Origin of the sequence: Paenibacillus sp. DMB5, assembly GCF_001517085.1 — a bacterium.
Lineage (GTDB): Bacteria > Bacillota > Bacilli > Paenibacillales > Paenibacillaceae > Paenibacillus_AQ.
On sequence record NZ_LRAC01000134.1, the window covers coordinates 1 to 82,807 of the forward strand.

Annotated in this window: 67 protein-coding genes and 3 pseudogenes; 9 read left to right on the plus strand and 61 right to left on the minus strand. The window is 53.0% G+C overall.

The window, feature by feature from the left end; translation table 11 throughout:
- Positions 1 to 242: integrase core domain-containing protein (locus AWJ19_RS20480; RefSeq protein WP_157890057.1), on the plus strand; the 242-nt coding region annotated here is incomplete at its 5' end.
- Between the two features lie 68 nt (positions 243 to 310).
- On the opposite strand, the pseudogene AWJ19_RS20485 reads toward AWJ19_RS20480, so the two are convergent.
- The 10 genes and pseudogenes from AWJ19_RS20485 to AWJ19_RS20530 all read right to left on the minus strand — a co-directional run bounded on the left by AWJ19_RS20485 (position 311) and on the right by AWJ19_RS20530 (position 13,301).
- Positions 311 to 2,511 (minus strand): annotated as a pseudogene (locus tag AWJ19_RS20485) (UvrD-helicase domain-containing protein).
- Positions 2,512 to 2,666: 155 nt separating this feature from the next.
- Positions 2,667 to 3,968 (minus strand): NCS2 family permease, encoded by a 1,302-nt coding sequence (locus tag AWJ19_RS20490; RefSeq protein ID WP_068726586.1) that lies wholly within the window; start codon positions 3,966 to 3,968, stop codon positions 2,667 to 2,669.
- A 151-nt stretch (positions 3,969 to 4,119) separates the two neighbouring features.
- Positions 4,120 to 4,875 carry a tRNA threonylcarbamoyladenosine dehydratase gene (locus AWJ19_RS20495; protein ID WP_068726588.1) on the minus strand — a complete coding sequence of 252 codons (756 nt, stop codon included), beginning with the start codon at positions 4,873 to 4,875 and terminating at the stop codon, positions 4,120 to 4,122.
- A 70-nt stretch (positions 4,876 to 4,945) separates the two neighbouring features.
- Positions 4,946 to 6,724 carry an aspartate--tRNA ligase gene (gene aspS / locus AWJ19_RS20500; protein ID WP_068726590.1) on the minus strand — a complete coding sequence of 593 codons (1,779 nt, stop codon included), beginning with the start codon at positions 6,722 to 6,724 and terminating at the stop codon, positions 4,946 to 4,948.
- A gap of 44 nt (positions 6,725 to 6,768) precedes the next feature.
- Positions 6,769 to 8,022, minus strand: a complete 1,254-nt coding sequence (gene hisS, locus AWJ19_RS20505; protein WP_068726591.1) for a histidine--tRNA ligase — start codon at positions 8,020 to 8,022, stop codon at positions 6,769 to 6,771.
- A 1,032-nt stretch (positions 8,023 to 9,054) separates the two neighbouring features.
- On the minus strand, positions 9,055 to 9,399 hold the full coding sequence (locus AWJ19_RS20510; protein ID WP_068726593.1) for a hypothetical protein: 345 nt from the start codon (positions 9,397 to 9,399) through the stop codon (positions 9,055 to 9,057).
- Positions 9,400 to 9,427: 28 nt separating this feature from the next.
- Positions 9,428 to 9,934 (minus strand): type 1 glutamine amidotransferase domain-containing protein, encoded by a 507-nt coding sequence (locus tag AWJ19_RS20515; protein WP_068726595.1) that lies wholly within the window; start codon positions 9,932 to 9,934, stop codon positions 9,428 to 9,430.
- A gap of 355 nt (positions 9,935 to 10,289) precedes the next feature.
- A complete protein-coding gene (locus tag AWJ19_RS20520) occupies positions 10,290 to 10,469 on the minus strand; it encodes a hypothetical protein (protein WP_068726597.1) in 180 nt (59 codons plus the stop codon).
- A gap of 186 nt (positions 10,470 to 10,655) precedes the next feature.
- Positions 10,656 to 11,099, minus strand: a complete 444-nt coding sequence (gene dtd / locus AWJ19_RS20525) for a D-aminoacyl-tRNA deacylase (RefSeq protein WP_068726599.1) — start codon at positions 11,097 to 11,099, stop codon at positions 10,656 to 10,658.
- Positions 11,100 to 11,120: 21 nt separating this feature from the next.
- Positions 11,121 to 13,301 (minus strand): bifunctional (p)ppGpp synthetase/guanosine-3',5'-bis(diphosphate) 3'-pyrophosphohydrolase, encoded by a 2,181-nt coding sequence (locus AWJ19_RS20530; protein ID WP_068726601.1) that lies wholly within the window; start codon positions 13,299 to 13,301, stop codon positions 11,121 to 11,123.
- A 402-nt stretch (positions 13,302 to 13,703) separates the two neighbouring features.
- On the opposite strand from AWJ19_RS20530, the gene uraA reads away from it, so the two are divergent.
- Positions 13,704 to 15,014, plus strand: a complete 1,311-nt coding sequence (gene uraA / locus AWJ19_RS20535) for a uracil permease (protein WP_068726602.1) — start codon at positions 13,704 to 13,706, stop codon at positions 15,012 to 15,014.
- Positions 15,015 to 15,288: 274 nt separating this feature from the next.
- Here the strand turns inward: uraA and AWJ19_RS20540 are convergent, their stop codons facing one another.
- From AWJ19_RS20540 to AWJ19_RS20565, 6 genes are all read right to left on the minus strand, one after another.
- Entirely contained in the window at positions 15,289 to 15,807 is a 519-nt protein-coding gene (locus AWJ19_RS20540) for an adenine phosphoribosyltransferase (protein WP_039876305.1), read from the minus strand.
- A gap of 229 nt (positions 15,808 to 16,036) precedes the next feature.
- Positions 16,037 to 18,436: a single-stranded-DNA-specific exonuclease RecJ gene (recJ, locus tag AWJ19_RS20545; RefSeq protein WP_068726604.1), complete on the minus strand. Its 2,400-nt coding sequence runs from the start codon at positions 18,434 to 18,436 to the stop codon at positions 16,037 to 16,039.
- A 29-nt stretch (positions 18,437 to 18,465) separates the two neighbouring features.
- Positions 18,466 to 19,428, minus strand: coding sequence for a cation diffusion facilitator family transporter (locus AWJ19_RS20550; RefSeq protein WP_068726606.1), 963 nt, complete (start codon positions 19,426 to 19,428; stop codon positions 18,466 to 18,468).
- Positions 19,429 to 19,552: 124 nt separating this feature from the next.
- Positions 19,553 to 20,449 carry a protein translocase subunit SecF gene (gene secF, locus AWJ19_RS20555; RefSeq protein WP_068726607.1) on the minus strand — a complete coding sequence of 299 codons (897 nt, stop codon included), beginning with the start codon at positions 20,447 to 20,449 and terminating at the stop codon, positions 19,553 to 19,555.
- Complete coding sequence (secD, locus tag AWJ19_RS20560) at positions 20,439 to 21,692, minus strand: protein translocase subunit SecD (RefSeq protein ID WP_068726609.1); 1,254 nt, start codon at positions 21,690 to 21,692, stop codon at positions 20,439 to 20,441. Before secD ends, secF begins: the two co-directional genes overlap by 11 nt.
- A 219-nt stretch (positions 21,693 to 21,911) precedes the next feature.
- Positions 21,912 to 22,163, minus strand: a complete 252-nt coding sequence (locus AWJ19_RS20565) for a post-transcriptional regulator (RefSeq protein WP_068726611.1) — start codon at positions 22,161 to 22,163, stop codon at positions 21,912 to 21,914.
- Positions 22,164 to 22,379: 216 nt separating this feature from the next.
- Between AWJ19_RS20565 and spoVB the strand changes: the two genes are divergently transcribed.
- Complete coding sequence (gene spoVB, locus AWJ19_RS20570) at positions 22,380 to 23,981, plus strand: stage V sporulation protein B (RefSeq protein ID WP_277815827.1); 1,602 nt, start codon at positions 22,380 to 22,382, stop codon at positions 23,979 to 23,981.
- A 3-nt stretch (positions 23,982 to 23,984) separates the two neighbouring features.
- Here spoVB and AWJ19_RS20575 read toward each other — a convergent pair whose 3' ends face one another.
- Positions 23,985 to 24,782 (minus strand): DUF421 domain-containing protein, encoded by a 798-nt coding sequence (locus AWJ19_RS20575; RefSeq protein WP_068726613.1) that lies wholly within the window; start codon positions 24,780 to 24,782, stop codon positions 23,985 to 23,987.
- 273 nt (positions 24,783 to 25,055) lie between these two features.
- On the opposite strand from AWJ19_RS20575, the gene AWJ19_RS20580 reads away from it, so the two are divergent.
- Together AWJ19_RS20580 and AWJ19_RS20585 are read left to right on the plus strand one after the other, a co-directional pair.
- Entirely contained in the window at positions 25,056 to 25,448 is a 393-nt protein-coding gene (locus tag AWJ19_RS20580) for a TIGR04086 family membrane protein (protein WP_068726614.1), read from the plus strand.
- Between the two features lie 94 nt (positions 25,449 to 25,542).
- Entirely contained in the window at positions 25,543 to 26,379 is an 837-nt protein-coding gene (locus AWJ19_RS20585) for a phosphatase PAP2 family protein (RefSeq protein ID WP_241781823.1), read from the plus strand.
- Positions 26,380 to 26,456: 77 nt separating this feature from the next.
- On the opposite strand, the gene yajC is transcribed toward AWJ19_RS20585, so the two are convergent.
- The 36 genes from yajC to AWJ19_RS36785 all read right to left on the minus strand — a co-directional run bounded on the left by yajC (position 26,457) and on the right by AWJ19_RS36785 (position 66,998).
- The gene (yajC, locus tag AWJ19_RS20590; RefSeq protein WP_068726618.1) at positions 26,457 to 26,765 is read right to left on the minus strand and encodes a preprotein translocase subunit YajC; all 309 of its coding nucleotides are present in this window, start codon (positions 26,763 to 26,765) and stop codon (positions 26,457 to 26,459) included.
- A 120-nt stretch (positions 26,766 to 26,885) separates the two neighbouring features.
- Positions 26,886 to 28,022 carry a tRNA guanosine(34) transglycosylase Tgt gene (tgt, locus tag AWJ19_RS20595; RefSeq protein WP_068726619.1) on the minus strand — a complete coding sequence of 379 codons (1,137 nt, stop codon included), beginning with the start codon at positions 28,020 to 28,022 and terminating at the stop codon, positions 26,886 to 26,888.
- Positions 28,023 to 28,043: 21 nt separating this feature from the next.
- Positions 28,044 to 29,072: a tRNA preQ1(34) S-adenosylmethionine ribosyltransferase-isomerase QueA gene (queA, locus tag AWJ19_RS20600; RefSeq protein WP_068726621.1), complete on the minus strand. Its 1,029-nt coding sequence runs from the start codon at positions 29,070 to 29,072 to the stop codon at positions 28,044 to 28,046.
- A gap of 9 nt (positions 29,073 to 29,081) precedes the next feature.
- A complete protein-coding gene (locus tag AWJ19_RS20605) occupies positions 29,082 to 31,160 on the minus strand; it encodes a SpoIID/LytB domain-containing protein (RefSeq protein WP_128083657.1) in 2,079 nt (692 codons plus the stop codon).
- Positions 31,161 to 31,224: 64 nt separating this feature from the next.
- On the minus strand, positions 31,225 to 32,232 hold the full coding sequence (gene ruvB, locus AWJ19_RS20610) for a Holliday junction branch migration DNA helicase RuvB (protein WP_068726625.1): 1,008 nt from the start codon (positions 32,230 to 32,232) through the stop codon (positions 31,225 to 31,227).
- A gap of 38 nt (positions 32,233 to 32,270) precedes the next feature.
- Entirely contained in the window at positions 32,271 to 32,894 is a 624-nt protein-coding gene (ruvA, locus tag AWJ19_RS20615) for a Holliday junction branch migration protein RuvA (protein WP_068726626.1), read from the minus strand.
- Entirely contained in the window at positions 32,891 to 33,394 is a 504-nt protein-coding gene (gene ruvC, locus AWJ19_RS20620) for a crossover junction endodeoxyribonuclease RuvC (RefSeq protein ID WP_068726628.1), read from the minus strand. Before ruvC ends, ruvA begins: the two co-directional genes overlap by 4 nt.
- 219 nt (positions 33,395 to 33,613) lie before the next feature.
- Complete coding sequence (locus AWJ19_RS20625; RefSeq protein ID WP_068726630.1) at positions 33,614 to 34,348, minus strand: LytTR family DNA-binding domain-containing protein; 735 nt, start codon at positions 34,346 to 34,348, stop codon at positions 33,614 to 33,616.
- Between the two features lie 15 nt (positions 34,349 to 34,363).
- Entirely contained in the window at positions 34,364 to 35,323 is a 960-nt protein-coding gene (locus AWJ19_RS20630; RefSeq protein WP_241781824.1) for a GHKL domain-containing protein, read from the minus strand.
- 526 nt (positions 35,324 to 35,849) lie between these two features.
- Positions 35,850 to 36,020 (minus strand): cyclic lactone autoinducer peptide, encoded by a 171-nt coding sequence (locus AWJ19_RS34225; protein ID WP_082708017.1) that lies wholly within the window; start codon positions 36,018 to 36,020, stop codon positions 35,850 to 35,852.
- On the minus strand, positions 35,992 to 36,630 hold the full coding sequence (locus AWJ19_RS20635) for an accessory gene regulator B family protein (protein ID WP_068726631.1): 639 nt from the start codon (positions 36,628 to 36,630) through the stop codon (positions 35,992 to 35,994). The genes AWJ19_RS34225 and AWJ19_RS20635 overlap by 29 nt, the downstream gene beginning before the upstream one ends.
- A gap of 243 nt (positions 36,631 to 36,873) precedes the next feature.
- Positions 36,874 to 37,548 (minus strand): 4'-phosphopantetheinyl transferase superfamily protein, encoded by a 675-nt coding sequence (locus tag AWJ19_RS20640; RefSeq protein ID WP_068726633.1) that lies wholly within the window; start codon positions 37,546 to 37,548, stop codon positions 36,874 to 36,876.
- Between the two features lie 12 nt (positions 37,549 to 37,560).
- Positions 37,561 to 38,214, minus strand: a complete 654-nt coding sequence (locus AWJ19_RS20645) for a hypothetical protein (protein WP_068726635.1) — start codon at positions 38,212 to 38,214, stop codon at positions 37,561 to 37,563.
- Positions 38,195 to 39,802 carry a non-ribosomal peptide synthetase gene (locus AWJ19_RS20650; protein ID WP_068726636.1) on the minus strand — a complete coding sequence of 536 codons (1,608 nt, stop codon included), beginning with the start codon at positions 39,800 to 39,802 and terminating at the stop codon, positions 38,195 to 38,197. The genes AWJ19_RS20645 and AWJ19_RS20650 overlap by 20 nt, the downstream gene beginning before the upstream one ends.
- Positions 39,799 to 40,542, minus strand: a complete 744-nt coding sequence (locus AWJ19_RS20655; RefSeq protein WP_068726638.1) for an alpha/beta fold hydrolase — start codon at positions 40,540 to 40,542, stop codon at positions 39,799 to 39,801. The genes AWJ19_RS20650 and AWJ19_RS20655 overlap by 4 nt, the downstream gene beginning before the upstream one ends.
- Positions 40,539 to 41,774 carry a beta-ketoacyl synthase N-terminal-like domain-containing protein gene (locus tag AWJ19_RS20660; protein ID WP_068726640.1) on the minus strand — a complete coding sequence of 412 codons (1,236 nt, stop codon included), beginning with the start codon at positions 41,772 to 41,774 and terminating at the stop codon, positions 40,539 to 40,541. The genes AWJ19_RS20655 and AWJ19_RS20660 overlap by 4 nt, the downstream gene beginning before the upstream one ends.
- On the minus strand, positions 41,767 to 46,260 hold the full coding sequence (locus AWJ19_RS20665) for a beta-ketoacyl synthase N-terminal-like domain-containing protein (RefSeq protein WP_068726642.1): 4,494 nt from the start codon (positions 46,258 to 46,260) through the stop codon (positions 41,767 to 41,769). Before AWJ19_RS20665 ends, AWJ19_RS20660 begins: the two co-directional genes overlap by 8 nt.
- 37 nt (positions 46,261 to 46,297) lie before the next feature.
- Positions 46,298 to 47,611, minus strand: coding sequence for a beta-ketoacyl reductase (locus AWJ19_RS20670; RefSeq protein ID WP_068726644.1), 1,314 nt, complete (start codon positions 47,609 to 47,611; stop codon positions 46,298 to 46,300).
- 32 nt (positions 47,612 to 47,643) lie between these two features.
- A complete protein-coding gene (locus AWJ19_RS20675) occupies positions 47,644 to 50,064 on the minus strand; it encodes a beta-ketoacyl synthase N-terminal-like domain-containing protein (protein ID WP_198536609.1) in 2,421 nt (806 codons plus the stop codon).
- A 39-nt stretch (positions 50,065 to 50,103) separates the two neighbouring features.
- Positions 50,104 to 51,264 carry an ACP S-malonyltransferase gene (locus tag AWJ19_RS20680; RefSeq protein WP_068726647.1) on the minus strand — a complete coding sequence of 387 codons (1,161 nt, stop codon included), beginning with the start codon at positions 51,262 to 51,264 and terminating at the stop codon, positions 50,104 to 50,106.
- On the minus strand, positions 51,265 to 51,843 hold the full coding sequence (locus tag AWJ19_RS20685; protein ID WP_198536610.1) for an acyl carrier protein: 579 nt from the start codon (positions 51,841 to 51,843) through the stop codon (positions 51,265 to 51,267).
- A gap of 5 nt (positions 51,844 to 51,848) precedes the next feature.
- Positions 51,849 to 52,745 carry a condensation domain-containing protein gene (locus AWJ19_RS20690; RefSeq protein ID WP_068726650.1) on the minus strand — a complete coding sequence of 299 codons (897 nt, stop codon included), beginning with the start codon at positions 52,743 to 52,745 and terminating at the stop codon, positions 51,849 to 51,851.
- On the minus strand, positions 52,729 to 54,309 hold the full coding sequence (locus AWJ19_RS20695; protein WP_068726652.1) for a non-ribosomal peptide synthetase: 1,581 nt from the start codon (positions 54,307 to 54,309) through the stop codon (positions 52,729 to 52,731). Before AWJ19_RS20695 ends, AWJ19_RS20690 begins: the two co-directional genes overlap by 17 nt.
- The gene (locus AWJ19_RS20700) at positions 54,287 to 54,841 is read right to left on the minus strand and encodes a hypothetical protein (protein ID WP_068726654.1); all 555 of its coding nucleotides are present in this window, start codon (positions 54,839 to 54,841) and stop codon (positions 54,287 to 54,289) included. The genes AWJ19_RS20695 and AWJ19_RS20700 overlap by 23 nt, the downstream gene beginning before the upstream one ends.
- Positions 54,790 to 55,482: a condensation domain-containing protein gene (locus AWJ19_RS20705; RefSeq protein WP_068726656.1), complete on the minus strand. Its 693-nt coding sequence runs from the start codon at positions 55,480 to 55,482 to the stop codon at positions 54,790 to 54,792. The genes AWJ19_RS20700 and AWJ19_RS20705 overlap by 52 nt, the downstream gene beginning before the upstream one ends.
- Entirely contained in the window at positions 55,475 to 56,602 is a 1,128-nt protein-coding gene (locus AWJ19_RS20710; RefSeq protein ID WP_068726658.1) for a condensation domain-containing protein, read from the minus strand. Before AWJ19_RS20710 ends, AWJ19_RS20705 begins: the two co-directional genes overlap by 8 nt.
- Entirely contained in the window at positions 56,599 to 58,077 is a 1,479-nt protein-coding gene (locus AWJ19_RS20715) for a phosphopantetheine-binding protein (protein WP_068726660.1), read from the minus strand. The genes AWJ19_RS20710 and AWJ19_RS20715 overlap by 4 nt, the downstream gene beginning before the upstream one ends.
- A 37-nt stretch (positions 58,078 to 58,114) precedes the next feature.
- Positions 58,115 to 59,221 carry an ABC transporter permease gene (locus tag AWJ19_RS20720; RefSeq protein WP_068726661.1) on the minus strand — a complete coding sequence of 369 codons (1,107 nt, stop codon included), beginning with the start codon at positions 59,219 to 59,221 and terminating at the stop codon, positions 58,115 to 58,117.
- Between the two features lies 1 nt (position 59,222).
- Complete coding sequence (locus tag AWJ19_RS20725; protein WP_068726663.1) at positions 59,223 to 60,374, minus strand: ABC transporter permease; 1,152 nt, start codon at positions 60,372 to 60,374, stop codon at positions 59,223 to 59,225.
- Between the two features lie 2 nt (positions 60,375 to 60,376).
- Positions 60,377 to 61,294, minus strand: coding sequence for an ABC transporter ATP-binding protein (locus tag AWJ19_RS20730; protein ID WP_068726665.1), 918 nt, complete (start codon positions 61,292 to 61,294; stop codon positions 60,377 to 60,379).
- 315 nt (positions 61,295 to 61,609) lie between these two features.
- Positions 61,610 to 61,789 carry a BofC C-terminal domain-containing protein gene (locus AWJ19_RS34230; protein ID WP_082708021.1) on the minus strand — a complete coding sequence of 60 codons (180 nt, stop codon included), beginning with the start codon at positions 61,787 to 61,789 and terminating at the stop codon, positions 61,610 to 61,612.
- Positions 61,783 to 62,376: a BofC C-terminal domain-containing protein gene (locus AWJ19_RS34235; RefSeq protein ID WP_128083658.1), complete on the minus strand. Its 594-nt coding sequence runs from the start codon at positions 62,374 to 62,376 to the stop codon at positions 61,783 to 61,785. The genes AWJ19_RS34230 and AWJ19_RS34235 overlap by 7 nt, the downstream gene beginning before the upstream one ends.
- Positions 62,377 to 62,733: 357 nt before the next feature.
- Positions 62,734 to 64,002, minus strand: a complete 1,269-nt coding sequence (locus AWJ19_RS20740) for a serpin family protein (RefSeq protein ID WP_068726667.1) — start codon at positions 64,000 to 64,002, stop codon at positions 62,734 to 62,736.
- An 89-nt stretch (positions 64,003 to 64,091) separates the two neighbouring features.
- Positions 64,092 to 66,218 (minus strand): CocE/NonD family hydrolase, encoded by a 2,127-nt coding sequence (locus AWJ19_RS20745; RefSeq protein WP_068726669.1) that lies wholly within the window; start codon positions 66,216 to 66,218, stop codon positions 64,092 to 64,094.
- A 13-nt stretch (positions 66,219 to 66,231) separates the two neighbouring features.
- On the minus strand, positions 66,232 to 66,807 hold the full coding sequence (locus AWJ19_RS20750) for a membrane dipeptidase (RefSeq protein WP_241781825.1): 576 nt from the start codon (positions 66,805 to 66,807) through the stop codon (positions 66,232 to 66,234).
- Positions 66,771 to 66,998, minus strand: a complete 228-nt coding sequence (locus AWJ19_RS36785; protein WP_068726672.1) for a hypothetical protein — start codon at positions 66,996 to 66,998, stop codon at positions 66,771 to 66,773. Before AWJ19_RS36785 ends, AWJ19_RS20750 begins: the two co-directional genes overlap by 37 nt.
- Positions 66,999 to 67,178: 180 nt before the next feature.
- Between AWJ19_RS36785 and fabV the strand changes: the two are divergent.
- Positions 67,179 to 68,359, plus strand: a pseudogene (gene fabV / locus AWJ19_RS20760) (enoyl-ACP reductase FabV).
- A 60-nt stretch (positions 68,360 to 68,419) separates the two neighbouring features.
- On the opposite strand, the gene AWJ19_RS20765 reads toward fabV, so the two are convergent.
- From AWJ19_RS20765 to AWJ19_RS20785, 5 genes are all read right to left on the minus strand, one after another.
- On the minus strand, positions 68,420 to 70,306 hold the full coding sequence (locus tag AWJ19_RS20765; protein WP_068726674.1) for an ABC transporter permease: 1,887 nt from the start codon (positions 70,304 to 70,306) through the stop codon (positions 68,420 to 68,422).
- Entirely contained in the window at positions 70,278 to 71,045 is a 768-nt protein-coding gene (locus tag AWJ19_RS20770; protein ID WP_068726676.1) for an ABC transporter ATP-binding protein, read from the minus strand. The genes AWJ19_RS20765 and AWJ19_RS20770 overlap by 29 nt, the downstream gene beginning before the upstream one ends.
- A gap of 108 nt (positions 71,046 to 71,153) precedes the next feature.
- Complete coding sequence (locus AWJ19_RS20775; protein ID WP_068726677.1) at positions 71,154 to 72,149, minus strand: sensor histidine kinase; 996 nt, start codon at positions 72,147 to 72,149, stop codon at positions 71,154 to 71,156.
- A complete protein-coding gene (locus tag AWJ19_RS20780) occupies positions 72,149 to 72,853 on the minus strand; it encodes a response regulator transcription factor (protein WP_068726679.1) in 705 nt (234 codons plus the stop codon). The genes AWJ19_RS20775 and AWJ19_RS20780 overlap by 1 nt, the downstream gene beginning before the upstream one ends.
- Before the next feature lie 37 nt (positions 72,854 to 72,890).
- A complete protein-coding gene (locus AWJ19_RS20785) occupies positions 72,891 to 74,267 on the minus strand; it encodes a hypothetical protein (RefSeq protein ID WP_068726681.1) in 1,377 nt (458 codons plus the stop codon).
- Between the two features lie 253 nt (positions 74,268 to 74,520).
- Between AWJ19_RS20785 and AWJ19_RS20790 the strand changes: the two genes are divergently transcribed.
- Together AWJ19_RS20790 and AWJ19_RS20795 are read left to right on the plus strand one after the other, a co-directional pair.
- Entirely contained in the window at positions 74,521 to 75,657 is a 1,137-nt protein-coding gene (locus tag AWJ19_RS20790) for a glycoside hydrolase family 88 protein (protein WP_068726682.1), read from the plus strand.
- A 629-nt stretch (positions 75,658 to 76,286) separates the two neighbouring features.
- Positions 76,287 to 77,147 (plus strand): AraC family transcriptional regulator, encoded by an 861-nt coding sequence (locus tag AWJ19_RS20795; protein ID WP_068726684.1) that lies wholly within the window; start codon positions 76,287 to 76,289, stop codon positions 77,145 to 77,147.
- Positions 77,148 to 77,157: 10 nt separating this feature from the next.
- Here AWJ19_RS20795 and AWJ19_RS20800 read toward each other — a convergent pair whose 3' ends face one another.
- Positions 77,158 to 77,736, minus strand: a complete 579-nt coding sequence (locus AWJ19_RS20800; protein WP_068726686.1) for a TetR/AcrR family transcriptional regulator — start codon at positions 77,734 to 77,736, stop codon at positions 77,158 to 77,160.
- A gap of 280 nt (positions 77,737 to 78,016) precedes the next feature.
- Here AWJ19_RS20800 and AWJ19_RS20805 point away from each other — a divergent pair, with 280 nt between their 5' ends.
- Positions 78,017 to 79,168 carry an MFS transporter gene (locus AWJ19_RS20805; RefSeq protein WP_241781826.1) on the plus strand — a complete coding sequence of 384 codons (1,152 nt, stop codon included), beginning with the start codon at positions 78,017 to 78,019 and terminating at the stop codon, positions 79,166 to 79,168.
- A 190-nt stretch (positions 79,169 to 79,358) separates the two neighbouring features.
- Here the strand turns inward: AWJ19_RS20805 and AWJ19_RS20810 are convergent, their stop codons facing one another.
- Positions 79,359 to 81,752, minus strand: a complete 2,394-nt coding sequence (locus AWJ19_RS20810) for a glycosyl hydrolase family 65 protein (protein WP_068726688.1) — start codon at positions 81,750 to 81,752, stop codon at positions 79,359 to 79,361.
- A 30-nt stretch (positions 81,753 to 81,782) separates the two neighbouring features.
- Positions 81,783 to 82,807, minus strand: a pseudogene (locus tag AWJ19_RS35325) (glycoside hydrolase family 2); the annotation flags it as partial.

Genomic DNA, 82,807 nt, shown 5'->3' on the forward strand with positions numbered 1-82,807 from the left:
TGCTGCCAAAGGTTGGCGCCCGAATCAGCATGTCTCGCCGAGGAAATTGTTATGACAATGCCTCAATGGAGAGCTTCTTCTCGCATCTGAAAACGGAAGGGCTCTACCCTTATGATATCCGAAATATGGATGAGGCACAAAGGCGAATTGAAGCCTATATTCAATTTTATAACGAACATCGACCGCAACGAAAACTAAATAAGCTGCCTCCGGTAGAATACCGGAAGCAGCTTATAGCCTAGGGTCTTTTTTCAGTGTCTATAAAACAGGGGCTTGACCAAACCATAGGGCGGTCCTTTTTACTGTATGTTTAATGTTCTGCCGCTTCCGGCCAGCCAGTAACAGTCTCTTCCCCTGCTGTCTTCACATAAGCAGGCAGTTCTCCGCTGTGCAGCAGCCACAATTCATGCAGCGCACGGGTACAGCCGACATACATCAGCTTGGCATCCCAGGCGGCTGCTCCGTAATGGCTGGTATCGGCATCGGCCAGGATGACTGCATCGAACTCCAGACCCTTGGACAGATAGACCGGCAGTACCGACAGCCGCCGAGATATTGTGTCATGCTGCCGTCAATGAGATGAAGATCCTCGAAGCCGGCAGCCAGCGCTGCATACAGCTCCTCCGCTTCACGAAGACTGCGGGTCAGGACGGCTACTGTCCGGTATTCACGCCCGGAGAGCGCCTTAAGCGCTGTACTGACTGAGTGCAGGCGCTGATCCGCTCCTGAAGCCGCCTCAGCTGACTCACCGCTGTAAGCGATCAGGCGGACCGGATTACCGCTGCGGAACACCGGTACGGCCAGCAGCGGGCTCTGAACGCCCGCTGAGAGAATACCGTTGGCGAATTCGATGATCTCCATGGTTGAGCGGTAGCTTCGTGTCAGCGCGTGGTAGGCGGTATGCTCAGGAGCGAACAGCGTCTGCATTTCCGCCCAGGCGTGCACGCCTTTATAGGCATGGATACCCTGTGACAGATCACCCAGGATCGTGAAGGAGTGGCCCTTCACATACAAATCCAGCACGGCGATCTGGAAAGGCGAGAAATCCTGTGCTTCGTCAATTACAATATGGTCAAAGCGCTCCGTGCCCTCATTACCGCTCAGCAGATAATGGATATAGAGCAAGGGAGGCAGATCTTCCTCGCGCAGGATGCCTTTTTTGAGATCCTTTGCAGTTTCCTTCAGCACCCCCTGAGGGATGAGCTCCGGTGCTTCTGCCGGCCAGTCCCCAGGCACCTTGGCGGCGCGGAAGATCTGCTTGTAGATCATCAGCGGATCATATTTCGGCCATTTGCCGCCGTATGTCTTCTCCTTGGCTGCCGCCTTCTTCTTACGTTCCTTCAGCGCTGCTGCGGACGGGCTTTTCTTCAGCTCCATTTCAATCCAGCGGTGAATCCGCGCCATTACCCGCTCTTTGCGCTTCAGCGGCGGATAAGGGGCGTATTCCTCATTATGCCAGCGCAGGATCATGGAACGACGCAGCACTGCGCCTTCCCACGGGCTGAAATCCCCTTCGGGGACCGCTCCCGCCTCCAGCAGCTTAACAGCCGACTCAATGACTCCCATTAGCACCGTAGAGCCCTTGAAACGCCCAGGTGTTTCTTCTGTAATGGCCGGCATGCCGCCTTCCGCTTCGAACCAGCGGTTCAATGTCTCCGTGGTATTCTGCTCCGGCAGCTCCAGATCCAGCACATTAGCCGCCCAGTCCGGGAACGTGCTCTGGGCAATGTTGCCGACCCCGAGCTCCGGCAGCACATCGGAGATATAATCGAGGAACATCCGGTTCGGAGCAAAAATAATCATTTTCTCCGCCGATACCTGCTCCTTGTATTGATACAACAGGAATGCCAGTCTATGCAGGGCGACCGTAGTCTTCCCGCTCCCCGCTACGCCCTGGATGATCAGCGCCGTATTCTTCACCGCACGGATAATCTTGTCCTGTTCCTCCTGAATTGTCGAGACGATATCGCGGAGCCGGTTATCCTTGTTCTCCCCCAGCCGGTAGACGAGAAATTCGTCCGATACCGCCGGTGCATCGCTGTCCCGGTTGTAGGTATCCGCAACCCGTTCCAGGATCTGCTTGCGGATCACCACGTTGCGTTTCAGATATACAAGCCCTTCAATCAGCCCCTCCGGAGCTTCATAAGAGGCAGGTTCCGTCCCTCCGGTAAAAGAATAAAACAGGCTTGCTACCGGTGCGCGCCAGTCGATGACCAGCGGACGGTCGCTTACCTGCTCACGGTCTACGCCGATTTTGCCGATATACAGGGGCTGGGGCGCTCCATCACCGCTGCTCTGGAAATCCAGCCGTCCGAAGTAGGGCTCCGGCCGGAGCCTGGCCAAATCCTTGCGCCTCTGCTCCCTGGAATCCTCCAGCACCTGCTCCGTATAATCATGTCCGGTATACACCGGGGTATTGCGCAGTTTAGCCAGGATCGAATCAATTTCGGTAAGCGTGCTGTTCAGCCTGTCTTCTTCCTCTTGATAGGCACTTTGAAAGTTGTCCTCCAATTTCAGTTACCTCCTAAAAGTTTATGAGCATAGCGATCTGTGCAAGGCTGATATCACTTACACAAAAAGGATACTCATCATAGCACAACAGATTCACAAAATCCAGAATTATCTATCCGGCTGAACGCCGCACTTCCCGCAGCAATCCTAAGCCGTTATCCCATAAAAGCATGTAGCACAAAGTTGGCTACAAACAGCCCGGCAATCCCGTACAGCGCCGGAGGGACATCCTTGCCTTTCCCCATAGCCAGCTTGACAATCGGATAAGTGATAAAGCCGAAAGCCATACCGTCCACAATGCTGTAGGTGAATGGAATCATAACCATAACCAGAAAAGCAGGGAACAGCTCCGTCATGTCACTGAGGTCCATCTCCCGCACACTCTGGACCATCAGGCCGCCGATCACAATAAGGATGGGTGCGATGGCACTGTCCGGCACATAGGCCAGCAGAGGGATAAAAAGGAAGGTCGCCCCGAACAGCAGCCCGGTGACCAGCGAGGTCAGACCGGATTTGCCGCCTGCCGCGATGCCTGCAGTGGATTCTGCAGCCGCAACGACCGGACTGCTGCCGAACAGGCCGGCTGCAATGTTGGCAACTGAGAGTGCCCGCAGGCTGCTCTTGAACCGTTCCGGCCGCCCGGCCATCAGCGTCTGCGAGGAGATCAGCCCGATATTCTCAAATACGACGATCAGAAGCAGCAGGAACACGGCAATCCAGAACACCAGACTGATCACTCCGCTCCAGTCCATGCCGGCAAAAACATCACCATAGCCGGTAAAAACATGGCCTGATTCTGTTGTTTCAGGCTTATGTGCTGCTCCCAGCAGATAGGCCAGTCCTGTGCCGGCAATCATGCTGATCAGCAATCCGCCGCGCGTTCCGCGGATGAACAGCACCAGCGCCAGAATCAGTGTTACACAGGATGTGATAACCGCCGGGTCGCTGAAATGGCCGATAGCCACGAAAGTAGTCCGATGGGCTATAACGATCCCGCTTTTCTGCAGGCCGATGAAGGTCAGAAACAACCCGATTCCGACCGTGATGGCATGCTGCAGGTTATGCGGAATCGCTTCGCTCAGAATCCGGTACAGCGATGTGAACGCTACGACTGCGAACAGTACGCCGGTTACCACAACAACCGCCAGAGCTTCGCGCCAGTCCAGCTTCATGGAATGGACCAGCGTATAGGTGAAGAAGGCATTGATCCCCATGCCGGGCACCACAATAATCGGCGTTTTGCCGCCGAAAGCCATAAGCAGGCAGCCTGTAACCGCAGTCAGCAGTGTAGCGACCATCCCCGCTCTGAGCGGCATGCCTGCATCATGCAGAATGGCCGCATTGACCATCACAATATATACAGAGGCAAAATAAGACAGGATTCCTGCAGCCCATTCCCGTTTCCAGTTATCTCCCGGCTCCAGACCCACGCTCTTCCGCCAAAAATTCGAATTCATTGTAAAACCTCCACTGATTGTTAAGTTCCGCTGGCTATTACCCGGTTTTTACGGCTCATAACCGGAAACCGCAATAAAAGGGCGTGCAGCCGGCTATCCGGCTGCTTACGCCCTTCGTCCACCATTCATTTATTTGTTGCCCGGGCCGGTTTTATACGCTTGCGCCGCCGGCTTTCAGCAGATCATCAACTGCAACACTTACCATAATCAGACCGACAACCGGCGGTACGAACGAATTGCTCGCCGGCGGCTGCTTGGCCTTGCGCCGGTCCGGCGCATCGGCAGGAACAATCTGTTCCGTTACATCCACACGCGGTTTCACCGGAACTTCAGTCGAGAAGACAACCTTAACGCCTTTTTTGATGCCGTCCTTGCGCAGCTTTTGACGGATTACGCGGGCAATCGGGTCCATCTCCGTTTTGGAGATGTCAGCCACCTTAAAGCGTGTAGGATCCATCTTGTTGGCTGCGCCCATACTCGAAACCATGGGAATTCCCCGGGACAGGCATTCCTTAATCAGATGGATTTTGTAAATAATCGTATCGGATGCATCAATGACAAAATCCGGCTTAAGCTTGAACAGCTCCTCATACGTTTCCTCCGTATAGAACATGTTCAGGGCGATCGCTTCAATCTCCGGGTTTATCAGCTTGACGCGTTCCACCATCAGATCAGCCTTTTTCTGGCCGATTGTGGTCGTGAGCGCATGAATCTGGCGGTTGATATTGGTGATATCCACCGCATCCTTGTCGATCAGGATAATCCGGCCGACACCCATGCGGGCCAGCGCTTCAACAGACATGGCACCAACGCCGCCGATCCCCAATACAGCTACTGTGCTGTTCTTCAGAATCTCCAGGCCCTCCGGCCCGATGGCAAGCTCTGTACGCGAGAACTGATGCAGCATAAGGTTCACGCCTCCTTTATTATGCGGCCTGGGGAGCCGTCTATAGAGACGCTCCTCAGGCATGGTTTGATTAGTTTTTCACTTTTTCCGGCTTTGGTGCCAGCTTGATGTGGAGCTGTTCCAGCTGCGCGGCATCTACCGGAGCAGGTGCGTCCATCAGCAGGTCGGTTGCACTTGCCGTTTTCGGGAAGGCAATCGTTTCACGCAGATTTGTGCGTCCGGCCAGCAGCATGACCAGACGGTCAAAGCCGAAGGCAATCCCGCCGTGCGGAGGCGTGCCGTATTCGAAGGCATCCATCAGGTAGCCGAATTTCTCATAAGCCACTTCAGGCGTAAAGCCGAGAGCTTCGAACATTTTCTCCTGTACATCACGCTTGTAGATACGCTGGGAGCCGCCGCCCACTTCATAGCCGTTAAGCACAATATCGTAAGCCTGCGCACGGATCTTGCCCGGGTCGGTATCGAACAGGTGCAGGTCTTCGTCCATTGGACGGGTGAACGGATGATGCTCGGCCACATAACGCTTCTGGTCTTCGTCATAGCTGAGCAGCGGGAATTCGGTAACCCAGGCGAATTTGAACACACTGTCATCAATCAGGCCGAGCTGGCGGCCGATCTTCAGACGCAGGGCACCCAGTACATCGGCAACCACTTTTTTGTTGTCAGCGGAGAAGAGCAGAAGGTCGCCTTCTTCAGCGCCGGTGCGTTCTTTTACAGCTGCAATTTCTTCTTCAGTGAAGAATTTGACGATCGGTCCCTTGAACTCCCCGTCCTTCACCTGAATCCAGGCCAGGCCCTTCGCGCCGTAACGGGCAGCATAAGGTCCAAGATCGTCGATTTCCTTACGGGTCCATGTACCGCAGCCTTTGGCATTGAGGCACTTCACTTCTCCGCCTTTTTCGATAACGGAAGCAAATACCTTCACACCGCTGCTGGCAACGATGTCGTTCATTTCAACAAGCTCCAGGCCAAAACGCAGGTCCGGCTTATCCGAGCCGTATTTGCCGATGGCTTCGGCGTAGGTCAGGCGCTGGAACGGAACGGCAACCTCAACTCCTACCGTTTCCTTCAGCAGGCGCTGCATCAAGGTTTCCATCATGCCGAGCAGCTCATCCTGCGGCAGGAAAGAGGTCTCGATGTCGACCTGGGTAAATTCCGGCTGGCGGTCAGCGCGCAGATCCTCGTCACGGAAGCAGCGGGCGATCTGGTAGTAACGCTCGATGCCGCCGACCATCAGCAGCTGCTTGTAAATCTGCGGCGACTGCGGCAGTGCAAAAAATTCACCTTCATGTACCCGGCTAGGCACCAGATAATCACGTGCGCCCTCAGGGGAGCTTTTGGTCAGGATCGGAGTTTCAACATCAATGAAGCCTTCACCGTCAAGGAAGTCACGGAAAATCTTCGCCGCCTTCGAGCGCAGCAGCAGTGTCTTGTGCATTTCCGGACGGCGCAGGTCAAGGTAACGGTATTTCATCCGCAGCGACTCATCCACTTCCACGCCGTCTTCGATGAAGAACGGAGGGGTTTTGGCAGCATTCAGCACTTCAATTTCCGTAATCTGCACTTCAATTTCGCCTGTAGGCAGGTTGCGGTTAACCGTTTCTTCATCTCTCTTAACAACTTTACCCGTAACGGAGAGTACGTATTCACTGCGCACCTTATCGGCAATCTGCAGTGCTTCACCGGAATAATCCGGATTGAACACGATTTGTACAATACCTGTACGGTCGCGCAGGTCAATGAACAGGACGCCTCCAAGGTCGCGGCGGGTCTGTACCCAGCCGTTCAATGTTACTGTCTGGCCGATCTGCTCAGGCGTTAATTGCCCGCAATGATGACTTCTACTCATAATTTATCCTACCCTTTCATGGTTAAAATAAGTGTGACCGTTCCTTAGACCAGCGCCTGTGCCAGCTCTTCCAGCTTGACTGTCTTCTGCTCACCTGTCTCCATTGACTTCAGGGCGATGACTCCGCTGTTCAGCTCATCTTCGCCAAGAATCGCCGTATACCGCGCTGACATACGGTCAGCCGACTTCATTTGCGCCTTCATTTTGCGGCCGAGGTAATCGCGTTCAGCAGAGAAGCCCTGGCTGCGCAGCAGGAAAAGCTGCTTCGTAATCTCCTGATCTGCAGCTTCGCCAAGCGCTACGAAATATACATCGAGCGGCTTCGCTGCCGCAAGCTCCACACCCTGATTCTCCAGAATCAGCAGGATACGCTCCAGCCCGATTCCGAACCCGATGCCCGGCTGATCCGGTCCGCCGATTTCCTCTACAAGCCCGTTATAGCGGCCTCCGCCGCCGACGGTATCGATGGAGCCGATGCCGGCTGCTTTATACTCAAACGCGGTATGCGTGTAATAATCCAGTCCGCGGACCAGACGGGGATTGATGCTGTACTCAACGCCCATGGTATCGAGATGCTGCTTAACCTTTTCGAAATGGGTAGTGCATTCTTCATCCAGACTGTCCAGAATGGACGGCGCACCGCCGAACTTATCCTGATCAACCTTGCAGTCGAGCACCCGCAGCGGATTGCGGTCCATGCGGCGCTGACAGTCACTGCACAGCGTATCGCGCATTGGTCTCAGGAAATTCAGCAGCTTCTCGCGGTAAGCGGCGCGGCTTGGCGCATTGCCCACGGAGTTCAGCTCAACCCGGACTTCTTTGAGGCCGAGATCTTTGTAGAACTGATATCCCAGCGAGATCACCTCGGCATCAATGGCCGGATCTACTGCCCCGAACGCCTCAATGCCAAACTGGTGGAACTGGCGGTATCTTCCCGCCTGCGGACGTTCATAACGGAACATCGGACCGATGTAATACAGCTTGCTGACATCAGGCTCGCCGTACAGCTTGTTCTGCACATAAGCACGCACAACACCAGCCGTTCCTTCCGGACGGAGCGCCAGGTCACGGTCGCCTTTGTCCTTGAAGGTGTACATTTCGCCCTCCACAATATCCGTAGTTTCACCGACGCCCCGTTCGAACAGCCCGGTGTGCTCAAACATCGGTGTGCGGATCTCCCGGTAATTGAACCGGCGGCAGAGATCTCTGGCCTTGCCTTCAATGTACTGCCATTTCTCTACGGCACCTGGAAGCACATCCTGTGTACCTGTAGGTTTCTCGAATCTTTCTTTAGCCACAGCCTATCCCTCCTGAAAATAACCCCTCTTGCCTAACATTGCCTGTACCTTAGCTTGCACAATTTCAAGTAAAAACGGCTTTGCCGTCCTTCGGGGAAGGCGGCAGCCGTTTCTGCGAGAAAGATCAGACCTGTATAAGTCCTTAGACTTATACGTTCTGATATTTCACAAAAAAGCAAAAAATCCCTCGCCTCTGTTTGTAACAAACAGGGACGAGGGATTATCATAAACGATTATTCACCCGTGGTACCACCCACATTCCGGACTCATTCACCTAAACTGAATCCGCTCTAAGCGGTTAACGCCCGCCTACGCGCTCCGGCTACTGACCCTAGGCAGGTAAGCTGCCTCGCGTTCGCCGTGCGTTCTCGGGGAAGTCATTCATCCGGTCATCAACAGAATCCTTACAGCCGTGCCGAAACGGATATGGCTCCTAATGAAGGCCAATAGCCGGTTCTGCGGGGATTCCTCTCTGGGGTCATGGATCTCGGATTACTTGGTCCCGTCATCAAAGCATTATAAACATTTCGTATATTGTTAGATTCTACTGAACCACTGCGCTAAAGTCAAGGAAGGAAATGAAATTCCCGTGTAAATATTGCAGATCAGGTGCATATAAAAAAAGTGACCTGCAGCCGATTGCTGCAGGTCCATTATCATATATTATAAAAAAGGGGGTCATGCTTCTATTATAGACACCCTATATTAAGGATTCATGAATGCAGTATTACAGTTGTATTACAGAAAAGAAAGCGTTTTATTTACTGGGACATTCTCTGTCCGCCTTAACACAAACATACTTTACACTACGCTGCCCGAGCTGTCCAGTGAATTTTTGCTCTGCTGCACAAGGCAGCCCCGGCGGGTCCGTGCGGACGGCCGGGGCTGCCTGCAGACTGCGTTCTAACACCCAGCAGTCATACTAATATTATTCAAAAACCTCTACATATGCATGCTTGCCGCGCAATGTCTCTACAACCTCATTATAATGCTCCTCTGTAGTTTTCAGGGACATTACAATGTGCACATCACTCAAATCGACATCATCGTTGACATTGGTATCACGCAGAATATCATTGTCTGCGTCAACGTCGCACGTCTCAGCCCTTCATCATCGTTGTCGACTACTGCCGGAACCACCGCAGCTCCGCTCAATGCTCCCGCTGTTCCTGCCACGCCCATTGTCCCGCCGGTAATCACTGAATTGTTGTACGGAACTAGCGGCAAAAGAAGATTCGGTCTGCGGTCCCTGCCGGAATCCAGGGGATCTGTCAGCTGAGAAATTTCCAGAGCCTCCACACTATATGGAATCAATGCCGTTTTCGCGCCCTCCGCTTCACTTTCCGTTCTGAAATAAGCCTGAATTCTTCTGGTCATGATTGTTCCCTCCTTCAATATTGGTTGATTACAGGACCTTCAGCAGCTCGCGCACAAAGGCAGGTTCATCTTTCGGGGTGCGCGATGTTATATAATTGCCGTCAACGACGACCTCTTCATCCTTAAACTCCGCTCCGGCGTTAACGACATCATCCTTGAGCGGCGGGTAGGAGGTGATGGTGCGTCCTTGAAGCAGGTCTGCACTGATCAGAATCTGCGGTCCATGGCAGATAGATGCAATCGGAGTACCGGAAGCATCGGCTTCCTTCACAAAAGCAAGAATGCCTTCATCCAGCCGCAGATTTTCGGGTGACGAACCGCCTGGAATCACGATTGCGTCATAGTCACCGGCCTTTACCTCGCTGATTGCTTTATCTGTAGCATAGGAAACGTTTCCCTTTTTGCCCAGTAGCGTTTCATTCTTTTTCAGACCTATAATTTCAGCCTGATGTCCTGCTTGTATAACTTCATCGTAAGGTACTTTCATTTCGGAATCTTCAAAACCGCTGGCGAGCAGAAATGCTACTTTACTCATTGGATAAGTTCTCCTCTCCGCTATTTTGTTCTCGCTTTCTTATTACCCGCAATATCCGGATTTCTAACGACCCAAGGTGTGCTCGATTGATTGAACTTATAATTTCCCATTTCGGGATGAGTCATCACTCCAGAGAATGTTTGGACTTCCGGCCGCTGTTGTCTGCAGATTTCTTCATTTGTACCGCTGTTCGCGGTTGAAATCCGCAGACGGCATATGCTTCCGTAGCGAGCTTTTCTACGAAAAGCTTTCAGGCGGACGCTACCGCTCCTACAGTTCCAAAATTCTCCTCCATCATTCTTCCCTAATTTAATATTTTTCTGTTCAATCTGGTACCGGAACTTTCCGGGTTTCTTCAGGTGCGCGGAAGCAGCCCCCGACTTCTGCCCTTCATGAGCGCAAGATCTTCCTCCTGCCTTGCTTCTTTCGCTGCCGCCGATGCTTCCGCAGCACTGCCTGCCGTGTAGGCCGGAACGCGGGTCCATGCCCATGATTTCGGAGAATATCTCATCTTCGGATTACCTACCCCTGACAAAATTTCAATCCTCCCTAGTTTATCCTGTACAAGCTGGCTCTATCCCCGTGCAGACGCTAACCCAAACACTCTATGAGGACTTCAACACCCCCGGCAGCCTATAATAGCTGCATTATAAAAAAAGCCGCAGGCTGCTCCTATAGGGAACAACCTGCGGCATGTCACATATTCATTTTAGTAGCTTCTCTAGTCCCGGCTGTCCAGGATCAGCGTAACCGGTCCCCAGTTGGTGAATGAGACGTCCATCATGGCCCCGAACACGCCGGTCTCCACCTGAAGTCCGCCGGCTCTCAGCTCCTGGTTAAAGTAATCATAGAGCTGCTTAGCCTCGGCTGGAGCCGCTGCAGCCATGAAGTTCGGGCGCCGTCCCTTGCGGCAGTCCCCGTACAAAGTGAACTGTGATACAGATAGAACGGCTCCTCCGGTATCCATTACACTAAAGTTCATTTTGCCGGCCTCATCTTCGAAGATGCGCAGTCCGGCTATTTTGTCAGCCAGATATTTGGCATCCTTCTCCGTATCTCCATGCGTCACGCCGATCAACAGCATCAAGCCTTCGCTAATGGCTCCTGTTACCGTCCCGTCGACTGTAACTTTTGCTTCCTTACAGCGTTGTACCACTGCTCTCATTGCGACTTTCAGCTCCTTGCCCTATTGCATAATCCGGTTAACTGTATATACATCCTTCACACGCTTCACCCGGTCGACAACCGACTGCAGATGATCGGTATTGCGGATGAGAATCGTCATGTGAATCATCGCCATCTTATTCTTGTCAGAGCGTCCGGTAACGGCCGAAATATTCGTTTTGCTCTCAGACACCGCCTGCAGCACTTCATTAAGCAGACCGTTGCGGTCATGGCCTGTAATCTCAATATCAACGCTGTAGTTGGCCTCCATGCTGCCTTCCCACTCCACTTCAATCACCCGTGCTGATTCTTCCCCGTCACCGTCGGTCGGAATATTCGGACAATCCTCACGGTGCACAGACACGCCGCGCCCGCGGGTTACATATCCGACAATATCGTCACCCGGTACGGGGTTGCAACATCGCGCGAAGCGGACAAGCAGGTTATCAATGCCCTTGACGCGCACACCGTTGGTAGGCTGGTTACGGTTGCCGCCGCTGGATTTGATCTCCTTCATCTCGGTAGACAATTCCAGATGGTTGGCAGCTTCCTCCTGCTCCCTGCGCAGCTTCTCGGTCAGCTTATTCGCGATCTGCGAGGCGGTAATCCCTCCGAATCCGACTGCGGATAGCATATCCTCGACGTCGCCGAAGGCGAACTTCTTGGCCACATCGCTCAGCTTATCCTCGGTCAGGAAATCGGAAACCTCCATGTTAAGCCGCTTCAGCTCGCGTTCGACTGCTTCGCGGCCTTTTTCGACATTTTCCTCGCGCTTCTCTTTCTTGAACCACTGCTTGATCTTGCTGCGCGCATGGGAAGATTGGGCAATCTTCAGCCAGTCGCGGCTCGGGCCGTAAGAATTCTTGGAAGTGAGGATCTCTACTATATCCCCGGTCTTCAGCTTATGGTCGAGCGGCACAATCCGCCCGTTCACCTTGGAGCCGATGGTCCGGTTACCGACCTCTGTATGAATCCGGAAAGCAAAATCCAGCGGAACAGAGCCCGCCGGCAATTCCACAACCTCGCCCTTTGGCGTAAAAACAAAAACAAGGTCAGAGAAAAAGTCCATCTTAAGCGATTCCACGAACTCCTCGGCATCCTTGGCTTCATGCTGCAGCTCCAGGATTTCCCGGAAAAACGGCATGCGGTTCTCCGGATTTCCGCTGTTGCTGGTGCCTTCTTTATATGCCCAGTGTGCGGCAATCCCGAATTCCGCCGTCCGGTGCATTTCCCAGGTACGGATCTGCACTTCAGTCGGCTCTCCGCCCGGACCTACCACGGTTGTATGCAGGGACTGGTACATGTTCGCTTTAGGCATGGCGATATAATCCTTGAACCGGCCGGGCATCGGCTTCCAAAGAGTATGAATAATCCCTAAAGTAGCGTAACAGTCCTTAATATTATCAACAATAATCCGGATCGCCAGCAGATCATAAATCTCATTGAACTGCTTGTTTTTAGTGCTCATTTTGTTATAGACGCTGTATATATGCTTGGGACGTCCGGACAGATCCCCTTCGATCCCCATTTCATCAAGCTTGGCGCGTATTCTGCCGATAACACTGTCAATGAACTGCTCACGCTCTGCCCGCTTCTTATGCATCAGGTTCGCAATACGGTAGTATTGCTGAGGATTCAGGTAACGGAGGGCAATATCCTCCATCTCCCATTTAATCGCCGAAATACCCAAACGGTCAGCTATCGGACAAAAAATCTCCAGCGTCTCGTAGGAAATCCGCCGCTGGCTCTCCTCAGACTGATACTTGAGCGTCCGCATGTTATGCAGCCGGTCCGCCAGCTTGATCACAATGACCCGGATATCCTGAGCCATGGCGATAAACATTTTGCGGTAGTTCTCGTTCTGCTGCTCTTCCTTGGAGCGGAAGCGGATGCGTTCCAGCTTGGTCAGACCATCCACCAGCATGGCACAGGTATCGCCGAACTTCTCGCGGATCTGCTCCAGCGACACCGTTGTATCTTCAACGACATCATGCAGAAGTGCTGCAATAATGGAAATAACGTCCATCTGCATATTGACGACAATATCTGCAACCGCCAGCGGATGCAGGATATAGGGCTCCCCCGATTTGCGTACCTGGCCGTGATGAGCCTGGTCGGCAAACTCATACGCTTCCCGGATGCGGAGAAGATCTTTTTCTTTTATATAGGCGCCGGCCTTTTCAACTAATTGCTCTATGCCCATTCTCGTCGTATCCGTTTCCTTTCTATAAGAAAACTCCATGACAGGAGTTTCTCGAAAATGTTGTTAAACCTATGCGTTTAGATAAATTCCGAATCCTGCATAATAAAATAAACCCGCAAGTGAAACCCTATTTGCAGGCCTTCAGCTCCTTTGAGCTGCACTACACGCAGTTTAAAGTTGTTTATAATTATGACGCTTAGGATGCATTACGTCAACACTTCCCATTGCCTGGCATACAGCCGTTTCTGCAGGGAATAGAAGAATAATTTATGACAAAAACAAATAAAGTCTAACATTGTTCAAAAAATGTTGTTGTCAAACGGCGTCGTACTATTTAATCTAGTAAAGGCGGTTTTCGCCAGGTTAAGACAAAACTACATAGAGAAAGAGAAGTGAACTCCATTGCAACGCGAAATTCAAGTTAACGAGAAACTCCCGTTAGGCCCAGGCTTTCTCCTGAGTCTGCAGCATCTGTTCGCCATGTTCGGCAGCACCGTGCTCGTCCCTAACCTGTTCGGGGTAGATCCCGGCATGATCCTGCTGATGAACGGTATCGGCACACTGCTCTATATTCTGATCTGCCGCGGCAAAATCCCGGCCTACCTCGGGTCAAGCTTCGCTTTCATCTCACCGGTGCTCAGTGTGCTGGATAAATATCAGGGAGATCATCAGCATGGATATTCGCTTGCACTGGGAGCGTTTATTGTTACCGGTGTTATCTTTATTCTTGTCGCATTAATCATCCGTTATGCCGGAACCGGCTGGATTGATGTTGTATTCCCTCCTGCTGCCATGGGTGCTATCGTAGCAACAATCGGACTTGAGCTGGTACCGGTTGCCGCACGCATGTCCGGACTGATTGCTCCTGAAGGCGTTGCGGTTGCAGACTGGACTCCGGACGGTAAGGCTATTACATTGTCATTGGTCACACTGGGAGTTACCGTTATCGGTTCTGTTATGTTCCGCGGCTTCCCCAAAATCATCCATATCCTCATCGGTATCGTAACCGGTTATGTGCTTGCCTATATTATGGGACAGGTCAATACCGGAGCTATTGCCGACGCCAGTTTCCTATCCCATCCGACGATTACTACTCCTTCATTCGATTGGCAGGTTATCCTGACCATCATTCCTGTATCCCTGGTTGTAATTGTTGAACATATCGGCCATCTGCTTGTAACCAGCAATATTGTCGGCAAAGACCTGACCAAAGATCCCGGACTTGACCGTTCCCTGCTCAGTAACGGGATATCGACTGTGCTTTCCGGCTTTGTAGGCTCCACACCAAACACTACTTACGGTGAAAATATCGGCGTTATGGCTTTGACCAAAGTATACTCGGTATTCGTAATCGGCGGAGCGGCCATCATCGCCATTCTGCTCTCGTTCTCCGGTACCTTCTCCTCCATTATCGCGAATATCCCGCAGCCGGTTATGGGCGGTGTATCCCTGCTGCTGTTCGGCGTTATTGCCGCATCGGGTTTGCGTATTTTTGTAGAACAAAAGGTTGATTTCTCCAAAGCCAGCAATATGATTCTGGCCACTTTGGTGCTTGTTGTCGGCATCAGCGGCATCTCGCTCAATATTGCCGGCGTACAGCTCAAAGGTATGGCACTGGCTACTATTGTTGGTATCGTGCTGTCCCTGTTCTTCAAGCTGATCGAAGTGCTGGGCTTGTCCAATGAACAGGATTCGGAGAAAACTGCACACTAAGTCGTAAGAGCTGAATATATTAGCTAACTATATAAACAAAAAAGAGCCATCCCGTTAAGCTGATTGATGCAATTATTTGAGAACTTTTCCCCTGTTTTCCTATTGGCTATATAGTAGATATTAACGGGGTGCGGCATACCGGTTCTCATGGCTAGGTATGTTTCAAAGAAAGCCGTGTGCGGCATTAGTAAAAAAAGTGGACGGTTGTCGTTATTCGACAACGTCCACTTTTTATTTCCCGGGAAAAGCTCCACGGGAGCATTTTACAATTCGTTTAGTCTTCGTATGTCAGCAGGGATACAACTTCGATGTCCGAAAGCTTGTTGCGGCCGGCCAGTTGTACCAGCTCAATCAGGAATGCTGCTCCGACAACCTTACCTCCGAGCTGTTCAACCAGGCTGACAGAAGTAGCAATCGTTCCGCCAGTTGCCAGAAGGTCATCAGCAATCAGCACATTTTGGCCCGGCTTGATAGCATCGGTGTGAACAGCAAGTGTATCTTTGCCGTATTCCAGGTCATAGCCAACTTCGATTGTTTCGTACGGGAGCTTGCCGCTTTTACGGATAGGAACAAAGCCCACTCCCAGCGCATAAGCCAGTGGAGCGCCAACTACAAAGCCGCGGGCTTCCGGTCCGGCAATGACATCAATGTTCAGATGGGATACCAGCGCTTTAAGCTCGTCAATCGCTGCGCGGTAAGCTTCGCCGTCTTTAAGCAGGGTGGTAATATCTTTAAAGCTGATTCCCGGCTGCGGGAAATCTTCAATTACGCGAATGTTGTTTTTGAAATCCAATAGTATCATCTCCTAAAAGTTTGTGAGGATTACCTCACCGATTCGCTTCGAACAAACTCACTTCGGAAGCATCTGCTTGGTTTGTGAGGATTACCTCACCGATTCGCTTCGAACAACTCACTTCGGAAGCATGTGCTTGGTTTTGTGAGCATCCGCCCACTTTAATTGCTTCGTACAAAACTCGCTCCGGAAGCGTCTGCTTGGTTTGTGAGCTTAAGCCCGTCCCAGCCTACGACGCTCCCTGGCGGCGGGCCAGCATCCAGTTCTCCAGCTCGCGGGGGCTGCTTTCCATGAAATACTGCTCCATCTCGGCAGTTTGTCCTAAACGGACAAAGTGACGCGAGGCAGACAGGTTTTTGGCTGCCGGTTGGGACACAAATGAGATCATTCCACCGGTACGTTCGATAAAATCAAGCTCCTCGAACACGTCCAGCATCCGGCCCAGCATCCGTACACTCAGCGAAGACTGGCGGCTAAGCCGCAGCAGCACCTCATGCTCAGGTACTGCTGAAGAGGCAATGGAAGCCAGCAATTTATATAATACCTTAAAATGATCGCGTGTCGGAACCTGCAGGCGGTCACGCCCGTCACGCCGGGCATGCAGCAGGGCAATGTTCTCGGCCTGAGGGAAAGCGGCAAGCAGGGCATCCAGCTGCTCCGGCGTTTCCGGCATGTCCAGCAGACACAGCAGCGACACTTTCCCGTCTGGCTCAGCTTGTCCATGATGAAGCGCGTTAATCCCGCCTTCTTCATCATAAACCCACAGCGACATCCCCTTCAGATCGCTGAGCGGCGAGAGGCGGCTGTTCTGAAAAACAGCCGCTGCTGTAAAAGGCGTGCTGCCGCTGTAAGGCTGCAGCACCTCTTTGAGGCGGAGGGCCTGCCGTACGGCATCTGCTGTTCCCCGGAGATCAAACAGTTGCGCCTCCGGCACGGCCAGATCCTGCAGCATCAGCTGCGGCTTGCGGGAGCCGTTCCACTCATTGACCGACAGCTCGGCAAGGACGTCAATCATAGTCCCGCCGGGCAGCAAATCAGCCAGTTCGCCTTTGCCGAAGGCTACGGCTTCGATAGTGTGCCGCCCCTGCTGCAGGACAAGCTTCAGGTGCTTGCCCTCCTGCCCCATCTTGCGGGTCTCCTTCACGGCCGCTCCGCGCACAATGAATTTGGGCAGCGGATTGGACATGCCGAAGGGCGCCAGTCTGTCCATTTCAAGTGCAGCCTGCAGCGTCAAATCGGCAATCGCGATATCTCCGTCTGCAGCGGTTACCGGGATCAGATGCTCCGGTGTAAGCACCTCTGCTGCATATTCATTCAGAGCTGCGGCAAAGGCATCCAGATTGTCGCGGTGCAGGCTCATTCCGGCAGCAGCCGGATGGCCGCCGTAATGGTCCATTAATCCGGCGCAGGAGGTAAGCGCCTCATAAATATCCAGACCCGGAATAGAGCGGGCCGAACCCTTGCACATGCCGGTCTCCGGATGGATATCAAGGATAATGACCGGACGGTAATACCGTTCAAGCAGCTTGGAGGCGACGATCCCGACAACCCCGACATTCCAGCCCTGATCGGCCAGCACGATAATATCCGGCGGCTGTCCGTCTCCGATCTGCCGGATGAGCTTATCAGTAGCTTCACCCACAATGCGTTCAACGACCATCTGACGTTCCTTGTTAAGCAAATCTAACTCGCTGGCCAGGTGGCCGGCTTCATCACTATCTGCAGTGGTCAGCAGGGCAACCGCCCGGCCTGCATGATCGAGACGGCCGCTGGCGTTGATCCGCGGAGCTACACCGAATGCTATATTAACTGCACTAACTGTATTCATCGTTATACCGCTGACCTCAAGCAGCGCGCGTACTCCGGGAAACGGGGATTTCCGCATGCTTGCAAGCCCTTTGCGGACCAGGCTGCGGTTCTCGCCCAGCAGCGGCATCAGATCCGCCACCGTACCGATCGCTGCAATTTCACTCCACTCCTCAGGCACCTTGCCGTCAAGCAGTGCTTCAGCAAGCTTGTAAGCCACCCCTACTCCGGCCAGCCCTTTAAACGGATAAGGACAGTCCGGCAGCTTGGGGTTAATCAAAGCAAACGCTTCCGGCAAAAGCTCCGGCGGTTCGTGATGATCCGTCACAATAACATCAATTCCCAGCTCAGCCGCGTACGCAATCTGATGTACGGCGCTGATACCGGTATCTACTGTAATGACAAGTGAAACACCCTGCTGGACCGCCCAGTCCAGAGCATGATTATGAAGCCCGTAGCCTTCATTGGAGCGGTGCGGGATATAGATGTCAAAGGAAGCACCCAGATGGCGCAGCAGATAGATCATCAGCGATGTGCTGGATACGCCGTCGGCATCATAATCTCCGTATACCAGAATATGTTCCTCTTCTTGCAATGCCTTTCTGATCCGCGGCACAGCCTCGGCCATTCCTTTGAGCAGGAATGGATCATGGCTGTCATCCGCCCCTCCGTCCATGAACAGCAATGCCTCGTCCGGGGCAGTAAGCCCTCTGGTCACAAGCAAGGAGGACAGGAGCGGAGAAACAGAAAGGCTCCGGGCCAATTCCCGCACTTTATCGGGATCGGCTGCCGGAGATTGCCATCTTGTTTTTGAATGAAGCAATTGAGTTCACCTTTCTCTCGCCATGCGGCCTACTGTAGCAGTGTCGGAATATCATTGTCCGCAAGCTGGTGATTGGTTTTGTAGGGATAACCCGGATCGTACGGCACAACATCCATATGAACTTCACCGACATGGACAAAACGGTGCTGTAACAGCTTTCTGGCACACTCCGAGATATCCTGGGCTTCCATTACCGTGATCCGCGGATTCACGCTGATTTTGATCTGAAGATTCACATACCGGCCTTGTTCTACCGCCTGGAGATGCTCAACGCGGATGACTCCGTGTACCCGCCCGACGGTTTCAATGAAATTGGCGGCTTCCGCCGAAGGCAGCTCCTGGCTTGTTTTGCCGTAGACCGAAGCGGTAATCATGGTGTAGCCTTTACGGAGAATCAGGAAGCTTGTCAGCAGGGCTGCAACCGGGTCCATGTAGAACAGCGGGCTCCAGCCGATATATCCCCCGACCATAGACAACGTTATTCCAATTAAAGCAGCTATCGAGCTATACAGGCTGAAACGGTGGCTATCCGCATAGGCGGCATGGCTGCCGTCGCCAATTTTTTTGAAGTAACGGTATTGATACTGGAAAATGCCCTCTTTTACTATAATTGAAATAAGAACCGTAACAAGTGCAGCAGGCGGAACTGTCGATAAATGTCCTCTGGTTAAATCCCGGATGGCTGAAAAAGCGATCTGCAGTCCGGCCATCAGAATCAGCGCGGAGAAAAGCATGGTAATAATGGGTTCCTTACTGCTTTTACCTTTCCCTGTCCGGAGGGCGGATTTTGGATTCTTTGTCTGTCCTGAACGCCATGGGAGAGCTTCCGCCAGCCTTGCTGCCGCGTCCGCTCCGGAATATAAGGCATCGCCCAGCAATGCCTTGCTGCCCGTGAAATAACCGATACTGCCTTTAGCCAGAGCCAGTACAGCATCACTGACGATCCCGTTCCAGGCAACCGTCTCACTTTGCGGTGATTGTTTGTCATTCATAACGAGCCCTCCTTACCTGGTAGCAAGTAATCTCATGTTGCAGCATACGCCTGTCAGCCAGTTCCAAAGATTCCGAAAAGCCGCGTCGTCGTTGACGCGGCTTTTCGGGCAATAAAGCTGAGACTTAGGCCGGATTGTTCTTCACGGCAGGCTTCTGGCGCTTTTTGAGCAGCAGCCAGAGCGGGCTTGCGATAAAGATGGAGGAATAGGCTCCGAAGAGCAGCCCGATAACCATAGCAAGCGAGAACATTTTAATGGATTCGCCGCCCATCACAAGCAGGAAGAACGCGGCAATAAATACCGTAAATGCTGTGTAAAGGGACCGCATAAGGGTCTGGGATATACTCTTGTTGACCAGAAGCTTAAGGTCCTCATACGTTTTCTGTTTGCCAAAGCGCAGGTTCTCACGGATCCGGTCAAAAATAACGATTGTATCATTAATGGAATAACCGATAATCGTAAGCACCGCGACAATGAAGGTTATATCCACCTCAAGTCGGAAGATAGAGAATATTGCCACTACCATAAAGGCGTCATGGAGCAGTGCGACAATTGCCGCCAGGGCAAAGCGCCATTCAAACCGGATGCTTACATAAATAATAATCCCTAAACTGGACAGTAGGACGGAGTAAATCGCATTACGCGCAAGCTCCTTGGCCATTTCCGGGTCAACCGTATTGATCTCATAGGAAGCCTTATCATCGAGCTTGCTGATTGCGGTCTTCAGCGCTTCACTCTGCGCATTATCAAGTTCTTCGTCATAACGGATATTTACACGCTGGTCACCGATGGTAATGCTCGGCTCATGGGCAATCCCCAGGCTGTCCAGGGCTGGCTTAAGCTCAGCCTGTGTAAGATTCTTGGACAACGATACATCCACGTTAGAACCCGCTCTGAAATCTACGCTGTAGTTCAGTCCCAGAAACCCGAGAAAAACTACACCCAGTACAGTAAGTACAATAGAGAAAATAAAGAAGTATTTACTCCAATGCACGAAATCCATTTCTTTATTAAAGCGCACGGATGTCACTCTCCTTTACCCCAAATTGCTTAGGTTTCTTCAGGGCGCCAGCTTTGACCAGCACCGAAAGCAGCCAGTGGGCAAAATAGAGGTTGGTTACGATACTGAGTACAATTTCTACAATCAGTATCAAGGCAAAGCCTTTAACCGCACCGGTACCGAATGCGAACATAACAGCCGCTACGATAATGGTCGTCACGTTGGCGTCCATAACAGTCCGGAAGGAGGTTTTGTTACCCGCTTTGACAGAGGACATGATGCTCTTGCCGCTGCGCATTTCTTCTCTTATCCGTTCATTGGTAATGATATTGGCATCGACGGCCATCCCTATACCAAGGATAAACGCGGCGATACCCGGAAGGGTCAGGGTAAAATCAGCAATGACAAATACCAGAATCAGCAGCCAGGTATGCAGAATCAGCGCGAAGCTGGCCAGAACACCGGGAAGCCGGTACATACCAATCATGAAAATCAAAATAATCAGGGAGCCCACAAGACCTGCTTTGATCGTCTGATCAAGTGACTGTTTACCAAGGGTTGCTCCGACGCTTTGCGAGTATTTCTCGGTCAGCTTCAGCGGCAGTGCGCCGAGGTTAATGGTATCAGCCAGTTCACGTGCTTCATCTAACGTATAATTTCCGGAGATCGATGCCTTGCCGTCAGTCAATACCGCTCTAACGACCGGCGGATTGCCCAACAGCTGATCATCAAGATAGATAGCTAGCGGTTGACCAAGCAGTCTCTCTGTGATCTCCGCGAATTTTTTCTTGTCTTTAATGCTAATGCTGATCTCAGGCTGGTTCAGATTATTACGCTGAACCTCGGCAGCATTCTCAACAAAATCACTACCCACGAGCTCAATCTTGCTGTATACACCCTCTGCATCACCTTCGGCGGCACTGCGGAATGTCAATACGGCAGGTTCTTTCATCTTCTCGCGGACTTCAGCCTCGTCGGTAACACCGGCAATCTTCAGACGAATGCGGTCAGTTCCCTCCGTTGTCACTTCCGGCTCGCTTGTGCCGAGTGCGTTAGCGCGTTTCTCCAGGCTCTTTGCGGTTTGCTGCAGCGAAGCTCTGGTCAGTTCACCGCCGGTATCCATCGGCGAAGCCTGATACAGAATCTCAAAGCCGCCTTTCAGGTCAAGACCCAGACGGACCTTGTCCAGCAGACCGGGGGTTGTAAACGCCATGACGCCGGTTAAAACGAGCACGGTAATGATAAAGCTCAACAGTCTCTTCATGCTCTTGCTAGTTCCCCTTTCATTACTCAATATTCCTATTATAGCTACGTGCGAAATCACCGTCAATTGAGCGCAGAATGACGGTGCTTAGATCACACAAAGAAACGGCGGGCTGTGCTCTGGTCAGCAAGCCTTCCGTTTGGATAGGTAGTGCCTGGATATCCTCTCTTACTTTACTGCTTCCCCAGGCGGTTTGCAAAAGAAATTCATTCCTGCAAGTCAGGTAATCCCCCTGTAGGCCGCGAGCATCAGGTAATTCATATACGTTGTAACTTTAAGTGAATAAATATCATTTACCAGCTTATACAGCGGAGGTTGGCCCTCCTTGTCATATTTGCTGCTAACGCACTCCCAGATATCCTTGCCAGTTACATATTCATAGCCCAGGAGCCGGAATTCCTCCGCTTTACTAGTGCACATAGCTTCGATTACATCACTAAGCTCCTCGTACTTCCACGGTTCCGATTCCATAGTGTTACACCTCCCAAGGTCTGCGCTGAAGCAGGCTACCGGATATATATTCGACCTTACCGGCCGACTATCCTTCTTCCCGCAAAAAAGATGTCGTATCCAAAGCTTGTCATGGATGGGCCGGGGTCAAGCATATCAATATACAAGCCCCGCAGCATCAGCGGACCGGCTCACCTGCGTCTCATTTTATTTCATTTCAGGAAGAAGGAGTGTCCCTTGAAGAAACAGAGGAAACAGACCTTTATACAGGGAACGATGATTCTGCTGGCTGCAGGCATTATTAACCGGATGCTGGGCTTTATACCCAGAATCGCATTGCCGCGGATTATCGGTGCTGAGGGCGTCGGCTTATACCAGCTCGGATACCCTTTTTTCATCGTGCTGATTACGGTTATTACCGGGGGATTACCGCTTGCTATTGCCAAAATGGTGGCCGAGGCGGAAGGGGAAAATCAGCCCGGACAGTCACGCCGCATTCTGCGGACCGGACTTACACTCAGCTTATCGCTCGGCCTGCTGTTTACAGTGATAGCGCTGCTTAGCGCTTCATGGGTTACCCGCTTTATTTTAACGGACAGCCGGGTATATTATACCTTTGTCAGCATGACACCGATGATTTCAATCGTGGCGGTATCCTCCATATTCCGCGGATATTTCCAGGGAAGACAGAACATGATTCCTTCTGCGCTTTCCTCGGTGCTGGAATCGGTAGTCCGGATCTTTTTCATGCTGTGGTTCTCATATCTGCTTCTGCCTAAGGGAATGGCGTATGCGGCAGCCGGTGCAATGCTGGGAGTAACGGTCGGGGAGATTGTGGGGATGCTGGCCCTGCTGGCCCAATACTATTTTATCGTAAAAAAAGATGAACAGGACAGCTCTGCACCCGATATAGCGCATGAGCCTCAATTAAATAAGCATAACCAGGCCGTGGAAAAGCCGGGCGGTTCGCTGCTCAGCCGCATGCTCGGTATTGCCGTTCCTGTCACGGCAGGCCGGCTCGTCGGTTCCTTTTCTTATCTGCTGGAGTCGATTATTACTGCCCGCAGTCTGGCACTGGCCGGAATTGCCGCGGCGGCGGCCACTGCCCAATACGGCTCCCTCCAGGGGATGGTAATTCCGCTGCTGCTGCTGCCGGGCGTGCTTAGCTCTTCTCTGGCTGTTTCACTTGTGCCATCTCTGTCGGAAGCGGCAGCCCGCCGCGATTTGCCGGCAATCCATAAACGGATGCACCAGGCTCTTAGGCTTGCTATGGTTACAGGCGCTCCCTTTGCGGCCATTATGTATGTGCTCGCCGTACCGCTGTGCACACTGATGTACGGCAACGCGGACACCGCTCCCATGCTGAAGCTGATGGCCCCCTTCGCCCTTTTTCTGTATGTACAGGCACCGCTGCAGGCAGCCCTTCAGGCCATGGACCGGCCTGGCCGGGCACTCATCAACACACTTGCCGGAGCAGTGGTTAAGATCATGCTGATTCTCATGCTGGCCTCCCGGCCGGAGTACGGGATATACGGTGCCATTATCGCCATTATCGTTAACAGTATTCTGGTGACGCTGCTGCATGGAGCCAGTGTCGTAAAGCTGATCCAATTCTCAATCCGGATCACCGACCCTCTAAAAACAGCTACAGCCATGATAATCATGGCTGCCGGGACCTCCTATGTGTATACTTCCGTACCGCTCTCCGGCACCATGTGGCTGCAGTTTCTGTTCGCCTCTGCATGCGGTATGGCTCTGTATCTGGGCATCTGCCTGCTGTCCGGCCTGATCTCTGTCCGGGATCTGGACCGGGTGCCTTTTTTCAGAAGGCGGCGCTAGACATTAGCGGCTGCGCTGCCGGTCTACATAAATTTTACCGGTATGGTCGATGGAGCATAAAAATACATCACGGAAATCGGATACACCCTTCTGGCGGATCTGTGTCCGCAGCCAGAACCGGTTTTTACCGATCATCTCCAGATTATCATCCTGTACCTTTCCGTCCATAATCAGCGGAACCGGCAAGCCTTCATACCTGATTTTGCTCTTGGCGATATTTACTCCTGATGTGTTTCCTGACTTCCCGGAGCCGCCTGTGCTGCCCGAGCCGGCACCTGAACTCCGGTCCTGCTGATTCTCGGCGGTATCGCTGCTGTTGCCGGACTGGTTGGATGACGAGACATTTCTGTTTTTTTCAATCACAGTCAGCTGGCCGCTCGTCTCCAGAATCGCAAATTCCACATCAGCCGGGCTGACAATATTCTGCCCGCGCAGCTGCAGCAGCAGATCATCCATATTATAGCGCTGCCTGCGCATCTCACTCCGGTGCAGCTTCCCGTTTGAGATCAGCACGCTTGGCCTGCCGTCAATCAGCAGCCGCAGCTTCCTGCTTTTGAGACTGAGCTGGGCTACAAGGACCTGGATTACAACCAGTGTAGCCATCGGAATTACCCCGTCTGAAATCGGGCGTTCAATGTCATCAATTACAAAGACCGCTATCTCAGCAATCATAATGGAAATGGTCAGGTCAAACACAGACAGCTTGCCGATCTCCCGTTTCCCCATAATCCGCATGCTCAGGAAAATGAAGATATACATCAGCACGGTCAGAAAGACATGACTAGTAATATGCTGGAACATATTCTCTCCGCTCCCCTTTCCGTATCTCACCCTCAGCCGGTGTGCAGGGGTGGATGAATGTAACCCTATTCTGGCCTCACTGCCAAGGGAACATTCGGAAGCTGCCTTATAAATTACTGGTAAATGAACTGCCTTTGCCAAACTTGTACTATTGGGGCAAGCCCTCCCATACAATATGTAATAACTGAACAGCATCATCTAAAATGTCTTTGTATTTTTGTATGGGGCTAAATCAATGGAAGGTATACTAAAAAAATTTTAGGAGGTTCTATCATGTATTTAATCCGGCGTCTGTTCTCGTGGAGAATATCCAGTCCTGTGCTTTCAGGGTTATGCCGCTCCTTTATGTGGATGCTGCTGGGGGCCATCGTCCTCTCGCTTTTGCTGTGGGGCAGCGGAATGAAGGAACAGGACCTCGCGATGTATACCTACATAGTCCACGGGATTGCCGCCGCCTTCGGGGGGTTGACCGCAGGACGGAGAGCCTCAAGTAAAGGCTGGTACCAAGGTGCGCTGACAGGGGGATTTTACGGCGTGATTGTATTGCTGGTCGGATTTCTTGCACTGGACAGCTCGCCTGCCGGTATAGACGGCTTATGGGTGCTGGCAGCAGCGGCAATTGGCGCACTCGGCGGTATATTTGGCGTCAATTTACAAAAATCCTAATAAATTTAATTTCGGAGAACCTGAAATCTTTTATTGAAAATATGTTACACTGGGTTCATCTGATTTGTTTTTGCTCGAGGAGGCTTTGACTATTTTGCTTTACCAATCCATGAATCATGTAGTGCTGTTTACGATTGTAATCGTAGTCCTGTTAATCTGGCTCGGCTCCAGGCGCAATCCCTTATCAGCATTCTTAGAGCTCGGGAGGGAGCTGCTCCGCTCCTATAAGTTTTTATTAATTGTTGCCGGTATGATCAGCGTTTTAACCCTTAATAAATATGAACTGCAGATTGAGAAAAAAATGCATCTCGGCTCCGACTTCACCTCATTTATATTCGGGCTTGAGGGGCACTTCGTCCAGCATGTCCAGCAGCTCTTTTATGCACCCTGGCTGACACCGGTTATCGTGTTCTTCTACATTTTTATGCTTCAGTCTGTACTTGGCGCTTCGCTGGGTGTGTATTTGCTGGATAAGAACCGTGTCATGCTCTATGCAACCTGCTATACGATCATGCTGGTCTATGCCGTTGCGATTCCGTTCTATCTCTACTTTCCGGTCAATGAGGTCTGGGCCTATGCCCCGGCTGGCGTACGGTTTACGATGCTGGATGTGTTTCCGAGATTTGAACAGGAATACCGGCCGCTTTCCGGCCTGAACAACTGCTTCCCGAGCCTGCATACGGCCATTTCTGTTTCTACCGCGATCCTGGCTTACCGCTCCGGCAACCGGCGCTGGATGGCGATTACGACCGTTTCAGCCGCTCTGATTGTATTTGGGATTTTCTATCTCGGCATTCACTGGCTTACCGACATGATTGGAGGTACCATACTGGCCGTGGTTTCCACTTCTGTAGCTGTCCAGCTGGCTAAGCTTACCCTTCGCAGCGGTCAGGAGAGCCTTACCGTTCCAAGCCGGGTCACCAATTCATAATCTATCATCTGCATAATAAAAAAAGCGGCGTTCCTCCATAAGAGAGAACGCCGCTTTTATGTACGTAATAAACGGAATTATTCTTTATCTTCCGCAATTGTAACTGCATGGCTGATTGACCCTCGGTCAAAAGTCAGCTTGGTTACATCATTTACCCGCAGAACAACGATATCGTCGGACAGCTCAACAATTGTTCCGTGCAGGCCGCCGATCGTAACGATCTTGTCGCCTTTCTTCAGCGCTTTGAGCATGGCGTTACGTGTCTTGGTCTTCTTCTGCTGCGGACGGATCAGCAGGAAGTAGAATACCACGAACATGAGCACAAACGGGCCTACCAGACCCAGAATGCTTCCGCCGCTTCCAGTACCTGATGCTAATTGAAACATATTTCTCCCCCCTTTCAATATGCATGGCAGCACAATCTAGTTCTCTAGTACACGTTTACTGCAAGTTAAGACATTACTGTTCATGCTGCAATAAGACCATATGGTAAACACACAGTTGTACTAGAAGCCTTTAAGATTATCATACAATCCGTATTGTGCAAAAAACTCATCGCGGAAATCAAGCAGCCGGTCTTCTCTGATGGCTTCACGCACCTTGCGCATCAAATCCAGCAGGAACTGCAGGTTATGATAGGTCGTTAAACGCAGGCCAAAGGTTTCATCGGCTTTGATCAGATGACGTAAATAAGCACGGGAATAATTCCGGCAGGTGTAGCAGTTGCACTCCGGATCAAGCGGCCCGAAATCACGGGCATACTGCGCATTGCGCACAACAAGTCTTCCCTGGCTGGTCATCGTCGTTCCGTTGCGGGCGATACGGGTAGGCAGGACGCAGTCGAACATGTCCACTCCGCGGATTGCCCCCTCAAGCAGCGCATCCGGTGAACCGACGCCCATCAGATAACGCGGTTTATTCTGCGGCAGGAGCGGAACGGTATAATCCAGCACATCATACATAATCTGCTTGGACTCACCGACGCTGAGCCCCCCAATAGCATACCCCGGGAAATCCATGGAAGTCAAATCAGCGGCGCTCTGGCGGCGCAGGTCTTCATACATGCCACCCTGCACGATTGCAAACAGGCCCTGATCCTCCGGGCGGGCGTGAGCCTTGAGGCATCTTTCCGCCCAGCGCGTTGTGCGCTCCAGCGATTTTTTGACGTAATCATATTCCGCCGGGTAAGGCGGACACTCGTCGAACGCCATCATAATATCGGAACCGAGCGCATTCTGCACCTCCATCGCTACTTCCGGCGACAGGAACTTCTTGTCTCCGTTAAGGTGAGAGCGGAAATGAACGCCTTCTTCAGTAATTTTGCGCATGTCACTAAGCGAGAACACCTGAAAACCGCCGCTGTCCGTCAGAATCGGACGGTCCCAGTTCATGAATTTATGCAGTCCGCCGGCTTCGCGGACAATATCGTGCCCCGGACGCAGGAACAGGTGATAGGTGTTGCTCAGAATAATCTGGGCATCCATCTGCTTGAGCTCTTCAGGGGCCATTGTTTTGACAGTGGCCTGTGTGCCCACCGGCATAAAGGTAGGGGTTTCAATAATTCCGTGCGGTGTGTGGACTCTGCCGAGCCGTGCTCCGGACTGCTTACAGGTCTTAATGTGTTCATACGTAATTGCTGCCATATAGTTAACCCTTTCTCTTGCTTAATAAATAAACATTGCATCACCGAAGCTGAAGAAGCGGTAATGCTCTTTGATTGCTTCCTCATAAGCGGCGAGGATATGCTCACGACCTGCTAAAGCGCTGACCAGCATAACAAGTGTGGATTTCGGCAGGTGGAAATTCGTAATCAGCGCATTGACCACTGTAAACTGATAGCCGGGATAAATGAAAATATCCGTCCAGCCGCTGCAGGCTGTAAGCGGTCCGCCATCCGCCTGTCTTCCAACCGTTTCAAGTGTCCGGCAGGAGGTGGTGCCGACAGCAATAATCCGTCCGCCCCTTGATCTAGCTTCATTGAGCAGGTCCGCTGTCTCCTGGGACAGCATATAATACTCGGCATGCATGACATGCTCTTCAACCTTATCTACCGACATCGGCCGGAAGGTGCCAAGTCCCACATGAAGGGTAATATAGGCGATATTTACACCCTTAGCGGCGATCTGCTCCAGCAGTTCCTTCGTAAAATGCAGCCCTGCCGTAGGTGCAGCCGCCGATCCCTCATGGCGGGCATATACCGTCTGATACCGTTCACGGTCATCCAGTGTCTCCTTAATATAAGGAGGCAGCGGCATTGAACCCAGCCGGTCGAGAATTTCCTGAAAAATCCCCTTATAGATGAAGCGGAGTGTCCGTCCGCCCATATCAGCCTCTTCTTCAATAACAGCCTTGAGTTCATCGCTGAACACAATAACTGCACCGTTCTTCAGCTTCTTGCCCGGCTTCACCAGCGCTTCCCAGCGGTCTTCGCCCAGATTCTTCAGGAGCAGCACTTCCGCTTTGGCGCCGGTATCCTCCTTGACTCCGAACAGTCTGGCCGGAATGACCCTGGTATCGTTCAATACAAGGGTGTCTCCCGGCTGAAACTGCTCCAGTATATCTGTGAAATGCCGGTGCTGAGTCTGCCCAGTCTCCTTGTCGACCATCAGCAGTCTTGAAGCACTGCGGTCAAGCAGCGGAGTTTGGGCAATCAGCTCCTCCGGCAGATGAAAGTCATAATCTTCTACGTTCATGCTCTGTCTTCATTCCTTAACTATAGTAACGTTATTAAAATAGTGTTGCAATATTTGCTTATAATCATACCCTTTGTCTGCCATCCCTTTGACACCCCATTGGGACATGCCGAGTCCATGCCCGTTCCCCCAGCCGATGAAATAGAATCCGCTGGTCCCGGTTACGACTCTTGCGGCAGCATCCGCGCCCATGACAACAGTCCCGCTGGTATTAGCAGACACCTTGCCGGTAGCGGACAACACACCCGCAGTCTGCGAGCCGCTGACTGTAGCGGTTTTGCCGTCAGCGCCTAATACAGTATAACTGCCGGAAGGTACAATATCAAACAAGGTGCTGGGCAATCCGTTAAAGGCAGACCGGAACAAATCCGGGTATTTCACCTGCAGGATTTCACCGTTTGCCTTCACCTGCGTTGCTCTGCCCGAAGGCCCGCGCTGCGTTACCTGCAGGCTGATAATGGAAGACGGCAGAGCATTGCTGGTCTTGCCGCTCAAACTCTTAAGCAGCTCGGACGAAGTATACGGTCCTTTGATCCAGCTGTAGCTGCCGTTTTCGTAGACCTGGTCCAGTACAATGGCATTGTCGCCCGGATTCAGCTTGCCTACGGGATTGGCACTGCTCTCAATAACCGGCAATGGCCGGACATTCACATCCTTGGTTGTTGCCGTCGCAATGCTGAGTCCGGCCGCATTCTTGCTACCGGTCAGCTTGATATTATCCTCACGGGCATAACCGGCCACACCGCTTGGCAGCAGGAGATAATACCATTTCTTCGAGGTCCCTACCGCAGCCGCATCCTCTGCGCTGGGTACGCTGACGAAGGTATTCCCTCCGTTATTCCATACCTCCGAAGGGTCTGCTGTCCTGCCGCCGCTATTGGAGGAAAAGACCGCTTCGACCACCTTTCCGCCGCTCATCAGCACCTCGCCGGCAGTATCATCAACAGCCTTGGTAATTACCGGGGCTTCAGCGCCGATACCGTTATAGACCTGGCTAAGTGTCGTATCGACCACATTCGCTACCTCAAATTTGTTGCCCTGGGCCCGCGCATAGCTTCTTGCAGCCACCGCCTGGGCTTTCAGCGCTTCGGCCGGCCAGCCCGAGGAGACTTCGCCGCCGACTACAGCATACAGATACTGTTCCATGGGAACCACATTAATAACAGCCAGTGATCCTGCAAGTCCGCTCAGCTCCAGATCCCCGCGGTAGGTCCGTTTGGATCTTTCGGTGATCTGGATTCCGGATGCGTTACCGGCCGCAGTAAACTTCGCTCCGCTGCCGGAGACAACATAATGAAACGCCTGGCCCTGGCTTGTCCAGTCCATTCCGGCATCCGTGCGGATGATTAATCCAGGTGTGCTCACAGCAGTTGTCCCCAAGGAAAGCTGCGGGAGAGCTGCCGCTGCCTGTACCTGCAGAGCAGCCAGCTCACTGTCGTTCACCGCTTCTCCGGCCCATACCTGGAACCGGGCGCTGCCGTCAGCACCTGCCGCCAGCACCTTCCAGGCATCCATTCCGGCATCCGTTATACTCCCAAGCACGGTTTCTGCTTCCTGTGAGGAGGCAAAATCACCGGCCAGCAGATGCTTATTGCCCTTCACGGCTGCAGCCTGACCGTCCGGAATGGACAGGCCGGCCTTATTGACGCGGGCAAGCCCGTCCTTCGCGGCAGCTTCACTGGCATAGGGAGCCGTGTACAACTGGTATACACTGGCGCCGCCGCGTGTTGTCACGAACAGCTGCGGTTTATCGGAAGTGGCCTGCAGCTTCTTCGCGGCATCGGCCGCAGTCTGCCAGGACGAGGTCTCCATTACTTTAACCTTGTAAAGATCCAGACTCACGCGGATTTTGTTATTGCCGGAAACAGGCAGCAGCGTAGTTCCGCCGGCCATCAGATTGAACGCTTCTGCAGACTGCAGTGTAACGAACGGGACAGTCGATTTATATTTGCTGCCGATATCGGCATATAGGGCAACCCTGATCGGTGCGGATTCGGCATAAGTGCCGCCTGCAGGAACAAGCAAACTTCCGGCGGTCAGCGCTGCCGCAAGCAGCGCCCGGCTTAGCTGCCTGGCAAACTTCATCATGTCATCCCCCTTGGAGTTATTGGAGTTAGTTGTAGGCTAAAGATTACTGTTCAGGACAATATCCTTAATTCGGCTGCGGCGGTAGCGGCAGGCCCAAATGATGATAAGCAGCCGGAGTTACGATTCTGCCTCTTGGCGTCCGCTGCAGAAAGCCAATCTGCAGCAGATACGGCTCATATACATCTTCAATCGTCTGACTCTCTTCACCGATCGTAGCAGCAATCGTATCCAGACCGACAGGCCCGCCCCGGAACGAGGTGATCATAGCGTTCAGCATTTTATGGTCTATGCTGTCCAGGCCGCGCGGGTCAACCTGCAGCATCTTCAGTGATTCGGCGGCAATCTCCGGGGTAATAATCCCGTCCCCGCGCACCTGCGCGAAATCACGGACCCGCTTCAGCAGGCGGTTGGCGATACGCGGTGTCCCCCGGGAACGCAGGGCAACCGCCTCTGCGGCATCGCCGACGATCTCAATCCCGAGCATTTCAGCACTGCGCGACACAATGAAGCTGAGCTCGTCGATGGTGTAGTATTCCAGCCGGCTGACCACTCCAAAGCGGTCCCGCAGCGGTGCAGACAGCAGACCGGCGCGGGTCGTGGCCCCGATCAGCGTAAACGGAGGCAGATCCAGCCTGACGGAGCGGGCGCTTGGCCCTTTGCCGATCATAATATCCAGGGCAAAGTCCTCCATGGCCGGATACATGACCTCCTCCACCGTGCGGTGCAGCCGGTGAATCTCGTCGATGAACAGCACATCGCCCTCCTGCAGATTGGTCAGCAGGGCGGCCAGATCACCGGGCCGTTCAATCGCCGGGCCTGAGGTTGTCCGCAGATTCACGCCGAGCTCGTTGGCGATAATATTCGCCAGCGTCGTTTTGCCGAGTCCCGGCGGCCCGTACAGCAGCACATGATCCAGCGCCTCGCTGCGCATCTTGGCGGCTTCAATATAGATCTTCAGGTTTTCCTTCACCTGATTCTGTCCGATGTATTCGCCTAAATAACGCGGACGCAGGCTGAATTCCACCGCCTGCTCGTCCATCATCAGATTGGCCGATATAATCCGGTCATCCATTATTTATCACTCCGTTCTTCAACACTGTTAGCAGCCTCTTACTTGGCAATATACAGCAGCCCCAGCGCCTTCTTCATCAGCACGTCGACAGTTCCCGTATCCGTGCCTTCCTTCTTCATTGTCAGCCATACACGGTCGAGCTCTGCTTCTGTATATCCGAGTGCCTTCAGTGCATCCCGCGCTTCTTCCCAAGGCAGGGCGGCCGCTTTCGCCTCCGCTTCAGCCGCTACCGCGAACAATCCGGTCTGGATCGGCACGGAGCTCAGTCCGTCCAGTTTGTCGCGCAGGTCGAGGATCATCCGCTGTGCGGTCTTTTTGCCGATGCCCGGCAGCTTGGTCAGGAAGGTGATATTCTCCTGGTAGATGGCCGAGATCAGCTGATCCGGCGTCCCCCCGGTCAGAATGCCGAGCGCGACCCGCGGGCCGATGCCGGACACCTCGATCAGCTTGCGGAACAGCTTCTGCTCCTCCCGGGTCGGGAACCCGAACAGCAGCGTGGCATCCTCACGGGTCTGATAGTGGATATAGACCATTACTGGACCTTCCGTCTTGGCAAAGGCATACGGATTCGGACAGAATACCCGGTAGCCTACCCCTTGTATATCAAGCACAATATATTCGGACTCCAGATAAACAACCGGTCCTCTTAAAAAATCTATCATTTTCGCAATACCTCATTTAATTTGGAATTTAGACTCACGGAATGGGCATGACACACCGCTACCGCCAGGGCATCGGCCACATCATCCGGCTTGGGGACTGCAGACAGCTTCAGGAGCAGTTTCACCATTTCCTGCACCTGCTTCTTCTCGGCCTTGCCGTATCCGACGACCGCCTGCTTCACCATCATTGGCGTATACTCGGAAACAGGGAGCCCCTTCTGTACAGCCGCCAGAATCAGCACACCGCGGGCCTGCGCCACCGGGAGTGCTGTTGTTACGTTCCGGGCAAAAAACAGCTTCTCTATAGCAACCATGTCCGGCTTATAACGGTCAATAAGCTGAACCATGCCCTCATAGACATGCAGAAGCCGCTCTTCCTCCGGCGTATGCGCCTCTGTCTGAATAGAGCCATACTGAACAGGTGTCAGTTTATTTCCTGTCTTATCAATAAAACCGAAGCCGACAATCGCCAGCCCCGGGTCAATTCCCAAAATACGCAAATCCGATCTCTCCTCTGCTACAGGCAGGATATTCCTCATGACGGTCCATTGTCCGCCCTTAAAGCGAACATATGTATTCCTTCTACCCATTATAACAAAAATCCCCCTGGCGGGAGCATAAAATTTGCTTTCCCCGGAGATTAAGAAACAAAAAAAGCGGATGCCCGGCTGCCCCGGTGCTGATCCGCTCTTTCAGTAATATAAGTATAGTTTCTGTTATCAGTGCGGAATAATATCCTTTAGCCCCCCGAGAAAACGGCTGGAGGCATAACAAATCTCCCCGTTAATCATCCGGATTTCACGATTCTTCGTATCCACCTCGGCAATATTATCCTTATTGACGACAAAGGAGTTGTGACAGCGGTAGAACCGCGAGTCCATCTCCAGAATATCCTTCAGCTTGCCGTAGAACTCGACCTGGCGGTTTTTGGCATGCAGGATGATTTTGTGCAGCTGCGGCGAGGTCTCAAAGAATAAAATATCATTATAATCAACGCTGATCATCTTATCGCCGGATTTGGTCTGGAATTTCTTAATATTGTTATACTTGTTCTGCAGATAACGGGTATTGGCAGTATCAATGCACTCAATAACGCGCTGGCGGATATCTGTAAATTTGTCCTTCGTTATATAATCCATTGCTTCCACCTTGTAGGTGAATGTTAAATAGGTTAGCTCCGAGTGAGTGGTCACGAAGACAATGGCTCCCAGGCTGTCATACTGGCGGATCTCCGCGCCCAGTGCAATCCCGCTCTTCTCCTCCTGCAGATCCACATCCAGAAAGTACAGTCCCGTCACCCGGTTATTCTGCAGATAGTCAAGAATATCCTTGGAACGCCCTGTGGAGATGACCAGCTTCATATCCAGATTCTCCATCATAATATAGTTCTCTATGTAACTGTTGAGCCGCTTTCTTTGTTCCGGGTCATCTTCGCATACAAATATCTCCAGCATCCATATTCCTCCAATCTAATACACTTCAAGTTCCTGAATAAACTGTCCGTCTTTCCTGTATGTATCCAGTGTAACACCGGCGCACTGGGAGACAATCTCCCTCAGGTTGCTCAGCCCGAGCCCGCGGCCCGTACCTTTGGTGGAGAATCCTTTTTCAAAAATCTGGTGCAGCTCCGGACCGTTCGGCTGGCAGCTGTTCGCTACGGCAATCAGTAGACCTCCGGAACGCTTAACCAGTGCAACCCGCAGGTTGGAGGCTTCACATTTGGCAGCCTCTTCAATGGCATTATCCAGGATAATCCCCAGACAACGACACAGCTTGACGGAATCCATGTTGATCGCCTCAATCGGCTCTACTGCCTCAACAACAGCATCAATATGCAGCTCCTGGGCACGGATCAGCTTCGAGGATAGAATGCCCTTCAGCTCCTGGACCTTTACATTTTGCAGCGAACCCAGCTTATAGTTGTTATTCTGCATCCCCTGGCTAATCGGAAGAATCTTGTTGTCAAAATAGGTGCCCAGCCCTTCCATATCCTTCGATCTTATGTATTCTGACATCGACAAAAGAATATTGATATAATCATGGCGGAATTTCTGCATGTCGGTGTACATCATTTCCAGATTGTCGGTGTACTCCAGGAGACGCTCATACTGCTCCTGCTTGCCCTGCATTACAGCCTCTTTCATAACACTGCGCGTCAGCACCATGAACACACCAATTAAGAGGATGAAATAAAATATAAACAGCAGGCTGTTCGCCCGAATATTGGCACTCGTGAATCCCTGCTGCTTCCCGATTAAGATATTGGCATAAAAAATCACTACCGTAATGACACAGAGAACAGCGAACAAAATCCCGTATCTGCGGAATAGAAGATCATATGCCTGGAACCTGGTGAAAAGAAACCGGACGGCAAAAACGAGAAGGATGGCAATCACGAAATAAGTAAGGTAGTAGTATATATTGTCCAAGAATCCGTTGTTGATCTCCTCAAGAGAGGTATTAAAGAGCCTGATAAAGATACCGGTTGCTATGTAGTCGCTGATTACTGAAATAATTATCGCTATGATCGGAAAGATGATACTGAATACAATTCCCCTTGATTTCCAGTAACTTAATACAATACAAAAAAACAGAATAATAGTTATACTGGGAATTCCAATCATTATGTATAGAGGATATCCGATACAAAAGGAGCCTACAAACATTACAAGACTGAATTTCAGATTGAATCTTCCCTGATTTAACATATAAATACTCAAAGAGAGTGTTAACATCTGAACGCCAACCGATAATAATTCTCCCAAAATCCCTATCCCCCTCAGCTTAAGTCACTCTATAATTTTATACAAGATTGGAACTTTAACCCTATACAAATCATTGTAATTCATACAAGATAATCTAGTAAAGCTGAATAACCCAAAAAAGCCTCCTATACCGGAGACCTTTTCGGAATCTATTGGTTTCATAACCGTGCAGTGATGCATAAATCACAAGTTATTTATGGGCTGAGGCCTTTAATAACTCCATCGGAATTTTAGGTTCGTGGAAGAATGTAATGCAGCAAGTTTCCATTGCAATATCTCCGCTCTTGATTGCTGCACTTCTCACTGCTGCGGCCATACCGTCTTTTACCTCGTTAAACATTCTTTGCGTCATAGTTTTCATAATTATTATAGCTCCTTTTTAATAGTTTATAGGTTATTGGCAGAATCATCATTACTTGAAGCAGAATTCCCGTGAGCAGTAAAGCCTTGACAGTGGGGCTTGGAATCACCAGAGCGGTACATACAATCAGCAGACTGGACCTTGTTGTAGCCCTTCTTAATTTCTCTCTTCTTTCTTTGCCAAGCAGCGGAAATTTATCTGTATCCGCCGGTGCATACCGGTAAAGCAGCAATGTAGCCAGTAAACCAATGATTCCTACCTGTATGTTGTTGAACCTTATGTATTGTTCGCATAAATACGGTATGCCTATGAACATTGCAGTACTTGATATACTGCACATCAAGCTGCTGCTTGCATGGAGGCCAAATGCTGTTTTGCGGATTGCGAAGTAGGCGCCGTGCATGATTAATGTCTGCCAGAGCAGATGGAACAGGATTGCCGCTCCGTAGACCAGAACCATTTTATTCAGGTTAATCAGCAGCATTTCAAATCCCAGCTTCATTTTCAGGTAATCAATGTATTCTCCCTCACGCTCCTTGTTCATTCTTCGGGCCATTTTGCAGGCCAGCGATTCGGTAAATCCCATCTTTACTGCTTCTTCAGCTTCCATTTTATTTGGTCACCTCTCTTGTCCTTAATATTAAACTTTTTATTGAGGAGTGAATGATTCAGGCACAGGATGCCGTTCAATTGTAGTAACTGCGTGCATAAATGCCGGGGGATGTCCTAAATGTGCCTTTTTTACACGTACCTGTGAAAACGAATACAGCGGCCTAGACAAAAAAACCGCCGCTCAACCGGGAAAGCTCCGGATGCAGCGGCGGCGGATGAGCGGGCGGTATCATTAAAGGCTTCAAGTGTCGATCAGAACCTTCAGGACATCGCCCACCTCAATCTTTTGCGGGACGACCAGGCTGCAGATTTCCTGATCGTTTTTCATAAAGGAGTAACCGGTCAGGAACGGGAAGTTTTTGAAGCAGACCTTGAACACCTCCGTACCGAACATGGTCTCCGGCCTGATTGCGGAGATTTCATAAATGGAGTAATCCGCGAGCAGCCCCATCTTGAACGCCTTCCCCAGCGCTTCCTTGCAGCTGAAGAACATGTAAGCGAAACGGACGGACGAGCCATATCCGGCTATCAGCTCCTTTTCCCCGGTGCTCAGCATTTCTTCAATCGGTACTTCCAGCCGGATGGTCTCCATATCGATGCCTACTATATTATCCTTGGAGTAAACAACGGAAAGCACATAACGCTTGGAATGGCTGAGACCTACCTCAACCGCCTGGTCTTTGATAATTGGATAACGCAGGCTTCCGTACTCAACCGTAATTCCGCTGAGCTTCCCTTTAAAGGAAGCGGACTGGCTGGCCAGATTTTTTTTGATCGCATAACGCCCGTACAGAAATTCCCTGCGCCGGCTCTCATTGCAGATATTGCAGTACATTATATACTCTGTTGAGCTTAATATTTCACTGGCCTCGAAGGCATGCTGCTCCTTCATATCGATCAGATGCGGACTAATCATGGCCTCATCCCCTTATCGTTCCCCGGCCTTTGATTTGCGGTGCCAATAATGAAACAGCAGCAGGTCCGCTACAAATCCGGCATTGATCAGCAGTATAAAGCTTAAGTAGATACTCCCTGTAATAGTATGGATCGGATATTTGAACAGGATGACCGCTGTAATCAGCAGACTGGCAAGCGCGCTGAGCGGCACTACTCCGGAGCTCCGGTAATGGATTTTGCGGTAAATACCAAGCATCAGCATCAGGATTCCCGGCAGAATCAGGGTCTCACGCAGCTCGCTGACATCAGGCATCGCCTCCCCGAAGGCATACACCGGGAAACGGATACAGAGTACAAGCCCCGAAAGAATCAGCAGGGAATCCAGCCATCTGCGGTGTCTGCTCAGGGCAATCGCATACCAGGCCCCGAATACATTCAGATAGGAAAGGGTCACCAGTATCAGCGCGGCGGCTATACTTCCAATGAACCAGTACGTATCCTCAGGAATGAACCGGTCCTTGCCGGTAAAGCGCAGGAACAGGAAGAAAAAGAGGCCGACCGCCAGCAGCTTCACTCCCCAGTAGGCCTTCATACCTGCACTGAACAGGCTGCGGAAGGCCTTATTTTCTCCGGGGGTACTGAAGCCGTATTTACGGTACAAAAAATCATAGATAGTTCGCTGCATAAGATTCCTCTCCCAGCATATTGGATAATTGCTCGATGGACGGGTGCTCAAAGACATCAAAGAAGCTGATATCGGCATTGAACCTCTGGTTAATCTCACGGGCGATTTCCCACACTGTCACGGAATCGATTCCCTGTTCAAAGATGTTCGTCTGCTCATTAAGGGCCGCGCCGGGCAGGTAATGCTGGAGAATTTGGGCAAGCTTTTTGTTTTTGCTGAGAAAATGCTGTTCATATAAGGCCCTTGTATCTGTTTTGCCGTTGGCGGTCAGCGGAATCTCCTGCACATATACGATCTTGGACGGAAGCATGTACATCGGCAGCAGCTGCTTCAATACCTGGCCAAGCTGCTCCGAGCGGGTGGTGATTGCCAGGTAGATCTTTTTATCACGGACAAAGGCATGGCAGTTCCGGATGCCCTGGGCACGGACGGTATATTCGATCTCCTGCAGGTCAATCCGGTAGCCGTTGATTTTCACCTGAGTGTCCTTCCGCCCCAGATAGACGATTTTGCCCTCTTCGTTCAGCCGGACAAGATCTCCGGTCTTATAGACATCCCGGCCCTGCCACCGGATAAAAGCCTCTTTCGTCTTCTCGGGATTGCCCAGATAACCGATCGCTACCCCTTGTCCCCCGGCATACAGCTCTCCTTCCGCCGCACTCTCCCCGTCTTCATTCACAATGAATGTCTGAGTTCCATGAACCTGCGTGCCGATGGCAATCTCCTTCATCACGCTGCCCTGTTCCATAACATCCAGGGTCGTAAACACCGTATTCTCCGTGGGTCCATAGCCGTTGACGACAGTGGTATGCTTCAGCACTTCATTGACATGGGACAGGCTCAGCTGCTCACCACCGACAATGACCCGGGAGAGGCTGCGGAACATTTCCGGCTTCTTGTCCACCCAGAAGTTAAACAGGGAGCAGGTGATCCACATGACGTCGATTCCCTGGCTGATCCGCTTTTCCACATGATAGATATTCAGAATCTCAGTTTTGGATAACAGTGAAATGGTCATCCCGGACAGCAGCCCGCCCCAGATTTCAATAATGGAAGCATCAAATTCCAGCGGACTGATGTGGGAGATGGTCTTCTCCGGTGAGAGTCCAAGCCGTTCATCTCCCAGCAGGCGGAGGACACCCCGGTCGGGAATGCCGACTGCTTTGGGTGTTGAGGTTGTTCCCGAGGTGAACACAATATAGCAGAGCTGCTCTGCAGAACGGGCGGGAAAATCCCACATGTCTTCCAGCAGAGGATCAGGCTGCAGCACTTCATTGATGGTCGCCTTAACCTGAATCGTACTGCGCATCGCCTGCTTCCGGCTGTCCGGATAGTCCTTGTTGATTACGGTATAGGCGGCTCCCGCCTTCAGCACCGCGACCATGGCCGCAATGGCCTCAATACTGCGCTCCAGCTCAATCGCCACCACATCATGAGCCTGAATGCCCTGCTCCTGGAGCTGCTGCAAATAGACATTGGACAGTGTATTGAGTCCCCCGTAAGTGATGGAACGGCTGCTTTCCGTGATAGCCGTCTTATCCCTGAAAGTCTGCATATTGCCCACTAAACTGCTTAATATATTGTTCATTGCCCGTTTCCCCCTTTGAATTGGCCCGTCTGGCCGGCTGTAATGAAGCTGATAATGTGCCTGTATACCTGCTGCTCGAACTCGTAGTAAAAGAAATGTCCTCCCGGATAAGTGTGCAAGGAAATCTCCTGCCCGGACAGATCGCCCCAGTCCTGAACAGCTGTGACCGAGCGGTCCTCAAGCCCCTGAAAAACTGCGATCCGGACATCTGCCCCAAATCTGCGGCAGCGGTACTGGTTATCCAGGTTATAGCGGTTCACTGCCGTAATATCGCTCCGCAGAGCCGGCAGGAACAGCTCTCTCATCTGCCGGGAGTCGAACTGCCCCTCCTTGATCAGGCCGTAAATCCGGCAGCGTTCAAGCAGTGCATCATCGTCCGGCTCCTCTTCATCGACCGCTTCAATCCGGTGCGGCGGAGTGGCTGCCATGAACAGCAGCCTGCTTACAGGGTAGCCGGAGTCCAGCAGTGCATGGGCAAGCTCATAGGCAATCAGTGAACCCATGCTGTAGCCCAGCAGCATGAGCTCCTCTTCCGGGTCGAGCGTCTGCCGCAGCGTTGAGAGCAGATCAGCGGTGATCTCCCGGATGGAGCTTAATGGCTTGCCGGAGAATCTTCTGCCATGTCCCGGATATTCCAGAGACATGACCGTCAGCTCCGGGTGACCCGCCTGGAGCTGCTTCTGCAGCCCGGCGAACACATTGACATGGGCACCGGCATACGGGAGGAGAATCAGCTTCATCGTCCGGCACCTCCTCCGGAACAGGCGCCGGCTTCCTCCAGCTGGAGCAGAAGGCTGTAGCAGTTGCCGTGCATCGAATACAGTACGGACGCGAACAGCCCGAAATCCCCGGGACTGCTGCTCCACTGCTCCCGGCCGATTGTGCCGATATAGTGATTCGGCCTGGCTATTTCCCGCCCCGACAGTTTACTGTGCGAGCGATGGGTATCCAGCAGACGGCAGACACCGGTCAAGCCGTAATAGCCCACGATATAATGAATATCCTCCTTCAGGAATCCGCCCCTCATGTTCCGGTAGGATTTCTGCAGAGCCTTCAGGCAGGAGAACTCTGCCGTATCATCAATCTCATTGCCGCGGCCGTACAGCTCCAGAAAAAGTTCTGCTTCAGGAGATACCCCGGCCTTCTCCAGCGACCGGCTCACCAGCTTCTTCACCGCAGTACGGTTAACCACCGGATTGCCCATGCTCCCCGCGGAAATATCCTTGATCTCGGCCAGGATAACATCACCGTCCGCCAGGGCCAGCTCCCGCTCCTTCAGCAGGAAGACGGCGCCGCCTTCCGAGAAGTAACGTCCCGAAGCTCCTTCTTCAAACGGCTCCGTATAGCGTTCTGCGCCTGTTCCGAACTGCGACAGCTCATACGGCACCGGGAAGGTAACGGCACTCGCTCCCCCCGTCAGAGCAGTATCGAACTCGCCTTTGCGGATTTTGGTGTAGGCACTGTACATGGAGCTGATCCCCGAGGTGGAAGCCTCGCTGATCAGCTGGACGGCAGGGGTGCAGCCCGGCTGCAGCAGCTTCAGGTAGCCCAGCGGATCAATAAGCTTCACAGCATGCCGGAAGTCTTCCCCCTCTACGCCCATTAAGGCATATTTGGACAGGATATCCGTCTGGGCAGTGCCGACTGAGACAAGCAGGCTGTTCTTAGGGCCCAGCTTGTTCCGGTCAGCCAGCGTCTGCATCAGGCTGAGTGTAATCCGTTCGCTGGACAGCAGGAATCTGCTGTCCTCCAGCGGCACATGCTCCAGCCTGAAGCGTTCTTCCACCGAGGTATAGAATATACCGTCGAAGCAGGACGCCTCTGCCTGCTCCCGGTTATAGCTGTGTGCAAGCTCCTGCATGCGCTGTTCCCAGACTGCATCTTTACGCCGAATCAGCTCTTCCGGGCTACCCGATTCGCGGTTCGGGTAATCGCAGATACAATCGACGATAACGACTCTGCGGTCATCCATTGGCTTCCTCCAGCAGGTCTCTGACGTATTGGCTGAGCTGGGTAATGGTCGGATAAATGAATACATCCGCGACTTCGATATCGATCTTGAACTGCTCCGCCACCGGACCATAGATGCCGAAGGCTTTGAGCGAGTCGCCTCCCAGATCTGTGAAGCTCTTATTGACATCGATCTCATTGCGGTCAAGCACCGAGGCGAATACAACCGTAATAAATTGCTCCACTTCATCCTGGCTTTCAGTTCCCGTGATCTTTAACGAAGAGTACTCCTTAATCTGAATGCCGGCAGCCTCTTCAGCTGTTGCATCCGCTGCAGGAACGGCGGCGACTGTGCCCGCATATGGCTCAGGCAGGCGGATGTATCCGCCAAGGTATTCGGCAGTCCTTGCTTTGTTGAATTCACCGGCGATTACCTTGCTAAACCGCTTGTCCAGCGAGAGCCGGATGTACTCTCTTCCGGCTGCCGACGGGAGCGACTTCATCAGCAGCTGTCCGTCTGCTGCAGCCAGATCTCCAAACTGGAGCGCCATTCCGGTCTCTTTCCAGCCGGGCCACTGCACCGTAGTCGTGGCCTTGTCCCGGAAGCCTTCAAGAAACGCGTTGGCGAAGGTGTAGGAGAACTGGCCTGCCGACCCGGCAATCGTCGTCATGGAGGAGCTGGCAATGAAGAACTTCAAGGGCTGCCCGGCCAGATATTTGCGCAGCAGCAGCGTTCCCGTTACCTTCGGGGAGGCTACGGCAAGAAACTCCTGTTCCGATTTCGTGAACAGCATGCCCTCCTCCGGCAAGCCTGCCAGATGAACAACCCCGGAGATGGTCTCCGTACCGGCCAGAGCGCCGATGACCTGCTTAACCTGCATCTCATCCGCCAGATCACAGCTGTGGAAGGTTACATTGGCCCCTTTGCCCAGTACCTGGTTCATGCGGTTCAGCCTGTCAGACTCCTGCTCAGTCAAGGAAGTCTGGGCCTGCAGCACAGACCAGGCATCCCTGCGTCCCAGAACCGCAATGTGCAGCCCCGGCTGGCGCTCCAGCAGAACATCGATGTACTCAAGACCGATACCGCCGTACCCTCCGGTAACAATGACACAATCTCCCTCACCCAGTTGAAGCCCCGAATCCTCAGGCAGCTTGACAACCTCCGTTAACGCTTCTTCATACAGACGGTTCCCTTCATACAGCAGCTTGAGGCCATTCAGCTGCTCCTGCCCGGCGATGGCCAGTATGGTTCCCAGGTCAAAAACCTTCATGTTCAGCATCTGCGTCTTAAAGCCGGTATTCTCCAGTCCCGGAACTCTCCCGGAGCTCAGCAGGGAGTAGTTCAGCGGATTAAGCGGGGAATCTGCATTCAGGGAAAATCCGTTATCTGCAAGGAACAGTACCGTTCCGCCGCGCTTGACCAGTGAAGGCACCTGCTTGGCAAAATGGAAGTAATGCAGCATCTCCTCTTCTATGCTGCCGCTGTCAGGCACATCGGCTTCATACCAGGGGGCATAGATAACGATGTCATACTTACTGTCAGGCTTGAAGGCAGAGATTCCGCTGTAGTCGAGCAGCTCTACCCCTTCCCGCTGTTCAGCCGCTGCAAGCTCCAGTGCCTGTCCGTTGCCGATAACCAGAACGGACTTGACGGCGGCAGCTGCGGCTGTCTCAGGCAGGCGGAAGGCGGAAGGGCTCCAGCCCACTTCGTGCAGATGAGGCCTGAAATAGGCATTGGCGAAGGCCTTCATCACATATTTGTCCAGATACGCGATTCTCTCTCCGGCTTCGTTGTAGACCGATACGTTGCCCGAGATAACCTCATGGTCCCCTGCAGTATCGTAGAGGAGCTCTGTCCGCGAATAAATACGGCTGGTGAACGGTTTGCCGGTGTAGATAAATTTGCCGTAGGACAGCGGAAGGTAGCTTTTGCCGCGGGCCTGGGCACGCTCATACACCATTGCGCCGAGTATTCCGTCCAGCAGGGAAGGGTGCAGATGGAAGGTATTCAGATCGCCTGCATACTGTTCATGAAGCGTCAGGGACAGCAGGATTTCGGAGCCGGACGGACGGGCCAGACGGAAATTTTGCTTGGCAAAATCCCAGCGGCCCTTGAAAAAGCTGTTCTCTTCCGAGCCGAAATTCGCGGTCAGCAGCTGTTGCTCGAACATAGTGCTTATCTCCGCCGTCTCTGCCGTTTCCATTCCCGGCTCCGCCGCCTTAATCGTGAAGGAGGCGTGTGTCACATAGTTGTTCATGTCCTGGTTCTCGTAGGAGAAAACCTCAACCTCCAGCTGTCCGGAGGACGGCTTGCCCACCTGAATCTGAAACTCCCGGTGCGTATCCTCAAGCTGGATCAGATTTTTGAAATACAGCTTCTCCAGCTGGAATGCGGGAGTACCGAAGTAGAGCACGGCCAGCTCAGCCGCAAGCTGCGTATAGGTCGTCCCGGAGAAGGTCCGCTGGCCGCCGATCCGGTGATCGTCGACAAACCAGTCGTCTGGCGATAGTTGTACAGAATAGACGTCGGAGCGCCCTGTCTTCAGGGTCTGCTTACGGATCAGTGTTGAGGCAACAGGCAGGCTGGGGCCGGAATTGGTGTAAATATTATGCTTTCTGACATTCGCCCAGAGCACTTCCCGTTTGAACTCATAGGTCGGCAGGGAGAGCGTAATGCCGCCGCGGTACGGATACAGCTCCAGCGCCTGGCTGTAGCCGTCCAGATACAGCTGAATCAGTTCACTTGTCAGGTACTGGTCGTAGCCGGTTTTGAGGCGGTGCTGCATCAGCTTTCTCATGTCAGCTGTAATCTCGCGGAGCTCTCCCTGGAAGATTCCGTCCGCCGGCTGGCCGCTGGCCAGAACACCAACTGCTGTACGCAGCTTGCTGAAGAATTCATCAAAGGTAGCCGCTTCAAAGCCGATTCCGTTTTTAAAATGATTCCGTTTATGAACGAGCGTATAAGAGATGTTGTGCAGGCTGAAGCGCTCCAGCCGGCTTGCCTGGCGCACGAATTTATTCAGTACGGCAATGAGCTGGTCCGGAGATTGGGCAGTGAAGACAAAGGGGTACGGCTCCCCAGGCTGGAACGTTTCCTGCTGGCGCTCATATTCCTCCAGGACGATATGGGCATTGGTGCCGCTGAATCCGAAGGAGCTGATGCCGCCGCGGCGGGGATACTTGCCTCTTTCCCATTTGCGGACCTTAGTAGGAATATAGAAAGGGCTGTCAACAAACTTGATATATTCATTCGGAGATTCAAACGTCTGGTTCGGAAAAATCTCCTGATTGCGCAGCGCCAGCGACATCTTGATCAGTCCGCCGACACCTGCTGCACCTACTGTATGTCCGATATTTTCCTTAAGGCTGGTGAGGGCGCAAAAGCCTTTTCTGTCCGCATGCTGCCTGTAGGCGTCCGTAAGACCTCTGACTTCAATCGGATCACCGAGCTTGGTGCCGGTTCCGTGGGCGTCAATGTATTCAACAGTCTCAGGCGAGATGGAGCTGCGTTCATAGGTATCCAGCAGCAGGTCCTTCTGGGCATGCGGATTGGGCGCGGTCAGCCCGTTCGATTTGCCGTCGCTGTTGATCATGCTTCCGCGGATTACCGAATAGATGTTGTCATTGTCGGCAATCGCGTTCTTCAGCCGCTTGAGGATTACAATACCCACACCTTCGCCGAAGATTGTCCCCTCCGACTCTGCATCAAACACCTTCAGGAAGGAACGGGAGGTCTCTACATTGCTGTACTGGTCCAGCACGCTGCCCTGGCGGGGGAACAGGCCGAGCGCAATTCCGCCGACAATCGCGGTATCAATCTCCTTATCGCGGAGTGTCTTGACGGCGAGATGCGCGGCCACCAGCGAGGAGGAGCAGGCCGTATCAATGACAAAGGAGCCGCCGGACATGTTGTAGATATAGTTGAGGCGGCTGGCCAGAATGCCTTCCCAGCAGCCGGAATTCACATAATTGGAATCCTCTTCGATCTCCGAGCGGTAATTGGCGGTAATCGATTTATCCTTCCCGATATAAATGGCCGTCTTGCTGTCCTTGACGGCATCCAGGCGGATGCCTGCATCCTCAAGCGCCAGATAGGAATGCTTCATCACAAGACGGTGTGTCGGGTCGATATACTTGGCTTCCTCCGGGGAGATGCCAAAGAACTCCGGATCAAAGGTATCAATATCCTCCAGGTATGCCCCCTTTTCCCGGCACAGCCGCTGCAGAAATTCCTCCGGGGTCGTCTTCAGATGGTCGGCGCCCTTCTGCAGGTAATCATGATCCTTCGGAATGTACGGAATCCGGTTCTCCGGGAATTCCTTGAATCCTCTCATGCCGTGCTTGACCGCCTGATAGAATTCATAGGTATCCTTTACATTGCTGTATTCGCAGGAGATGCCCACGATAGCGATATCATCGGGAATAATCTCTTCTAGCAGGGCCTTGCCTGCTGCTGAGTCCAGATTGCCCTTTTTTACCTGATCAAATATATATTCGCCTGCTCTCATTGCCTTCGCCTCTTTCAAAGTTTATTGAACTGTATTGCTATATCTTCTGAAATCTCAGGAAATCAAGCAGTTCAGCAGCGTCAGGCGCTGCAGCGTCAGGCACCGCCTGCCGTACCGGTGTCCTTACGGTCTGTTCCATGAATTCTGCCTGTCCTCTAATGGTCGGAATGGAAAACAGGGTGGTTACATCAAAGCTACCGGGAAACAAGCGGTTGAGCTCATCGCACAGCTGCACAATGGAGATCGAATCTCCCCCCTGCTCAAAAAAGCTGAGCTCTGTATCATAGTGGTCTTCACCCAGCGTCCGCTTCCACGCTTCGGCAACACCCTGCATGGCCGGGAGGCCTGCTCCGGCCGGCCGGGATGCTGCAGACGGCCTGCTAAGGACATCTGCGGCAGGTTCAGATCTGCCGAACAGGGACGAATAATCCTCGGCCGGCGCCTTAAGCTTCAGCATGGAAGCCTGCATTACGCCTGAATGGACGAACCGGTCAATCAGCTTCACTCCCTCCCGGCTGTGGAGCTTCTCAAAGTAATAGTCTGCCTTCCCGGCCGACATCCCGACATCCTCCCAGCCGGTCAGATTCAAAGTCCGGACACGTCCTCCTTCTGCCGCCAGTCCCGACTGGTACGCATTCGCGGCACAATATTCCGTCTGTCCCATAGCTCCGATCAGACCGGCAACGGAAGCAAAGTGAATGATCTCCCGGGCATGTCCGAAGTATTTGCCGAGCAGATAAGAACCTTGAATTTTGCTGCGGGTCCGTTCGCAGAATTCCGCCTTTGTTTTGTTGACGAACAGCCCCTTTGCTGGCTCCCCGGCAAAATTAAGCACATACTCCACATTTCTGCCTTGTCCTGCGGCAAAGGCCCGGACCTGCTGCTCATCCGTAATATCCAGTGTGAGATAGCGGATATTTGCTGGTGGAGATCCGCCTTGCCACCCGGGGCTGCGTCCGGCTGCAATGATGTCCGTGTCAGGATAGGCTGAAGCCACATAACGGGCGTATTCTCTGCCGATGCCCGAACCGCCGCCGATAATCAGGAGCGTCCGTCCGGCCAGCTTGCCGGATTCGCCTCCCCACAGCTTCAGGCTTTTGAAGCGGAGGGCGTGATAATTTCCGTCTCTGAGCACAATCAGCTCCTCGTTGTGATAGCTGTTGCGGACAAGCTCCAGTGACTCGTGCACCGGCTTGGCATCAATCAGCCTGATCCTGAAATTCAGCTCCAGACGCAGGGAGTAGATGCCCATCGCCACACTGCGGCTGAGGGCATTCATCTCATCCCGGCCGAACAGCCCGGTGCCGATGTAATGAAACTCCTTCAGGCAGTTCGAGCGGTTAAGCTCCACCAGCCAGCAGCCGATCCCATAGGTCTCTTCTGCTACAGCGGCTTCATCGTAGTAGGGCTTGTCCCATAAAAATATCCTCTGGAACGTTGTTGCAGACGCAGCAGCTGCTGCAGCTCGGAGATATTCTCGAAGTAATGAACCGGCCCATCCGGCGCAAGCCTTCTCTGCAGCGAGCGGTGCATAATCAGCAGCGGCACCTGCGGCTCTTCCTGCTCCTTGAATACCGTCTCGACATAATACTCCTGCTTGAAATAATCGCCCCGCGGCTCCCCGCCTGTATTCAGAGCATTCTTGACCTTGTAGTTCCTGACTGAAATGACTGCTCTGCCTATGCTGTCATACAAGGTAATATCCAAAGATAATATAATATTGCCTATGTTATCCGAAGTTTTCTCCCGGATTCTTAGATCTGAGTAGAACTCACTGCCGCTCAGCGCACCGGTGCTGAAATCAATTTCGCTCCACAGCCAGGGGAACAGGATCTCACCGGGCACTGCCATCCGGTTCAGTGCGTTGAATGCCGGGTCCAGGAGAGAAGGATAGAAGCTGTATAAGCTGAATTCACGCTCATAGCCGGAAGGTGCCTTCAGCTTGACCAGCGCGCGGTCCCGCTCCGCACTGACCCAGAGCCTGTCTACGGTCTCCCATCTTCCTGAGACCTGCAGCCCGCCGCCTTGCCCGTCTCCGACCTGGCTGGTGACCTCCAGCTCCTCCAGCTCCTCCAGTCCCATATCCTGGATAAGCCCCCCGGCAAGTCCTTCAGCCTGGCGTCCGGCTCTGGGGACCAGCTCAAACTGAAGCCAGTTCCGGAACTCACCCGCAGCAGTGTAAGAAACCGTGCCCCGCAAAGTCAATTTATCAATAACAACGTTAATCTTCAGAGCTTCCTCACAGGTAGAGAGCGGTGCCAGAATATGCAGATTGCGGATATTGAATGCTTCCAGGCCGTAAGCGGTAGTTTGAAGGCCCTGGGCCAGAATTTCAAAGATCGCTGTACCGACCATCAGATGGCTGCTGCCAAAGACATGCTCCCTGATCTCCCAGCAATGCTGCATGCCCAGCGGAAATTGAACACACAGTGTATGCTCCGTTTCCAGCCGCTGGAGAGGATGGCTGACTGCAAAGGAGTTGCGGTCCAGCGGGAACCAGTAAGGCCGCAGCCGCATTTCCAAAGGCTTGACCTTCCGCTCTCCTGCCCCCTCATAGCCTTCCAGGATGACATGTGCATTCGTTCCCGTCATGCCGAAGGAGCTGACGCCGGCAAGCGAACACCGGCGGAGCGGGCTGCTCTTGTCCGGGATAAAGAATACAGAGTGCTCGAAATCAATCTCGCTGTTCGGAATCCGGAAATTGGGATGCGGCAGCAGAACACCACGCTCCAGGCTCATCACGGACTTGATCAGTGAGAACAGGCCGGAAGCCACATCCAGATGTCCGAAGTTTGACTTGCAGGCAGTGAGCGCCACCGATTGTCTGTTCACGCCATGCTCCAGAAAGAACGGGGTCAGGCTCTCGAACTCAATGCTGTCCCCGACTGCTGTACCAGTGCCGTGAGACTCGATAAACGCCAGCCGGTCCAGCTGATCTGCGAACGGGCTCCAGGCTTCCTCAATCAGGCCTTCCTGGGCAAGCGGATTGGGGGAGGACATATTGACGGTATGCCCGTCATTGTTGACAGCATAGCCTTTGATCAGCCCGTAAATATAGTTGCCGTCCCTCTCCGCATCCCCGCGTCTTTTAAGGATGACCGAGCATACGCCTTCTCCGATGGAGGTGCCGGTGCTCCGCTCGTCAAAAGCCTTGGTCGTTGCATCGGCAGCCAGAATATCAACCAGCTTGTCCGCTTTCTCACCGGGCTTAATATACAGGTTGGAGCTGACAATCACCGCATAATCGGTAGCACCCCTGCGCAGCTCATCCGCAGCCTGGATGACCGATACGAGCGAAGAGGAGCAGGCCGTATCTGTCATGACCGCAGGCCCTTTCAGATCAAAGATATAATTGATCCGGCTGGCTATAGTTGAATTCAGCATGCCCAGAAGGTCGGGAGTCAGTCCCAGAGCCTGCAGCTGCAGCTGATACTGGTACTGCTGGGTTGTATTGACACTTCCATAGACGCCGGTCCTTGTCCCCCGGATGGATTCAAGGCAGCCGCTGTCATTCAGCGCCCTCGTTGCCGAGAGCAGTGTCAGCCGCTGATTCGGGTCCATGTACTCCGCGCTTTTCTGGGCAATATGATAATATTTATGGTCAAACTGATCGATGGCCGGGAAATAGGAGCCCTCCATATAAAGCTCCCCGTTCCCGGACAGCCCGCTCTGCTTCAGCCGCTGGCCGGGGAATTGCCCCTTTGACACCTGCCCTGCGCTTAGAAACCGCCACACCTCCTCCTGATTGCGGCAGCCAGGCATGGACAGATCCAGACCAATGATTGCTATATCATCCTTACTCAAGCTCATCCACCCCATTCCTATAACGCATAATATTCGTTGTTATCCGACTTTCCAGGCTAACTGGTTGCAGTATTCTGTAATTTCATCGGCGGGAACCGCCTTGGTGCTCAGGATCAGCTCCAGCAGTGACAGTGTCTCACGGATTTCAGCATCCGAGGCTGCCTTGCCGATCTGAGACTTGATGCGGTTATAGCCGCTTATTACGATATCGTCATAGGCCTCGGCATCCAAGCTGTTATTTTTGGTGGAGACAATGATGCCGAGCGCTCTGGAGAATATGTCATAGTGCCGGTTGACCTCAATATCATCCTTCAGCTCTGTGCATAGCGCCGCCATGCTCTCTTCATTATGGAAGGCAAAGATGCCTTTGACACTTTTGAGCATTTTGACGAACATTCCGTTAGGGGACAGATCCACGAAGAGCTGCACCCCGCGGCTAAGCGCGTAATCAATGGACGGCTGCCAGCGGACAGGGCTGACAATCTGGGCGGCAATTTCTCCCCGCAGATTCGTGAAGTCATAGGGCCCTGCACTCTTATTGCTGATGACCTGGGTCTGCACTCTGGGGCTGAAGGACATTGCGCTAAGCTGCGCGTATACTTCATCCGCTGCTTCCTTCATATACGGGGTGTGGAAGGCCCCGTTAACGCCGAGCATAACCCCTTCAAGCCGGTGGTGCTTAACAAATTCCTGAATGGCCTGGCGGGTACCGGAAATCACAGTCTGCTGCTCCGAGTTGAGATTGGCCGCATATACGTTCTCCCAGCCGGCGGCGAGTGCCTCGACTTCTCCGGGAGCAGCAAACACCGCCATCATCCCCAGGCTCTCCTGCCGCTCAATCGCCGCCTTCATCGCCATGCCGCGGATGTTCACCAGCGCAAGCCCTTCTTCATAGGTGACTGCCCCGGCAATGGTCAGTGCAGTAATTTCACCCAGACTGTGGCCGAGCACGAAGCCGGGATAAAGGCCGATTCTCTGCTTGTATAACTGGTACATGCACATGGAGCCGACATAGGTGGCAAGCTGTGCTTTATGGGTGTCCTGGCTTAAATCCGCGGTCAGCCATTCCGAAACCGGGAAGCCCAGCTGATGTTCCGCTGTTTCAATCAGCGCACGCGCCCCGGGCGATTCCAGCCAGAGATCCTTTACCTGCTCCGTAAACCGTGTTCCCTGTCCGGGCAACAGCAATGCAATATTCATTTAATTAGCCTCCTTTAGATGATCCTTTATTTTACCGGCCAGCAGCCCGGCTGTATGAAAGTTGAAGAAATCCGATATTTTAAGATTGATATTGAAGGCTTCCCTGATCCTTTTCTTGAGCTTGACAAGCAGGAGCGAGTCCATGCCGAGATCGAAAAAGCTTACATCTGCCTGCACAGCCGTCTCCCCCAGCAGGGCGGATACGATTTCGGCAATCTTGCTGTAAATCTCTCCGCTCTGTGCCTGCAAGCTGTCTTCTGCACTGCAAGGCTCCTCTTCCCTGGAAGCCAGGGACATTAGATCACCCACACGCAGCCCGCCGCCGGCATTCGCATACAAGCTCCGGAGATTGCTGCGGAACAGAGACTGCAGAGACTGCAGATCCTCCAGCCCGTATTCACTGGAGATGACACTGATCTCCCAATCTTCCCCTGTCTTATAGACGGAGAAATGCAGCCCGTATTTTTCATCCTGGTAGCCGGCGCCTTCCTCCAACTCAATGCCATGGGCCTCATTCAGTTTTTTAGCGATCAGGCTGCCTGATTTGTAATCAAAAATAATGTCCCTGAAAATGTTCATGCTGCTCATAGGCTCGGTACGATCAGCTCCCCGTAATGGTCACGTCCGGCAAAGCCGGAGAATATCCTGGCCTGAATCCCGGCAATGAGCTGATCCGTCCCGGTCTCCAGCTCCTCCTCCAGCTGCACCGCAAACGGGATCAGCTGCACGAAATTGCCGAGCGCCCGGTAATTGCGGGGATCTCTGCCCAGATAAGGATAGGCCAGATAAACCGTCCCGCTCTGCAGCAGGCTCGCCAGACTGAGTGAGAAGGCGGTCAGCGCTACCGCAAAATCCGAGTGCCGCCTGACATATCCCGGCTCCAGCGTGAAGCGGTCATTCAGGTAATGAACCTCATTGCACTGTCTGGCCAGCAGCCTGGACTTGAACGGTCCATAGCTCCCGAAGCTGATTATGCTTGCCGGCTGCTGGATATCCGGCCCGTCAACTTCAAGCACAGGCGGGTGCAGCTGTGATTCGGCAGCTTCCCCGGACAGATAAGCTTCAGTCAATTCCTGAAGGAACAGGTTCATACTGAACCCGTCAAGCAGCACATGATGGGCATTGATGAACAGGTAATCTGCCGGTTCGTCCAGCACCCTGCAGATCAGAATCCGCACCAGCGCACGGTCCCTGACGGTAATCAGCTGCTCGCTGATCAGACGCTCCTTATCCAGCTGACCGAAGGTTCTGACCTCAATCGTCGGCGCTTCATCTCCGGTTCTTTTGTAAATCTCGGACTGGATCTGGTAGGTGGTCCGGAACAAGTCGAACTGCTCCACATACCGGGTCAGCAAATTATACATTTTTGGGATATTGAGTCCTTCGGCAAACCGGACAAACAGCGGAATATTATAGGCGGTAGGACTGAGCAGGCAGCTGCTCACAATTCTTTTCTCGGTACTGCTAACCGTGGCTGACATTGTCCGCAATCTCTCCTAAAGTTCTGCTGAACAGCATATCAAGGTCCAGCTGATAACCCTTGCTTCCCAGCTGCCAGATGATTTCCATCGCCTTGATGGAATCCCCGCCCAGATCCAGGAATGTCTGCTCTGCTGCTATTTCACTTTTCAGCACACTTGTCATCACCTGCATAATTTCATTGCGGTTATTACTGGCCATAGAATTGCCATTTATGATTTCTGAGATATCCGTTTTACCGTTAGTATTCATAGGAATAATATCCACCACCTTCACTGTAGGAACCATATACTCAGGCAGCCTGCTCCGCAAATGTCCGCGCAGCTGCTCCAGATTCACCTGATCCTTCACATAGAGCATCAGCCGCTGTCCGTCGTAGTGAGCCAGACAATCCTTTTGCAGGCCGAAGCTGTAGGCACATTTCTCCACTTCCCCCAGCTCGATGCGGTAGCCGGAGATTTTGACCTGCCTGTCCTTGCGCTCCACATAGATAATCTCTTCTTCCGCATCAAGGTACACCGTGTCCCCGGTCCGGTAAAAGCGTCTGCCGTCCAGCTCCAGCAGAGCTCTGCTGCTTGCCTCCGTATTCCCGAAATAACCGCGCATGACGCCGGAATCTGCAATCAGCAGCTCTCCCTGCTGCCCTGCAGGAACCGCGAGATTATCCCCGTCTACAATCATGAACGCCCCCTGGTCAAACAGTTTGCCGATCGGCATCTGCAGCTCAGTACCGTCAACCCGGTGGGCGGTGGCAAAGACCGTGGTCTCCGTTGGCCCGTAGACATGGAGGACGGTGCAGTAGCGTGCAGCCTCCTGCAGATGATGTACGGAGCAGCGCTCGCCTCCGGTCAGAACCAGCGAGACCTTGCGGAACAGCTCAGGGGCTTCATCCACATAGAGGTTGAATAGCCTTGTAGTCAGGAATAACGTATCTATTCCGTCAAAACGTTCAGGAACTGTGTCACAGTCCAGGCTGTCATCCTTACTGATCAGCTTCAGCGTCATTCCGTTCAGCAGCCCGCCAAAAATCTCATAGACAGAAGCATCGAATTCCAGCGGGGCAAGCTGGCCCATAGTCTCACCCTGGTAGAAGCTTGGTTCATTGACTATCTTACCGATAGACCGGTCTTCGATAGCTACCGCTTTCGGCTCTCCGGTGGAGCCTGAGGTGAAGATGATATAGAGCAGGCTGTCAGGCTGTCTTTCCGTTTCAGGCAGCGCAGCTTCCTCTCCGCCTCCGGCCTCGGCGATAGTATGCAGACTGACCTTGGCCTGGACAAGTAACTTCATCTTCTCCTTGCGGTGGTCCGGATAAGATTCCGGAATAACACAATAAGCGGCTCCGGCCCGGATGGTACCGATCATAAGCACAATGGAATCTGCTCTTTCCGGGCATTCAATGGCTACCACATCCCCTTTACCTACGCCCCGGCTGCAGAGGCCGGCAGCAACACCGCGGGTAAGCTCATCCAGCTGCCGATAGGTTAAAGTGCGGGATTCATCCAGAATAGCCGTTTTTTCATGGTATAAATTAAATATAATGTTAATTTTTTCTTTTAAATTCACAGAAATCCCCCTTTTCCGCCAAATAATCAAGTCTGCTGCCTAAGTCACCTATAAGTGCTGCAATCTGATCATCTGAATACTTGGCCTTGCTGTATTCCACTTCTATGCCGTTCTCCTGCTGGTAATGGTAGACCCTGATGTATAATTCAAACTTGCACATCCGGTCCGCCGGTATGTAGCGGAAATGCCGGAACATGTCCTCCTCATAGGAGTACACGATCGGATATTCAATCATCCCGCGGGAGTCATTGCCGGGGTCTCTGAAGCTCTGAAGATTGCTGCCGTGAATATTCCGGATTCTGGACTCCGCATCCTCTTCCGCTTGTATCTGCTTAGGCATCATCCGCACATAGCAGCCCGCTTCAGTGAAATTCCCGATTCTCATCCGCCAGTTGCCTATTGTGCCGTAGATATCACCGCTGCACATACTGCCCAGTACCTCCTCAAGCAGCCCCTGAAAAACGGCGTTCTTCGTGACCTTCAGCCGTAAGGCCAGCTGCTGGACCGCTTCCTGGCGGGCGGCTGTAAGCATGACGGCAAGCCTTCCGGCACCGGGAGCAGGTCTGGGCTGCAGCGCCGCAGCCTCAGCAGCCTTTCCTTCACCTCTGCTGGAGCAGCGCTATGCCCCTGGAGTTCACAGATTGCACGGTAGCCGGATAAAGGAAGGGAAGCCTGTGGTATAATCTCCTGCCCTTCCAGCAGCGTGCCGATGAAATCCTGTTCAAAGCGGCGGATTCCCAAGCCATCCACGGCGATATGATGGAACTCTACATACAGGAACCGCTTATCCAGCCATTCCAGAAAGGTCAGGCGCCAGGGATAATGTGCAGCCAGATCAATCCCGGAGCTGCAGCCTCTGATATATTCTTCAGGCGCTTCATGAATTTCCAGTGGTTCCACACTGAAATCCTCCGGCTGCAAAGGGGTATACCGCTGGTAGAATTTCCGCAGCTGCGGGTCGTAATCATATTTTACCTGGAGCGTCTTATGCGCCTTAATAACGGTGTACAACGCTGCTCTTACAGCCCCGTAACTGGTATCCGCATCAAGCGTGTACAACAGCGGCAGCCGGTACAGCGGCAGTTTATTGCAGATGAACATCTTGCGCTGGATCGCGGTCAGCTCGCTGATCTCCTCCTCCCGGGAATCCGGGGAGTATGCATATTCAAGCATGATCGGCTTCACCCGCCTCTACAGCAAGCTCCTGAAGGGCTGACCGCACATCCTGGACAATCCGTGCTTCTTCCTCCAGCGTGTAAACCAGATCGTCAATATACAATCCGATCCGGCACTCCCGGGCAGACAGCTGGAAATTCACCAGCAGCTGAAATTTCGACACACCGGGGAACTCCAGCACCTGGTCAAACAACGCTCCTTCACCGCTGCCGGCCACCAGGGTCTGAAATACAATTGCCGGGAACTCAAGTGTGAAGCCGGCTCCGTTCAAATCATAGATCGATGCCGCCTGATACCGGTGTGCTGTAGTAAGGCTCTCACGGAGGACATTGTCATCCTCAGTGTTGAAGAAGACTGGCAGTACCCGGGCAAAGGACTGGACAACATGGATTGCGCCGGGGATTACCCTTCCGTGGTACACCGCGCCCACATAGCCCTGTGTATGATTGAAAGCCAGTGCCAAACGGCTCGTCAGGGAAGAGAGCAGCCTGTGTTCCTGCTCCGGATACGGCACTTCTTCTGCCTGACAGGTAAACTCATAAAAATGATAGCTTCCCTTGGTCCGAACCGGCTTGCCCAGACTTGGATAGGCGTTGTAACGGAGAAGCGGCTGCCAGCCCTGCACATCACCGGCAATAGCTGCCTTATAGCTGCCGGCTATTTGCGCATACTGGGCATATTGCACAGGCTGGCCGTTGAAGCTGTCCTCGATCTGGCTGAGCAGAATACCGAGACCTATCTGGTCAATAAGCATATGACGCATATTGAGATACAGGTAGGTGTGCCCGGTGGAGACCAGTGTAACCAGCCTGATATCCCATAGCCGTCCACCGCCCTGCAGGCGGAACCCGCTGCTGATTTCCTGCAGCTGACCGGCATCAGCCAGTGTGATATGCTCAATTTCCACATGCCTGTTCTGTCCGATCTTCCCGTGTACTTCGCCATCGGCGTAGATATACTCTGTGAAGAAGACATCATTGCATGCAATAACATGCTCAATCGCAGCCTGCAGCGCATTCAATTCAACCGTGCCCTGCTCTGAAATCCGGTAAGCATACTTCACATCGTACATATTGGATTCCGCCAGGCGGAAGCTGTCGATAAACAGCACCTTCATAAAGTTTGGGCATTCGTATCTGTCCGGCTCTGCAGCATCCCATTGCGGGAAGGCGGCATGGCGGCCCGCTCCAGAATCAGCCGCTTCAGCTCGCGGAGCGTGCCCGAAGTATAAATATCCTGATAGCTGAGCTGTACACCCAGATGCTCGTAAATGTCCGTAATCATTCTTGCTATATCCATTGAAGAGATCGAGGAGTGGAACAGGTCCTCATCTTCACCGATATCAGGCAGCCACCTGCTGCTTCTCTCTTCCCGCACAGCGGGTCCGGCAGACGACGCTGCAGTCTCCATGACAGCCGCCATCGGTACATGCGTATCACCGGCAGGCTGCGACAGCTCCAGCCGGTCCAGCATAATCAGCATCTCCTCCAGTCCGGAGAACAGGTGCTGGATCAAGGGCTGGTCGCAGCAGTATTCATACTCCAGGTGGTCGCCGTATTCATTGAACTGCAGATGGTTATTGTACTTGTGGAGATAACCGCCCAGCGTAAGCCGGGAGAATACCTCCGATCTCTGTTCCAGCTCCGGCATTCCAGTATAAGACAATACGTAGTCATACCCGTGATACCCCAGCAGCTCCATATATTCCTCATAAGACAACAGGGCAGAGCCGCTGATAGACTGGAACAGCTCTTTGAATATGCTGCGGGCATTACCGGCATAGCTTGTGCTGTCGTCTATCTGCAGAAGAACAGGCGCAATATCCGTGAAATTTCCGATTACACCGGCCTGCTGCATTTGATCTCTGCGGGACACCACGACTCCGATCAGGTTCCTCCGCTGCGGCGACAGCAGGGCCAGCGCAAGCAGGATAACGCCGAACCGGGTGACCTTCAGCTTGCCTGACAGCGATACCGCCGCTCTGAAAGCCCCGTCTGTCAGCCGGCCGCGGCCGTAAACCGGCTCGGCATACGGGCGGCAGGTCTGATCCGGACGCTGATATTGCCTGATTCTGTCCGCATACCCGTCCATTCCCGGCAATGCCTTGGCCCGGCCACTCAGCTTCCGGAAATAACTGCCCTCATCAAGCACAGGGGAGCTCTTGGTCAGCAGCTCCTGCTCCAGGCTGTCCAGGAACAGATACAGGGAATCACCGTCCATAATCAGATGATGCATCAGAAACTCGATGCAGTGCTCATCCTCCCTGAGATAGTAAGCGGCCAGGCGTCCGCCCCCGAAGACAGCCAGTCTCTGGCCGCCGAGAGGCACGCTGCTCCGGTAATCCTTGAAGCCGCTGTCTACGGCAAACATGTACTGTGAATCCTGTCTGATAATTCTGCCGCTGAAGGCTTCAACTGCGTTCATTACCTTCCTGACAGCCTGATCTATTTCATCCCTGCTCCACCGGTCATCATAAGTAACGGTGAAATAAATACCGTAATCCTTACCGTGCTTTTCGGCATATAATATTTTCTGCTGCAAGGGCTCCAGCTCGTAATGCCGTGTGCCGGTCTCGGGACTGTTAAGCATCATGCTCTTCTCCTCCTTTCAGCACAGCCTGTGGCCTGCCCTAGATATCCTGAGTTTTTACCCGGGTAAGCAGGAGAAAAATGAGCGCCGCACAGGCCAGCAGGCTGACAAAATGAACCGTTACCGCGCTGCCGCTTCCCGTGAACCCGCTGAACAATTCTGTGTTCAGCTCCGTAATCCACCGGGTCGGCAGAATCCGGGCGAAGCGCTGCATGCCTTCCGGCATGATGGAGCTTGGCCAGAGTGTACCGCCGAGCATCGCCAGCGGCAGGGAGACAACGGTGACCAGCAGCCGTCCTGTGGACTGTTTCGTAGTGCGGCTGACCAGCAGCAGGCCGATGCCCGCAGCAATGACATTAAGCAGACCGTAAGCCAGTACCAGCAGCAGCAGATGGAAAGCGGACAGCTCCAGGTCGATTCCGAAGGCCCCGCTCATCAGGGCAATCATAAGCAGGAACTGGACGATACCAATCGCTGCGAATACACTGACCGTCTGTAAATAGTAGCTGAGCTTGTTTTTTGCCGTCAGCAGCACCCGTTCAGTCGTGGAGTGAACCTTGTCACCCAGGAACAGCAGGGTGTTGGTCATGGTCAGGAAGAGCATGATGAACACAATCATGTTAAACGTGCTGGTCAGAACCACTGCGTGCGGATTGCCCAGAATACTCGGCTCGATTGTGACCGGTGCAGGAGTATCCGCCATCAGCTTCATGCTCTCCTGAAAAGCTCCGGCATCGGGTGCATTCTTTGCCAGCGTCTGCAGTGAGGAGAAGATGCTGTTCAGCTTGACCTCAAGTGATTTGGAGTTGAAATTAACCTCCTTGGCATAGCTCTCGATCTTCAGCGCATCCGGATTGGCAAAGAGCTCACCGGCTGTACTGGTAAAAACAATTCCCAGATTCGCGCTTGTTTGAATAGCACTGTCTGCATCCTTTGCATGAATCAGGGTCACATCCTGCTTCTCCAGCATGGCGGAAACATAGGAATCAACCGCGGGATCCGGCACATACATGGCCAAGGTTACCTTGGTCGCATCGTTATACTGGGTAACCACCATGAAGGTGAACAGAACGGGCAGCAGCACCATGAAAATAAGCGTCAGCCTTCTTCTCACAATCCGTTTCAAATAAAGTCCAAAGATTCTCATGTTATCTGACCCCCTTCCGGGTTAATGAAAAGACGGAGATTAATACGAACCCTAGAGACAGGACCAGTGCATTATAGACAGGCATCAGGTCGATTACCCCCTGCTGGATATAGTTGAACAGCGGCTGCTGGAACACCTCATTGATGCTCAGCCTGCTGAGCGACCCGAAATCCAGCTTGATAAAGCCGCCGCCGATAAACGTCATAACTGGAATCAGCAGGGATACGATACTGTCCAGTGCCTTCATGCGGCGTCCAAGCACTCCCAGGAACAGGCCCAGCGCGTTAAAGAAAATAGCGCCGACAATAATGATGAACAGGACCACCAGATTGTTATTGCCGTAAGAGACATTGAAGAACAGCTTGGCACAGGCCACGATGACCAGCCCCTGAAGAATGGAGATCGAGCAGCCGGTCAGCCATTGGCTTACCACCAGCGACATTTTGGATACCGGCGAGATCAGATAGCGGTCACCCAGCGCTTCATTGTACTCTTCCTGAATGAAATTCATCGTATTGGCCAGTCCGTAAAAGAGGATAAGGACCAGCATCGTCACGCCATAGTAGCTCAGACCCGACATACCGCCTGCTTCACCCTTCTCTCCGGCAGCGCCACCCGCCGTCAGCAGATTGCTGTAGGCATGCTGATAGACAAGCGGCTGATTATCCCGTCCGGATACGCCCATAGCCTGGTACCCGTCGCCGAAGGCGGAGAGGGTCAGTGCGGTGATATCCACCTTGTCAATGTTCTGATCCTTGCCGTAAACCGTAACCGTACTTTCCCGGTTTGCTGTGACGCCCTCGGTCAAGCCCGCGGGCAGATAAATGAACTGGTCATATTTATCGGCCTCCAGAGCTTTGCGTGCCTCCTCTGCGCTTGCGGCAACGGTGACCTCATACAGCTCCCGGTTCTCAGCGCTGGTTAAAAAGGCTACGATATCTTTTCCGAACTGTCCGCTGTCCTCATTAACCACAACCGTACGGGTCTGTGTAATATTGATCGCTGCTGCTGTCTCCTTGGATTCCGGCTGGAACATGGTTGATAGGGCGTTGCCCAGAATCACAATCAGCAGCAGCGGCAGCAGAATGTAGTTGACAAAGACGACAGGGCTTTTGATCTTCCGCTTCATGCTTGTTATATAGATCGTCCACATGGCTAATCCCTCAAATTCTTCTTAGTCAGTTTGAAAAACACCTGTTCAAGATTTGGCGAGATGTACTGGAAGCTCTTGAGCTCATCGCCGAGCTTGTCCTTGATTTCGCTGATTACGCCGACGTTGTTCTTCGGAACCGCCAGCTCTATTTTGTTATCTTCAATAGCAACTACCGTGTAATCCGCCAGCCGTGCGGTGTAAGCGGAGCTCTTCTGCTGAAGCTCCAGCTTCAGAATGGCCTGATCTGTATAAGCCTCCAGGATGTCGCTCAGTCTGCCTTCACAGAGCAGCGTGCCGTTGTCAATAATGCCGACATGCGAGCAGATTTTTTCGACCTCCTCCATGTAATGGGAGATGTAGACGATGGTTGTGCCCAGCTGGTTCAGCTCCAGGATGGCATCCAGAATCCGGTTGCGCGACTGGGGGTCAACCCCTACGGTCGGCTCATCGAGGATGATGACATCGGGATTGTGTACAATCCCGCAGGCAATATTCAGCCGCCGTTTCATCCCGCCCGAGAATTTCTTGGGCTTCTGCTTGCGTTCTTCCCATAGCCCTACAAACTCCAGAGCATAACGCACCTGCTTCTTCAGCTTTTCACCCTTGAGGTTATACAGCTTGCCGAAGAATTCCACATTCTCATAGGCCGACAGATCGTAGATCAGCGCCAGATCCTGCGGCACATAGCCCACCCGGCTCTTCGTGCTCTGGTTAGGATATTCATTGAACCATTGCAGCTTGCCCTTTTGAGGGTTTTCCAGACCAAGCATTACTTTGGTCAAGGTTGATTTGCCTGCCCCGTTGGGACCAAGCAGCCCGTAAATTTGTTTGTCAGTAATAGAGATGCTAAGACCGTCCAGTACCGGTTCCTTTTTGTTGTAACTGAAGTCTATAGCCTCGCCAGAAAAGATTGTCCGCATTGCTGTACCTCCTAAATGTTTTATAGCACCGCCTTAAGGGACTGCTTATGTAAAGACTGCCCTGGAAGCATCTGCCACCTCGTTTCCTACAATCACAGTTTAGCATCGGAGCGTACGGATATACTTTTATGTCATAACAGGCGTAATTTAGATAATAACTGCGAAATTATTCGCACCAGGCAGCACCCGGATGACCGGTCCAGGCCGTATCAGGCTCTGCGGACATAGGCTTACAGGCGTCTGGAACTGCTTCCCTGGATGAAAAAAAAACGGCCATGCTGCCCGTATTGGGCGCATAGCCGTTAAGTACTATATCTATTCAGGCTGCATAACCTGCTCTGCCGAATCCCGCGCATAGTCACTGAAGGTCGAAAGCACACTGTTATACTCCTCGATATCCTGTACACGTATGCCTTCATGCAGCTGCTTCCACACCTCTTCGGGAAGTGAGGATTTCATCGAGCCCATATCCATCTGAAAAAAGGTCTTCAGCACCTCTTCCCCTTCCGGCCGCCCTTGAACAGGCTCAGATTCCCCTCTTCATCAACGCCGATATAGGCATTCTGCTTGGTCAGCGGCGACAGGTCATTTACCCGCTTCTCCAGCCACAGATCGCCTTCCCCGCTGATCCACCCGCTCCAGCCCGGACGGTCTTTAATCAGCGCTTTTAGCTGCCCTGGACTTTTCAGGCCGGGCAACGTCTGGATCTCCTCACCGGTAACGTAGACCGTCTTCAGATGCACCACCCGGCTGATTCCCTCACTGCTTACCGTCTCCAGTAATTTGGCACGCTCCAGCGTGATGCTACCGTCTTCCCCGGTGTCTCCGGCATTATGATGAACAGCTGCCAGAGCCGCTACACTGTTATCCGGATCTCCGCCCTGCAGCGGATCATAGAACGTTCCTGCCGCTTCCGGCATATTCCATTCAGCTGTGCTAAGCAGCCGGCTCAGCTGTTCCGGAACCTGCATTCCCCGCCAGCCAAGCACCGTTAATGCTATACAGGCCGCTCCAACCCAAGGGGCATTTTTCCAACGTCTCCACCGCCGCCACAGTTGTTTTTTCAAGCGAAAAGCGTTCACTGTAATCCCTTCATTCTGCTTTTTTGGATATTGTGGCCTGCAGGGGAAGGGATTATGCGCGTCCGCCGGAAAAATGTTGCTATTCAACGGAGGGAATATAGAGCTCCGAAATTTACTGCGCTACATTTAGCTGGATTTTCGCTACTTAATTTCGGTGAATTCCGGTATTTATGGCTATTAAGTGGAAAAAAGCAATCTAATTCCGGGCATTTATCCCTTTGAGGCAGATTTTCATGAATTTAAGTGGCGTTTTTCCAACTAGTTTCCCGGCAGCAGGGTTTTCCGCAGAATTAGTTGGCGATAATCCACTTAGTTTTATGAGCGTATGCCGCTTTTTCTATATTTATGTGAATTCGGCTATTCCGCCGGCAGCGGCTTCCCGATTGCCCCGAGGAACAGCCATAAGCCCGTCTGTGTGTCCTCAATAATGAAGATAAACGGCCGGTCGGGAGTCATTTCAAAGGGTAAGTCCTCAGTGGGAGCCGCTCCGGAATCCATTGCAACGAGCGTTGAGGCTGCGGCTTCTGTTCCGGATTCATTCACCTCGATAAATGTCTTATGAATAATGGAGCCGATGAAGAGGGGCGTATCCACATCTGCAAGCGCCGAGAAGTCTGCTGTGGCCGGATCAAACGGAGTCTTCATGCCCAGTGCCTGTACAGCCTCCTTCAGATCAATGCCGTATTCGGCAGTGAACCGCGGAAGGCCAACGGTTCCGAACCTCTCCGTGAACTGGTCTCGGGCAGGCAACCCGCCCTGAAGCACCTCATCTACAGACGAACCTTCAGACGGCAGAATAACCAGCATCTCCATCTGGCCTTCCCCGTAAGGAAGCCGTACAGCCTGCCAGTCCTCATTCTCTGCATAAGCAAAGTTACCGGTCTGCTTCATCATCATCACTTCTGCCGAGGTATTATTCCCCGTGTGAAATTCTGCAGGCTCAGAGCGCTCTACAGGAAACTTCTCTTGCCACGCTCCTTTAAAATAAAGAGCATTGACCAGCAGAGCGACTGTATTGTCTCCGGGCGGCTGCTCCAGCATACTGTCTATCTTGCCCGCCGTATGATCTTCAACCCACTGATTCACCTCGGTAACAGACTTCTCTGCAGACAGATCTGTTGTGCGAACCTGCGCCCCGTAGCTGGCTTCGGCTGCTTTCAGATAATTCTTACGCAGCGGAGTTCCTTTATCCGCCCACACCGAGTTGGCCAGCTCAAGCTTAATGCCGGGTCCGGCATCATTAAGCAGCGGCAGCAGTGCCTTGTTGCCGGCATTCAGCTGCTCCAGCTCCCCGGGAGCATAGTCCAGCAGCTTGCCCAGCTCTTCAGCCGTTTCACCGCCGCTGCCATTGTATGCCAGGGCCAGCGCGGCCGATATGCTGTACGGTGAAACCGTAAGATTACCTTCCCCGCCGTTCTGCTCCCTCAGCTTGCCAAGCAGCTGCAGGCCAAGCTCATTGCTCTGCCGGGCAAGCCGGGTATCCAGCTTCGCAGCTGACTCTGCCCGTTCACTGAAGTTCATCACGGAGCCTGCAGCCGCGCCGCCGGACCCGTCAGAACCGCAGCCGGCCAGCAGAATGCATGGAAGCAGCAGGACACAGAAAGGCAGTGCCGGTCTTTTTCTCATAAAACTTCCCCCTTTTATCTCAATCAGCTCAGGCAGATGCTGACATACCTTACCTGACGGAGAATAAATGGAAAATGTTTCAAGACACCTTATGCATTTGGTATAACCGGCAGGAGAATATGGCTCGGATGCTCTGTGCTATGGCAGATGGTCTGCTGAACAATTACCGCCTCAGTATCCTCATACGGATCTTTCCCGGTATTCGTATTAGGGAACGCGACAAATTTGCTTGACGAGGTAACCGTGAAGCGGATGCGGTGTCCGGCAGCGAAGGTATGGGCGATATTTTGCAGGAAAATATCGTACTTCTCTACCTGACCCGGCACCAGCAGCTGCGGATTGTCCAGCCCGTGACGGTACTTGGCCCGCACAATATAGTTGGACAGCCGGATTGAATCGCCGTTCTCATGAACATCGCTGAGCGTCACAACCCAGTCGGTATCAAGACCCGTGCTCGCCGCATACAGGACGCAGGACAGCTCCCCGGCAACCGTCAGCCTGTCGGACAGCGGTTCGCTGGTGTACACCAGAATATCGCTGCGCAGCTCATGCTTTCGCATATTTTCCGGCTCCCGTTCCCCGCTGTCCTGGGCAGGGTCCGCCGGATTATAGATAAACGTATCCGGGGCGGAGTCCGCTTGCGGTGCAGACACCAGCCTGCCGTCGCCCAGCGACGAATTCGCCCGGCCCTCCCCGGCGAGATAGAACGGCGTAACCACCGCTTCAGCGGGAGTCCAGTCTTCAGAGGTTCTCCAGCGGTTTTCACCGACTACATAATAGGAAGCCCGCGGCTCCTCATCGATGCCGTTTGGAATCTCCTTCAGGAACCGGTCGAACCAGCGCAGCACCGAGACATCATAATCATAGACAACCGCATCCTCGCCAAAAGCCACCCCCTGCAGATCCCTGGCCCGGTTCGGCCCGTGCTCCCATGCGCCTAAGCGGATTTTGCGGTTTGGCACATCATGCTCAGTCAGCATCCGCCAGGTCTCCGATACGCCGGGACTGTCCCCGTCATACCAGCCGGAGATCACATACATCGGAACCTTGACCTGATGGCCCAGCTCGGTGAAGGTGCAGTTGCGCCAGAAGTCATCGTATTCAGGATGCCGGCTCCACAGCTCCCACGGGCCTGAGCTCTTCCCGATCATCTGCTGCGGAATGTCCCGGATCGGCCTTGCATCCACCGCTGCTTCCGGACTTACCGTGATCCCGCCAAAAATATCAAAATCCGTCCGCGTCCCCACCGACTGCGCTAAAGTCCACGACAGCAGCGGCCAGGAGCACAGCGTCCCGCCTTTGCGTGCGGTATCGATAAACGGCGAGCCGACATTTACTTCATCCACAACCGCCTTGAGGTTCGGATGCCCGCTGGTCGCTGCTGCAACAACAACGTAACCAAGGTAGGATGCGCCCCACATTCCGACTTTGCCATCCGACCAGTCCTGGGCGATAATCCAGTCAATCGTATCGTAGCCGTCATCCCGTTCATTATAAAATGGAATCAGCTCACCCTCAGAATCCGCCCGGCCCCGCACATCCTGCGAGACTACGGCATAGCCTTTGTTCGCCCAGCGCATAAAAATCTCTTTTTTCCCGTTGCGGTCATAACAAGTGCGCACAAGAATCGTCGGCAGCTTCGTCCCCGGCTGAATACCTTCAGGCAGAAACACATCGGTCGCCAGCTTAATACCGTCACGCATAGGAATCAGGAATGTACCAAGATCATTAACGCCGTACTCCGGCTTGGACAAAAGAGGCTCATCATACACCGTCAGCGGAGTCAACGCTTCATAGCCTGCCTTCACGATCAGCTCGATTCCGTAGCGGTTAGGCGTAAGAAAAGCAATGACCTCCCCGCCCAGCGTCACCACATCCAGCGCCGTATCGCCCCGCAGAGCCCAGACCCGGGAAGCCTCCAGCTTTCCGCCAATCTCCGCTTCATAGCTGATATGCTTGTGATACACCTCGCCCGTGTCCAGGACAACCTTGTCCCCCGCCCAGTCTGCATTTTCGTAGGAAGAGAGCTGGCGGGCGATTTTGGCAAAGGGAAGCACATATTTCGCGTTCGGATCAAGCACATTGTCCTGCATTTGCGTGCGGCGGCGGACGTCCACCTTGGCGTGCATAATTGCTTTTTCCGTAAAATGAATCTTCCCGCTATAAATCCCTGAGCAGTAGAAACGGAAGTCTGTTGTATGTAAATAAGCAGTCATCAGTGCATATCCCCTATCCGCAGATTTGTTCAAATACCCGGAGCCAGTTGCCGCCCATGATCTTGGCAATGTCTTCATCCGTATAACCGCGCGCTACCAAGCCCCTTGTGAAGTTAATAAAAGTGCTGTACTTCTCAAGTCCCGCCACCGTTTCAGTCGAAGGCCCGTCCCCAGGGGCAAAGCCAAGTTTGGGAGCAATATTCTCTTTAAAATAGACCAGGGACCAGTCGAGATCGCTCATCGGCCAGTCTGTGCCAATGCCCACATGGTCCACGCCAGCCAGCCGGATCACGTATTCCATATGATCTAGCACATGGTCAATCGTCGTGTGGTCAGGATCTTCATGGACAAACCACGGCATCGCAAAAATCCCGATCACGCCGCCGGTTCCGGCAATGGCGAGAATCTCCTCGTCGCTTTTACAGCGCATATGCGGATATATCGCTTCTGCTCCAGTGTGTGAGGCAATGACCGGTGTGCGGGATACCCTGCAGGCATCCAGGGTCGTCTGTTTTCCGCAGTGTCCGGTATCGACAATGATCCCCAGCTCGTTCATCCGCTGCACGAACCGGACCCCGAAATTTGACAGCCCGCCGCCGCTTCCTGCCGCAGATAACCCGGCATCAGCCCGAACAGATTCCCGCCCATAAGCGGCATTACCTGCCGTAGGCTCTGGATAGCATCCCCCGCTGACAGTGCTGCCAGCACATCCTGCATGACACCGATGCAGGCCTGCATCGATAGAATCTCCGCTGTTTCTCTTCCGTTAATCACCAGCATTATGTACGGCCTCCAATCTTGTCAGCTAATCTTTCCTTCTATTTATCATAGCGCTATCCCGGCTGTTTGCGAAATACCGGAGACAAAATAACCGGGGGGCTTATCTTTCTTAGCCATCATTTGCTATACTCTATAACAGTGGCTATAAAGTTAAAATTGAAAACAAAGGGGATTTCCTATATGATCATCCAGCCCAAAACACGCGGCTTCATCTGCACTACGGCGCATCCCGAAGGCTGTGCCCAGCAGGTACAGCAGCAGATCGACTATGTAAAAGCACACAAAAAACTGAGCGGACCCGTTAATGTTCTGGTTGTCGGAGCCTCCACCGGATATGGACTGGCTTCGCGTATTACCGCTGCCTTTGGTGCCGGAGCGAATACGATCGGCGTCTTCTTCGACAAGCCGGCTGAAGGTGCACGCACGGCTTCCGCAGGCTGGTATAACTCCGCTGCGCTGGAGAAGGCTGCTGCCGAGCAGGGCCTGAAGTCGTTCAGCATCGTCGGCGACGCTTTCTCTGACAGCATCAAGACCAAGACCATTGACCTGATCAAAGCCGAATTCGCAACGTTGATCTCGTAGTCTACAGCGTGGCCTCCCCGCGCCGCACCCATCCGGTTACAGGAGAAACCTTCTCCTCCGTGATCAAGCCGGTAGGCAATGCGTATACCAACAAAACAATGAACTTCCACTCCGGTGAAGTATCAACCGTAACGATCGAGCCGGCAACGGATGATGAAGTGCGTCAGACCATTGCCGTTATGGGCGGTGAGGACTGGGGCATGTGGATCGACCAGCTTCAGGCAGCAGGCGCGCTTGCTGAAGGGGCAACAACGGTAGCCTACTCCTACATCGGACCTGAGGTTACTCACCCGATTTATAAAGACGGAACAATCGGCCAGGCTAAAAATGACCTGGAGAAAACGGCAATCGCACTGAACGAGAAGCTGAGCGCTACAAACGGACGGGCCTTTGTATCGGTTAACAAGGCGCTTGTAACCCAATCCAGCTCGGCCATTCCGGTTGTACCGCTTTACATCTCTGCCCTGTACAGAGTCATGAAAGACAAAGAGCTGCATGAAAACTGCATCCAGCAGATGTACCGCCTGTTCGCCGAGCATCTGTATAACAGCGACGCCGGCAACAGCCACCTGATCCGCATCGACGACTGGGAAATGCGTGAGGACGTTCAGGCTGAGGTCATGAAGCGCTGGAGCGAAATTGAGACAGCCAATGTACCTGATCTGGCAGACCTGCCAGGCTACCAGGATGATTTCTTCAACCTGTTCGGCTTCCGCACCGAAGGTGTGGATTATGAAGCAGATACCGATCCGGCGGTAGACATCCCGAACCTGGTGTAATACCCAAGAACAGCAAAGAGGCCGCTCCCATACCGGGATGCGGCCTCTTTTTATATGAACCTACTGCCTTAGTGCCAATCTTACCTGTCTTGTATAGAACAACCGCACGATTAAGAAATAGACCAGCTGGATGATAAAGAACAGCCCCAGCACAAGCGCGGATTCCTTGAGCAATGAATACCGGAACATATGAGACAGTGTCGTAAGCGCCACGGCTCCATGTACCAGCGCTACAAGAATAGGCGCAAAGAACAGCAGGCTGATCTGGCGGTTCAAGATCCGGCCCAGCTCTTTTTCACTGAGGCCCAGCTTGGATATTGCCTTGAACTTGTGCTTATCTTCGTCCAGATCGCTGTACAGCCGGAAATACAGGAAGCTGCCTGCTGACACAAAGAACACAATGCCGACAAAGAAACCCACGAACATCATGGGTCCGAAATTTTTAACCGTCATGTCCATCTGATAATCCAAGGCATCGAACTGATAAGCCTCGGAGTATGGCAGCCTGTTCAGCAGCTGTCCCCCTATAGCCACTGCTCCCTTTTGACCAGCCGGTCCGTGCCAGGTATAGTAGTGTTCCACCTTGGACGGATTGCCGAGGCTTGCCACCAGCTCGTCCGGGACAATCAAATAATGGCTGACAACGCTGACTACCGGAGACAGAATGGCCCGGTCCGCTTCCACCACGGCTCCCGTCTGCAGCTGCAAGGGCTGATTCAGCATGCCCTCTCCATTGCGTGTCAAGCCGAAATCAACAGCCACCGCCTTCCCTTCCTCCAGCTCTATTGTTTCAAGCTCCATGATCTCCGCAATATGGTTGTATTCGCTTTGCTTTACCAGCAGCAGCATTTCGTCGTTCCCTGCCGCAAGCGGATAATAACTAAGCTCAAGCTCAGCCTGCTCAGCCTGGAGCCCTGATTCACTGAGCTGCTGATTAACCAGTTGCACATGCGCCTGCTCCATAGTGTCGCCATCCCCGGCCAGATAAGTGAACAAATAGGGATTATGCTTGGGCAGCGAACCGTACAGCATCGACTGGAACCCGTACAATGACCCGATGGCACAGAAGGACACTGTTGAAATAATCGCCACCAGAAAAAAGGTACGCGCATTATCCTTCATCCGGTAAGACAGGTCGGAGAAGAGCAGCATATTGGTTCTAAACCAGAAGAACCGCTCCTGACTCTTCAGCCTCCGGATGATATAGACGCTGAGCTGGGTGAACAGCAGATAGGTCGCAACAGTAACCATAATCACCACTGGCAGGAGCAGAAATACGGCTTCCAGCCCTTCAGCCCGCAGCGACAGGAAGTAGCTGATCCCGATTAGGGCTACGACAAGCAGGGACAGCAGCAGCGAGGCCTTCGGCTCTTTTTTCGGCTGACGGTCAGATTTAATCAGAGTAATCAGCTCGCCGCTGCGCAGCACCGCCGAAATAAACAGGGAGATCAGCATGAACAGCAGCAGAAAGGAGACCAGGGTAAGCACAATCGCCTGCAGCGGAAAATAAAAATCCAGCCGCTCGTTGAGCGCAATCACATTTTCCCCCGCCAGCAGAATCCCCTTCGCGAACACCAGTCCGAGGCTGAGGCCGCCGGCAATGGCACTGAAGCCGATCAGCATATTTTCCATAAAAATCATCCTGCGCAGCTGACCGGTTGTCATGCCCTGCAGGATCATCAGGCCGAATTCCTTTTTGCGTGACTGCAGGAAGGCGCTCATGGAATACAGCACAAAGAAAAAGGAGAATACATAAATGATCCATTTCGAGACCGTCAGCGCAACCACGGTGCTTGAGTTCAGCCTGTCGGCACTAAGCTGCGGATGCGAGGCAAAGATCGAGAACGTAAAGAACACCATTACCATAAACATGCTGCTGAGAAAATAGGCGGTGTACAGCCGTTTGTTGCGGGTGACATTACGGAATGCGAATTGTCGGAACGTCATTGCCGTATCCCCCCAGCAGTGAAAGTGTATCAATGATTTTCTGGAAAAAGCTCTGGCGGTTGTCGCCGCGGTGAATCTCGGTATAAAACCGGCCGTCCTTGATAAACACCACGCGATGGCAGTAGCTTGCGGCCACAGCGTCATGGGTAACGAGCAGCATCGTCGTTTTTTGCTCCTGGTTAATCGTCACCAGCATATCCATAACATCCTTGGCCGCTTTGGAATCCAGATTGCCGGTAGGCTCATCTGCCAGCAGCAGCTTGGGCGAATGAATCATCGCTCTGGCAATGGCTGTCCGCTGGGACTGGCCTCCCGAGATTTCATAAGTACGCTTTTTCATAATAGAGGCTATTCCCAGCTTGTCAGCGATCCGCTGCGCCTTCTCCTTCATCTCACGGACCGGGGCTCCGTCCAGCGTCAGCGGAAGCACCATGTTCTCCTCTACAGTCAGCGTGTTCAACAGATTAAAATCCTGGAATACGAAGCCTAGTTGACGGCGGCGGAAGACGGCCAGCTCATTTTTACCCATCGTGCCTATGCTCTTGCCGTCGATCAGAATCTCTCCGGTTGTCGGGCTGTCGACAGTGGCAATCAGGTTCAGGAGTGTCGTTTTTCCGCTTCCGGACGGTCCCATGATCCCTATGAATTCCCCCTCTTCCACCGTCAGATCAATATCTGTCAGTGCCCGGTAGGCGATGTTTCCTTCATATATTTTATTGACCTGTTTTACCTGCAGCATCTTTGCTCTTGTCTCCTCTCTATAGCCGGCTGGTTCTGTACCCAATATACAGGGCCGGCGGAAGAGCAGCTATCGAACAAGGTTTCACTTTTCTTACATGCATGTAAGCTAAGCAGTCGCAGCAAAGATAAGCCGGACCACTGTTCCCGCTCCAGCCTCTGACTCCAGTTCGATCACATGCCCGAGACGGTCGGCAGCTTCTTTGGTCAGATACAGCCCCATCCCTGTAGATTCGCGCAGCCCCCGCCCGTTCTCACCGGTAAAAAAGGGATCAAATACCCGCTTGAGGTCGGACGCCTGTATGCCGATCCCCTCATCCCTCACCTCTATAACAGCCTCGCTGCTCCGTAAATAACAGGAAACCGTGATTTTTTTATCGCCGGAAGCTTTAACGGCAGTGTATTTGATCGCATTGTTAATGATCTGCGACAGCATGAAGAACAGCCATTTCTCATCCGTCTGGACGGAAATGCCCGGATCAGCCGCTTCCACCGCCGGAAAGATCCGGTTGCGGATAAACTGGCGTTTATGCTCATGGAGAACCTCGTGAATCAATTGCGGAAGAACAACCTGTCTGATGTTAAAATCCTTCTCAAACGCGCGCAGCCTGGCCATGTACAGCACCGTATGCAGACCGCTGCGCATCCGCTCCAGTTCCTCCCGGATACTGGCAAACTCAGGCTCGTCCATATTCTGGACTGTAAGCTCAATAACCGAAAGCGGGGTCTTCATCTGGTGCACCCACTGGTCGATGAAGCTCAGATGCTGCTCCTGCTGCTTTTTTACTGCGGTCAGCTGCTGCATGGTATGGCGGTAGTGGGAATGCAGCAGCTCCTCAAGGGCTTTGGATACGGGGGCCTCCTCTATATTCTGAAAGGCTTCATCCAGTGATTCCAGCGGCCGGCTGAGCCGGAGATAAAAGCGGCGCCGGGTCACGTACTGGTGGACCAGATAACAGGAGAGGAAGAAAAAACCTATAAAAACAGCATACAAGGCAACCGGCAGCTGCCGGTATCCGTCCAGCCAATAGATGGAGATAATGGCCCCGAATTGAACCAGCTGCACGGCAATCAGCAGCAGGTGCTCCCGTATAAACAGCTTCATCAGACACCCTCTTCCCAAGTAACATTCAGCCGGTAGCCCGTTCCCCTGACCGTCAGCACAGCCTCCTCGATCCCAAGCTCCTGCAGCTTTTTACGGACCCGGGTGATGTTCACATTAAGCGTATTCTCATCAACAAAAGCTTGAGGCTGGTCCCACAGCTTCTCAAGCAGCGCTTCCCTGCTGGCTACCCGCGGGTAACGCTCCATCAGACTCTCCAGAATATCCGTTTCTTTTTGGGTAAGGCTGACCATATCTTTCCCAAGCTGCAGCTCGAGCCTCTCGGGATACAGGATAAGCCCAGCCTGCTCAATCACTGCTTCCTGGCGTACTCCGGCATATTCGCCGAACGCCCGCCGCAGATGGCTGCGGATTTTGGCCAGAACTACCCCGGAATGAAACGGTTTGGTGATATAATCATCCCCTCCGTTCTCCAGCGCCATAATCTGGTCCATCTCACCCTCACGGGCTGAAATAAAAAGGATAGGACAAGTGGAGACACGGCGGATTTGTCTGCACCAGTAATAACCGTCATAGCTCGGCAGGTTCACATCAAGCAGTACCAGCTCCGGCTGCGCTTGCCGGAATTCCTCCAGCACCTGCCCGAAATCCTGGACCAGCACCGCCTCGTACCCGTATTTTTGGATGGCAGACTGCAGAAGCTCGGCAATCTTGATGTCATCCTCAACGATCATTATTTTGGACATAAGCACAGCTCTCCTTAACCGTTACAATCAGCGAGACTCAATAAATCGGATATCCCCATACGAACAATCCCAGATACAGCAGACTGCCTACTATACATAATACCGTTACCGCACTGTCCTTAGCCTTATCCTTCGTAAGCAGCACAACCGCAAAGGCCAGCGGAAAAGCAGCAGCCAGATAACGCGGCGCGGACAGCAGCCAGGTCGGACCGGTTACAAATACAAAATACACAATCATATAGGCTGTATAGGAGGGGTGGAGCTTCCCGGCGCTTTTGAACATTACATATAGTGTAGTGAAAATAGCGAGCAGATTCGGCAGCCAGAGCCCGAGAAAGCTGCGGCTGTCCCCTTCCTTGAACTTGCCTACCGCATACTCCATCTGGTACCTCACTGTATCAAAAAACAGATACTGCCTCTGGAACCAGTGCTCCCGCTGGTAAATGCTGAACTGCAGCGCATTCCCGTAGACCGCGTAGTTGATGTACAGGTAGGCCAGCAGGCCAAGCGGCACGATTGCCAGACAACCGGCGGCAGCTGCCAGCTTGCGCTTGAACGCTTTTTTATGGGCAGATTTGTGCGTTTCAGCAAGGCCGCGCCACAGCTCAATTGCAATCGGTACAGCAAGCAGTACCCCGGGAGAACGTGTAAATCCGGCCAGAGCGGCGCACAGGCAACCAAACAGCCACTTCTTTTTGCGGACAAGATAAATGGATAGTAACGACAACAGCAGGAATAAGGATTCCGTCATCGGCAGCAGGAAGAAGAAGGCCGCAGGGAAAATAAACATATATTTTACTACCCGGAGCGCCTCTTTCCTGTCCATGTCCAGCACCGCAAGCTCATAAGCAACCAATGCAAAGGCAACTGTACAGAGATTGGCTACCGTATAACCTGCAGCAAGATAGTTATCAGTGAAGAAGTGAGCCACCTTGATTAGGATCGGAAAAAAGGGCAGGAACACGATATGGAACCGGGGATCCCCCTCCGTCACATACCAGTTCTCGGCAATGCCCAGATAAGATGGTGCATCGATTCCTTTTATATGCCAAGCCTCATTTAGATGGTCAATTAGACCCCCGGTGTAACCGTTCTTCAGGATAAGAAAAGCGTAGGCGGCAACCGCCATAAGCAGCCTGCTGAGCAGCACCCAGACAACAATTTTCGTCCACGCCTGTCTGCGCAGATCTTCTGCAGCTTCCAGCCCGGCATACTGTTGGATCCGGCCGGCTGTAATATATCCGGTTAATGCAGGGATTGCACGCAGGCCGGTTAATACAAACAATCCGTAGCAGGCCGCTGCGGCAACAGTGCCCATAATCGTCCAGCTGCTGACATGCGCTGCCCAGTATAATCCCGCTGCTAACATGATAGCTGCAAAAATGACAGAGATTCCTTTATTGTACTTCTCCATCTGTTCCCCCTTGTGATTAATAACAATATGTATATCTGCTCTATCAGCATAAGTAATTTTTACCATAAGACCGGGGGATTGTCTTTACAATCTTTAATCCGGCAACGCTCATTCCGCAATATACCTAATCAATTACACAACAAACCGATATTACATCAGATTTATAATGAGGTTAAGGACAATATAGCGATATATTGTAAACGATGATTTGAGCATCAAAAATAATCTAGCGATACTAGGAGGTTATTCCGGCATGAACCACAAATCCGTAATTGAACAGACCCTGGGAATCACCCGTCTTAACATTGAGCGTTTCGGTAACCGCTTTCCAATTGTCAGCATGGGCGATGGCAAATACTATCTGACTGACCAGACGAACTGGACGGAGGGCTTCTGGTCCGGTATTTTGTGGCTGAGCTATGAATACAGCAAAGATCCCGCTTTTTATTATGCAGCGATCCAGACGGTGGATTCCTTCCGTGAGCGCATGGAAGCAGGGCAAGAGCTGGATCATCATGACATCGGCTTCCTCTACTCCCTGTCCGCCAAAGCGCGGTGGATCGTCGACAACGATGAAGCCTCCCGCCTGCTGGCACTGCAGGCCGCCGATGTACTGATGAAGCGCTGGCGTTCAGCACCGCAGGTGTTCCAGGCGTGGGGGCCGGAAGGTGACGCCGACAACGGCGGCCGGATTATCATCGACTGCCTGATGAATCTCCCGTTGCTCTACTGGGCAGCTGAACAGACGGGAGACCGCAGGTACGCCGAATGTGCCACTATTCATGCCGACAAAAGCCGCCGGTTCCTGGTGCGGGGGGACGACTCCTCCTATCATACCTTTTACTTCGACCAGGAGAACGGAAATGCCATCCGCGGCGGAACCGCGCAGGGCTACCAGGACGGCTCGACCTGGACACGGGGCCAGGCCTGGGGCGTCTACGGCTTCGCGCTGGCTTACCGCTATACGCGGGAGGAGCGATTCCTCGAAACCTCGCGGAGGCTGGCCCGCTACTTCCTTGAGCATCTCCCCGAGGATCATGTCGCCTATTGGGACTTCGATGCCCCGCAGGAGGAAGGCACAGCGCGTGACAGCTCGGCCTCAGCCATCTTTGTGTGCGGTGTCCTAGAGCTGCTGGAGCATCTGCCGGAGGGCGACCCGGACCGCGCTTTACTAAGCGAAACAGTGAACCAGTCGATGGACTCGCTGATCAGCAACTACTTCACCTCCGGCAATCCGGACGAGGAAGGCTTCCTGCGCCACGGCTCCTATTCGGTCAGAGGCAACTCCTCCCCCGACGACTTCATGATCTGGGGCGACTATTTCTTCCTGGAGGCGCTGCTGCGCCTGGAGCAGGGGATTCCGGGGTATTGGTACGGACGGCAGGTGTAGGGGAGTCGTGAGCAGGCAGGAAAGAGGAGCGGGAACCTGGCTCGGAGGCTGGCTGGGGGACTTGGCTGGAGCGTTTAGTGGAGAGTTGGGTAGGAGAGTCTGGTGGAATGTTGAGCGGGTGAGTTTGGTGAGGGCGTCGGGTGGAGTGTTGAGCGGGTGAGTTTGGTGAGTGCGTGAAGGCGGTAGGCGAAAAAGTCAGAGTTTAGCTGAGAGGTAGGCCCGATAGTTAGTTAGGAGTAACTAGTCTTGGGGGAGTGGGAGTAATACGCTCCCTCATCCGCCGGGATCAAGGGCATTTTTGCTTTTCATTCCGCACATTCTCCTTCATTTGCCGGAATGAGAGGCATTTTTGCCTTTCATTTCGCACATTCCTCGTCATCCGCCAAAATCAAGGGCATTTTTCCCTCTCATTTTGCACATTCTCCCTCATCCGCCAAAATCAAAGGCATTTTTCCCTCTATCACCACGGTCAGCGGGCTAAACTAGGCTACTTAATGGGATTTTTCCCTCTAAGGATTTACCTGGTTACTTAGAGCTGCATAGTTACTTAAGCGCGCAGATGAAACGGTTTCTTTTTACCGGACGGCTCCTTATACTAAAAGTAATACTGGTTGATGAGGGAGCGCTGCATGAACAGGAATGATCATCTGCCCCAGGGGCTGGAGCCCGGGTTGTTTATGTACAAGTATAAGTATGAGGATGCGGAAGCCCATTGGTTCCACGCACACAGGGGCATTGAGATGCTGTACATTTATAGCGGCCGCGGTGAGATTATGGCAGAGAATCAGACGTATCCGATCCGGGATCACACGCTGGTCTGGTTCCAGCCCTATCAGCTGCACCGTGTGCTTGTTCCTGCGGCCGAGGGCCATTCATATATCCGGACCAATCTGACCTTTGACCCCGGATTTTTGGAGCGTTATCTTGCGGCTTTTCCTTTACTGGAGAAATTTTTCCGCAGCTTGTGGAGGGGGAGCCTGCAGCGTCCGGTTGTATATGACATGCAAAATACGCCGGTTGCCGCTGTCCTGGAGGAACTGCATTACGCCGACAATAGCTCCGCTGCGGATAGAGAAGAAAATATGGGGCTCCTGATACTCCAGTTAATCCGGCTCCTGCAAAAGAACATGTCCGGCGTATTGCCCGGGGATTTCAATAACCAGTCACGTGGAGGTTCGCATGCAGAACGAATTACCGGCTGGCTGGACGAACACTATAAAGAGCCTTTTAGCCTGGAGACGCTGGCCGCTGCGATGCACCTGTCACCGTACCATATTTCACATTTGTTTAAGGATTTTGCCGGAATCACCCTGTCTGAATATGTGATGCAGCGGCGTGTACGGGAAGCCTGTATTCTGCTCGCCAACACCTCAAGGTCCGTTCAGGAGATCGCTGCCGAAGTCGGCGGCTATTCTCCGTCGTATTTTAGCCAAATGTTCAAAAAGCAGAAAGGAATCTCACCGGAGAAATACAGAAAGAGCATCCGCTGAACGAAGCTCATTACAAATGGGATAACGATACCGCAACCGCATTATCCACAAAAGACCGGTCGGGCCGGGCCTTGAGCAATACCGTGATTCCGATTAAAGATACAACGAGGCTTTGTGCCAAAGCTTTGGCGTCCGTCTCTTGATTAAGCTCGCCTGACCGGATTCCGCGCTCAATCGTTTCCTGAAACAGGACGGCAAGGTACATCTGGTGCTCCCGCGTAATAATTTCAAATTTCTCATCATGAGGGGACAGCTCAACCATTGTATTAATGCAAAAGCACCCCAGGCTCCCCTCCCCCGCGTACTCCCCGTCAACCAAACCTTTGAAGTAATTACGAAAGGCTTCCCGTACAGAATGATTATTTTCAAGCTTCTTCCGTATGCTTGCAGCGTGCCATTGAGTGTACCTTCGCAGAGTGGTTTCAAACAGCTGTTTTTTATCGCCAAAAGCTAAATAAAGACTGGGCCGCTGAATCGCCATGGCCGAGGTCAAATCGTTAATTGAAGTCGCCTCATAGCCCTTCTCCCAAAAAACACGCATCGCCGCATGAAGCACCTTTTCCTCATCAAACTCCCTGAGCCGGACCATTATTCATCCCCCATATCATACTACTTGGTATATTAAGAATTCTATAATTCGACCGCCTTATTGTCAAACCACTCTAGAAATTCGCCTTGACTATATTTATTAAAGCGGTTATTTTTATTCCATGCTTTTTGTACTGTGCAGTATATTATACTCAAGAGTATATTTTACAATGAGAGGTGTGTGAATACATTTGGGCAAGCTGCAAACCAGCGGAAAGACGGGAATGGGGATTGTAAGAGGAACGGGTAAACCTGATGAAACTGCCATCCGGCCTGCGTTAATGCAACGTAGTGTAACTTTATTATTCGCCATAGCCTGCGGGCTGTCTGTTGCCAATGTGTATTACGCCCAGCCGCTGCTGGATGTTATCGCTGAGGAATTCGCTATTGCCCCTTCATCCGTAGGTATTGTTATCACGGTTACACAGGTTTGTTATGCGATTGGCCTTTTTCTGCTGGTGCCCCTTGGCGATATTCTCAACAAGCGCCTGCTGATTCCCGGTCAGATGCTGTTATCCGCGCTGGCTTTAACTGCGATCTCTTTCGCGCCGAACATCAGCGTGTTTTTTTCGGGCCTGGCCATTGTGGGATTATTGGCGGTAGTTACACAAACATTAGTTGCTTATGCTGCAACCTTAGCTGCTCCATCAGAACGGGGTCGTACGGTTGGAATCGTAACCGGCGGGGTTGTCATTGGTATTTTGCTGGCGAGATCCGCGGCAGGAGTGCTTACGGATGTGGCAGGCTGGCGGACGGTCTATCTTCTGTCAGCAGTCTGTATTCTTGCGATTGCATTAACGCTGCTGCGGATTATGCCTCAGGAGGAACGAAAAACCTCACTTTCCTATTTCCAGCTGCTGCGTTCTGTACTGGGCATGTATAAAGAAGAGCGTATTTTACGTATCCGTTCCTTGCTCTGCATGTTCATTTTTGCCGCTTTCAGCATCTTGTGGACTTCGCTTGTGTTACCGCTCAGCCAGCCTCCGCTGTCACTCTCTCACTCTGCCATCGGAGCGTTCGGCTTAGCCGGAGCTGCCGGAGCGTTAGGGGCAACCCGTGCCGGACGGCTGGCCGACCGCGGATATGGACAAATCACAACCGGAATTGCGCTCATAATGCTCCTCTTTTCCTGGCTGCCTATAAGCTATACAAAGCATTCCCTGGCAGCGCTTGTTGCCGGAATACTCCTCCTGGACATGGCCGTTCAAGCGGTACATGTTACGAATCAGAGTATGATTTTTAATGTGCGTCCCGAGGCCCGCAGCCGTCTCACCGCCGCCTATATGATCTTTTATTCAATCGGCAGCTCAGCCGGGTCTATTGCCGCAACAGGCATGTACGCCTATGCCGGGTGGAATGGAGTATGCTGGCTCGGAGCCGGTGTAAGTGCACTCGCTCTATTATTCTGGGCCATAACCCGACGTAAATGTTGAGCAGGCAGCAATCATAAATAACCGCCCTTAGGCAAATGGACGGGTTGAACAGCCATTTTGCCTAGGGCGGTATGATGTGCTTTTTCCCCGCTGACAGAAGAAAAATGCAGGGTGTTTAATAAACCCCGGTGAAGTCCCGTATGCTCAAAGACCAAATACAGTCCGCTGTATAAGATCAGCCTGTTTTTTTCTACAGAACAACCTCGACCTTGACGGATGAGCGTCCGGGATATGCAGGAAGGATGTTGCCCTCCAGCAGTACGCCGTCGACGGTGATGCTTTTGACACCTTTGCAGACCTTATTGGCATTGGTAACAGTGATATCGTAGACGCAGCCCCGGAAGCGCCGCTTGACCGTGAACCCTTCCCAGTCCGCAGGAATGCACGGGTCGACGGACAGCCCCTCCAGCACCGGCTTTACACCGAGAATATACTGGGTAACGGCCACGTACATCCACGCAGCGGTACCGGTCAGCCAGGAGACGTTGGCCAATCCGAACTTGTCGGATTCCGGCCCGAACAGGTTGGAGGCATAGACATAAGGCTCTGCTTTGTAGCGCCACAAGCCTGCTTTGTCCATGGCAACATTCGGCAGCAGCTGGCGGTAATATTTATAAGCCAGATCCCCGCGTCCCAGCAGGCATTCCGCAATAATGGCCCACGTGTTGGCGTGGCAGAAGACCGCCCCGTTCTCTCCCGTCCCCTTGTTGTAATTGGTCAAAGGGTCGGCAGGATCGGGGAAGGTGGTGATGGACGGGTGGATTTTTTTGATGCCGAGCTCGGTGTCCAGCATTTCCCGCACACTGTCCATCGCCTGCAGCCCCTTATCCACATCTGCCATACCGGAGATCGTTGCCCAGGTCTGGGCGTTGAGCCAGATTTTGGCCTCGTCGTGTTCGTCGCTGCCGAGGAACCGGCCGTCATCCATAATCGCCCGGCGGAACCAGCGGCCGTCCCAGCCGATGCTGTTGACCAGCTCACGCTGACGCTCATACATCTCCCCGTACCGGGCGGCATCCTCCGGATGACCGGCAGCCGCAGCCAGGTCAATCATCCGCAGCAGTACGGTTCCGAGCTGCATCGAGGTCCAAATGCTTTCCCCTTTCCCCTCGCGGCAGACCCGGAACAGCTGGTCATTCCAGTCCGAGCGCAGCATCAGCGGAAAGCCGCGGGAGCCGAGCTGGGAGGCAGTAAAATCAATAGCCGCCCGCAAATGCTCATACACTGTGCCCTCACCGCCGTCATAATAAGGCACACTTGCCTGCAGGAACGCGGCATCCCCCGTCTCTGCCAGCAGGTCCCAGGCCGAAAGCGCCGTCCATAGATGATCATCCGAATGAATGCTCGTTACCGGCTCCCAGCCTTCATTAGGGAAGAAATAATGATTCACATGCCCGTCCCTGTACTGCTGGCCGAGCAGCAGCTTCAGCTTGTCAAAAGCAAGCTCCGTATCAAAGGGCACAACCGAGAGTATGTCCTGGGCTGTATCCCGGTAGCCTACCCCGCGGAATGTGCCGGTCGCGTAAAAGGAAATATTGCGCGAGAACAAAAAGTTGCGGTGCGCCTGATACGGATTCCATATGTTGATCATCCGCTCGGCATCCTGGTCCGGCAGCCGGCTCTCCCAGGCGCCCAGATAGCCGGACCAGTTCTCTTTTAGCGCCTGGAAGGAGACTTCCACAAATCCGGCTTCCCTGGAATGTGCGATTGCCCGCGACACCTCCGCCTCATCCGCCGCTGTGCCGAGAAACACATTAATCGTCCGGCTCTCTCCCGGCTGAAGGGTAACATTGAACTGCAGTGCGCCGCACGGGTCGCCGCCCAGCAGCGTCGATCCGGTACAGCCGCCATTTTCAATTGCCGCCGGATTGGTTTCACTTCGGTAGCTGCCGATAAACTCCTCACGGTCACCGTCATAGCCGGCAAGCGGCGTATCCGCAGCCAGATAGACGAGCGGCGTCTCCTCAGGCTTAGGCTGGTTCTCCACTCCGTAACGGTAGACCAGCGCCTCTGCCTCATGATACTGCACGGACACCTGATGCTTGTTATAGCACTGCCACTGCAGCTCACGCATAAACTCCATCATCCCGAATTCGGCGTAGGCGTAGACCTTCAGCTCCTTTGCTTCGGTCCCTTCATTGGTCAGCGTCAGATTCCAGATCAGCGAGTTCTCATGCGGTCCGACAAAATACACCGTCCGGGCCGCGATATCGCCGCGCTTTGCCTCAAAGCGGGTGTAGCCCATCCCGTGGGCGCTCTTCCATTCCTCCGGTTTATCCAGGGCTGGCTCGCTGGTAGGGCACCAGTAGCTGCCCGACTTGGCATCCTGCACATAAATGTACGGGCCGGAACGGTCCATCGGCAGATGGAAGAAACGGTAGCGGGTAATCCGCCAGATCTGGGGCGACTTGTAAAAAGCCACACCGCCGCCGGCATGTGACAGCATCGTATGGAAGGTGCCGTTCGACAGGTAGTTCATCCACGGCGTCGGCATGTCGTGCCGCTTGAATTCGACCTCTTTTTCATCATCCCTGAAGGTATAGTACTCTTTCGGATCGCTATTTCTGGTAAGCTCCGCATTCACCGGGCTTCAGCTCCTTTATAATGTAATGGGTTATTTCGGCTCAACCTCATCCAGGGTCAGACGGTATTCCAGTCCCTTCATATAGGTGCCATCCCTGTTCAAAAAGGTCAGGCCGAACGCCAGGTCTCCGCCCGTCCCCTGCAGGGTGGCGATCAGCCGGTTGAGCCCGGTCTGCAGGGTAAGCTCCCTTTCCGGCTCAGCTACAAGCTCACCGTTCAGGTAAATTTCATAGGGTACGTCTGTGTTAATCCGCAGCCGGCCGGCGTAATGCTGAGCGGCCTCCCCTGCTTGTTCGGGAACATGTACAAAACAGCTCAGAAACCAGCGGTTATCTCCTGCATTTGCTATGCGAAGAGTGCCGTCGCCGGGGCGGCGCTCTTTTTTCTGCATCCAGCCGTACAGGCCCTCGCCCAGGTTATTTAATGAAAATTCCGGATCAATGTAGTACGCCTTCATTTCTTCGTAACGAATGTGAGGAGGGCATGGCAGGGCCATCATCGTTTCCACCGCCCATTCCCCGTCCCCCTTCACACTGTCCAGCAGGCCGTCATCAAAGGACGCGCCCAGATTGGCCAGCAGCCGGGTATACAGGCGCACCGCCTTGTCATTGCCGGGATCAGTAAGCAGCTGGGAGCAGATTACGGCACCTTCGCCAAGCCTAACCTCAGCCATAAACGTTCCTGCAGGACGGGCTTTTCTGCGGTTCAGCTCCACCAGCGCCAGCCGGCTGTATTCAGCGGTATAGCCATGTACGAAGTAGTCCTTCCAGGCTGTTCCCTCAACGCTTGTGCAGAGCGTATCCGCGCCCGCGATGTCCAGGCTGTGCGCAGCCAGCACATGGTTCCTGACCTCGCGCGGCGACAAAAACACCTTGTCGAAGCCGAACAGGTCGACAGGGCTGAACCCCTGCACGGCGGCGTAATCATATTCCGCCGCCAGATGGTACGCCTCGTGCGGGCTGTACGCGCACGGGCCGGTCCAGCAGGTGCCGGGCGCCGCCTGCTGCCCTGGCTCAGCCGGCAGCAGCACCAGCTGCCCGCCGCCTCGGCGTAGTG

Coding starts and splice junctions, on each gene's coding strand:
- AWJ19_RS20650 (WP_068726636.1), bottom strand. CDS start 39,802: ATGAACAATATATTAAGCAGTTTAGTGGGCAATATGCAGACTTTCAGG.
- AWJ19_RS20790 (WP_068726682.1), top strand. CDS start 74,521: ATGAACCACAAATCCGTAATTGAACAGACCCTGGGAATCACCCGTCTT.
- AWJ19_RS20730 (WP_068726665.1), bottom strand. CDS start 61,294: ATGCGGACAATCTTTTCTGGCGAGGCTATAGACTTCAGTTACAACAAA.
- AWJ19_RS20795 (WP_068726684.1), top strand. CDS start 76,287: ATGAACAGGAATGATCATCTGCCCCAGGGGCTGGAGCCCGGGTTGTTT.
- AWJ19_RS20690 (WP_068726650.1), bottom strand. CDS start 52,745: ATGTCAGCCACGGTTAGCAGTACCGAGAAAAGAATTGTGAGCAGCTGC.
- dtd (WP_068726599.1), bottom strand. CDS start 11,099: ATGAGAGCAGTGGTACAACGCTGTAAGGAAGCAAAAGTTACAGTCGAC.
- AWJ19_RS20550 (WP_068726606.1), bottom strand. CDS start 19,428: ATGAATGACAAACAATCACCGCAAAGTGAGACGGTTGCCTGGAACGGG.
- AWJ19_RS20660 (WP_068726640.1), bottom strand. CDS start 41,774: ATGGATGACCGCAGAGTCGTTATCGTCGATTGTATCTGCGATTACCCG.
- AWJ19_RS20635 (WP_068726631.1), bottom strand. CDS start 36,630: ATGGAAGCTGAAGAAGCAGTAAAGATGGGATTTACCGAATCGCTGGCC.
- AWJ19_RS20700 (WP_068726654.1), bottom strand. CDS start 54,841: ATGCTTACAGCCGCCCGCCAGGAAGCGGTCCAGCAGCTGGCCTTACGG.
- AWJ19_RS20625 (WP_068726630.1), bottom strand. CDS start 34,348: ATGCTGGAGATATTTGTATGCGAAGATGACCCGGAACAAAGAAAGCGG.
- AWJ19_RS20740 (WP_068726667.1), bottom strand. CDS start 64,002: ATGAGAAAAAGACCGGCACTGCCTTTCTGTGTCCTGCTGCTTCCATGC.
- AWJ19_RS20510 (WP_068726593.1), bottom strand. CDS start 9,399: ATGACCAGAAGAATTCAGGCTTATTTCAGAACGGAAAGTGAAGCGGAG.
- AWJ19_RS20765 (WP_068726674.1), bottom strand. CDS start 70,306: ATGACGTTCCGACAATTCGCATTCCGTAATGTCACCCGCAACAAACGG.
- ruvB (WP_068726625.1), bottom strand. CDS start 32,232: ATGGATGACCGGATTATATCGGCCAATCTGATGATGGACGAGCAGGCG.
- aspS (WP_068726590.1), bottom strand. CDS start 6,724: ATGAGTAGAAGTCATCATTGCGGGCAATTAACGCCTGAGCAGATCGGC.
- AWJ19_RS34225 (WP_082708017.1), bottom strand. CDS start 36,020: ATGAAAACTATGACGCAAAGAATGTTTAACGAGGTAAAAGACGGTATG.
- AWJ19_RS20575 (WP_068726613.1), bottom strand. CDS start 24,782: ATGTTCCAGCATATTACTAGTCATGTCTTTCTGACCGTGCTGATGTAT.
- AWJ19_RS20780 (WP_068726679.1), bottom strand. CDS start 72,853: ATGTCCAAAATAATGATCGTTGAGGATGACATCAAGATTGCCGAGCTT.
- AWJ19_RS20495 (WP_068726588.1), bottom strand. CDS start 4,875: ATGCTGCATCAGTTCTCGCGTACAGAGCTTGCCATCGGGCCGGAGGGC.
- AWJ19_RS20685 (WP_198536610.1), bottom strand. CDS start 51,843: ATGAACATTTTCAGGGACATTATTTTTGATTACAAATCAGGCAGCCTG.
- AWJ19_RS20515 (WP_068726595.1), bottom strand. CDS start 9,934: ATGAGTAAAGTAGCATTTCTGCTCGCCAGCGGTTTTGAAGATTCCGAA.
- AWJ19_RS20715 (WP_068726660.1), bottom strand. CDS start 58,077: ATGATGCTTAACAGTCCCGAGACCGGCACACGGCATTACGAGCTGGAG.
- secD (WP_068726609.1), bottom strand. CDS start 21,692: ATGAAGAGACTGTTGAGCTTTATCATTACCGTGCTCGTTTTAACCGGC.
- AWJ19_RS20665 (WP_068726642.1), bottom strand. CDS start 46,260: ATGAGAGCAGGCGAATATATATTTGATCAGGTAAAAAAGGGCAATCTG.
- AWJ19_RS20680 (WP_068726647.1), bottom strand. CDS start 51,264: ATGAATATTGCATTGCTGTTGCCCGGACAGGGAACACGGTTTACGGAG.
- AWJ19_RS20775 (WP_068726677.1), bottom strand. CDS start 72,149: ATGAAGCTGTTTATACGGGAGCACCTGCTGCTGATTGCCGTGCAGCTG.
- tgt (WP_068726619.1), bottom strand. CDS start 28,022: ATGGCAGCAATTACGTATGAACACATTAAGACCTGTAAGCAGTCCGGA.
- AWJ19_RS20705 (WP_068726656.1), bottom strand. CDS start 55,482: ATGCTTGAATATGCATACTCCCCGGATTCCCGGGAGGAGGAGATCAGC.
- AWJ19_RS20770 (WP_068726676.1), bottom strand. CDS start 71,045: ATGCTGCAGGTAAAACAGGTCAATAAAATATATGAAGGAAACATCGCC.
- yajC (WP_068726618.1), bottom strand. CDS start 26,765: ATGTTTCAATTAGCATCAGGTACTGGAAGCGGCGGAAGCATTCTGGGT.
- AWJ19_RS20640 (WP_068726633.1), bottom strand. CDS start 37,548: ATGATTAGTCCGCATCTGATCGATATGAAGGAGCAGCATGCCTTCGAG.
- AWJ19_RS20785 (WP_068726681.1), bottom strand. CDS start 74,267: ATGGAGAAGTACAATAAAGGAATCTCTGTCATTTTTGCAGCTATCATG.
- AWJ19_RS20655 (WP_068726638.1), bottom strand. CDS start 40,542: ATGAAGCTGATTCTCCTCCCGTATGCCGGTGCCCATGTCAATGTGTTC.
- AWJ19_RS20605 (WP_128083657.1), bottom strand. CDS start 31,160: ATGATGAAGTTTGCCAGGCAGCTAAGCCGGGCGCTGCTTGCGGCAGCG.
- AWJ19_RS20565 (WP_068726611.1), bottom strand. CDS start 22,163: ATGGAATCGGAACCGTGGAAGTACGAGGAGCTTAGTGATGTAATCGAA.
- AWJ19_RS20720 (WP_068726661.1), bottom strand. CDS start 59,221: ATGAGAATCTTTGGACTTTATTTGAAACGGATTGTGAGAAGAAGGCTG.
- AWJ19_RS20490 (WP_068726586.1), bottom strand. CDS start 3,968: ATGAATTCGAATTTTTGGCGGAAGAGCGTGGGTCTGGAGCCGGGAGAT.
- AWJ19_RS36785 (WP_068726672.1), bottom strand. CDS start 66,998: ATGCTGGTGATTAACGGAAGAGAAACAGCGGAGATTCTATCGATGCAG.
- ruvA (WP_068726626.1), bottom strand. CDS start 32,894: ATGATAGATTTTTTAAGAGGACCGGTTGTTTATCTGGAGTCCGAATAT.
- AWJ19_RS20580 (WP_068726614.1), top strand. CDS start 25,056: ATGTATTTAATCCGGCGTCTGTTCTCGTGGAGAATATCCAGTCCTGTG.
- AWJ19_RS20710 (WP_068726658.1), bottom strand. CDS start 56,602: ATGAAGGTGCTGTTTATCGACAGCTTCCGCCTGGCGGAATCCAATATG.
- AWJ19_RS20800 (WP_068726686.1), bottom strand. CDS start 77,736: ATGGTCCGGCTCAGGGAGTTTGATGAGGAAAAGGTGCTTCATGCGGCG.
- AWJ19_RS20745 (WP_068726669.1), bottom strand. CDS start 66,218: ATGACTGCTTATTTACATACAACAGACTTCCGTTTCTACTGCTCAGGG.
- AWJ19_RS20725 (WP_068726663.1), bottom strand. CDS start 60,374: ATGTGGACGATCTATATAACAAGCATGAAGCGGAAGATCAAAAGCCCT.
- AWJ19_RS20805 (WP_241781826.1), top strand. CDS start 78,017: ATGCAACGTAGTGTAACTTTATTATTCGCCATAGCCTGCGGGCTGTCT.
- queA (WP_068726621.1), bottom strand. CDS start 29,072: ATGAACGTAGAAGATTATGACTTTCATCTGCCGGAGGAGCTGATTGCC.
- AWJ19_RS20645 (WP_068726635.1), bottom strand. CDS start 38,214: ATGCAGCGAACTATCTATGATTTTTTGTACCGTAAATACGGCTTCAGT.
- AWJ19_RS20530 (WP_068726601.1), bottom strand. CDS start 13,301: ATGGGCATAGAGCAATTAGTTGAAAAGGCCGGCGCCTATATAAAAGAA.